Source organism: Allobosea massiliensis (assembly GCF_042655245.1).
In the GTDB taxonomy this organism is placed as follows: Bacteria; Pseudomonadota; Alphaproteobacteria; order Rhizobiales; family Beijerinckiaceae; genus Allobosea; species Allobosea massiliensis.
This window is the reverse complement of sequence record NZ_JBHSLU010000063.1, coordinates 334,540-444,747: the sequence shown is the minus strand read 5'-3', so window position 1 is coordinate 444,747 and position 110,208 is coordinate 334,540. Positions and strand designations below refer to the sequence as shown.

The window sequence follows — 110,208 nt, the reverse complement described above, 5'->3', positions numbered from 1 at the left end:
AGGTCGGGTCGGCCTCGGCATAGCCCAGCCGCTGGGCGTCCTTCAGGCAGGCCTCGAAAGTCAGCCCCTCCATCTCCATGCGCGAGAGGATGTAGTTGCAGGTGCCGTTGAGGATTCCGTAGAGCCGCGTCACAGTGTTGCCGGCGAGTGCCTCGCGCAGCGTCTTGACGATCGGGATGCCACCGGCCGAGGAGGCCTCGAAGGCGAGCGCGACGCCCTTTTCCTCCGCCAGCGCGGCGAGCGCGACGCCGTGATGGGCGAGCAGCGCCTTGTTGGCGGTCACGACCGGCTTGCCGGCTGCGAGAGCCGCCTCGACCGCGGCCTTGGCCGGGCCGTCCGAGCCGCCGACCAGCTCGACCAGGCAATCGATCTCGGGCGAGCGCGCAAGGGCAACGGGATCGTCGAACCAGGTCAGTCCGCCGAGGTCGACGCCGCGATCACGCGTCCTGTCGCGGGCGGAGACGGCCGTGACGCGGATGGCGCGGCCGCAGCGCTCGCTGAGCGCGTTCTCCTGCCGGTGCAGGATGCGCAGCACCGAGGCGCCGACGGTTCCGAGCCCGGCAAGGCCGATGCGAAGCGGGGTGGCGGCGGGCTGTGCAGGGGCGCTGGTCATGGCGGCGGCGTCGCATGAGCGGCGCGTGCGAGTCAACGGCGAAGCCCCGTCTTGCGCTCAGCCGAACCGGCAGACGACCTCGGCGGCAAGGCGGCGCAGCTTGCCCTCTCCAAACGTCATGTGGATGCGCAGGAGATTGGTGCCGAAGGCGGTGATCTTGATGGTGCGCAAAGCTTCCAGCGTGTCGCCGTTCCAGCTCGTGGCGCTCTCGTTCACCGGCGTCCAGAACCAGGGCTTCGGCGGCTCGATCACCGCCTCGGCCAGGATCTTTTCAGCCGCCGCCTGCTCGATGCCCGGCGGGAGATGACGGGCGACCACCTCGGTGGCGTCGCGGCCGCATTCGCGGGCGGTGGTCGCGGCGAGCACATCCGAAATCAGCGGCGAGTTCGTCTGCGGCACGCGCCCGCGCGAGAAGTCATAGGTGCTGACGAGGCAGACCAGCGCGAAGAGAACCACGCCCCCGGCGAGCAGACGGCCTTTGCTGAACATCACGCGTGAAAGCCCCGTTCCGGACGGGTTCGTCCGTGGCGACGGGTTCCCATGTTTCGGGTTCGGGGTCCAGAGGAAGGCTGCCGTCATTCTCGGGCGCAGCGCAGCGGAGACCCGAGAATCTCTGGCAGATTGAGCATCAGCGCCGCGTGTCACGAGGTGCTCGGGTCAAGCCCGAGCATGACGCTCCGCGACGGAGCCCTCCTACCCCGCCTTCGGCATCTGGATGACGTTGTGCAGGGTGTGGTCGGCACCCTTCAGGAAGCGGCCGATGTTTCGCGCGGCCTGGCGGATGCGCTGCTCGTTCTCGACGATGGCGATGCGCACGAAGTCGTCGCCATGCTCGCCGAAGCCGATGCCGGGCGCGACCGCGACCTCGGCCTTCTCGATCAGCAGCTTCGAGAACTCCAGCGAGCCGAGATGGCGGAACTTCTCTGGGATCGGCACCCAGGCGAACATCGAGGCGGCAGGAGCCGGAAACTCCCAGCCGGCCTTGCCGAAGCTTTCGACCAGCGCGTCGCGGCGCTTGCGGTAGATCTCGCGCATCTCGCGGATGCAATCGTCGGGGCCGTTGAGGGCGGCCGCCGCCGCGACCTGGATCGGGGTGTAGGCGCCATAGTCGAGATAGGACTTCACCCGGGCGAGCGCCGCCAGAAGCCGCTCGTTGCCGACCGCAAAGCCCATGCGCCAGCCGGCCATCGAGAAGGTCTTCGACATCGAGGTGAACTCGACGGTAACGTCCATCGCGCCCGGCACCTGCAGCATCGAAGGCGGCGGGTCGTTCTCGTCGAAATAGACCTCGGCATAGGCGAGGTCCGAGAGCAGGATCAGCTCGTGCTTCTTCGCGAAGGCGACGAGGTCCCGGTAGAAATCGAGCGAGGCGGTGTAGGCGGTCGGGTTCGCCGGATAGCAGGTGACGAGCGCGATCGGCTTGGGCACCGAATGGATCATCGCCCGCTCGAGCGCCGGGAAGAAGGCCGGCGTCGGCTCGGCCGGTACGGAGCGGATCACGCCGCCCGCCATCAGGAAGCCGAAGGCGTGGATCGGATAGCTGGGGTTGGGCACCAGCACAACGTCGCCCGGCCCGGTGATGGCCTGCGCCATGTTGGCGAAGCCTTCCTTGGAGCCCAGTGTCGCGACGACCTGGGTATCGGGATTGAGCTTCACGCCGAAGCGGCGCTCGTAGTAGTTCGCCTGCGCGCGGCGCAGCCCGCCGATGCCCTTGGAGGCCGAATAGCGATCGGTGCGCGGCTTGCCGGCGGTCTCGACCAGCTTCTCGATGACATGCTTTGGCGCCGGCAGATCGGGATTGCCCATGCCGAGATCGACGATGTCGACGCCCTTGGCGCGTTCGGCCGCCTTGATCTTGTTGACCTGTTCGAAGACGTAGGGCGGCAGGCGCTTGATGCGGTGAAAATCGGCCATTCGAGTAGTTCCTTCGCCGGCCGGGCCGGCATCATGCCTGCGGGAACGCCCGGGCCGGCCCCGACGGTGCCGCGCCCTCCCCGCGATTCAGATCGTTGCGCGCAGCGCGCCTCTCGCCGCATCTTTGGTCACGGGCGGACCGAAAACGCAAGATTCAATCGCGAGCGTAGCACGGCCTGCGCGGCGGCCGCCGAGCGCCGGTCAGGTCAATTGGTGGGAATCGCGGCCGGCTTGGGGGCGGGCGTGGAGCCCAGCGTCTTCGCCACGTTGCCGGCGGCCTCGTTGGCGCTGCGCTTGGCCTCGAGTTCGGCCTCGATCTTCTTGAACTCGGCTCGCGGCTTGCAATCCTCGTTCGGCTTGCGACCGTCCGGGCGGTAGAGGAAGCGGGCCGCCTGCCCCTGCGGAACGAAAGCCGGCCTCGGCGTGTCTCCCTCGCAGAGCGGGTTCACCTGCACGGTCGTGCCAATCGGGATGTAGGTTGGATCCGACGGTCGGGTTTCGCGCACGAAGGGCTTGGGTTCGGCGGCTGTGGTGGCCATTCCCGCCGCCTCCGCGACGCTCTTGCCCGTTTCGCCGGCGCAGCCCGCCACTGCGACGGCCAGACCCGTCAGCATCAGCAGCGGCAGGAGCGGCGTGGACTGGAGTCGGGCTTGCGGCATGGGTCGATCCGGCCTGTTGCGGAATTCTCTTTGTAGCCGATATCCGCTACGTCCTTAATAGGACCAAAATGGGGAGCAGACAGCAGCCCCAACAGAAGACGTGCGACGGGGAGAGCGCGATGGACCGGCGAACCGGGGAGACGTCCGCGGGTGCGAACGGCGCGGCCGAGGTGCCGGTGCCGGATCTCGACGCTTTCGCCCAGAACATGAGCCGGCTCGTCGAGGAATACGGCAAGGTCACCGCCGCCTATCTGAAACCGATCGAGCGCGGCGAGGCCAAGGGCGGGCAGGCCGACGAAGCCAGTGAAATGGTCAAGACGCTCGGCCGCGTCGCCGAGAAATGGGTCTCCGATCCGCGCAAGATCATCGAGGCGCAGGCCTCGCTTACCGGCGATTTCCTGACATTGTGGAGCACGATGCTCAAGCGGGCCGGCGGCGAGGAGGCCAAGCCCGTGATCGAGCCCGACAAGCGCGATGCGCGCTTCGCCGATCCCGACTGGTCGGCGCATCCGATGTTCGACTTCGTCAAGCAAGCCTATCTGATCGGCACGCGCTGGGCCGAATCGATGGTCGATCGGGCCGAGGATCTCGATCCCCACACCCGCGAGAAGGCGCGCTTCTATGTGAAGCAGATCGCCAGCGCCCTCTCGCCCTCCAATTTCGTCGCGACGAACCCCGAACTGCTGCGCGAGACGCTGCAGCAGAACGGCGAGAATCTCGTCCGCGGCATGAAGATGCTGGCGGAGGACATCGAGGCCGGCCGGGGCGAACTCAAGATTCGGCAATCCGATCCGGGTGCCTTCCAGATCGGCGTCAACATCGCCTCGACGCCGGGCAAGGTCGTCTGGCGCAACGACATCATGGAGCTGATCCAGTACGCCCCGGCGACCGAGACCGTGCTGAAGCGCCCCCTCCTGATCGTGCCGCCCTGGATCAACAAGTTCTACATCCTCGATCTCAATGCGGAGAAAAGCTTCATCCGCTGGTGCGTGGCGCAGGGCCTGACGGTGTTCTGCATCTCCTGGGTCAATCCGGACGAGCGCCACGCCGGCAAGGATTTCGAGAGCTACATGCGCGAGGGCGTCTTCGCCGCGCTGGAGGCGATCGAGCGGGCGACCGGCGAGACGAAGGTCAGCGCCATCGGCTATTGCGTCGGCGGCACGCTGCTCGGCGTGACGCTGGCCTATATGGCGGCGGTCGGGGACAAGCGGATCGAGAGCGCGACCTTCTTCACCACCCAGGTCGATTTCGCACAGGCCGGCGAGCTCTCCGTCTTCGTCGACGAGGAGCAGATCCGGGCCGTCGAGGAGCAGATGACCAAGAGCGGCTATCTGGATGGCGCGCGCATGGCGGGCGCCTTCAACATGCTGCGCCCCAACGACCTGATCTGGTCCTATGCGGTCAACAACTACCTGAAGGGCAAGGCGCCGACGCCGTTCGACCTGCTCTACTGGAACTCCGATTCGACGCGGATGCCGGCGGCAAACCACTCCTTCTACCTGCGCAACTGCTATCTGGAGAACAAGCTTTCCAAGGGCGAGATGGTGGTCGGCGGCCAGCGGCTCGATCTCAAGAAGGTGGCGATCCCGATCTACAATCTCGCGACGCGCGAGGACCACATCGCCCCGGCCCGCTCGGTCTTCACCGGCTCGCAATGCTTCGGCGGGCCGGTCGACTATATCGTCGCGGGCTCGGGCCATATCGCCGGCGTGGTCAACCCGCCCGGCAAGGTCAAGTACCAGTATTGGACCGGCGGGCCGGCGCGCGGAACCTATGAGGACTGGATCGCGGCGGCACAGGAGCATCCCGGCTCCTGGTGGCCGCACTGGTTTTCCTGGGTCGAGGCGCAGGCGCCCAAGCGGGTCAAGGCGCGGGTGCCGGGAGCCGGCAAACTGCCGGCCCTCGCCGATGCGCCGGGGACCTATGTGCTGAAGAAGGCGTAACCCCCCGACAGTTCCACCCGCTGGCATTCTCTCAACAAAAAAGCCGGCCCGTGAGGGCCGGCTTTCTCGTGAGACGCTGTGGTTGCGCTCAGAACTTGCGAACCGCCGGCTGCACCGGGATCGTCTGGGCCGGGTTGTCCCAGCGATAGGTCAGGCCGGCCGAGACGATGTGGATATAGGGCTTGGCCTCGGCGGTGAAGAAGACCGGGCCCTGCTGCGGATGGGTGCCGCTGTAGTTCACCTTCGCCTTGTTCACATTGATATAGGTGTAGCCGAGGTCGAGCTTGAGCTTGTCGGTGACCTGGTAGCTCGCACCGGCCGAGAGCCAGAGGCGGTCGTTGTCCGAGATGAAGACGGTCCGGTTGGTGTCGTTCACCGGCGACAGCTCATAGGCGACACCGGCGCGCAGCGTCAGGGCCTGATTGTACTTGTACTCGACGCCGCCGCTGAAGAACCAGCTGTCGTCATAGACGAAGTTCAGGCTCGAGATCGGCAGGCCGCTGATCTGGCTGACGATCGGGATGCGGCGGAAACGGCTCCAGTTGGTCCACTCGACGCCAAGATGGGCCTGCCACTGGTCGTTGATGACCTGCGACACGCCGAAGACCACAGAGTCCGGCAGGTTCAGATTGGCCTTGATCGGGCCGACGCCGGCCACCGTCGAGATCGTGCCCTCGAGGGTCTGATGGATCGAGGAGCGGTAGGCGATACCGATCGTCGTGCCCTCGCGCGGGGTCAACGTCGCACCGACCCGGAAGCCGACATCGACGGTGTCGCCCTTGAGGATCTGGTTGGGGGCGAAGGGCCCGATCGCCGTGCCGAGCGTCGCGCCGGTGGCGTTCTTCAGGCTGGTCTTGAGGTACTGCACCTGGACGGCGGCACCGACGGAGAGCCAGTCGTTGACCTTGTAGCCGATCGTCGGGGAGACGTTGATCGTCTTCAGATTGGCCGAGCGGCCATAGACCTGGCCGGCATAGACCTGATCCTCGGCCTTGGAGCGCAGGCCGAAGGGCGCGCCCGTGGTCAGGCCGATCCAGAACCGGTCGGTGAGCTGCCAGTTCGAGTAGGAGGCCGGAATGAAGGCGCCGTCGCCGCCGATGTTGCCGGAGCCGTTCTGGATCGGGTTCAGCGGGCCGACCGGCGAGCCCAGCCGCGTCGGCGAGGTCGGATCATAGGAGGCGTTGGCGTTGAGATAGGTGACGTTCCACTGGCTGTTGCGGCCGGGGAACATGGTGATCGTGGCCGGGTTCCAGGCCATTGCGCCCATGCCGATGCCGCCGGAAGCCGCGCCCGCATAAGCCATGCCGAGACCCTCGGCGCTCTGGCCGCTGCGGATCGCGAAGGAGCCCGCCTGGGCCGCGCCGGCGGCGAGGAGGGCCGCGACCGAAACCGTGGCTGCGGCGGCTGTACGAACGATGCCCTTCATCGAATCCATCCCGTCTTTCGTTTCTTCGGGCTGCAACGCCCGTCTCGAATCCGAGCATGCCGCGAGCCGCCCTTCGCCGCAATGCCGCCGCGAAGTCGCCGAATTTGGACCAGCCGTCGGATTTGACGGTGGGGAAGGCACGAAAATGCCCCGAACTTGTCCGTTTTTCCTGTTGCCGGCTTCAACGCCGCGCTAAAGATATCGTTTACATGCGAACTATCGCGGGTTTTCGTGTTTCTGGCGCGTTTCGAGACAGCAGCGCCCAAGAGACGGGCACTCCGCTTTCGCGACCCTCGTTGCATTCCCGCAACAATCGCATGGGCAGCCCCTCGCATCCGGGGCATGCGCGCGAATGGGCTTGTCTTTCGCGGCGGCGTCTTGTCAGGTTCCCCTCCCAATTAGATCGTTTGAAACGGGGGAAACGACGTGAAACTGCTACGCTACGGGGCTGCCGGCCAGGAAAAGCCGGGCCTCCTCGACGCCCAGGGCGTCCTGCGCGACCTTTCCGGCATCATTCCGGACGTCGCCGGCAAGGCCCTGACGTCGGGCTCGCTGGCGAAAATCAAGGCGCTCGATCCGCAGACGCTGCCGAAGGTTGATGGTGCGCCGCGCATCGGCGCCTGCGTCGGCGATGTGCGCAACTTCATCGCGGTGGGCCTCAACTTCGCCGACCATGCGGCCGAGACCGGCGCCGAGATTCCGAAGGAGCCGATCCTCTTTAACAAGGCGCCGAACTGCATCGTCGGCCCCAACGACGACGTGATCATTCCCAAGGGCTCGAAGAAGACGGACTGGGAGGTCGAGCTCGCCATCGTGATCGGCGACGGCGGCTCCTACATCCCGGAGGACAAGGCTTTTGCCGCGATCGCGGGCTTCGCCGTCTGCAACGACGTCTCGGAGCGCGAGTTCCAGATCGAGCGCGGCGGCCAGTGGGCCAAGGGCAAGGGCTGCCCGACCTTCGGCCCGCTCGGCCCCTGGCTGGTGACGACGGACGAGGTCAAGGACGTCCAGAACCTCGCCATGTGGCTCGAGGTCGATGGCGAGCGCGTCCAGAACGGCTCGAGCAAGACGATGATCTTCGGCTGCGCGTATCTCGTCCACTATATCAGCCAATTCATGCGGCTGGATCCGGGCGACGTCATCACCACCGGCACGCCGCCCGGCGTCGGTCTCGGCTTCAAGCCGCCGCGCTTCCTGAAGGGCGGCGAGGTCGTCAAGCTTGGGATCGAGGGCCTCGGCGAGCAGCAGCAGCACTTCAAGGCCTATCAGGGCTGAGATTTCTCCGCTCGGACATGGAAAAGGGCCGCTCGCGCGGCCCTTTTTTGTTACCACCGCCGCAGGGGCCGGCTCACTTCTCCGCCAGCCCCAGCATCAGCCGGATGTTCTGCACGGCAGCGCCCGAAGCGCCCTTGCCGAGATTGTCCAGCCGCGCGACCAGCACCGCCTGGCGCAGATCGTCGTCGCCGAAGACGCGCAGTTCCAGCTTGTTGGTGTCGTTGAGCGCCTGCGGCTCGAGCTTGCCGCCCGTCTGCGCGGCGGGAACGACCGAGACATAGGTCGAGCCGGCATAATGTTCGGCGAGCGCATCGGCGAGATCGGCCGCCTTGGGCTTGCCCGGCAGCGTGTCGAGATGCAGCGGCACCGAAACCAGCATGCCCTGCCGGAAATTCCCGACGGACGGAATGAAGATCGGCCGCCGCGACAGCCGCGCATAGCGCTGCAGCTCCGGCAGGTGCTTGTGCTTGAGGCCGAGGCCGTACAGCTCGAAGGCCGGGGCCGTGCCGGCCTCATAGGCCTCGATCATGCTCTTGCCGCCGCCCGAATAGCCCGACACCGCATTGATGGTGACGGGGTAATCCTGCGGGATGAAACCGGCATCGATCAGCGGCCGCAGCAGCGCGATGCCGCCGGTGGGATAGCAGCCGGGGTTGGAGACGCGGGTCGCCTTGGCGATGGTCGCGGCGTGGCCGTGCTCCAGCTCGGCGAAACCGTAGACCCAGTCCGGCGCGACGCGATAGGCGGTCGAGGCGTCGACGATCTTCGGCGACTTCGCGCCGAGCGCGTCGGCGAGCGCGACCGATTCCTTCGCCGCGTCGTCCGGCAGGCAGAGCACGACGAGATCGACCTGCGCCATCATCTCCTGGCGGGCGACCGGGTCCTTGCGCTTCTCGGGATCGATGCTGCGGACGACGACACCCGGCATCCCCGCCAGCCGGTCGCGGATGCCGAGTCCGGTGGTCCCGGCTTCGCCGTCGATGAAGATGGATTTCGGGTTCTGGCTCATCGGACCCTCGCAAGGCGTCTGGGGGATCGGCTCAAGAAGCTTGGCCGGCTTCGGGCATAAAAAAACCGCGCTCCGGGCGCGGTCGCGGACAGTCGGACTGCAAGCCGAGCGTCATCGCGGTCGCGCGGGGGCGGCCGTGACAGGGCGACGTCGGGACAGGCTCATGGTCATGGGCGGGATATGAGGGAGGGAGGGGGCGCTGTCAATTGCATCGTCACTCTCACGCGGCGCAGAGCGACGACCAGCGTCCTGGACGGCCTTGTGCCGACCATGACGGAAACGCGTTCTTGAACGATCCGAATCGCTTGGCGTGACCGGCGGACAATCCGATTCAACGCGTTTTCTTCACCGCCAGCGCCTGGATGTGGTGCTGCACCAGGGTCGAGCCCGCGATCGCGGTGATGTCGGCATGGTCGTAAGGCGGCGAGACCTCAACGAGGTCCATGCCGCGGATGTCGAGGTCGCGCAGGCCCCAGACCAGGCGCAGCGCCTGCTCTGACGACAACCCGCCCGAGACCGGCGTGCCGGTGCCCGGCGCAAAGGCGGGGTCGAGCGCGTCGATGTCGAAGGTCAGATAGGCCGGCCCCTCCCCGACCCGCTCGCGGATCCGCGCGAGCGTTCTCGCCACACCAAGGTCATGGACGGTGTAGGCGTCGAGAATCGCGACCCCGCCGTCGCGCGGCGCGACGGTGCGGATGCCGATCTGGATCGAGCGCTCGATGTCGATCAACCCCTCGCGCACCGCCTCCAGCACGAAGGAGCCGTGGCCGATGGCGCCGACGCCGTCATCCCAGGTGTCCTGATGCGCGTCGAACTGGATCAGGGCGAGCGGGCCATGGCGGGCGACATGGGCGCGCAGCAACGGCAGTGTGACGAAATGGTCGCCGCCCAGCGTCACAAGATGCGCGCCTGAGGCGAGGATGCCCGCGGCCTCCCTCTCGATGGCGCGGGCGCAACCCGGCAGGTCGCCGCGCGGCAGCAGGCAGTCGCCATAGTCGAGGGCCGTGAGATGCGCGAAGGGATCGAGACCGGAGGGGTATTGCGGATCGCCGTCGAAGATCGCGCTGGCGCGGCGGATCGCCTGCGGGCCGAAGCGAGCGCCGGGCCGGTTGGTCACGGCGAGATCGAAGGGCACGCCCCAGATCACGAGATCGCAGCCGGCGACGTCCTTGCCATAGCGCCGGCGCATGAAGGAGAGCGCGCCTGCATAGGTCGGGTCGCCCGCACCGCCGCGGCGCTCGCCGGTGAAGGCATGGTCGATCGAGCCCGGGCCAGCCTGCTCGGTCATCGCCGCTCTCCCCGGCTCACGGGCGACGCCCCATCAGCCAGACATAGAGGCACCAGGGCAGGATCAGCGCCAGCGCCGAGAGCACCAGCCGCAGAGTCGTCCAGGCGACCGGGTTCTGGAGCGCGCGCCCATCCAGCTCCGGCACGCCATGGATCACACCGAGCGCGACGGCCGGCGCCAGGAAGATCACCAGCGCGCTGGCGATGCGCCGCCCCCGCGGCAGGTCCCGCCGGGCCAGCGCGATCAGGGCCGGCACGGCGATCATGCCGAAAGCGATGAGAGTCAGGAGGACACGCATGGTCGTGGCCTATCGCAGCCGCTCTTCCGAGGAAACCCCGTCCGTCATGGCGAGCGCAGCGACCCATCCAGGGAAACGTCGAGCGCGCGAGGCCGGATGGCCTCTCTGCGCTCGCAATGACCTGCTACCGCCCGCCGCCGACGCGCAGGATCGAGCCCGTCACATAGGACGCTGCATCGGAGAGCAGAAAAAGCACCGTCTCGGCGATTTCCTCGGCGGTCGCCGCGCGCTGCATCGGCACCAGCGGGGCGATACGTCCGACACGGGCGGCGTCGCCGGTCGAGACGCCGTGAATATCGGTCTCGGTGATGCCGGGCGCGACCGCATTGACGCGGATGCCGGGCGCCAGCTCCTTCGACAGTCCCAGCGTGAGGCTGTCGATCGCGCCTTTGGAGGCTGCATACCAGACATATTCGCCGGCACCGCCGATCGTGGCCGCGACCGAAGAAACATTGACGATCGCCCTGCCCCGCGCCGTGCCGTTGGCAATCAGAGCGCGTGCGGCCTCGCGCGCCACGAGGATCGCCCCCGTCACGTTCACGTCGATGCAGGTGCGGATCACGGCCGCATCCGCCTGCGCGAGCGGGCTCGCCCGCCCGGTGATGCCGGCATTGTTGACGACATGGGTCAGCGGCCCAAGCGCCTCTTTCGCCGCCTCGAAGACGCGCGTGATGTCCTCCTCGCGCGCCATGTCGCCCTGAAGCGCGACCGCCTTCGCCCCGGCTGCCTCGCAGGCCGCGACGACCTCGGCCGCGGCCTTTGCCGCGCTCTGGTAGTTCACCGCGACGTCATAGCCGCGCTGCGCGGCCATCACGCAGATGGCGGCGCCGATACCGCGGCTGCCGCCGGTGACGAGGAGGACGGGGCGGGACATGGCGGCTCCTTGGATGTTCGCGTTTCAGACCCGAGCCCTCATCCTGAGGAGCGGGCCCGCTGCCCGCGTCTCGAAGGATGCTCCAGATGCTACCGTAGCGTCCTAAAGCATCCTTCGAGACGACCGCTGCGCGGTCTCCTCAGGATGAGGGCTGGAGGCTCAGTCAATACGAAAAGGGCGGCCCTTGCGAGCCGCCCTTTCCATAGATCGGACAGTCTGGAAACGATCAGCGCTTCGAGAACTGGAAGCTGCGGCGGGCCTTGGCCTTGCCGAACTTCTTGCGCTCGACGACGCGCGAGTCGCGGGTCAGGAAGCCTTCCTTCTTGAGCGGGCCGCGAAGCTCGGGCTCGTAGAAGGTCAGGGCCTTGGAGATGCCGTGGCGCACCGCGCCGGCCTGGCCGGAGAGACCGCCGCCCTTTACCGAGACGACGACGTCGTACTGGGTCAGGCGATCGACGAGCTGCAGCGGCTGCTGGAGGACCATGCGCAGCACGGGGCGCGCGAAATAGACCTCCTGGTCACGGGTGTTGACCGTGATCTTGCCGGTGCCGGGCTTGATCCAGACGCGGGCGATGGCGTTCTTGCGCTTGCCGGTGGCATAGGCGCGGCCCTGGGCGTCGACCTTCTTGACGTGGACCGGAGCGGCCTCGGCCTGGGTCGTCTTGACGCCACCGAGATCGGCGAGAGACTGGAGAACTTCAGCCATGATCAGACCCTCGCATTCTTGCTGTTGAGCGCGGCGACGTCGAGCGTCTCCGGCGACTGGGCCGCATGGGGGTGCTCCGCGCCCTTGTAGACGCGCAGGTTGCCGAGGATCTGGCGGAAGAGCGGGCCGCGGGGCAGCATGCGCTCGACGGCCTTCTCGACGATCCGCTCGGGGAAGCGCCCCTCGAGGATGAACTTGGCCGAACGCTCCTTGATGCCGCCGGCGTAGCCGGTGTGGTGGTAGTACACCTTCTGGTCGCGCTTGCGGCCGGTCAGGACCACCTTGTCGGCGTTGATGACGATGATGTTGTCGCCGCAGTCGACATGGGGGGTGTAGGCCGCCTTGTGCTTGCCGCGCAGACGCATCGCCACCACGGAGGCGAGACGGCCGACGACGAGCCCGGAGGCGTCGATCACAACCCACTTCTTTTCGACATCGGCGGGCTTGAGCGAGATGGTCTTCATCGCGGGCACCCTTCGGAGCGTTGAAAAAAGGACAAGCCGCCGGAGAACCGGCGGCGGTGTGAGCGGGGGATAGTGGCAGGCCGCTCCGGTGTCAACCGTTGCTCAGTGCTTGGGAAACCGAAAAACGCATTGTTTTCAGAGAAATGCCGAAAACGGTATCATAGTACCGCATCTCGTTCGTCTTGCTCGGGCTTGACCCGAGTCTCTCGGGCCGGCGATTCTCGGGTGAGGCCCGAGGATGACGCCGCGTTGACCTCAGCGCTCCACCGGAATCGAATAGGTCCCCGTCGCATGGGCGACCATCTCGCTCTCGCCCTGCGAGTAGAGCGAGACCTCGCCGACCGCGAGCCGCTTGCCGAGCTTGAGCAACCTCGCCTCCCCGATCAGGGCTGCGGGCGCCGGCTTGCGCAGGAAGTTGAAGGACAGGCTCGTGGTGACGGCGAGCGCGACCGGGCCGATCTGGCCGAGGATCGCGGCGTAGAGCGCGAGATCGGCCAGCGCCATCATCGTCGGGCCCGAAATCGTGCCCCCTGGGCGCAGATGCTTCTCGTGATAGTCGCAGCGCATGCGGGCGCTCATCGGCCCGACCTCCTCGACGAAATAGGTCCGCCCGCCGCTGTGGAGCTGCGGGAAGACCTCGTCGAGAAAGGCCTCGAGCTGCGCGGCGTTCATGCGGGGCGTGGGGTCGCGCAGGGTCATCTCGGGCGGTCCGGCACAGGCAGCGATGAGGAGATGCCCCTTGCAGCATGGGGGAGCGCGGCGGACAATACGGCAAAACGCACAGGCAAACGCTCACGGAAACGCCGAGGTCACCGCCATGAACGCCCATGCCCGCCCCGAGGCGGCACCCGCGCTGCGGCGCGAGGACAGCGAGGGCATCGCCGTCCTCACGCTCGACCGGCCGCAATCGCGCAATCCGCTCAGCGAGGCGATGCTGGCCGCGCTGGCCGAAAGCTTCACCGCCATCGCCGCCGACCGGAGCGTCAAGGCGGTCGTGCTGGCAGCCGAAGGCCCGGTGTTCTGCGCCGGGCACGATCTGAAGGAGATGAGCGCGCATCGCGCCGATCCCGATCGCGGCCGTGCCTATTTCACTGACGTCCTCGGGCGCTGCTCGGGCGTGATGCAGCAGATCACCGCCCTGCCCCAGCCGGTGATCGCGGCGGTCGAGGGCACGGCGACGGCGGCCGGCTGCCAGCTCGTCGCCAGCTGCGACCTCGCGGTGGCGGGCGATGCCGCGCGGTTCTGCACGCCGGGCGTCCATATCGGGCTGTTCTGCTCGACGCCGATGGTCGCGCTGACGCGCAACCTCTCGGCCAAGCACGCGATGGAGATGCTGCTGCTGGGCGAGATGGTGCCCGCCGAGGAGGCGGCGCGGATGGGGCTGGTCAACCGCGTCGTGGCGGCCGGCAGCGCGCTCAGGGAGGCGAAGCGGCTGGCGGCCGTGATCGCCTCGAAATCCACCGCGACCATCCGCATCGGCAAGCGCGCCTTCTACGAGCAGCGCGAGATGGACCTGGCTGAAGCTTACGACCACGCCTCGGCGGTGATGGTCGAGAATATGCTGGCGCGCGATGCCGAAGAAGGCATCGGGGCCTTCGTCGAGAAGCGGGCGCCGGTCTGGGAGGGGTAGGCGCGGGGAACCCCTCTCCTGTAAGGAGAGGGGCGGGGGTGAGGTGTCGGCCCCTGGACCAGATTTCTGCCGCAGCCCGCTATCGTTTCACTGGTTTGCCGTCCGGCCCTCACCCCTGCCCCTCTCCCACACGGGAGAGGGGTTCCCCGCGCCTCTCCTTGCCGGATCAGAGCCTTGTCCATGTCCCACGACGCCTATCCCGACGCCCAGATCCGTCAGATTCTCAAGGACACCAAGCGCATCGCGCTGGTCGGCGCCTCAGCGAACGAGGCGCGGCCTTCCTGGATCGTGACGAAATACCTGCTCGACCGGGGCTACGACGTCATCCCCGTCAATCCCGGCCTCGCCGGCCAAACGCTGCTGGGCAAGACCGTTTACGCGTCGCTGAAGGACATCCCCGGTCCCGTCGACATGGTCGAGATCTTCCGCAACTCGGAAGCCGCCGGGCCGCTCACCGACGAGGCGCTGACGCTCGATCCGCTGCCGAAGGTGATCTGGATGCAGCTCTCCGTGCGCAATGACGAGGCGGCGGCGAAGGCCGAGGCCAAGGGCGTCGCCGTGATCATGAACCGCTGCCCCAAGATCGAGTATGGCCGCCTCTCGGGCGAGATCGGCTGGCAGGGCATCAACTCGCGCATCCTGTCGTCGAAGAAGCCGGTGCTCGCCGGCAAGGGCTTCCAGAAACTGACGATCCACCGCCCGGGGACGTGAGGACCCGCGCGGTCGATGAATTGACGCTGCCGGGGTCGTTCGATAAAACGAACGCAATGTCTCGCATTCAGAAGATCGCAGGGAGTAGACGATGACCGACCGCGCACCCGGTTTCCACACGCTCGCCATCCATGCCGGCGCCGCGCCGGATGCGGCCACCGGCGCGCGCGCCACGCCGATCTACCAGACGACCTCCTTCGTCTTCGACGATGTCGACCATGCCGCCTCGCTGTTCGGGCTGCAGGCCTTCGGCAACATCTACACCCGCATCGGCAACCCGACCAATGCGGTGCTGGAGGAGCGCGTCGCGGCGCTGGAAGGCGGCACGGCCGCGCTCGCCGTCGCCTCGGGCCATGCCGCCGAGTTCCTGACCTTCCATGCGCTGCTGCAGCCGGGCGACGAGTTCGTCGCCGCCAAGAAGCTCTATGGCGGCTCGATCAACCAGTTCAACCACTCCTACAAGAACTTCGGCTGGAACGTGATCTGGGCCGATTCGGACGATCTCGAGGCCTTCGCCGCCGCGGTGACGCCGAAGACCAAGGCGATCTTCATCGAATCCATCGCCAATCCGGGCGGCGTGATCGTCGACATCGCCGGCATCTCGAAGATCGCGAAGAAGCACAACATCCCGCTGATCGTCGACAACACCATGGCGACGCCCTACCTGATCCGCCCCTTCGAGCATGGCGCCGACATCGTGGTGCATTCGCTGACCAAGTTCCTCGGCGGCCACGGCAACTCGATCGGCGGCATCATCGTCGATGGCGGCTCGTTCAACTGGGTCGGCGACGACCGCTACCCGATGCTCTCCAAGCCGCGGCCGGAATATAACGGCATGGTGCTGGGCGAGACCTTCGGCAATTTCGCCTTCGCCATCGCGACCCGCGTGCTGGGCCTGCGCGACATGGGCCCGGCGCTCTCGCCCTTCAACGCCTTCATGATCCTGACCGGCATCGAGACGCTGCCGCTGCGCATGCAGCGCCATTGCGAGAGCGCGCTGGCGGTCGCGACGCATCTTTCGAAGCATCCGGCGGTGGAATGGGTCAGCTATCCGGGCCTGCCCGGCGACAAGTATCATGAGCTGGCGAAGCGCTATTCGCCGAAGGGCGCCGGCGCGGTCTTCACCTTCGGGCTGAAGGGCGGCTACGACGCCGGCGTCAAGCTCGTCACCGAGCTCAAGCTGTTCTCGCATCTCGCCAATATCGGCGACACGCGCTCGCTGGTCATACACCCGGCCTCGACCACGCATCGCCAGCTCAGCGACGAGCAGAAGACGGCATCCGGCGCCGGCCCGCAGGTGATCCGCCTGTCGATCGGGCTGGAGGACGTGCAGGATCTGATCGACGATCTGGATCAAGCGCTGGCCTGATCTTCGTCAATAGCCACGCCGTCATTCCGGGGCGCCCGCAGGGCGAGCCCGGAACCCATAACCGCAGGCGGCTGCAGAAAGCACGCGGCCGCCGGTCGCCTTTCCTTGGGTGCTCGGCGGTCATGGGTTCCGGGCTCATTGCTTCGCAATGCCCCGAGCATGACGGCGCGGTTCACCCCCGCGAGGCGCCCTCGTTGCGCGTCACATGCACCACGCCCATCGCCAGCACGAGGAAGCCGAGCGCCTGGTGGGCGAGCCCGGCCCAGAGCGGCACGACCAGCAGCAGCGTGACGATGCCCAGCACGGCCTGGCTCAGCGTCAGGCCGGCGAGAGCGGTCGCGCGCTTGGCCCCGCCCGAGCCCGGCGCCGCCCTGCGCAGCGAGAGCATGTGCCAGAGCGCCAGCGCCAGCAGCAGATAGGCGCCGATGCGGTGGTTGAACTGCACGAGAGCGGCGTTGTCGACGAAATTCTCCCAGAAGGCGGGCCGCACGAACAGCGTCTCGACGCCAGGCACCAGCGCGCCGTCCATCAGCGGCCAGGTGTTGTAGACGAAGCCGGCGCGCGAGCCGGCGACGAGCCCGCCGAGCGCGATCTGCCCGAAGAGCAGCGCCAGCAGCAGCCAGGCCATGCCCCGGCCCTGCGCCGGTTCGGCCCGACGCGGCGGGGTCAGGAATGTCGCGAAGGCGACGACGGAGGCGAAGAAGAGCGCGGCGAAGGTCAGATGCAGCGTCAGCTTGACCGGCGCGACCGCGATCATGCCGGGCTGCAGGCCGGACGCCACCATGATCCAGCCGATCGTGCCCTGCAGGCCGAGCAGCAGCCCCATGCCGAAGAGCACCAGGGTCTGGCGCCAGGACAGCAGCCGCAGGCCTGCGACAACCAGGAAGCCGCCGAGATAGACCAGGCCGATGAAGCGGCCGAGCTGGCGGTGGCCCCATTCCCACCAGTAGATGAACTGGAACTCGCCGAGGCTCATGCCCTGGTTCAGCAGCTGGTATTGCGGGCTGGCGCGGTATTTCGCGAATTCACTCGCCCAGGCCTCGGCCGAGAGCGGCGGCAGGGCGCCGGTGATCGGCTTCCATTCCGTGATCGAGAGGCCGGAGCCCGTCAGCCGCGTCGCGCCGCCGACGACGACCATGACGAAGACCAGCGCCGCCACGGCCCAGAGCCAGCGCCTGACCCCGGCATGCTGGCCGCCCTGCAGGATGATCGAGGGGTGTCTGTCGAGAGCGATCGTCACGGAAGCGGGGCCTTCGGTCGCATCGGATTGGCTTCACAAGCGCGGGAGCAGGTGACAGATAGTCGGCGCGCCGGGAGCCGACAACGCCCGCATTGCCGCAGGCCGGCGCCCGCGCCGAGAACCAGGACGAGACCGCCCGATGAGACAAACCCACCGCAAGCTGATCGGCGCCGTCGTCATCATCGTCTTCGTCTGCGTCTACGCTCTCGTCGCCATGGCGCTGGCGCAGGGGCGCATCACCGAGGCGCCGAAATTAGTCCAGACGATCGCCTATATCGCGCTCGGCCTGGTCTGGGTGCTGCCGCTGCTGCCGCTGATCAAGTGGATGGAGCGGAAGGACCGGGTCTGAAGCGCGCACCCGTCATGCTCGCCCTTGTGGCGAGCATCCACGTCTTGAACTCAGGTCCCGACCAGCAAAGACGTGGATGGTCGGGACAAGCCCGACCATGACGTCCGGCGCTATTCGGCGTTCACCCGCCGCCCCCGGTTCCAGAGCCAGAACGGCAACCCGGACAGCAGCGCCCTTACGGCCGCCTCGCTCTGGTGCAGCCCGTTGAGCGAGACGCGCGGCAAAGCGTGGAGGTGGTCGGCATGCTCCGCGAAGAGATGGCCCGGCCGCGTCGTCACCGCGCTGGCGAAGCCTGCCGCCTTCGCCATGGCGAACTCCCGCGGACCGGCCGAGGTGGGGTCGCCGACCGGATAGGCGAAGTGGCGGATGGGGAGGCCAAGCTCGGCCTCGATCCGGGTTCTGCTCTCGGTGATCTCGGCGTGGGCGAAGGCCTCGTCATGCTTGGCCAGCATCGGATGCGTCAGCGTGTGGGCGCCGATGGTGACGCCCGGCGCGCCGGCCAAAGCGCGCAGCGTCTCCCAGGGCAGGCATTCGCGCTCCACGAGCGCGGCGGAATCCATGCCGGCCTGGGCCATGAGATCGGAAATCGCCGACAGCAGAATCGCTTCCGGCTGTTTGCGCAGACGCCAGTAGAGCGTCTCAAAAGCGCGCTGCTTGCCGGCTTCGCTGGCCGTCCTGGCCGTGAAGGGGCCGTCTGGCAGGGAAAGCGAGAGCGCCGGCAGCGCGCGGATCGCCTCCTCCAGTTCCAGCCACCAGAGCCGCGCGGTGCGGTCGGCGAAGCCCGGCGTGACGAAGAGCGTCCACGGCGCGTGATGCTTCGCCAGCACCGGCCAGGCGTGCTCGACATTGTCGCGATAGCCGTCGTCGAAGGTCAGCGCGACGAAGACGCGGCCCGGGCGCGGTGCCGCCAGCCGAACGAGCGCTTCGTCCAGCGACACCAGATCATAGCCCTCGGCGCGGATCAGGGCGAGCGTGCGGTCGAGGAAGTCGGGCGTGATCTCGAGCAGGCCATTGGGCCGGAAGCCGCCCGCGCCTCGCGGCCGGACATGATGCAGCGTCAGGATGACGCCGCGGCCCTGCGCGAGGCCCCTGCCCCAGCGGTCGGCGCCTGTGGCCGCGATCGCCCTGAAGACGGCGGAGAAGGCAAGGTGGCGCAGGTTCATCTGTCCGTTCCGCGGCAACCGCCCGCTAACGCTGTTGTCCGATGGCGGCGCCATCGCGAGCGATCTCGGGCGATCTTGGCCAGTCCGTTCACAATAGCGGGTTAAGGAGGCGGCATCGCCGTTGCTCCCGAGGCTTTCAGATCCATGTCAGCGCTCGTCGAACAGAGTCCATCCGCCCCCCCTCGCCTCGCCGATCAGCCGGTCGCGCGCGAGGCCGGCGTCACGAGAGGCTGGGCCAGCCTGTCGGTGGTCGCGGACATCGCGGCGCTGGCCGAGGATTGGCAGTGGCTCGAGCAGCGCGCCCTGGTCACGCCCTACCAGGCCCATGGCTGGGTGCGCGCCTTCGCGGAAACGGTCGGCCGGGCCGAGCGCATGGTGTTCCGCCATGCGGTGCTGCGCGGCGCGACCGGCGAACCGCTGGCGATCCTGCCGCTCGTCATCACGCGCCGCAATGGCATCCGCTTCGCCGAATTCATCGGCGGCAAGCATGCCAACTATCATATGGGGCTCTACGACCCGGCCTTCGCCGCCGGGCTGGACGCTGCCGCCGCGCGGCTGATGCTGGCCGAGATCGGGGCGGCCATCGGCGGGCTCGACGCCTTCATCTTCGTCAACCAGCCGACGCAGTGGCAGGGTGTGCCGAACCCGCTGGCCCAGCTCGCCGGCGGCCCGAGCCCGAGCGGAGCCTACAAGCTCGCCCTCACGCCCGGCGATGCCGAGGGTTCGCTGCGGCGCTCGATGAGCAGCCACGCCCACAAGAAGCTCAAGAACAAGCGCAACCGTTTCCAGGCCTATGGTCCCTCCGAAGTGGTGCGGGCCCGGACGCCGGAGGAAATCGCCCGCGTCATCGACGCCTTCTTGCGCCAGAAGGCGGCGCGTTTCGCGATGATGGGCATCGCCGATCCGTTCGCACCGCCCGCGGTGCGCCGCTTCATCGAGCGCGGCGCCCGGGCGGAGGGCGAGACCGCGCCGACGCTGGAGCTCTATTCCCTCGATGTCGGGGGACAGTCGGTCGCGACCTATGTCGGCGCCGTACAGGGCGCGCGCTTCTCTGGCATGGCGACCTCCTTCGACATGGACAGCGAGGCCGCCAAGAGCAGCCCGGGCGAGATCCTGCTGGTCGAGCTGATCAAGCTGAAATGCCGGGAGGGCGTCACGGTCTTCGATCTCGGCGTCGGCGAGGCGCGCTACAAGACGACGATCTGCGACGAACGCGACGATCTCGTCGATACCTTCCTGCCGCTGACGGCCAAGGGACGGGCGTTTGCCCTGTTCAGCCGGGCCAAACGCGAGGTCAAGCGACGCATCAAGGCCTCGCCGACAGCGCTGAAGCTCGCGCACCGCATCTCGGGCTGGCTGCGGCGCGGGCGCAAGCCCGCCGCCGAGGAGTAGCCGCCGTCAGAGCGGCGCGGGGTCGCGCTCGCGCAGCTCGCCCATTCGCGCCGGCTCGGGCGCATCGAGGATCAGCGTCACTGGCGTCTTGGTGAGATCGGCCAGGCGGTAGGCCGCCTCGACGGCATGGCCGTTGCCGAGCTGGCCGGCCATGACGAGCCCGCCCTGGGCGCGCTTCGCCAGCGGCGCGAGCACCGTGGATTCGTCGTTGGAGGCAGCGGCGACGAAGACCCAGTCATAGGTCTCGCAGAGCGCGTCCAGCGCGACCTCGACGAGGTCGGGCGCCGCCAGGACCGCGTCGCGGCCCGCGCGCCCGGGACCGATGCGATGCAGCCGCGAGCCGGTCTGGCGGGTGATGATGTCGGAGAACAACGCCTCGCCGGCGAGCAGCTCGGAGAAACCGGGCTGGCTGCGCCCTTCGTCGGCCGCGAGATCGACGATGATGCAGCGGCAGCGCTGGGAGAGCAGATCGGCGAGATCATGCGGGGTGGTCGCGCCCTCGCCCGCCCCGTCGAGCACGAGCACCATCGGCGCCATGCCGCGCGCCGGCTCCTCGATGCGCTCGGCGAGATCGGCCAGGGTCTGCTCGGGATGGACGAGATCGATCGTGACCTGGCCCAGCCGCCCGCCATGGGTGAGCAGGCCGGCGACGCGCTCGCGCCTCGTGTCGGTCTGCGGCTCCTCGCGGCGCGGCGCCCCCGTGGTCCCGCCGCCGACCCAGCCCGGCGTGCGGCGCGACCCCGAAGCCGGCACATCGCGCTGCCCGTTCAGCAATTCGCGCGAGACGACTGTCGCCAGCGAGACCAGGAAGGTCGCGAGCGTCGCCACCAGCACCGTCGGCAGCTTCTTCGGGAAGGACGGCTCGGTCGGCTCGATGGCGCGGGAGATGACGCGGGCATCGGCGGGCGTGGCGTTCTGGGTGTCGCGGGCCACGGCCTCGCGGTAGCGCAGCATGTACTGCTCGAGCTGTTCGCGCAGCGCGCGCGCCTCGCGCTCCAGCGCGCGCAGCTGCACCTCGCTGTCATTGCCGGTCGAGACGCTCTTCTTCTGGCCGTCGAGGGCGGCGGTGAAGCTCTCGACGCGCTGGCCGGCGATCTTGGCCTCGTTCTCGAGCGTCCGGACGGCCCGTTCGGCCGCGGCGCGGAGCTGGCCCTCGAGATCGGCGAGCTGGGCGTTCAGCTCCTTGATGCGAGGATGCTCGGAGAGAAGGTTGCGGGATTCGAGCGCGATCTGGGCGCGCAGATTGACACGCTGTTCGATCAGCCGGCGCACCAACTCGTTGTTGGCGACGTCGGGGATTTCGAAGGTGCGGCCCTGCTTGATCGCCTCGCGGATCAGGCCGGCCTTCGCCTGCGCCTCGGCCTGCTGGCTGCGGGCGGCGGAGAGCTGAGCCGAGAGATCACCGAGCTGCTGGGCGTTGATCGTGGTGTTGTTGCTGCCGACGAGCAGCCCGTTGCGGGAGCGGAAGGCCTCAACCTTGGCCTCGGCCTCGGTGACGCGCTGGCGCAGCGGCTCGATCGTGGTCGAGAGCCAGGAGGAGGCGCTGCGGGCGGAGTCCTGCTTCGCCGCCTCCTGCAGCTCGAGATAGACATTGGCGATGATGTTGGCGCCCTTGGCCGCCAGCGCCGGATCCTGCGAGGTGAACTCGACCGCGACGATGCGCGAACGGCCCACCGGATAGACCAGCAGCCGGTCGTAGTACTTCTCCAGCACCCGATCCTCCGGCGAGCGGTCGGCCGGATGGCCGCCGAGCCCGACAAGGACGCCGATCTTGCGCAGCGCGTTCAGCGCGCCGGCGCCGGAATCGAATTCGGGATTGCCGACGAGCCCGATGCGCTTGATCGCCTCGCGGGCGAGATCCCGCGACATGATGATCTGGACCTGGCTTTGCACGGCCTCGGAATCGAACTGGGCCGAAGCATCGGCGGACTGGCCGGGCAGCGCGAAGAAGGTGCCGCGGTTCTCGAGCAGGATGCGCGCCTCGCCGGTGTAACGCGGCGAGACCAGGTTCACGGCAACGAAGGACAGGCCGAGCACGGCGAGCGTCGGGCCGATGATCCAGCCGCGGCGGCGCTTGACCGCCTCCCACAGCGCGGAGAGATCGAGCATCTCGCCGCGACCGTCGTCGCGCGCCGCCGGCTCACGCAGATCATCCCTGACGAGGCTCTCGGTGTGAGCGGTCATGACCCATCCATTCACGCAAAACGCACGCGCCCCGGACAGGACGCGGAAGGGATGAAAGCGCAGTAAGGTTATTGCCGGGTTAAGCGCCGGCGCGCGCCTTCGTCCCGAAGCGGCGCGAAAGCGCTCGCCCGGAAGCTTTTCTTAACCATATCGCGCCCATGCTTTGCGCAGCTTCGCATGGGTATCGCTTGTGATGAGTCGTCGTCTCGCCCCTCTCGCACTGGCCATCGCCATGACGGCCGGCGCCTGCGCGCCGCGCGTCGGCCCTTCGGAATACGCCCTGGCCCAGCCTGCCGGCCCCTACCGCCTCGCCAGCGGCGACCGGCTGCGCATCATCGTCTTCGGACAGGACAATCTCTCGAACATCTATGCCGTCGATGGCTCGGGCCGGATCGCGATGCCGCTGATCGACACCGTCGAGGCGCAGGGCCGGACCACGCAGCAGCTCGAACGGGCGATCGAGGGCAAGCTGCGCGCCGGCTTCCTGCGCGAGCCCAAGGTCTCGGTCGAGGTCGACACCTACCGACCTTTCTTCGTCCTCGGCGAAGTCACCAATTCGGGCCAGTTTCCCTACGTCCACGGCATGACCGTGCAGACCGCGGTGGCGATCGCGGGCGGCTTCACCCCTCGCGGCCAGCGCAGCAGCGCGGAGGTGACCCGGCAGATCGACGACCGGCTCGTGACCGCGAGCGTCCCGATCACCTATCCGGTGCAGCCGGGCGACACGATCGTGATCAAGGAACGCTGGTTCTGAGCCTGCGCGGAGAACCCCGATGACGGATGCCGCGCGGCTGCGGATCCTTCACGTCTTCCGGGCGCCGCTCGGCGGACTGTTCCGGCATGTCCTCGACCTCGCCCGCGGCCAGGCGGAGCGAGGCCATGAGGTCGGCATCTTCTGCGATGCCAGCACGGGCGGGACACGCGCCGACGCGGTTTTCGCCGAGTTGTCGGGCCGGCTCTCGCTGGGCATCACACGCGTGCCGATGTCGCGCTATCCGAGCCTCACCGATGCGCGCGCGCAGTTCTCCGCCATCGCACTGCGCCGCGAGCTGGCGCCGGACGTGGTGCACTGCCACGGTTCCAAGGGCGGGGTCTATGGGCGAATGCCTGCGCTCATCAGCCCCGGGCGGCGCTACATCACCGCCTATACGCCTCATGGCGGCAGCTTCAACTACAAGCCCGGGAGTACCGAGCATAAGGTCTACATGGCGGTCGAGCGGCTGCTCGAACGCGCCACAGACATCTTCCTGTTCGAGAGCCGCTTCATCGCCGGGCGCTTCGAGGCCTCTATCGGCCACGAACCCAGGACGGACCACCGCATCGTCCTCAACGGCGTGTCCGACCCCGAATTCGAGCCGATCGACCACAGCGAGGCGGCCTTCGACCTCGTCTATCTCGGGGAGTTGCGCTCGGCCAAGGGCATCGACACGCTGATCGAAGCGCTCGGCCTGCTGAAGACGCGGGACAGGCTGACGCCGCGCATCCTGATCGTCGGCTCGGGGCCCGACGAGGCGGAACTGCGCTCGCTGACCATCGCCCGCGGCGTCGCTGCGCAATGCGTGTTCGAGCCGCCCGGTCCGATCCGGCAGGCGCTGTCTCGCGCGCGCGTCATGGTGGTGCCGTCGCGGGCGGAATCGCTGCCCTATGTCGTGCTGGAGGCGGCGGCGGCGGCGCAGCCGCTCGTCGCCACCGATGTCGGCGGCATCAACGAGATCTACGGACCACGCCATCGCCACCGGCTGATCCCGCCCGACGACGCCCCCATCCTCGCGGCGGCGATCGCCAAGCTGCTGGCAGCGCCGGAAGCCGATCGCGCGGCCGAGGCCGCCGATCTCGCGGCGCATGTGCGCGAGAATTTCCGTCTCGCGCCGATGATCGACGGCGTGCTCGACGCCTATCGCGACGCGCTGGCGAAACGCGCAGGCGGCTGAGCCGTCAGAGCGATTTCAGTGCGACGACGCCGACCACGACCAGAACGATCCCGGCCCAGCCGCTCGGCCTGATGCGCTGGCCGAAGGCTAAGGCGCCGACGAGGGCGGTGATCACCAGCCCCGCTCCGCCCCAGACGGCGTAGGCCACCGAGAGGTCCATGCCGCGGATCGCCTGGGCGAGAGCGGCGAAGGCCCCGATGACCAGCAGGATACCGATCGCTCCCGGGAGACGCCGGCGCAGCCCGTCCGACAGCTTGAGCAGGCAGGACCCGGCAACTTCGAGGACCACCGCCAGAGCGAGCCACGCGATGGCCAGCCATTGCGGCAACAGGGCGGAGGTCATGCGAGCCTCCCCTGGTGCGGCGCAGCGGCATCGGGACTTTCGCCGACGCCGCGCTCGAGCAGCAGGATGCCGGCGAGGATCGCGGCCAGGGCTGCGACGCGCCCCGGCGTGAGATGCTCGCCGAAGAGGAGATGGCCGATCAAGGCGATGCCGACGATGCCCAAGCCCTCCCAGACCGCATAGGCGACGGCGAGCGGGATGACCCGCAGAGCGACGCTGAGCAGCGCGAAGGAGAGACCGATGAGAAGGAGTGGCAGGAACGCGACCAGCCAGGATTCGGACACGACGGATTTCAGCGCGGCCGTCGCGACGATCTCGACGGCGATGGCCGCGAGCAGGAAGAACCAATGGGAAGACATGAAGCACACGGGCCGATCGGGCGGCGGCCATCGCGGGGGCGAGGCCGGAAGATCGGCAAAAGTTCGGGTTTGAAATCAGCGTCCGGAAGAACAGGCCACCGCAGGATAACCGCAAGGCATCACAGCGACGGGCGCGCCATCAGCACTCAGGCTGCAGCGGCAATCGCCTAGAAATATGCTTCTCAGACACTCATCACAGTTGGATATAGCCTCGCGATTGCATTTCGTCAACCTTTCATCACTTTACAGGCACCGAACCCAGTCTGGATCGAAGGCATTTCGTCGGCTCAAAACCTGGATCAATACCTTGTCAGACCAAGACAATTCCGGCTTTCCCAAGCCGGCGAAAAGCGAGGCCCGCGGGATGGCCTCCCGCAGCCCGCCTTCCTGACCACGCTCCGGGAAACAGCGATGCGTCCGATTAAGCCTTCCGTGAGCATTTTCCGGTAGGCCAGCGGCAAGATCGGCGGGCCGGCGAAGATCGCGTCCGGCGGTGCCGACCGCGACGGGGATGTGACGTCATGGGTGCCTTCGATGTCCGCGACCTGATGAAGGCGGATGCCGCCGCCTCGGCGACGCCCGACATGTTCGGGCCGGCCCGAAGCGGGACACGCGTGTTCCATCCTCTGGCCGAGCGCATTGCCGCGATCCCGGTCAAGCCGACGCTGTCGCCGGTGATGATCGAGGGGCTGGTTCGCCTGCTCGACGTGCTGGCCGTGGTGGGGGCCGGCGGCCTGATCTACTGGCTCTACGCCGCGGGCACGACCGAGAGCATCCTGCCCTACCAGATCACGATTCCCGCGCTCGCTGTGGGCGCGCTCGCCACCTTCCAGGCGCTGCATCTCTACCATGTCGGTGCGCTCAGGAACTTCATCGCCATGGCGGTGCGGCTCGCCAGCGGCTGGACCCTGCTGTTCCTAATCACGCTGGCCGCCTTCTTCTTCCTCAAGATCGGCGATCAGGTCTCGCGCGTCTGGCTGCTGGGCTTCTACAGCGTCGGCGCGGCGGCATTGCTGGGCGAGCGTCTGGCGGTGACGCTGGCCGTGCGGCATCTGACGCGCTCGGGGCGGCTCGAGCGACGCACTGCCATCGTCGGCGGCGGCGAAGGCGGCGAAGCCCTGATCAAGGCGCTAGAGGCGCAGCGCGACACGGGCCTGCGCATCTGCGGCGTCTTCGACGACCGCAACGACGACCGCTCGCCCGACCTCGTCGCGGGCTATCCCAAGCTCGGCACGATCGACGACCTCGTCGAGTTCGCGCGGCGCACCAAGCTCGATCTCGTGATCTTCACCCTGCCGATCTCGGCCGAGGCGCGGCTTCTGGCGATGCTGCGCAAGCTCTGGGTGCTGCCGATCGACATCCGGCTCTCGGCGCATATGTCGAAGCTGCGCTTCCGGCCGCGCTCCTATTCCTATTTCGGCGCGGTGCCGGTGCTCGACGTCTTCGACCGGCCGATCGCCGATTGGGACATCGTCGTCAAATGGGCCTTCGATAAGGTCGTCGGCACGCTGGCGCTGATCCTGCTGTCACCGGTGATGCTGGCGACGGCGATCGCGATCAAGCTCGATTCGAAGGGGCCGGTGCTGTTCCGGCAGAAGCGCTACGGCTTCAACAACGAGCAGATCGAGGTCTTCAAGTTCCGCTCGCTCTATCACGAGATGACCGACCACACCGCCGCCAAGCAGGTGACGAAGGACGATCCGCGCGTCACCCGCGTCGGCCGCTTCATCCGCAAGACCTCGCTCGACGAGCTGCCCCAGCTCTTCAACGTCGTGTTCAAGGGCAATCTCTCGCTGGTCGGCCCGCGCCCGCATGCGCTGCATGCCACCGCCTCGAACCGCGCCTATGAGCAGGTGGTCGACGGCTATTTCGCGCGCCACAAGGTCAAGCCCGGCATCACCGGCTGGGCGCAGGTCAATGGCTGGCGCGGCGAGACCGACACCGAGGACAAGATCCAGCGCCGCGTCGAGCACGACCTCTACTACATCGAGAACTGGTCGGTGCTGCTCGACCTCTACATCCTGATCAAGACGCCCTTCTCGCTGATGACCAAGAGCGAGAACGCCTATTGAGCGCGCTCGCCGACAGGAGCGGCCAGGAGCCGGCACGACGCGGCCGGCTGCGCATCTCCTATGCGACGCTGAAGCGCGGCGTGCTCTGGCTGCTGACTGCCTGCAGCGGTCTCGCCCTGATCGAGCCCTCGCCCTATGAGGTCGTGTTCCTGCTCGCGCTGTTCGTCTTCGCGCTGACGGGGATCCGCTTCTCGCAGAAGCTGCTGCCGCTGGCGCTGCTGCTGCTGCTCTACAATATCGGCGGCACCTTCTCGCTGATCCCGTGGATGGACGATGCCGCGGCTGTGCGCTTCACCGCCGTCTCGGTCTATCTGATGATCACCGCCGTCTTCCTCGCCGGGATCATGGCGGAGGACCCTGTGGGGCGCCTGGAGACGCTGCGCCGGGGCTATCTGTTCGCCGCCTGGGGCGCGGGATTCGCGGGCATCCTCGGCTATTTCGACATCGCCGGCCTCGGCTCGATCTTCACGCTCTATGGCCGCGCCTCGGGCACCTTCAAGGACCCGAACGTGCTCGGGCCCTTCCTGGTGCTGCCGATCGTCTATCTGCTCCAGCATGTTCTGATCGGCCGGCTCGGCCTGATGCGGGGACTTCTGCTGATGAGCGTGCCGCTGGTCGCGCTGTTCCTGACGTTCTCGCGCGGCGCCTGGGGTAATCTGGTGGCCGCCACGCTGCTGATGGTGGCGCTGACCTTCCTGACGGCGCCGAGCGCGGCGCGACGGGCGCGCATCATCGGTCTCTCGCTGCTGGCGCTCGGCTTCGTGGTCGTCGCCCTGCTCTTCGCACTGTCCTTCGAGAACATTCGCAGCGTCTTCGAGGTGCGCGCCAACCTCGTGCAGGATTACGACGGCGGCGTCACGGGCCGCTTCGGCAACCAGCTGCGCTCGATTCCGCTGCTGCTGGACGAGCCCAACGGCTTCGGGCCGCTGCGCTTCCGCTGGCTGTTTCCGGAGGACCCGCACAACGTCTACATCAACGCCTTCGCCTCCTATGGCTGGCTCGGCGGCTTCTCCTGGCTGGCGCTGATGGCGGCAACCTGCCTCGTCGGCTGGCGGCTGGTGTTCCAGCGCACGCCGCGCCAGACCCATGCCATCGCGCTGTGGTCGGTGCTGTTCGTCACGATCCTGCAGGGGATGCAGATCGATACCGACCATTGGCGTCATATGTATCTGATGCTGGGTCTCGTCTGGGGGCTCGCCGCCCTCCCCGCCGCGCCGCAGACGGCGCCTCAGCCGCGATCCTTGCGCACGACGACATAAGCGTAGGTCGTCACGAAATCCCAGCCGATCTTCGCCGCCAGCGCGTTGAAGCCGTGGTCGATCTGCTTCAGCCCGGGCATCCGGTCGAAATAGCCGTGTCCCCAGAAGCGCTGAATGTGGATGTCGGTGAAGCCGGCGCGGTTCAGCATCGGCGCGAGCGTCGCCCGGCTGCCGCGGCACCAGTCGTAATGGGCGGGAAACTTGGGATCGCCGCCGCCGTCCCGGCGCAGCGGGAAGAGCGCGTGGACGATGGCGCGCGAGGCCTTCTCCGGCAGCAGATGGTTGAGCGCGAAGACCGGGGCCCAGAGCGTCGGGAAGAAGGCGAGCGCAACGCCGCCCGGCGCCAGCAGAGCGTGGATGTTGGTCCAGGCGCGCTCGACATCCTCGACATGCTCGAAGACCATGCGCGAGACCATCAGATCATAGCCGCCGCGAGCGATGTCCGGTTCGGAAAGATCGCCCGCAATGTCGAAGCGCGCCGTCTTCAGGCCCGCCGGCGTCAATGCGAGTTCGCCCGCGTCGATGTCGTTGACGATGAGGTCGATGCCATGGCCGGCCGCCTGCTCGGCGGTAAAGAGCGGATCGCGGCCTCCGCCGATCTCGCAGACACGGCGCAGGCCGAACTGCCGCGCAAGGTTGAGAATCGTCGGCTCGTAATGGTCCCAGGCCCATTGCGAATGCCAGTCGGGCGCGAGTTCACGGAAAAAGCCCTCGACGGACCGGTTCGGGTTCGCATGAGCGCGCGAAGCAGGCCGGATCGGATCGGCCGTGACAGTCGCCAGTGACATGGTCTTCTCCGCCTGCTCGACCCTTGGGGAACGCTCAAAACAATGCTGATCTGCCCCGATAACCGCAATCACCGAGTGTTTCGACAGTTAATGGGCCCTGACATCGGCCGGTTTCGGCCAGCCTCGGCAAAGGTGCGGAACGAATGACGGGTCGCGCCCCAAAACAACCGACGCAAGCGGATTGCATCCGCGGAACACCGCCACTATAAGCCGACCCGTCGGAGCGTAGCGCAGCCCGGTTAGCGCACTTGTCTGGGGGACAAGGGGTCGGAGGTTCGAATCCTCTCGCTCCGACCATTTTTTGCCGATCCGCTTCCCCCTCCTCGCGGTCGGCCGTGATCCGGTTTGTCCACAGGCTCGCAGCGACCCTGCTCTTGCAGCGTCATGGAAATGACGAAACGTTAGCGCTCTGCTTCGCCGGAGCCCGTCGCCATGCCTGCGTCCCCGCGTTCCGTCTCGTTTGGCGTCTCAGGCCAAAAAGCGGTCCTGCTGCGGATGGTCATGGTGCTGACGATCGCCATGGCGATCGCGTTGCCACTGCTGAACTAAGCCGAGTTTTCAGGGCCTCTGCCGTCAAAACCCTGCGACGTCGCTCGTATCCCGACGCAATCGCAGGTAAGCTCTGCCATCAGCGTGCGAGAGAAGGACGAGAACGATGGTAGGGGACAACCGGGGACCGCGCGCCTGGCACGACGTCAACACCGTGCAGGAGGCACCGCGCGAGAAGCAGAAGTCGAGCGGACGCATCGCCGCCGAGGAGGCTGCCGCTCGCAAGAAGATCGAGGCGCTGCGCGCCCAGCGGCTGGCCAAGCAGGCCGCCGAGCCGCCGCCGGCACCGCCCGCGCCGAAGACGCCGCGGCGCAAGGCGGCGGCGCCGTCGGCCTGAGCGATCAAGGGCGGCGCGCGACGCCGCCCTTTGTCGTCGCGCTCGCCGCTCAGGCGGCAAACCAGCCTGCGAGCAGGTTGATGTCCGCCTGGGACAGGCCATGGCCCGCCGGCAGCGTGCGATGATCGACGCTCGCCCCATTGTCCGACAGCGTCCTGGCTAGCCGCCCGACATCGGCGGCCGGAACGATCGGGTCCATCGCACCGGAGAGGATCAGCACCCGCTTGCCGCTGAGATCCGCCTCGGGCGGCTCCGCGAAAGGCGACATCGCCCGCAGCAGCGCCGCTCCGGCCAGCACCTGCGGCCGCAGCAGCAGAAGGCTGGCTGCGATGTTGGCGCCGTTCGAAAAGCCGAGCGCGACCGGCTGGGCGAGGCCGTAGCGCTCCCGCGCCGTCTCGACGAAATCGGCGAGTTCATGGGTGCGCCGATGCAGGTCGTCCTCGTCGAACACGCCCTCGGACAAACGCCGGAAGAAGCGCGGCATCGGGCCTTCGAGCACCTTGCCGCGCGGCGAGAGTAGGGTCGCGCCTGGCGCCACCGCCCGGCCGAGGCCGAGCAGGTCGCGCTCGTCGCCGCCGGTGCCATGCAGCAGGAGGAGCGGCGACCGGGCGGCATCGGAGCCGGGCTCGTAGATGTGGACGAAGTCGGTGGTGGCGGTGGTGTCCATCGGACATCCTCCTTTCGAGAGCGGTGACACCGCCCTGCCCCGCCCGAAGGCGGAGCAGGGTGGCGATCAGGCGAGAGCGGGCAGCACGGCCTCGATGCGGGCACGCTGCGCCTCGAGACCCGGCGGCAGCTTCAGCGCCTGGCCGAGGCTGTCGGCCGGCTCGTCCACGGCGAAGCCCGGCACGTCGGTCGCGATCTCGAAGAGCACATGGCCGGGCTCGCGGAAGTAGACGGAGCGGAAATAGTTCCGGTCGCGCTGCTCCGTCGTGCGGATGCCGTGGTTCTCCGCGAGCTTGCGGACCATCTCCTCCTGCGCCGCGTCGTCGGCCGCGCGGAAGGCGATGTGGTGAACCGAGCCCGCGCCCTGCCGCGCCGGCAGGAAGCCGCCGGCGACGCGGAGGTCGACGACATCGCCCATCGGCGCGCCGTCAGCGCGGTAGCGCACCAGCGTCTCCTCGCGACCGATCTCGCGGAACCCGAAGACATCGCTGAGGATCGCCCCGGTCGGCGCCGCATCGGCGACGAGCAGGCTGACGCCGTGGAAACCACGGATCGCATGCTCGACCGGGATGCCGCCCTCGGCCCAGGCAGGCTCGGCCTCGATGCCGGGCACACCGACGACCGAAAGCCGCATCCCGTCGGGATCGCGGAAGGCCAGCACGGTTTCGCCGAAGCGCTTCACCGGCACGTCATGGGGCACGCCGTGCTCGACGAGGCGATGGGCCCAGTAGCCGATCGCGCCCTCCGGCACGCGGAAGACCGTCTCCTGCGTCTCGCCGACACCGAGGCGGCCCTGAGCCGCATGCTCCCAGGGGAAGAAGGTCAGGATCGAGCCCGGCGCCGCGGCGGCATCACCGTAATAGAGGTGATAGGTGCCCGGATCGTCGAAATTGACGGTCTTCTTGACGAGGCGCAGGCCGAGCACGCGGCCATAGAACTCGAGATTGCGGCGGGCCGGACCGGCGATCGCCGTGACGTGATGAATGCCGTTGATCTGCATGGCGGTGGTCCTTTCGAACCGGGGCGGCGCCCCGTTGCCGCTGAGATTGGACCGACGGCGCCGAAAAGCCAGCGCAACACCATTGCTCATTCGCAATGTCGACATTGAGATCAAGCCATTTGCATTGCGTCGATGCGAGAGCGATCTCTTGGGGCGAGACCAGCCCGGTCCCGTTCAGGAGACTGCCCCCATGATCGACACACGCCTCGCTCCCTATGCCGCGCTCGGCCTTCGCATCGCGCTCGGCCTGATGTTCATCGCCCATGCCTATCTGAAGATCGCGATCTTCACCCCGGCCGGTTTCGCCGGCTTCCTCGGGCAGGTCGGCCTGCCATCGTTCCTCGCCTGGCCGATCATCCTGGCCGAACTCATCGGCGGCCTCGCGATCCTCGTCGGCTTCTACGGCCGCTATGTCTCGCTGCTGCTGCTGCCGATCCTGCTCGGCGCACTCTTCGTCCACGCTCCGAATGGCTGGGTCTTCAATGCGCCGAATGGCGGCTGGGAATATCCGGCCTTCCTGGCCCTGACCGCCCTCGCCCATGGCCTGCTCGGCGACGGCGCGCTGGCCCTGAAGTCTGCCCGGCTGCCGGCCCTCGGCACCCCCGCCGCCGCCTGACGCCGCCCGCCGCGAACCCCTCGCCGCCTTCAAGGCCTCCCGGCCTTGAAGGCGGCGATGTCCTGTCGGAGAGTGCGGCGATGCCTGCTTTCGCCAAGCCCCCCTCCGCCAAGTCCCCCTCCGCCGCCGGCCCGCGCACCGGCCCGCAGACCCTCGCCTGGGACGATTTCCGCCTGATCAAGGCGATCGCGGAGCGCCGCGCCCTCCCGGCTGCCGCCGCTGCGCTCGGCCTCAACCATTCGACCGTGTTCCGACGTCTCGGCCAGATCGAGCAGGCGCTCGGCGTCAGGCTCTTCGAGCGCCATCGCAGCGGCTATGTCGCGACGCCGGCCGGCGATGAGATGGCGCAGCTCGCCGAGCGCGTCGACAGCGACATCAGCGCCTTCGCCCTCAAGCTCGCCGGCCAGGAGATCAAGCCCGCGGGCGATCTGCGCGTCACCACCAATGACACGCTGCTGGTCGACCTGCTGACGCCCGTCTTCGCCGGTTTCCTCGGCCAGTGTCCCGACATCCGGCTCGACGTGCTGCTCAGCAACCAGGCGCTGAACCTCTCGAAGCGCGATGCCGATGTCGCCATCCGCGCTACCGACAATCCGCCGGAGACGCTGGTCGGCCGGAAGGCGGCCCGGATCGCCTGGGCGCTTTATGGCCGAGCCGTCGATTTCACCGGCGCCGAGCCCGTCCCCATCGAAAGCCTCTGGCAGCGCGCCTGGGTCTCGCTGGGCGACAGCTTCTCCGGGCTGAAGGCCGTACGCTATCTGGCGCAACATGTCGCGCCGGAGCGGATCGTCTACAAGGTCAATACGGTGCTGGGACAGGCGGAAGCCGTCGAGGCCGGCATCGGCATCGGCTTCCTGCCCTGCTTCATCGCCGACCGGAAGCCGGCTCTGACGCGGCTGGCCCCGCCCGATGACGGGCTCGGTGCCGATCTCTGGCTGCTGACCCATCCGGATCTGCGCCATTCGCCCCGCGTGCGCCTCTTTCTCGACTACATGGCCGGCGAGCTCGGGCGGATGAAGCCGCTCATCGAAGGAGAGTTCCCGCTGTCGCCGCGCCATGCAGACGGCGAGCACGGTTCGCAGGCTCCGGCGGCATGAGCGGCGAGCTGAACGGCCTGACCTGGCTTCTGCTGCTGTCGATCCCGCCCGGCCTCGCCTTGGCCGGCTACTGGGCGCGCGGCCGCTTCGGAGACAAGCCACCGAAGGTGCCGCCCGGCGATCCGGGCAATCCGACCTGACGCGGAACGACCCGCGACGGGGTTCCGTCGCGGGTCGTTCCGAGGTCGGCAAGAGCCGGATCAGGCCGCCTTGCGGTTGATCCCGGTCTCGGCGAGCTTGGTCAGCTTCTCGTCGGCAGCATGTTCCTCGTCGAGGTTCTGCTGCAGCAGGGCGGCACAGTCCTCGCGGCCGAGCTGCTTGGCCCAGGCCGTCAGCGTGCCGTAGCGCGTGATCTCGTAATGCTCGACCGCCTGCGCGGCGGCGACGATGGCGGCGTCGAGCACCCGCTTGTCGGCGACCTCGCCCACGACCTCGTCGGCCTCCTTCAGGATGCCGTCGATGGCCGGGCAGTCGACCGCCTTCACCTCGGCGCCATGCTGCTTGAAGACCTGCTCGAGCCGGGCGATATGGCCTTCGGTCTCGGTGCGGTGCGCCGTCAGCCCCTGCTTGAGGGTCGGATCCGTCGCCTTCTCGATCATCTTCGGCAGCGCCTTATGGATCTGCTTCTCGGCGTAGTAGATGTCCTGGAGCTGATGGACGAAGAGGTCGTCCATCGTCTTGATGTCCTTGGAAAACAGTCCCATGGCGGTCTCCTGCGGTTTCGGGATCGTCGGAAAGAGCGTGCGGCGCCGCCGGGCACCGGATGCGCCGCTCCTGTCGAACGAACGTGCGCGCCGGCCATGTGTTCCGCTCGCGGAGGCCCCCAGGCGGTGCGGCCCGGGTTTCGCGGCGCGGCTGCTTCCTCTAGGCTCCCGCCATGGAGATGATCATACCCCTGATGATCGGCCTGACGCTGATCTGGCTGATCGGCCGCGGCACGCCCTGGAACGCCCGGCTGATGACGCTGGCGGTGACGCTCGCGGTCATCGTCCTCATCGTCGCGCTTGAGCGTGGCGGCTACTGGCCGGCGGAGTGGCGCCGGCAGTGATGCCGCGCGCTCAGGCGACGAGCTTGAGACCGACGATGCCCGCCACGATCAGACCGATGCAGGCCAGCCGTAGCGCCGTCGCAGGCTCGCCGAGCAGGACGATGCCGAGGATGGCCGTGCCGACCGTGCCGATGCCGGTCCAGACCGCATAGGCGGTGCCGACCGGGAGGCTCTTGAGCGCCAGCCCGAGCAGGCCGAGGCTGACCGCCATGCTGGCGAGCGTCAGCACGGTTGGAACGAGGCGGGTGAAGCCCTGCGTATATTTCAGGCCGATCGCCCAACCGACCTCGAACAGACCCGCGATGAAAAGATAGAGCCAGGCCATGACGGCGCTCCGCGTCGAAATGGCGAGGTCGTCCACGCCGGACCAGACAGGCGCCGTCGCGCCGGGGTCGTCCCCGCTCCCGATCTAGGACAGGGGCCAGGCGCTTTCAACCGGCGGCGTCAGGCGAGTTCCGCCGGCGGCTGCAAAGCGCGGTCGAGGATGCGCTTGCACTCGCCGAGTTCGGCCAGGACGGCGGTGAGCAGGGTGATGTCGTCGAGCCCGGGCGGTACCGGCGCGCGGCCGGGCTGCGCCGCTTGAGCTCCGACGCCTTCGCGCGCCTTGGCGGCTCCCGCCGGCGGCGGCCCGATCGGCGCACCGCGGCCGATGGCCTGGACATGGCGAGGCCCCTGTTCCTTCAGGATCCGCTGCAGGCCCTTGATCGTGTAGCCCTCGCCGTAGAGCAGGCGGCGGATGCCCTTGAGCAGGGCGACATCGTCCGGGCGATAATAGCGCCGGCCGCCGCCGCGCTTCAGCGGCTTGATCTGGGGAAAGCGCGTCTCCCAGAAGCGCAGGACATGCTGGGGAATATCGAGGTCTTCAGCGACCTCGCTGATGGTGCGGAAGGCATCCGGGCTCTTGGTGTCCATGTCGGCCTCTGTCTCGCCGGTGTGGAACTCCAGGCTCACTGATTTCGGCTCACGCGTCTTCGCTCTCGCTCGTCTGTCCGTTGATCCGCGCCTTCATCACATTCGAAGGCTTGAACACCATCACGCGGCGCGGCTCGATCGGCACTTCCACGCCCGTCTTGGGATTACGCCCGATTCGCTCGCCCTTGTCGCGCACGACGAAGGAACCGAAGGAAGAGAGCTTGACGTTCTCGCCGCGCGCCACCGCGTCGCAGATCTCGTCGAGCACCGCCTCGACGAGCTTGGACGACTCCGTCCGCGAGAGGCCGATCTTCTGATACACCGCCTCGCAGAGGTCCGCCCGCGTAACCGTGTGCCCCGCCATCCACATCCTCCAAGGCGTTATCTCGGCCGGCGGGTCTGCCACCTGCCTTTCGCCATTCCGGACGATGAACGCTAGGCGCAGCCCGCAGCCGGGTCAATGCTCGAACAGGCGCCGAAACGCCGTGACGCTGAAATTCAGCTGAAACCGCGAGAAAATCCGGAAAATATGACAGTTTTCTCGCTGTCGTTGGTCACCACCGGATCAAGGCCGACCCCCAGGTGAAACCGCCGCCCATGGCCTCGATCAGAACGAGCTGCCCGCGGCGGATGCGGCCGTCGCGATGCGCCTCGGACAAAGCCAGCGGGATCGAGGCCGCCGAGGTGTTGCCGTGCCGGTCGACCGTGACGACGACGCGGTCATGGCCGATGCCGAGCTTGTCGGCGGTGGCGTCGATGATGCGCCGATTGGCCTGGTGCGGCACGAACCAGTCGATGTCGGCGCCGCTCAGCCCGGTCTCCGCGAAGGTGTGGCGCACCGTGTCGGCGAGGTTCTGGACCGCGTGGCGGAAGACCTCCTTGCCTTCCATGCGCAGGAAGCCGACCGTCTTGGTCGAGCCCGGCCCGCCATCGACATAGAGCTTGTCCTTGTAGCGGCCGTCGGAGCGGATATGCGTCGCGAGCACGCCGCGATCGGCCAGCGTGCCCTCGCCCGGCTCGGCCCTGAGCACGACCGCCCCCGCCCCGTCGCCGAAGAGCACGCAGGTGGTGCGGTCCTCCCAGTCGAGGATGCGCGAGAAGGTCTCGGCGCCGATCACGAGCGCGGTTTTGGCCGCGCCGGTGCTGAGAAACTTGTCCGCCGTCGCGAGCGCGAAGACGAAGCCGGAGCAAACCGCCTGGAGATCGAAGGCGACCCCGCCGGCAATGCCGAGCGCGGCCTGGATCTGCGTCGCGGTCGCGGGAAAGGTGTGGTCGGGCGTCGCGGTCGCGACGATGATCAGGTCGATCTCGGCCGGCTCCATGCCGGCATCGGCCAGCGCCGCCTGCGCGGCCTTCAGCCCGATGATCGAGGTCGTCTCGTCCTCGGCCGCGACATGGCGCTGACGAATGCCGGTGCGCTGGATGATCCACTCGTCGGTGGTGTCGACGCGCTGGGCGAGTTCGGCATTGGTGACGATGCGCGCGGGCAGATAGGAGCCGCAGCCCGCGATACATGAACGCAAAATCGACAAACCGGTGTCCTCAATGGGCCGCGGCTGACCGTGCCGCGGCCTCCTGCTGGGCGGACGCCTCCTGGCGCGCGGACGCTTCCTGGCGGGCCGATGCCGCGACCATTTCGCGGACCTTGGCCATCAGGTTCTCCCGGGCCATTTCGTAGCCGAGCTCGGTGGCGCTGGCGAAGCCGACGGCGTCGGTGCCGCCATGGCTCTTGATGACGATCCCCTCGAGGCCGAGGAACACGCCGCCATTGACCTTGCGCGGATCCATCTTGTCCTTCAGGGCGGCGAAGGCGCCGCGCGCAAAGAGATAGCCGATCTTGGCCATCAGCGAGCGACCCATCGCAGCCTTCAGATAGGAGCTGATCTGGCGGGCGGTCCCCTCGGCCGTCTTCAGCGCGATGTTTCCGGTGAAGCCTTCGGTGACGACGACATCGACCGTGCCCTTGCCGAGATCGTCGCCCTCGACGAAGCCGTGATAGCTGAGATGCGGCAGGTTCAGCTCGCGCAGGATGCGCCCCGCCTCCTTGACCGCCTCGACGCCCTTGATCTCCTCGACACCGACATTCAGCAGGCCGACCGTCGGGCGGTCGAGATCGAAGATCACGCGGGCCATGGCTGCGCCCATCACGGCGAGATCGACGAGATGGCGGGCATCGGCGCCGATGGTCGCCCCGACATCGAGCACGACGCTCTCGCCGCGCACCGTCGGCCAGAGGCAGGCGATCGCCGGCCGGTCGACCTCGGGCATCGACTTCAGGCAGAATTTCGACATCGCCATCAGCGCGCCGGTGTTGCCGGCCGAGACCGTGACGTCGGCCTCGCCGGTCTTGGTGGCGTCGATGGCGCGCCACATCGAGGATTTGTAGCGGCCGTAGCGCAGCGCCTGGCTCGGCTTGTCGTCCATCTTCACCGAGACCTCGGTGTGGTGGAAGGTGGTGACGGCCTTCAAAGCAGGGTGCTGGTCGAGCAGCGGCAGGACTTCGCCCTCGTCCCCGAAGACGACGAAACGCGCATCGGGCCGACGCTCCAGCGTCAGCGCGGCGCCGGGGATGACGATGGCAGGGCCATGGTCTCCGCCCATCGCATCGAGCGCGATTGTAACCGGTCGTGTCATGGAGTGATGGTTGATCCCAGGAGCGGCCGACCTTCAGTCCGGGGCGGCTCGATGCGGGCGGGACAATAGCGACTTGGGCGCCCGCCGCAAGCTTCCAGAGAGGGGGAACGGGCCGTCAGCTGTCGCGCTTGAGCCGCGCCAGCTTGGCGAACGGCGATTCCGGCGGCTCTTCCGGGGCAGGCTCTGCGAAAACCGCCCCGGGCTTGCGGGGATAGGGATCGAGCGCCAGCGCGAGGAATTCGAGCGTCACGGCGCCGAGATCGATCGCGCCGTCGACGATGGGCTCGGGCGGATCGTCCTCGTTGAGCCGCACCTCGATATCGATCTCGCCCGAGTCGTCGGCGGCGGCGCGCCGGCGCGGCTCGGCCGGTTCCTCGGGCGCGAAATCGAGCTTCAGCGGCACCTCCAGCGTCACCGGAAACGGATCGAGCGTGACCGTGCAGGTCTGGTGGAAGGCGGCCTTGATCGTGCCCTCGAGCTTCACGCGCTCGCCGCTGCGCGACAACATGTAGCGCGCCTCGAGCGATTCGACGGAGGGCAGATCGAGCATGGTCGCGATGCCGGCCTTCTCCTGCGGCTCGGCTTCGAGCGCGAACGGCGTACCGCGCAGCTTGATCGCGTCGACGCGGACGGGCCGGCTCAACGGAAGGGGCGGCAGGGCTTCGGACGTCATCACGCATTCTCCTCCGCCGGCGGCGGAAACGGCTCCGGGTGGTTCAGCACACCGTCGATATCGAGCGTCGCCAGTCGGGCCTGGATGCTGCGGGCATAGGTGGCGAGATAGGCCGCCCCGCCGCGCTCGGCGGTCGCGTTGCGCTGCAGGGCTTCGTCGAGCGCGGATGGCTCGGGCGAAACCAGCGCCGCCTCATAGGCCTGGACGCGGCCATAGAACATCTGGCCGATCTTCTTCATGCGCTTGGGCACGGCGATGTCGCTGACGCCGCCATTGCGGACGCCCAGTTCGAGATAGGCGAAATTGGCATCGACCAAATCCTGCGCCAGGTCATCGGCCGGCGCGGGCAGCTCGCGCAGGCGGCGCAGGACGAGGAAGACATGCAGGGTCAGCGATTCGAAGCGGCCCTCGAAGCTGTCCGGGATGCCGCCCTGGAGATAGAGCGCGGGGCGGCGCGACGCCTCGGCGATGCGGGCGAAGACCGCATCGACCGGCGCCGTCCTGCTCTCGCGCTTGCCGAACCATCCGAACATGACGTTGCGATCCCTGGCCGGCGGCGCGGAAGAGGTCCGTCGCCTTGCCAAAGCCATGCTCGGGCGTTACGCCAACCCTCACCCGTTTGACAAGCGGCCCGGGCCTCGGCCCATTGCCGCAGCGCCACTGGATGCCCTCCGCATGATCGCCGTCTCCCGCCGCACCGCCCTCATCGGCCTCCTCGCGACGACATCCCTGGCGCTGGGCGCCTGCGGCCCCAATGCCGGCGGCTTCAAGCTCGCCACCTCGGCGGGGATGAACGAGGAGTTCAAGCGCGGCTTCGTCGCCGACGACGCGCTGATCGCGCAGATCAAGGTCGGCATGGACGTGCAGCAGGTGCTGTCGATCCTGGGTACGCCGTCGACGACCTCGACGGTCGGGAACCGGACCTTCTACTACATCAGCCAGACCGTACGCCGGCGCTTCCAGTTCCAGGATCTCTCGGTCGTCGACCAGACGGTGCTGGTGGTCTATTTCAACAAGGGCTTCAAGGTCGAGCGCATCGCCAATTACGGCCTGCAGGACGGCGTCATCTTCGACTTCATCAGCCGCACCACCGCGACCGGCGGCGAGGAGCAGAGCTTCCTGCGCAACCTCTTCCGCGGCGTGACCCGCTTCAACCCGCTGGGGGCGTGAGCCTCTTCCACCGGACTTGACGAGACAAAACCCGCGGCCTGCCCCGCAGGTTTTGTTGTTTGGGGCGAACCGGTCGCTGCGTGACAGCCAACCGGTAGACGCAACATGAAAAACCCCGCGGATCGCTCCGCGGGGTCGGTGTCATCACGATGGGCCGCGCGGCTCAGCTATGAGCCAGGATCGCCAGCAACAGCAGCGCGATGATGTTGGTGATCTTGATCGCCGGGTTCACGGCGGGGCCCGCCGTGTCCTTGTAGGGGTCGCCGACGGTATCGCCGGTGACCGAGGCCTTGTGCGCCTCGGAGCCCTTCATGTGGCGCACCCCGTCCTTGTCGACGAAGCCGTCCTCGAAGGACTTCTTGGCGTTGTCCCAGGCGCCGCCGCCCGAGGTCATCGAGATCGCGACGAAGATGCCGGTGACGATGACGCCCATCAGCATGGCGCCGACCGCCGCGAAGGCCTGGTTCTTGCCGGCGATGGCGTTGATCGCGAAGAAGGTCACGATCGGCGCGAGCACCGGGAGCAGCGACGGCACGATCATCTCCTTGATCGCCGCCCGCGTCAGCATGTCGACGGCCCGGCCGTAATCGGGCCGCTCGGTGCCGTCCATGATGCCGGGCTTCTCCTTGAACTGGCGCCGGACCTCCTCGACGACGGAGCCCGCCGCGCGTCCCACCGCCGTCATGCCCATGCCGGCGAAGAGGAAGGGGATCAGGCCGCCGAGCAGCAGGCCGACGACGACGTAAGGGTTGGACAGCGAGAAATCGACGACCACGCCCTTGAAGTACTGGAACGAGGTCGCGCCCGCCTTGTTGGCCTCGGCGACGAAGAAGTTGAGGTCCGAGGTGTAAGCCGCGAAGAGCACCAGCGCGCCGAGGCCGGCCGAGCCGATCGCATAGCCCTTGGTGATCGCCTTGGTGGTATTGCCGACGGCGTCGAGCGCGTCGGTGGAGTGGCGGACCTCCTTGGGCAGGCCGGCCATCTCGGCGATGCCGCCGGCATTGTCGGTGACCGGGCCGAAGGCGTCGAGCGCCACGACGACGCCCGCCAGCGCCAGCATGGCGGTGGTGGCGATGGCGATGCCGAAAAGGCCGGCGAGGCCATAGGCGACGATGATGCCGGCGATGATCACGATCGTCGGCAGCGCGGTCGATTCCAGAGAGACCGCGAGGCCCTGGATGACGTTGGTGCCGTGTCCGGTGACCGAGGCCTGGGCGATCGAGACGACCGGGCGCTTGCCGGTGCCGGTGTAGTATTCGGTGATCACGACGATCAGCAGCGTCACGGCGAGGCCGACCAGCGCGCAGGCGAAGAGCCCGCCCGAGGTGAAGGTGACGCCCTGGACCGTGGTGAAGGAGGCCGAGAAGCCGCCGAACATCCACTGGTTGACGGCCGCAATCGCGCCGATCGATAGCACGCCGGTGGCGATGAAGCCCTTGTAGAGCGCGCCCATGATCGACTGGTTGGCGCCGAGCTTGACGAAGAAGGTGCCGATGATCGAGGTCACGATGCAGGCTGCGCCGATCGCCATCGGGTAGAGCATCATCGCGCCGAGCGAGGCCTGCCCTGCGAAGAAGATCGCCGCCAGAACCATCGTGGCGACCAGCGTCACCGCATAGGTCTCGAACAGGTCGGCCGCCATGCCGGCGCAGTCACCGACATTGTCGCCGACATTGTCGGCGATGGTGGCCGGGTTGCGCGGATCGTCCTCGGGAATGCCGGCCTCGACCTTGCCGACGAGATCGGCGCCGACATCGGCGCCCTTGGTGAAGATGCCGCCGCCGAGACGGGCGAAGATCGAGATCAGCGAGGCGCCAAGCCCGAGCGCCACGAGCGAATCGATGACGACGCGGCTCGAGGGCGAGAAGCCGAGCATCGAGGTCAGGACGCCGTAATAGACGGCGACGCCGAGCAGGGCGAGGCCGGCGACCAGCAGACCGGTGACGGCGCCGGCCTTGAAGGCGACGTCGAGCCCCTCGCCGAGGGACTGCATCGCCGCCTGCGCGGTGCGGACATTCGCGCGCACCGAGACGTTCATGCCGATGAAGCCGGCCGCGCCTGAGAGCACGGCGCCGATCAGGAAGCCGATCGCCACCCACTGGCCGAGCAGATAGGCGAGCGCGACGAAGAGCACGACACCGACCATGCCGATGGTGATGTATTGCCGCTTCAGATAGGCCTGAGCCCCCTCTGCAACCGCCGCCGCGATCTCCTGCATGCGCTGGTTGCCGGCATCGCGCTTCATGACGTCGGCATAGGCCCAGACGCCATAGGCGATCGATAATGCACTTAAGACGATGATGATGAGCAGGGCTGACATTCGGTTTCCTGACCTTGAGCTTCCGACCGAGCGGGAGCGCTGTCGCTCCTCTTTTGCCGCTTTGGACGCCAGGCTCAGGAAAATCGCGCCGAAAGACTTGTCGGCTCGCTTCGCGTCGCCAGTGTCGGGCGAATTTGTGGCAAGTTTCGCAAGGAAGCGCAAACGCGATGACGATGAGACGCGCGATCGATCTGCCGGCCGTGGCGAGCTCGAGCACATTGTGCTAGCTTGTGTACATGTCGCGGAGGGAGCCATCATGACCAGCGTGACCATGACCATCCGCCTGAGCCAGGACACCAAGGACGCGCTCGGTCGTATCGCGGCCGCGACGCGCCGGACGAATTCCTATCTCGCGGCCGAGGCGATCGAGGCCTATGTCGCGCAGCAGATGGCCATCGTCGAGGGAATCCAGGCCGGTCTCGACGATCTGAAGGCTGGACAAACGGCGCCGCATGACACCGCGATGGCCCGCCTGGAAGCGACCATCGTCGCCGCAGAGCGCGCGAAGGGATGAGCCGGCGGGTCGAATGGTCAGTGAGCGCGCTCGACGATCTCGATCAATCGGTCGCCTACATCGCTCGCGACAGTCCAGCCGCCGCGCGGGAGGTTGCCGCCACGATCGGACGCAGCGCTCTCGCCCTCGCTCTTCGGCCGACCGGTCGGCCTGGTCGCGTTCCCGGCACCTATGAGAAAAGCGTCAGTGGGCTGCCTTACGTCATCGCCTATGCGGTCCCCGACGAGGCGCGCCTCGTCGTTCTGCGGGTGATCCACACCGCTCGGGACTGGCCAAGCGGCGCCTGGCCCAAAGCCTGATATTCACGGTGGGCGTTCGCCTCAGAGCGCCACGTCGCGATTGACATTCTTGTAGAGCAGGTAGCAGGCCTGCTCGAAACCGGTCGGATAGAATTGCTGGGGGCAATAGCCGCCCATCCAGATGAAATCCTGTGCCCAGATCTCGTGCCAGTCCTGCCCGAGGAAATAGAGCCCCTGCCCTACCAGCATGTAGAGCCCATGCTCCATCACATGGGTCTCGACATCAGGAAAACAGGTTCCCGGCTTGAACCACATCAGGTTCATCTCGAAATCGAAGCGCAGATCGCCATAGGGCAGCAGGAACTGGAAACCGCGCCCCTCCATGCCGGTGTGGTTCGTGACCGGGATCGCATCCTGATGGGAGAGGATCGGCTCCGGTACGGCCAGCCCCGGCGCGGGCTCGTAGCGCTTGCGCAGCGCGAGCACGCGAACGGGCGCAGCGCTCTCGTTGCGCAGGCTGAACGCCGTGCCCGGCGGCAGATAGGCGAAGCTGCCCTTCCCGAACGCGACGGGTGTGCCGCCCGCCACAGCAAAGGCGGCCTCGCCCGACAGCCCGTAGTAGAAATGCTGAATACCGTCCTCAGCGAAGGGCGCGCGTGTGCCACCCCCCGGCTCGATTTCGAAGACATATTGCGCGAAGACCGCCCCCAGCACGGGCGCGGCGAGAATGCGCACGACCGTTTTTTCAAGATGCGGCAGACGGCTGATGAGGACGCCCTCCGGCGGCATGAAGGCGTAGTTGCGCGCGACCACGCCGCGGTTGTGACCGATCGCCCCGACGGGAGGCCTGCCGGAGACCTGGGGCATCTGGTGGGGGCGCATGGCGGGATCTCCTCTCGGCAGGGCGCCGCAGCGAGGTTCAGGCCGGGACAGCCGGCTTCGACAGAGCCTGCCAGAGCACCATCGCCATCGCCACCGCCACTGGCGGGAAGACCAGCCAATTGACGCTCTCCCAGCCGCCGGCATGCAGCAGCCCGCCCGAGGAGAAGGAGGCGATCGCGACCGAGCCGAAGACCAGGAAGTCGTTGGCGGCCTGGACCTTCACCCGCTCCTCCGGCCGGTAGCAGTCGGTGACGAGCGCGGTGGCGCCGATGAAGCCGAAATTCCAGCCGACCCCGAGCACGATGAGTGCGATCCAGAAATGCGCGACGCTGAGGCCCGTGAGCCCGATCACGGCGGCGAGCGCGGTGAGCAGCAGCCCGGCGATCGTGACCTGGGCCTTGCCGAAGCGCGTAATCAGCCGCCCCGTGAAGAAGCTCGGCCCGAACATCGACAGCACATGCCACTGGATGCCGAGCGCAGCATCGCCGACCGAATGGCCGCAACCGACCATGGCCAGCGGCGCGGCCGTCATGACGAAGCTCATCAACCCATAGGTCACGAGCGCCGCCGTCACCGAGGCGATGAATTTCGGCTGCCGCATGATCTCGCCGAGCGGACGCCCGCCGCTCATCTTCGCCTGCGCCACCGGTGGCGCCCGCAATTGCAGGATGACCAGCATGGCGATCAGCGCGAGGCAGCCCTGGGCCAGGAAGCTGGCGGCGAAGGGCGCGGCCGGCGTGAGGTCGCGCGTCCAGTAGACCGATTGCGGGCCGATCACGCCGGCCGCGATGCCGCCGATCATGACCCAGGAAATCGCGCGCGGCCGGAAGCTCTCGGTCGCGGCGTCGGCGGCGGCGAAGCGGTAGCTCTGGACGAAGGCGCCGTAGAGCCCGCAGGCGAAGGTGCCCAGGCAGAACAGCCAGAACAGCCGCGTGCTGGCACCGGCCGCCGCGGTCGCGGCCGCGCTCGCCCCGATCAGCGCGCCCAGCAGATAGCCGTTGCGGCGCCCATGACGGCGCATCAGCATGGCAGCGGGAATGACGCCGACGGCGATGCCGAGCTGCATCAGGCTCACCGGCACGGTCGCGAAGTGCTGGTCGGCGACGAGCTGCGAGCCGACGATGCCGCCGAGCGAGATCACGATCGAGGGGCTGGCGCCGCCGAGCGCCTGAGCGCAGGCCAGCACGACGGAGTTGCGCTTGGCGAGCGCGTCGGCGTCAGCGACCGGAACATGCTGGTTCATGGTTTTGCCGTCCCTGCGAAGACGGCCCGGGGCCGTCTTCAGAAATGAGCGAAGGAGCCGGCCGCGAAGCTGCGCGCCCTGCCCCTCTCGCGATACTCGATGGACCCGGCCGCCCCGGTCACCACGCCGATCGTCGTCAGCGCGATGCCGGCGGCCGCAGCCGCCTCGGCCATAGCAGGAAATTCCCCCTGTGGGACCGCGCAGAGAATTTCGTAGTCGTCTCCGCCGGTCCAGGCCAGTTCCGCCAGCGCAGGATCGGCCATGATCGCAGCGCGCGCCGCCTCCGACAGCGGGACGGTGTCGAGATCGACCTCGGCGCCGGCGCCGGACGCCTTCAACAGCTTGACGAGGTCGCCGACCAGCCCGTCGGACACATCCATCGCCGCCGAGGCATGGGCCTGCAGCGCGGCGGCGAGCCCCAGGCGCGGCTGCGGATGGAGATAGCGATCGGCGAGGAACCCGCGATCGGAGGATGAGAGCCTCTCCACCCAAGCCGGGGCGCCGGGGCCATGGGCCTTCAGCCCGAGCGCACCGTCGCCGATGGTCCCCGACACGGCGAGCACGTCGCCGCGCTTCGCGCCGGAGCGCAGCACCATGCGTCCGGCCGGGACGCTGCCGAACGCCGTGATCGTGAGTGTCAGCGGGCCAGGCGTGGAGACGGTGTCGCCGCCGATCAGCGGACAGGCGCCCTCGTCGGCGGCCTGCTTCAGCCCGGCGGCGAAAGCGGCGAGCCAGCCTTCGGTCCAGCCCTTCGGCAAGGCGAGCGCCAGCACGAAGCCGTCGGGCTTTGCGCCCTTGGCGGCGAGATCGGAGAGATTCACCGCGAGCGCCTTGCGGGCGATCGAGCCCGGCGGATCATCGGGAAAGAAATGCACGCCGGCGACCAGCGCATCGGCGGTGACGACGATTTCGTAGCCCCGCGCCGGCCGCAGCAGCCCGGCATCGTCGATGAGCCCGAGCCCGCCGGGCCCGGCAATGGGCGCGAAGTGACGCGCGATCAGCTCGAATTCGCCGGGGCGTTCCAGAACGCTACTCCGCCGCTTCCGGAGGAGCGAAATGCAGCCGGCCACCTGCCACGGTCTTTCGCACGTCGAGCAGTTCGATACCGACCACACCGCCCCCCTCTGCGAAATCGATCACGATGCCAGGGGCGACCTCTTCCGTCCGCGCGATCTGCCCCTCGCCGACGCGCAGATAAGCTGCATCGGCCTCAGGATCGTAAGTGCTGGCGATATCGCGCCTCATGGCGTGCGGCGTCCACGGTTGCGATCGGGGTGACCGTGATCACACGGATCACGTCGGTGTCGACAACATAGACGATCCGCAGCATGCGGTCACCAAATTCGGGAACGCGGCCCCAGCACCGGCGCCGGCCATCATCGGCGGGGTCAGGTTCGTCGATCAGGGGATGATCGAGGATCGCCTCGATTCACTTCGTCGGAATGCGGCGTTCGCGAAGCCGTCCGCTTGTATGGATCGTGTAGACGATGCCTTTCCCCGCTCTCACCATCTCACGCCGCAGGCGCGTCGAACTCGTCGGAGCGGAATTCGCGGGCAAGCTTGTCGAGCACGGCGTTGACCATGCCGATCTCCTCGCCCTCGTAGAAGGCGCGGGCGACGGCGACATATTCCGAGATCACGGCGCGGGCCGGCACGTCCTTGCGGAAGGCCAGTTCGTAGGCGCCGGCGCGGAAGATGGCTCGGACCACGGCCTCGATGCGCTTCAGCGGCCAGCCCGAAGCCAGGGCCTCGTCGACCGAGCGGTCGACCAGGCGCTGTTCGCGCACGACGCCGCCGAGCAGGTCGCGGAAGAAGGCGATTTCGGCCTTGGGCAGCTCGATGTCCTCGACTTGCTTGCCGATCCAGAAGGCCTCGAACTCGGCCATGGCCTCGACCACGCCGCGCCCGCCGATCTCCATCTCGTAGAGCGCCTGCACGACCGAGAGCCGGGCGCCGCGGCGCATCTCGGCCCGGTTGGATTCCGGCCGGCCCGTTTCGGACCGGCTCATGTCGACTGCTCCCCGAGCGAGCGCTTGTAGCGCAGGACCGACAGCGCCGCTTCGGCCGCACCACCGCCCTTGTCCATCTCCGAACGGTTGGCTCGGGCCCAGGCCTGCGCCTCGTTCTCGACAGTCAGGATACCGTTGCCGAGCGGCAGCGCGAAAGCGACCGAGAGGTCCATCAGCGCGCGCGAGCTCTCGCCGGCGACGATGTCGTAATGGCCGGTCTCGCCGCGGATCACGGTGCCGAGCGCGACCACCGCCTCATAGGGGTCGACCGCCTCGTCGGCGGCACGCAGGCCGATGACGATGGCGGAGGGGATTTCGAGCGCACCGGGCACGGTGACGACATCGACGCGGCAGCCCGCCTCGTCGAGCACGGCGCGTGCGCCTGCCAGAAGCTCGTCGGCCAGCGTGTCGTAGAAGCGCGCCTCGACCACGAGAACGCGCGCGCCGTCGAGATCGACGGCAGAAGTTGCGGCCGGTGCGGCCGAGGATTGCCGGGGTCCGGCCATGGTTCTTGTCCTATTCGAAAGAATGAGGCCGCTGGTTAGACCTCCGCACGCGCCTCCGCAAGCCGCGCGGCATAGCGCGCCATTAGATCGACCTCGACATGGATGGGATCGCCCGCCTTCCGCTGCCCCCAGGTGGTGACCGCGAAGGAGTGCGGGATCAGCAGCACGGTGAAGACGTCGTCCGCGACCGTGTTGACGGTCAGCGAGGTGCCGTCGAGGCAGATCGAGCCCTTGGCGGCGATGAAGCGCGCCAGCCCCTGCGGCGCGCGGATGTGGAAGCGCGCGGTCGCGCCCCAGGGCTCGTCGGGATCGGGCGCGATCGGTTCGATCGTCAGGATCTGGCCGACACCGTCGACATGGCCGGTGACGAGGTGGCCGCCGAGCTCGTCGCCGACCTTCAGCGAGCGCTCGAGGTTGATCGCGCTGCCGACCTCCCATTCGCCGACCAGCGTCTTGGCGAGGGTCTCGGCCGCGGCCTCGACCTGGAAGACGCAGCCGGGCTCGCCATCCGTCCGCGGCCGCAGGGCGGTCACCGTCAGGCAGACGCCGGCGCAGGCGATCGAGGCGCCGATCTCGATGCCGGCAGCCTCATAGGGGCAGGCGATGGCGAGCCGCTTCAGGCTCGGGCCCTTGCGCTCGCTCTCCACGACGGTGCCGATGGCGGTGACGATGCCGGTGAACATCAGCCTGTCCTCACGAAATGCTCGAAACGGTCGTGGCCGATCAGGCCCGTCTCCGCAAGGCGGTAGAGATCGGGGTCGGCCAGCGCCGCCGCAAGGCCCGGCCGCACGGCGACGACGCCGGGCTGGCCGAGTGCGTTCGGCGACGTGGAGATCACGACCTCGTCGAGCAGCCGGGCGCTCGCGAGCGTCTCCGCCACGGTCGGGCCCCCTTCCGAAAAGACGCGGGTGATGCCGCGCGTGCCCAATAGGGTCAGCGCCTCGGCAAGATCGAGATGCCCCTGCGCATCGGCAGAGACGCGCATGACCTCGACGCCGGCGGCGACCAGCACCCTCTCGCGCTCGATGGGGGCCGTTTCGGACGCCAGGACCCAGAGCGGCACCTCATGGGCCGTCCGCACCAGTTGCGAAGCCACGGGCAGCCGCAACTGCGAATCCAGCACAACCCGCACCGGCGAGCGCGCCGCCATCCCCGGCAGGCGCACGGTCAGGAGTGGATCATCGGCCAGCACAGAGCCGATGCCGAGCATGATGGCGTCGTGATGGGCGCGCTGGAGATGGACCCAGCCATTGGCCTCAGGGCAAGAGACGGCAAGCCGCGCCCCGCCCGGCCCGCCGGCATAGCCATCCGCCGTACGGGCGATCTTGAAGGTCACCATCGGCCGGCCCTGCGTCACGCGCAGGACATGCCCGCGATGGGCCTGCTGTGCCTCAGCCTCCAGCACGCCCGTCGTCACTGCGATGCCCGCCGTCCGCAGCAAAGCGAAGCCCAGGCCCTGGAAGCGCGGGTTGGGATCGGCCATCGCCGCGACGACACGGCGCACGCCGGCGAGGATGGTGCGCTCGACGCAAGGGGTGGCGGCGCGAATGGTGCGGTGCGAGCAGGGCTCGAGCGTGACGTAGAGCGTGCCGCCGGCCGCGGCATTCGGCCCCGCCCGGTCGAAGGCATTGGCCTCGCCATGGGGGCGCCCGCCGGGCTGGGTGTGGCCGCGCGCGACGATCACCGGCCCGTCCGCGGTGTCCTGTGTCACCAGCGCGCCGACGCAGGGGTTCGGCCAGGTCGTGCCCTGGCCGCGCGCGCCGAACGCCAGCGCCTGTCGCATGAAGTCGCGGTCGATGGCGGCGCGGTCCGCGGTGGCCTCAACCATCGGCCCGGGGCGGCTGCGGGGCGGCCTCGCCCGCCTCCTCGTCGCTGCTGAGCTGGCCGAGGATCGCCTCGAAATCACGGGCCTCGCGGAAATTCTTGTAGACCGAGGCGAAGCGGACATAGGCGACGTCGTCGAGCGCCTTCAGCCCCTCCATGACCAGCTCGCCGATGGCGGAGCTGGCGATCTCGCCCTCCCCCGAGCTTTCGAGCTGGCGGACGATGCCGTTGACCATACGCTCGATGCGCTCCGGCGCGACGGCGCGCTTGCGCAGCGCCACCTCGATCGAGGTCTGCAGCTTGTCGCGGTCGAAGACCGTGCGCCGTCCCGAGCGCTTGACCACGGTCAGCTCGCGCAACTGCACCCGCTCGAAGGTGGTGAAGCGGCCGCCGCAATCGGGGCAGACGCGGCGGCGGCGGATGGCGGCGGAATCGTCGGTCGGGCGTGAATCCTTCACCTGCGTGTCGAGGGAGCCGCAATAGGGACAGCGCATCGTGGGCTCAGGGTTGCGCAGCGGAGGCGACGGCCTCCGTGCTCAGGGCTGCGGCGAGATTGGCGCTGGACCAGGACGGCCAGCCCGTTCCCGCAAAGTCGCGGTCATGCGACCAGATGTCGGCGTCGTAAGTCCAGGCCAGCGCGAGAATGTGGGCGTCCTTTGCGCTGCCGTTCCGCGAGGCGGGGGCTTGACGAAGCGCTACGGCCGCTTCCGGTATCAGCGCGTCGTAAAGACGCGGCGACGGCGCTTCCAGCAATGCGATCAGAGCCTGGGCATCGGCTGGGGCGTGAGGAAAACGTTCGCTGTTATGCGCGATCACGGCCATAGCCTCGGCAACCGCCTCGGTCGACAGGAGCAGACGTCGGTGCACGCTCGCCAGAACCCAAGACGGTCGCCGGCGCGAACTCAGAATTGTAGAGACAAGAATGTTCGTATCGACGACCAGAGCCGCAGACGGGCTTCGCCCGTGCATCACCGCTCCCGCTCTTCGAGAAAACGCTCGAGCCACTGCTTCGAGTCCTCAGGCAACGCATTGTAGTGCTCCTCGATACGGTCGAGCACAGCCTTCATGCGTTCGGGATCGGGCCGGTGGAGCGGCATGAGCATACCGACCGTCTCGTCACCGCTGGTGATCGGAACGGCATGCGGGAGAGACTTGATCGCCGCGGCCGACATCTTCTGCAAATCGCGCATCGTCACGGCGGCCTTGCCCATATCGACCTCCATTGCCCGATCCGTATGTAAACCCGTAGGGCGGCCACCTCAAGCCGCCCTGCGGGGCCGCAACCTCAATAGATCGGGAAGCGCCCCGTCAGCTCGTGGACCTTCGCCTTCACCGCCTGTTCGACGGCGGCGTTACCCTCCTCGCCGTTGTGGCTGAGGCCGTCCAGGACTTCCGCGATCAGTTCGCCGACCTTCTTGAACTCGGCGACGCCGAAGCCGCGCGAGGTGGCGGCGGGCGTGCCCAGCCGGATGCCGGAGGTGACCATCGGCTTCTCGGGGTCGAAGGGGATGCCGTTCTTGTTGCAGGTGATGTGGGCGCGGCCGAGCGCGGCCTCGGCCGCCTTGCCGGTCACCTTCTTGGAGCGGAGGTCGACCAGCATCAGGTGGTTGTCGGTGCCGCCGGTGACGAGGTCGAAGCCCTTGGTCTTCAGCGTGTCGGCGAGCGCCTTGGCGTTCTCGACGACGGCGCGGGCGTAGATCTTGAACTCCGGCTGCAGCGCCTCCTGGAAGGCGACCGCCTTGGCGGCGATGACATGCATCAAGGGCCCGCCCTGGATGCCCGGGAAGATGGCGGAGTTGAACTTCTTCGCCAGCGCCTCGTCATTGGTCAGGATCATGCCGCCGCGCGGACCGCGCAGCGTCTTGTGCGTGGTCGTGGTCGCGACATGGGCGTGCGGGAACGGCGAGGGATGGGCGCCGCCCGCGACGAGGCCGGCGAAATGCGCCATGTCGACGAAGAGATAGGCGCCGACCTCGTCGGCGATGGCGCGGAAGCGGGCGAAATCCCAGTGCCGGGCATAGGCCGAGCCGCCGGCGACGATGACCTTGGGCTTGTGCTCGCGGGCCAGCCGTTCGAGCGCGTCATAATCGATGAGCTGATCGACCACGCAGACGCCATAGGAGACGACGTTGAACCATTTGCCGGACTGGTTGACCGGCGCGCCATGGGTCAGGTGCCCGCCGGCGGCGAGGTCGAGGCCCATGAAGGTGTCGCCGGGCTGCATCAGCGCCATGAACACGGCCTGGTTGGCCTGGCTGCCAGAGTTGGGCTGGACATTGGCGAAGCCGCAGCCGAAGAGCCGGCAGGCGCGCTCGATCGCCAGCTTCTCGGCGATGTCGACGAACTGGCAACCGCCATAGTAGCGGCGGCCGGGATAGCCTTCCGCGTACTTGTTCGTCATCACCGAGCCCTGGGCCTCGAGCACGGCGCGGGAGACGATGTTCTCCGAGGCGATCAGCTCGATCTCGTCGCGCTGGCGGCCGAGTTCGAGGTCGATGGCGCGCGCGATCTCAGGGTCGGCATCGGCCAGCGAGGCGCCGAAGAACGAATTCGACAGGTGCTTTTCGGCGGCGGCGTCATGGCTCATGGCGAGGCTCCATCGGCGCAGGATCGTCGCAAGGGCCGGACCGGAGGCCCCTGCGGTTTCAGTCTGGCTTGCGGAATCCGCGCACGATCCCGCCATCGGCGGTCCCGTAGCACCCGCAGAGCCCCTTTCCAAGCGTGAAGCGGGTGACATGAGCGCGCGGGGGAGGACTCGAGCTGCGTCACGCCACGAGACTGGGCCGGTGTGACTCCGCCGCATGGCGTGCAGCCTCTGGCGCAGCCAACTTGACGGCTCCTGACGGCCATCCGAGCTGTAACATGTAACGGTCAAGGAGGCTGCGATGCCCACACCGGTCAATCAGCGCGTTCAGAAGCGTCGCGATGCGCTGCGGGCCGCCGGGCTGCGGCCCGTTCAGATTTGGGTTCCAGACACCCGCCGTCCGGGTTTTGTCGAAGAGTGCCGCCGTCAGTCGCTCATTGTCGCAGCGGCGGACGCAGACGATAACGGCCTGAACGCTTTCTCGAGGCCGCTCTGGCCGATCTCCCCGGCGAGGACGAGGCGTGACGCGTGGCGAGATCGTCACCGTCGCGATGACGGGCGATTTCGGAAAGCCCCGCCCTGCCCTCGTCGTCCAGGCCGATCCTTTCGATCAGACCAGCACCATCACCGTCCTGCTGATCTCGGGCACGCTGGTGGATGCGCCGCTAATCCGGCTCACCGTTCCACCGACGCCGCAGAACGGCCTGATCAAGCCGTCGCAGGTCCAGATCGACAAGGCGATGTCGGTCCAGAAGCACATGGTCGGCGCCGTCATCGGACGACTGGACGACGCGGCCATGCTGGCGGTGACGAGGTCGCTGGCCCTGTTTCTCGGGATTGCGTGAGAGGGGCGCAGCAGTTTGATGGCAACGCATTGCCGGCACTAGCAGAGCGACCCGCTTTGGGGGATCACCTTGCAAGCGAGTGGCTGCAACTGAGCCCCTCAGCCTGAGCCGCGGAGTGCCGCTTGAGACTGGGCATCAATCTTCGCGGAGATCTCGCGAAACTGCCTGATGATGAGCTCGCTTCTCATTTCGAGAAATGCGTCGCCTACAGGGAGTGGTTGGCGCCGCGTGCGGGCGATCTGCCAAACCGCTGGCTCTACAAGTCCGGGCTAGCCATGCCGTTTGGTAGAGGCCCAGTGCATGCTTGCATCTGCTATCGGCTTATGGGTCTTCTCTACGGAGGTTCATGGAAAGGATTGAATGGTCGCACGCTGGGGAACCTTTTTGTCCTCGACTGTGAGATCAAGGATGTCGTGGACGAGATGCAGCGTCGGTCGCATCCGAAGCAACGGTAACGATAAACGCTGATCCGCACCTACTCTACTTCACGCGGGACGTACCCCCTGTCGATGTAGCGTCCCCCCACGAAAAAACCCGCCGTCGCCGGCGGGTTTCCTTGTCTCGGACGGCTCGCAAAAGGTCGCTCAGATGTCCTGTTCGCCCTGAAGCGCGGCGACGGGGGCCGGGCCGAGGCCGTCCTTGTTGTAGATGTCGTCGCGGAACTGGACGCCGCCATCCGGCGTCGCCCAAGCGGTGATGTAGACCCAGTAGCACGGCACCGGATTGCTGATGCGGGCATTGATGCGCTCGCCCGAGGCGATGACCTGGTCGATCTTGGCGCGGTCCCAGCCGGGCGTCTCCTTGAGCAGCCAGGCGATGTAGTCGCGCACGTTCTGGACGCGGATGCAGCCCGAGGAGACGAAGCGGAAATCGTCGCCGAAGATACCCTTGGCCGGCGTGTCGTGCATGTAGACGCCGTGCGGGCTCGGAATGTTGATGCGCACGAATCCGAGCGAGTTGAACTCGCCGCCCGGGTCCTGCCGGAAGGTGTAGCGGGTCGCCTCGTCGGAATTCCAGTTGACGCGCTCGGGCGCGATCTCGCCATTGGGGCCGATGATGCGAATCTTGTTCTCGGTGAGGTAGTTCGGCTCCTTCCTCATCTTCGGGATCAGGTCCTTGCGGATGATCGAGGCCGGCACCGTCCAGGTCGGGTTGAAGTTGACCTCGGGGATCTTGGTCGAGAGCAGCGGCGACTGGCGGTCGATCTTGCCGACGCCGGCGGCATGGCGCGTCGCGACCTGGCCGTTCTCGACCGTCTCGACCATCGCGGCCGGAATGTTGGCGACGACATAGCGGTTGGGCAGGTTGCCGGCCCAGGTGCGCAGCCGGACCACATTGGTCTCGAGCTGGCGGATGCGGCGGTCGATCGGCACGTTCAGCGCGGCGACGGTCGCGCGGTTGATCGCGCCCGTGGTCGAGAGGCCGACGCGGGCCTGGAAGTTGCGCACCCCCGCCTCGACATAGGAATCATAGACGTTGCTGGTGCCGGCATTGGCGTCGAGATCGCCGGTGATGATCAGGCGCTGGCGCAGCGCCACGACGCCGGGCCCGCGCGAGCCGACCGCCATGCGCTCGGTGAGCTGGATCGCCGGCCAGCCGCCGCGGGCGGCGAGATCGCGATAGGCGACGATGGCGGCTTCGGTCGCCTGCAGCGATTCCGGCGACATCATCGGCGTATGCGAGCGGGCAACGGCGTTGCGCGCGCCGGAATCATAGCTCTGGCGCCATTCGGCCTGCTGGGCGAAGGCCGGCACGGCCGAGGTCGCGGCGGCGCCCGAAAGCAGGGCCAGCACTGTCTCGCGGCGGGTCAGGCTCATCGTCGGCATCACGTCCCTCTCGACATCGTTCATGGTGCGGCCGTGGCGGCCTCCGGGCTGCGCGCCCGAGCGGGCAGCCTCATGGCCGGCGAAAGTGCCGTAACACAATTAACGACGCGTGATGAGCGCGGCGAATTTAGGGCATGGCCGCGTCCGGCGACAGGCGGGGCGCGATTGTGGCAAGGACGCAACGCGCCGCCGTTCCCGACCCGGAGGGCGGTAACGGCGGCGGCGTCGACAAGCGCGGCGAAGCGGGCGCCGCGCGCCTTTTTCAGAGCTTGTAGCGGATCTGGTCGGTCCAGAAGCGCTCCAAGCGCAGGAGGGCGTTGTTCATCCGCTCGAAGTCGTCGGCCGCGATGCCGCCGATCTGCTCGACCGTGCGGACGTGCTTGTCGTAGACGCCCTTCACGATGTTGTGCACTTCGGCGCCCTTCTCGGTCAGGCTGATGCGGACCGAGCGGCGGTCGATGCGCGAGCGGGCATGGTGGAGATAGCCGAGCTCGACCAGCTTCTTGACGTTGTAGGAGACGTTCGAGCCGAGATAGTAGCCGCGGGTGCGCAGCTCGCTCGCGGACAGCTCGGCATCGCCGATGTTGTAGAGCAGCAGGGCCTGCACGCTGTTGACGTCGTCGCGGCCGCGCCGCTCGAACTCGTCCTTGATCACGTCGAGCAGGCGGCGATGCAGCCGCTCCACCAGCGTGAGGGACTCGAGGTAGAGAGGCTTCACCTTCAGGTCAGCCTCGTCGGACCTTTCGACGACCGAAGTCTTGACGCTCGCTTTCATGGTATATCCCGCCTGTTGACTGCCGGTCAGGATTGATCTCCCGATCCGCTTCTGAGAAACACCATAGGCGGGCCGGATGAAAACGAGTTTAAATATCAGGATGAATCGGGGATTTACCCCTTTGGGTGAATCCAAGATGAAGCCAGAAACGCTTAAGCTAAAGCGTTAGTTACCAGGACCGCCGGCAATCGACGTGTCCGCCGGTCATTCGGCCTCGTTCTCGGCCGCCCAGGTCGCGAGGAAATAGGCCAGGATCGCGGCGATATAGGCGCCGGTCAGCCAGGGCGTCATCGGCAGCAGGCGCGGGAAGAAGAAGGCCAGCAGCAGCTGGCTGATCGCCGCCAGCAGCCAGAGCACGCCGCCCCAGGTCGAGGTCAGCCACAGACCCACCGCCGCGACGAGATCGATCACCGCGAAATAGACCGTGATCGCCTGGAAGCTGAGCAGGCGATTCTCGAAGGGCGGCTGCGCCTCGCCCCAGACACCGAAGATCACGGCCCAGGCCAGCAGGCCCTTGGCGAGCCAGAGCACGGAGAGGATGCGCAGCATCCAGACCAGCAGCGTGCGCCAGCGGGTCGAGGCCGCGGCGGCTGCGCCGGCCTCGTCGCTGCGCTGGCCGCGCAGGACATCGCCGTCCCCGCCCGGCATCAGGAGGCCAGCTTCAGTTCGTCCGCGCCGAGGGGCGCGAAATAGGCGGCGATGTCCGCCGGGTCGACGGCATCGAGCGCAGCCGGCCGCCAGTGCGGCGCCTGGTCCTTGTCGATCACGACGGCGCGGACGCCCTCATAGAAGTCGTGGCCATGGGCGATGCGGGAGACGATGCGGAATTCGGTCCGCATCGCCTCGGCGAAATCGAGGCCGGCGCCACGGCGCATCTGCTCGAAGGCGATGGCGACGCTGGTCGGGGACTTCACCGCGAGCGTCTGGCGCAGCTTGCCGGCAAAGGCGCTGCCGCCGGCCGCCGCGGCCTCGAGCCGGGCGAGGATCTCGGGCAGGCTCGCGGCCCCGAAGCCATCCGCGATCAGCCCGCGCTCGGAAGCCAGCGCGGGCTGGCCGGGATCGTGGGTGAAACCGGCCAGGATGTCGTCGAGCGCGCCGCGGCGGGTCAGTGCGTCGGTGAGTTCCGCCATCCGCGCGCTCGGCACGGCATGGGTCGCGAGCCCGAGCGCCAGCGCATCGGCCGCGCCGACACGGTCGCCCGTCAGCGCGAGATAGATCCCTGCGGCGCCCGGCAGCCGCGGCAGGGCATAGGTCGCGCCGACATCCGGGAAGAAGCCGATGCCGACTTCGGGCATCGCGAAGAGATAGCGCTCACCCGCGATCCGGTGGGAGCCGTGCAGCGAGATGCCGACACCGCCGCCCATGACGATGCCGTCGATCAGCGCGACATAGGGTTTGGCGTAGTTCTGGATGCGGGCGTTGAGGATGTACTCCTCGCCCCAGAAGGCGAGCATCTCGTCATGCCGGCCGGCCTTGCCGAGATCATGCAGGGTCCGGATGTCGCCGCCGGCGCAGAAGGCCTTCTCGCTGGTGCTGGTGACGACGACCCGCTCGACCGCCGAGTCCTTCTCCCAGGCGTCGAGGGCGCGGGCGAGCTCGCGGACCATCGCCAGATTGAGCGCATTCAGGGCCTTGGGCCGGTCGAGAACGACCACGCCCGCCGCGCCGCGCACCTCGCACTGGATCTCCGGGGTCTGCGACATGCGGCTGCGCTCCCTGCTGCTTCGGCCCGGTTCTGGGCCGGGCCAAGGATGCTTGTCAACGCGTCCGGAAGCCTGACGGTCCGTGCGACCACAGGCCCTTTTTTGGAACGGTTCCGATGTGCTACGGTCTTGCGACCGGCCCTGCCGGCACACTCAGCCGACGGAGGCCTCATTGGACAACCGGAACGTGCGGCCCTTCCCGGCGCCGCAGTCTCGCCCGGATACGGCCCCCGCCCTCGGCCTGACGCGCCGGATGCGGCGCAACCGCAAGGCGGAATGGTCGCGGCGGCTGGTGCGCGAGACGCGGCTGACCACCGACGACCTGATCTGGCCGCTCTTCCTGATGGATTCGAGCGAGGCGCGAACGCCCGTCGCGTGGATGCCGGGCGTCGACCGGCTCAACATCGACGAGGCCGTGCGCCAGGCCGCGCATGCCGCGTCGCTCGGCATTCCGGCGATCGCGCCCTTCCCCTTCGTCGACAAGGCGCTGCGCGACCCGACCGGCTCGGAAGCGCTGAACGCGCGCAACCTGATGTGCCGGGCGGTGCGCGCCATCAAGAGCGAGGTGCCGCAGATCGGCATCATCTGCGACGCCGCGCTCGACCCCTACACCTCCCATGGTCATGACGGCGTGATGGAGGGCGAGCGCATCCTCAACGATGCCAGCGTCCATATCCTCGTTCAGCAGGCGCTGGCGCTGGCCGATGCCGGGGCCGACGTCATCGCCCCGTCCGACATGATGGACGGGCGCGTCGGCGCGATCCGGGCCGCGCTCGACGCGTCCGGCCAGGAAGACGTGCAGATCATGGCCTATGCGGCCAAATATGCGTCGGCCTTCTACGGCCCGTTCCGCGACGCCATCGGCACCAATGCGACGCTGGTCGGCGACAAGCGCACCTATCAGATGGACCCCTGCAATTCGGACGAGGCGATCGCCGAGGTCGGGCTCGATCTCGAGGAGGGCGCCGACATGGTGATGATCAAGCCCGGCCTGCCCTATCTCGACGTCGTGGCGCGGGTGAAGGACCATTTCCGGGTGCCGACCTTCGCCTATCAGGTCTCGGGCGAATACGCGATGATCGTCGCGGCGGCCGGCAACGGCTGGCTCGACGGCGAGCGCGCGATGATGGAGAGCCTGACGGCCTTCAAGCGCGCCGGCGCCGATGGCGTGCTGACCTATTTCGCCCCCAAGGTGGCAGAGAAGCTCAAGGCCGCCGGCTGAGGGCGCGCACCTCCGCTCGTCATTGCGGGCGCAGCGAAGCCATCCAGCGCCATGGCGCTCGACGCCGCTGGATGGCTTCATCGCTGCGCTCCTCGCAATGACGAATGGCGCGCGGCCGGTTCTGCGCTAGGCTGCGCGCCGCATGCGCCCTCTCCTGCCGACGATTCTGCTGGTTCTCGCGCTCGGTGCCTGCAGCGAGCGCTTCGACACCGACCAGCAGCGGCTCTGCCGCCAGGCCATTCCCGCGCTGAACGCACCCGGCACGCCGATCACCATCGAACGCTCGGGAACCGGATCGCACCCGCATATCCTGCGGATGATTTATCTCGCGGGCCCGTCCGAGGGGCCGGTGCGACGGCGCAGCATCGATTGTCTCTTCGCCGGTGAGGGCCAGGGTCCGCGGAGAGGCGCGCTGATCGGCCTCGCCTCGGATGGCCAGCCGATGAGCGACGCCAGCTTCTATCTGCTGCGCCGCTTCTATCTGGAGGACCGGCTGGACCCGCCGGTCGATCCCGGCGCAGCCGCCCCGCTCCGGCTGCCGGAGCTGTCGCCCGCTCTTGCCTATGGGCTGCAGCAGGCACTCAGCGGGCTGCCCTCGGCGGCCATCTACGCCCTGCTCGCCTGCGCCTATGCCCTGATCTATGGGCTGAGCGGGCGCATCATCCTCAGCTTCGGCGAATTCGCGGCCCTGGGCGCGACGGCCGCAGTGGTGGGCGCGGCCCTGTTCGTCTCCGTCGCGGCCTCGACGCCGGTCGCGGGGCTCGCGGCGGCCTTCGTCGTCGCCATTCTCGTCGCGGCGCTGCATGGTTTCGCGATGGGCCGCTTCGTGCTCAGACCCCTCGCCCAGGCCCGGGGTCAGGCGGTGCTGATCGCCACGCTCGGCCTCGCGCTCGCCCTGTCGGAATATCTGCGGCTGGCGCAGGGCACGGGGCTGCGCTGGCTGCCGCCCGTGCTGAACGAGCCGATGGCGCTGGCGCGGGCCGGCAGCTTCGTCGTGACCGCGACGCCGCTCGGGCTCGGCGTCGCGGCGGCCGGCTTCGCGGCGACGCTCGGACTCGTGCTGCTGATCGCCCGCTCGGCCTATGGGCGGCAATGGCGCGCGGTCGCGGACGATGCTCGCACGGCGGCGCTCTTCGGCGTCGATCCACGGGCGGTGCATGACAAGGCGCTGATCCTGGCCTGCGCGGCCAGCGGCATGGCCGGCGTCATCGTCACCGCCGTCTATGGCGGCATGGGCTTCGCCGGCGGCTTCACGCTCGGGCTGAAGGCGCTGATCGGCGCCATCCTCGGCGGCATCGGCACACCGGCGGGCGCCGCGCTGGGCGGGCTTTGCATCGCCCTGTTCGAAGTGCTCTGGTCGGCGGCGATGCCGCTGGAACAGCGCGACATCGCCGTCTATGCCCTGCTCGCCGTGGTCCTGATCCTGCGGCCGGGCGGCTTCTTCGGCGATGGCGCATTGGCGCCGCGGCCGGTCTGAACGCCTGCCCTCGCCTTTCCCCGCCTTCGCCCCTCCCAGCCACCGGACTCTCCCTCATGAGCGAGCCCTTCACGATCACGCCTGCGGATGTCGAGGCGGCGGCCCGGCGCATCGAGGGCCATGTGCTGCGGACCCCGCTGGTGCCGGCGCCGCGCCTCTCCGACCTCACGGGCGCAACCGTGCTGGTCAAGCACGAGAACATGCAGGCGACGGCCTCCTTCAAGGAGCGTGGCGCGGTCAACAAGCTGCTGACGCTGGACGAGGACGAACGCGAGCGCGGCGTCATCGCCATGTCGGCCGGCAACCACGCCCAGGCTGTGGCCTATCACGCGCGGCGCTTCGGCATTCCCGCCACCATCGTGATGCCGGAGACGACGCCGCTGGTGAAGGTCGAGAATACGCGCTCGCACGGCGCCCGCGTCGTGCTGCATGGCGAGACGCTTTACGAATCCGCGCAGAAGGCGCGCGAACTGGCGGCCGCCGAGGAACTGGTCTTCGTGCATCCTTATGACGATCCCGCCGTAATGGCCGGCCAGGGCACGATCGCGCACGAAATGCTCGAGGACGATCCCGATCTCGAGGTGCTGATCGTCCCGCTCGGCGGCGGCGGGCTGATGGCGGGCAATGCCGTCGCCGCCAAGGCGCTGAAGCCGTCGATCGAGCTGATCGGGGTGGAGGCTGCGCTCTACCCCTCCTTCTTCAACGCCATCAACGCCGACGATCTGCCTGTCGGCGGGCCGACGCTGGCCGAGGGCATCGCGGTCAAGACCGTCGGCGTCCAGACCCTGCCGATCGTCTCCAGCCTCGTGTCCGACATCGTGCTGGTCGGCGAGGACATGATCGAGCGGGCGGTCTATGCCTATGCCAGTCTTCAGCACAGCCTGGCGGAAGGCGCCGGCGCGGCCGGGCTGGCCGCGATGCTGAAGGAGCCGGGGCGCTATGCCGGGCGCAAGGTCGGGCTCCTGCTCTGCGGCGGCAATATCGACACCCGCCTGCTGGCGGCGATCATGGTGCGCGAGCTGGAACGCGAGGATCGCATCGTCGCCTTCCGGTTGACGACCGCCGACCGGCCGGGCCTGCTCGGCAAGGTCGCGAGCCTGCTCGGCGAGCAGGGCGCCAACATCCTCGAGGTCAGCCATGGCCGCCTCTTCCTCGACGTGCCGGCCAAGGGCGTGACGCTCGACGTAACGGTCGAAACCCGCGGCAGTGCCCATTCGGCAGCCATCGAAGCGGCGCTGCGCGAGAGCGGCTTTGCGCCGCATCGCGTGCTGCCGCGCGGTCTCGCCGGCCGCGACCTTGCGGAACCGGGGCGCTGATCAAACATTGTGTGGAGGGCCAGATCGGCCCGACCGAACACAGGATGCGATTTCAGATGACCGACACCCGCTACGGCCAGCCCCCGATCGTCGCCTTGGGCGAGCGACCGGTCCAGGATGTCAGCGGCGTCCTGGGCTCGCGCATCTTCGCCTGGATCGGCGACATCATCATCCTCGCCATTCTCGGTTCGCTGGTCTGGTTCGCGCTCGCTGTTCTCGGCATCGTCACCTTCGGCGCGACCTGGCTGCTGATCCCGATCGCGACGGTCGCGACCGCGCTCGGCTACGCCGCGCTGACGATCGGCGGCCCGCGTCAGGCGACCTGGGGCATGCGGATGGCGGGCCTGCGCGTGGAGACCGCCACCGGCGGCCGCCCCGACGGGCTGGCGGCTGCGGTGCATGCCCTGCTGTTCTACGTCGCCGCTGGTACGATCGGCCTGTGGGTGCTCGACGTCCTCTTCGGGATCCTGCGCAGCGACCGGCGACTGGGCCACGATCTGCTCACCGGGCTCGTGGTGGTGCGCGCCTGAGAGCGTTCCCGCCCTTGTTGATACAGGTGCGGCTGCTACACTCCGCCTCGACCCCCACGCCGGAGCGAGCCTGACGTGACGCGCCCGTTGCGGGATGCCCCGCAATTCTACCTGACGTCGCCGACGCCGTGCCCCTATCTGCCCGGGCGCGATGAGCGCAAGGTCTTCACCCATCTCGTCGGGGCCCGCGCCCGCGATCTGAACGACGTGCTCAGTCATGGCGGCTTCCGGCGCTCCCAAAGCATCGCCTATCGCCCGGCCTGCGAGACCTGCCGGGCCTGCATCTCCGTGCGCGTGCTGGTCGACGATTTCCGCCCCTCGCGCGGCTTCCGGAAGGTGATGTCGCGCAACAGCGACCTCGTCGGCGAATGGCTGCCGCCGCGGCCGCGTTCGGAACATTACTCGCTGTTCCGAACCTATCTCGACGAGCGCCATCCGGATGGCGGCATGGCGACGATGTCGGCGCTCGATTTCGCCATGATGATTGAGGACACGCATGTCGAGACCTCGCTGATCGAGTATCGCCGCCGCGGACCGGACAGCGGCTTCACCGGGCGCGGCCAGGGCGATCTCTTCGCCATGGCGCTGACGGACCGGCTGAGCGACGGGCTCTCCATGGTCTATTCGGTGTTCGATCCCGCGCTGGAGGCGCGCTCGCTCGGCACTTTCATGGTGCTCGACCATATCGAGCGGGCGCGGAAGCTGCGCCTGCCTTACGTCTATCTCGGCTACTGGGTCGATGGCTCGCCCAAGATGGCCTATAAGGAGCGTTTCCTGCCGCAGGAACGCCTGCTGCCGCAGGGCTGGGAGCGCTTCGGCTAGCCGTATCCCCCGCCGTTGGCCATAGCGCTGACGCTACGACAACAGGTTTTGTTCATACCGTTTTTCGAGAATGGTTTGCGCAAGAGCCGCACCGCGTCACACTGGACGCGGTCCTGCGGGGCCGGCCCGTCATGGGAAAGGCTTGGGGGCGTCATGCTGCACTCGCTGTTCAAACTGGCCGCGGAGTCATCCTCCGACGCCCGTCGCCGGCTGCTGCAGGCGGTGACCGACCTGTTTTTCTGCGACCCCGAGCCCACGGGCATGTCGAAGCATCACTATGGCGAGATCGCGCTGCGCGCCCTGCCGCATCTCGATCCGCAGGCGCGGCAAGGCTATGCCGACGAGGTCGCGGCCGAGCCAAACCTGCCGCGCAGCGTCGCCAATGCGCTGGCGGGCGACCCCGATGGCGAGGTGGCCCGGCTCGTCCTGCGGCTGTCGCCCGTGCTGACCGACCGAGACCTCGCCGCCATCGCGCTCAACCAGTCCCAGGCCCATCTGACCGCCATCGCCGAGCGCGTGCGTCTGTCGGAGAACATCACCGACATTCTGGTCGAGCGCGGCGACGACGATGTGCTGAAGACCGTCGGCGGCAATGAGGGCGCCGCCTTCACGGAGGAAGGCTTCGAAAAGCTGCTCGACCGCGGCCGCGAGGCGGCGGCGATCCCGCTCGCCGTCGCTGTCCGCACCGATCTGAGCGAGGCGCGCGCCGAGCGGGTGCTGCGTGTGCTCGCCGAACTCGGCGAACAGGGTGAGATCGACCCCGACAGCGAGGCGGCAGCGATTGCCAGGCTGGCGCGGCGGCAGCGTCTGGAGGTCAGCCAGCTGATCACCGACCTCAAGGGCGAGACACGGGTCCTCGACGAGGTCGTCGTCATGCTGGCGGACGAGGACCGTGCCTACCACCTCGCGCAGGTCCTGGCCCGCATCTCCGACATCAGCGTCGAACAGGCGTTGCGCGCCCTGCTCCAGCGGGATGTGAGCGGCATCGCGCTCGCCTGCCGCGCGCTCGACATCGGCATCCCCGGCTTCGCGGCCGTGCTGGCGCTGCGGGCGCGGCGCCTGATGTTCGCCAACAAGGACACGGAGGAAGATCTGCGTCGCTACGCCCAGATCGAGCCCGCCGCCGCCATCCGCGGCATGCGCTTCATCCGCATGAAGGCGCGCGTGGCCTGACCCGACTTCGCGCAGGGCGGCCGCACACCGGCGCCCGAGATAGGGCGCATAACCCAGGGTCATCTTAATGATCGGTCAAACCATCGGCGTTACTTTGCGTGTCTCAACCGATGCCGGACGGCCCGATGCTCAGCGAACTCTCCCGTATGCCTGCCGAAATGTCGTCGGAGAGCCGGCGGCAGCTGCTGAACGCGGTCACCGATCTGTTCCTGCTCGACGAGAGCCCCAACGAGGCGTCGCAGGCGCATTATGGCGACATCGCCCTGAAGTCGCTGCCGCATCTGGAGGCTGAGGCGCGGCGCGACTATGCCGACCGCGTTGCCGAGACGCCGACCCTGCCGCGTGACGTCGCGGTCTCGCTCGCTTCCGACCCGGATGCGGATGTGGCGCGTCTCGTGCTGAAGCTCTCGCCCGTGCTCACGGACACCGATCTCGCCGCCATCGCGGTGACGCAGTCGCAGCGTCACCTTGTGGCCATCGCGGAGCGCGCGCGGCTCTCCGAAAGCGTAACGGACATTCTGGTCGAGCGCGGTGACCGTGACGTGCTCCACACCGTCAGCGCCAACGAAGGCGCAAGCCTCTCCGACAAGGGCTTCGACCGGCTGATCGAGCGCGGCGGCCATGACGGCCAGATCAGCCTGGCCCTCTCCTCCCGATCCGACCTGACGCCAAACCGCGCCGAGCGGGTCATGCGCATCGTCGAGCAGATCGGCGATGACGGCACGCTCTGGAACAAGCCCGGCAGCGAGGCGCTCAGCCTGGCCCGGCAGGCGCGCCAGCAGCGCCTCGAGATCAAGCTGCTGATGGCTGATCTGAGCGCCGGCCGCCGCCCGCTCGACGAGATCGTGACGATGCTGGCGGAGGAGGACCGCGCCTTCCATCTCGCGCTCGTCTTCGCGCAGGTCGCGAGCCTCAGCACCGACCAGGCGCTGCGCGTGCTGATGCAGCGTGATCCCAGCGGCATCGCCGTCACCTGCCGCGCGCTCGGCGTCTCGACGGAGGCTTTCGGCGCGGTGCTGCGGCTGCGGGGACGGCGGATGATGTTCGCCAAGACCGCGACCGAGGACGATCTGAAGGCCTATGCGGCGCTCGACCCCGCCACCGCCGAGCGCACCATGCGCTTCCTCAAGCTCAAGACCAAGCTGTCCTGAGGGTTCGGCGCGGCCACAAATCCGCGACATTCCGGCGGCCTCATGCTAGCCTGCTTCCAGCATCGGCTGCGACGAGGACCCTAGTGATCGTGAGAGTGCCGCTTCTCTCCGCCGCCATCGCCGGCGCCCTGCTCCTGCCGGGCGCGGCCCGCGCACAATCCTGGCTGCCCTTCGACGGCTTCGCGCCGCTGCCCTCCTTCGCCTGGTCGCAGCCGACGCTCGCGCCCGGCGGCGTGCGGTGGGAGGGCTCCTATGCCCGCATCTCGACGGGCTTCAACGTCACCAGCTCGAAGCGCTTCGGCAGCAGCGCCGGCCCCACCTTCGGCCTGGAAGCCGGCGTGATGAAACGCGAGGGCAATTTCGTCTACGGCATCGTCGGGGCACTCGACTACATGCCGAGCTTCGGCGGCGCGAACACGCCGGGCTTCGGACAGGCGAGCTTCACCCGAGACTTCGCCGGTGCCTTCCAGATCAAGACCGGCGTCCTGGTGACGCCGGACGTGCTGCTCTACACCAAAGTCGGCATGGCCGCCGCCAACGAGACCTATCGCTGGGGCGCGACGCCGTGGTCGGCGCCGTTCTCGCGCAGCGACATCGCGCTGCGGCCCGAGGCACGCGCCGGCGTCGAATGGGCCGTGACCAACAATCTCACGCTCGGCCTCGAAGTCGGCGTCGTCGGCCAAAGCCTCCGCTGAGAGATTGATTCAGGCGGTTGTCGCGCTGATTCCGCCGCTGGGCGCAAGTGATTGGCGCATCTCGCTTTCCACTGCGTCATGCTCGCCCTTGTGGCGAGCATCCACGTCTTGAACACCGCACTTTCCCGATGAAGACGTGGATGGTCGGGACAAGCCCGACCATGACGGCGGCGCTGAGCGCCTACTGTCTGCTCAGCCCCCGAACTTGTTGTTCTTCGGGAAGCCCTTGGGCGGCAGGCGGCCGGCTTCGCCGCGATGGCCGAGCCATTCCAGCAGCTCGGCCTGCGCCACGGTCCAGGTCCGGCCCGAGGTGTCGCGCCAGGTCAGGCCGTCCGCCAGCTTGAAGGTCTTGGCGTCGGAGACGCCGCCATCCTTGTAACGCTGCAGCCGCACCCCCTTGCCGCGGCTCATCTCCGCCACTTCCGAGAGCGGGAAGCAGTTGAGCTTGCGGTTCTGGCCGATGATCGCGACATGGTCGCCTTCGGCCGGGGTCGCCAGCAGCGCCTCGACGGGCATCTCGACATTGAGCACCTGACGGCCCTTGCGGGTGTTGGCCACAACGTCGTCGGCGGGGGCGACGAAGCCGCGACCGTCGGTCGTCACCATCAAGAGTTTGAGGCCGGGCCGGTAGGGGAAGGCCTCGACGATCTCGGCATGTTCCTCGAGGTCGATCATCAGGCGGATCGGGTCGCCGAAGCCGCGTCCGCCGGGAAGCTTGGCGGCCTCCAGGGTGAAGACCTTGCCGTTGGTGGCGAGCACCAGGATCTTCGCGGTCGTCTCGGTGAAGAAGGCGGTCTTCAGCCCGTCATCGCCCTTGAAGGTCAGGGTCGACTGGTCCTGGACATGGCCTTTCAGCGCGCGGATCCAGCCCTTCTTCGAGATCACCACGGTCACCGGCTCGCGCTCGACCATCGCCTGGGTCAGGTCGATGTCGGCGGTGTCGGGCATGTCGGCGAAGGAGGTGCGGCGCTTGCCGATCGCGGTCTCCGGCCCGAAGAGCTTCTTCACCTCGCGGATGTCGTGCTGGATCAGCTTCCACTGCACGGGCTCCGAGGCCAGCAATTCGTCGATCTGGCCCTTCTCTTTGGTCAGTTCGTCGAGTTCGGTCTTGAGCTGCATCTCCTCGAGCTTGCGCAGCGCGCGCAGCCTGGTGTCGAGGATGGCGTTGGCCTGGATTTCGGTGAGCTCGAAGACGCGCATCAGCTCGATCTTCGGCTCGTCCTCCTCGCGGATGATCTTGATGACGCGGTCGAGGTCCAGATAGACGATCAGTAGGCCGCGCAGGATTTCGAGCCGCTTCTCGATCTGCCCGAGCCGGAAGCGGGAGCGCCGCAGCAGCACGTCGCGGCGGTGGTCGAGCCAGGCGCGCAGCGCCTCGTTGAGGCCGAGCACGCGCGGCACGAGCCCGCCGGTCAGCACGTTCATGTTCATCGAGATGCGCGATTCCAGCTCGGTCAGCCGGAAGAGCGATTCCATCATCAGCGCCGGATCGACGTTGCGGGCGCGCGGCTCGATGACGACGCGGATGTCCTCCGCCGACTCGTCGCGGATATCGGCGACGAGCGGCAGCTTCTTCTCGTTCAGAAGCTCGGCGATCTTCTCGATCAGCCGGCCCTTCTGGACCATGTAGGGGATCTCGGTGACGACGACCTGCCAGGTGCCGCGGCCGAGATCCTCCGCCGCCCAGCGGGCGCGGGTGCGGAAGGCGCCGCGGCCGGTGCGGTAGGTCTCCGCCATCGAGGCGCGGGACTCGACGATGATGCCGCCGGTCGGGAAATCCGGCCCCTGGACGAAGGTCATCAGCTGCTCGGAGGAGGTCTCCGGGTGCTGGATCAGATAGAGCGCGGCGTCGCAGAGTTCGGCGGCGTTGTGCGGCGGGATCGAGGTCGCCATGCCGACCGCGATGCCCTGCGAGCCGTTCGCCAGCAGGTTCGGGAAGGCGGCGGGGAGCACGATCGGCTCCTCGTCCTCGCCATTATAGGTTTCGCGGAAATCGACCGCGTCCTCGTCGATGCCGTCCAGCAGCAGCCGGGCGACCTCGGTCATCCGCGCTTCGGTGTAGCGATAGGCGGCGGCGTTATCGCCGTCGATATTGCCGAAATTGCCCTGCCCGTCGACGAGCGGGTAGCGCTGGGCGAAATCCTGCGCGAGCCGCACCAGCGCGTCGTAGACCGACTGGTCGCCATGCGGGTGAAACTTGCCGATGACGTCGCCGACGATGCGGGCGCATTTCTTGTGGACCTGACCGGGGTCGAGCCGCAGCAGGCGCATCGCGTGCAGGATGCGCCGGTGGACCGGCTTCAGCCCGTCGCGGGCATCCGGCAGGGCCCGGTGCATGATGGTGGACAGCGCATAGGCGAGGTAGCGCTCCTCGAGCGCCGCCTTCAGGTCGATGCGCTCGGACTCCTCCTCCGGCGGCGGATCGACCGGCTTCCCCATGGCTTGCTCACCCCCGCTTGCGATTCCAGACGCGCCTCTATCGCACGACGCGAATCGCCCCGCTAGAACGTTGGCGGGCGAAGCATGGCGTTGCAATCGATCGGCCCCCATCGGCCGCCAGGGAGACCCGCATGACCCATCCAGACCCCAGTGCCGAGACCGGCCTCTGCGCGCTGACCGGGCGCACGCTGCCGCGCCGCCATCTCATCGGCCTCGACGCGCTGCGGCCGGCGCTGGCCGAGGCGATCCGTCGCGACCATCCCGATCTCCCGGCCCATGCGCTGGTCTCACAGGACGCCGTCGCCGGCTATCGCTCGCGCTACATCAACGCGCTGCTCGCCAGCGAGCGTGGCGAGATGACCGAGCTCGACCGGCAGGTGGCCGAGAGCCTCGCCTCCTCCGAGCTGATCACCAGCAACACGGATGACGAGATCGACCGGGACCGGACCTTCGGGCAGCGGCTGGCCGACCATGTCGCGAGCTTCGGGGGAAGCTGGGCCTTCCTGATCTCGTTCGGCGTCGTCCTCGCCGTCTGGATGACGATCAACGTCGTCGGCGTGGCCAGCTTCGACCCCTACCCCTTCATCCTGCTCAATCTCGCGCTGTCCTGCGTCGCGGCGGTGCAGGCACCGGTCATCATGATGAGCCAGCAGCGGCAGGAGGCGAAGGACCGCGCCCGCGCCCGCAACGACTATCAGGTCAATCTCAAGGCCGAGCTGGAGATCCGGCATCTGCACGAGAAGATGGACCATCTCGTCAACCGGCAATGGCAGCGCCTCGCCGAGATCCAGGAGGTGCAGATCGAGCTGCTGCAGGAGTTGCGCAGCGCTCAGGCCTCGGACGCGAGCGCGGCGCGCGCCGCGAGCTCGACCAGCCGCGCCCGCTCGGGCGGCTCGGCCAAGCCTCGCGGCTCCAAGACATAGCGACGCAGGAAGAAGCCCGTGAGCGCGAAGCCGGCGGCTAGATCAGCGGGGGATGGCGATCTCGCGCCCTGGCCCTCGCTCAGGAAGGGCGGCAGCGGCAGCAACCGGTCGCGATAGGGCTCGGCCGCCTTGCGGCTGACGGCCTTTCCCGATTTCGGCGAGACATGGCTGAGATCGTCGGGCGAGCCGGTGACGGCACAGCGCGAAAGATCGAGCCCGAAGCCGAGTTCGGACAGCATCGCGACCTCGAAGCGCACCACCAGCGCCGGCGCGAACGCCGGCTCGTCGAGATGCGCGACCATCACGGAAAGCGCCTCATGCAGGCCGGGATGCGGGTCGCGCTCCGGCAGCAGCCGCAGCAGCGCCCCGATCGTGCCGAGTCCGTAGAGCGCGACCGGCGCCGCGATCAGCCGCGCGGCATGCGAGGCGAGCAGTTCGACCTTGTATTCGCCGAGATGCTCGTCGAGCCGCGCCCGCCAGGTCAGCGCGACGGCGTTGCCGGGCTGGAGCACCGGCTGCTGCTTCGCGGAGCGCCCGCCGCGGACGAGGCCGAGATGGCGGCCATGGTCGCGGGTCATCACCTCCAGGATCACGGCGCTCTCGCCATGACGCCTGACGCCGATGATCGTGCCCTCGTCGCTCCATTCCATGGGATGGGTTTAGGACAGGACATCGCAGGGCGAAACAGCGCAGGTTCGTCATGGTCGGGCTCGACCCGACCATCTCGGGAACCAGAGCCCGCTGGTCATGAGATTCTCGGGTCGTCGCTTCGCTTCGCCCGAGAATGACGTCTAGCCCACATACTGCGCGATGCCGCCGCCGAAGGACCAGTCCTCGCGCTTGACCTCGAGCAGGTTGACGAAGATGTCGTCCGGCTTCAGCCCGGGCTCCTGCTGAAGGTTGGCCGCGATGGCGGCGAACAGCGCCTTCTTCTGGGTGACGCCGCGGGTGTTGGCGACCGTGATCTGGATGATCACCAGCCCGGCCGAGCGCTGAAAGCCGAAGAAATTGGCGTCGAAGACGAACTCCTCGGCCTCGTGCTGGTGGACGACCGCGAAGAGGTCGTTCTCCGGCACCTCGAAGGTCGCGCGCAGCGCCCGGTAGACGCCGTCGACGATGGCCGCAGGATGCGAGGCGGGGCGCCCGCGGCGCATCGAAATTCGGATCAGGGGCATGAGAGGTCTCCGTTGGCACAGCGGCGGTCCCGCCAGTGAGGAAAACCCTAGCTTGCATCAGCCATCCCGAAACCGTATCCAAGATGATATCAGCGATATTGATCGAGGATCATTGATGCTGACTACGCTCGATCCCGATGCCGTCGCCGCCTTTCTGAGGACGGCCGAGCTCGCCAGCTTCACGCGGGCGGCCGAGGCGCTGGGCACGACGCAGTCGCTGGTCAGCACGCGCATCCGCCGGCTCGAGGAGCGGCTGGGCAAGGTGCTGCTGCAGCGCCATCCCAGGCTGGTCCGGCTGACAGCGGAGGGCGAGCGCTTCCTGCCTGCGGCGCGCGAGGTGATGGCGGCGCAGGCCAAGGCGCTCTCGGTCTTCGCAACCGTGCCCGAGCGCATCGCGATCGGGATCAGCGAGCAGGCGGTCGGCGCGGAGATCCCCTCGGTGCTGGCGCGGCTGGCGACTGCCCATCCCAGTGTCGTGATCGCGCTGCGGATCGAGCCGTCGCGGGCGCTGGAAGCGTCCTTCGAGCGTGGCGAACTCGATGTCGCGATCATCCGCCGCCTCGCGCCCGGCCGCAGCGGCGAGGTGCTGCGGGAGGATGGGTTCGGCTGGTTCGCCGCGCCGCGGCTGATCCGGCGGCCCGAGGAGGCGCTGCCGCTGGTCAGCCTGATGCCGGATTGCTGGCTGCGGCAGCATGGCATGGCGGCGCTCGACCGGGCCGGCCTCGCCTGGCGCGAGGCCTTCATCGGCGGCGGCATGGCGGCCGTCCAGGCGGCGGTCGCGGGCGGGCTCGGCATCTCGCCGCTGGCGGCACGGCTGGCGCCGGCGGGCACGGTCGATGTCGGGCCGAAGTGGGGTCTGCCCGATCTCGGCAGCTCCTGCGTCGTGCTGCGCAGCCAGGTCGCGACGCCGGGCGCGAATGCCTTCGTGCGGGAACTCGCCGCGGCCTTCCGGGCGGGCTGAGGCCTACCCCACCACCCGCTCGACCCGGCTGATCACCCGCTTCTCGCGCAGTTCGCTGATGATGGCGCTGAGATGCTTCAGGTCCCAGACCGTCAGGTCGATGGTGACATTGGTGAAGTCCGGGTTCGGCCGGTGCATCGCCACCGCGTCGATATTGCCGTCATGCTCGGCGATGGTGGTGGTGATCTGGGCGAGCGAGCCGGGCTCGTTGATCGAGTTCAGGGCGATCCGCGCCGGGAAGCGCTGCGTCGCCTTGTCGTCGAGGTCCCAGCGGACATCGAGCCAGCGCTCGGGCTCGTTGTCGAAGGCGGCGAGCGCGGGCGACTGGATCGGGTAGATCGTCACCCCCTCGCCCGGGGTCAGGATGCCGACGATGCGGTCCCCCGGCACGGCGCCCCCGTTCGGCGCGAAGCGCACCGGCAGGTCGCCGCCGAGGCCGCGGATCGGGATCGCGTCGTCGCCGGAGACCTCGTCGCCGCCGCCCTCGCCCGGGAGCTTGAACTTCAGGTTCTCGCCCTGGCGCAGTTCGAACCAGCCTTTGCTCCCGCCGGCCGCAGCGGTCGCAGCCGCTTTGGCATCGGGCGCGTTGCGCTTTTCGGGTTCGAGATCGGGGTAGACCGCCTTGACCACGTCGCCCGAATACATCTCGCCGCGCCCGACCGCCGCCAGCACGTCGTCGACGGCGTTGCGGGCGAGGCGCTTGAGCGCCGCCTTCAGCTTCTCGTCGGTGAAGGGCCGGTCGACACGGCCGAAGGCGCGCTCGAGGATCTGGCGGCCGAGGCCGGAATACTGCCGGCGCACCGCGCTGCGGGTGGCGCGGCGGATGGCGGCGCGGGCCTTGCCGGTGACGACGAGCGATTCCCAGGCGGCCGGCGGCGTCTGCCCTTCCGCGCGGGTGATCTCGACCTCGTCGCCATTGGCGAGTTCGGTCAGGAGCGGGGCGATGCGGCCGTTGATCTTGGCGCCGACGGCGCTGTTGCCGACATTGGTGTGGATCGCATAGGCGAAGTCGATCGGTGTCGCGCCGCGTGGCAGCGCGATCAGCCGGCCCTTCGGCGTGAAGCAGAAGACCTGGTCGTGGAAGAGTTCGAGCTTGGTGTGCTCGAGGAATTCCTCCGGGCTGTCGCCCTCCGCGAGCAGATCGACGGTGCGGCGCAGCCACTGATAAGCGCGGCTTTCGTCGGCATACTGGGCGAGTTCTGTGGTCCGCCCGTCCTTGTAATGGGCGTGGGCGGCGATGCCGTATTCGGCGATGCGGTCCATCGTGTCGGTGCGGATCTGCAGCTCGACGCGGCTATGGGCCGGCCCGACGACGGTGGTGTGGATCGAGCGGTAGTCGTTCTGCTTGGGTGTCGAGATGTAGTCCTTGTAGCGGCCCGGGACCATCGGCCAGGTCATGTGGACGATGCCGAGCACGCGGTAGCAATCCTCCGGCGTCGCGACGATGACGCGGAAGCCGAAGATGTCGGAGAGTTGCTCGAAAGAGATGGATTTGCGCTCCATCTTCTTCCAGATCGAATAGGGCCGCTTGCGCCGGCCGGAGACCTCAGCCTGGATTCCGCTGGCGGCGAGCTTCTCCTTGAGGTCGCGCTCGATCTCGCCGATGACGCGGCCCTCGCGCTCGGTCACCTCCTCCAGCCGCTTGGTGACGGTGGCGTGGGCCTCGGGCTTGATGTGGCGGAAGGCGAGCTCCTCCAGCTCCTCGCGCAGTTCCTGCATGCCCATGCGCCCGGCGAGCGGAGCGTAGATCTCGACCGTCTCCTCGGCGATGCGCAGGCGCTTCTCGGGCGCCATGAAATGCAGGGTCCGCATGTTGTGCAGCCGGTCGGCGAGCTTGACCAGGAGCACGCGGACATCGTCGACGATGGCGAGCAGGAGCTTGCGGAAATTCTCGCCCTGGGCCGCCTTCTTGGAGACGAGGTCAAGCTTCTTGATCTTGGTCAGCCCGTCCACCAGCCGGCGGATGTCGGGGCCGAACATGCTCTCGATCTCTTCGAGCGTCGCCGCCGTGTCCTCGACGGTGTCGTGCAGGACCGCGGCCACGATGGTCGCGTCGTCGAGCTTGAGGTCAGTCAGCAGCGCCGCGACTTCGAGCGGATGGGCGAAAAACGGGTCGCCCGAGGCGCGCTTCTGCGTGCCATGGGCGCGCATGGCATAGACATAGGCCCGGTTGAGGAGGTCCTCGTCGGTGTTCGGATTGTAGCTTCGAACCCGGTCGACGAGTTCGTATTGCCGCATCATGCCCATGCGGGCCCTCTGTCACGCCTGCCTGATCTGGAGTCGCCCAATATCGGGGCAGCAAGGCACGGCAGCAAGGCGTATTCCCCGATCGGGACATGAAAAAGCCCGGCGGCGCCGGGCTTTAGCGGATGGGGTGAAGAAGCCGTTAGGCTTGCATCCCGGCGAGGCTCAATCCTCGTCGTCGGCGCTCTCGGTCGGCGGCACGAGACCGTCGAGGCCACGCAGCAGGTCTTCCTCGCTCATGCGGTCGAACTGGACCTCCGAATCCGGGGTTGAGGCGCTCTGGCCGGGGGCTGCGAGCAGCGGAACCGTCTCGGCCTCCGGCTCGTCGACCTCGACATGCTTCTGCAGCGAGTGGATCAGATCTTCCTTGAGATCCTCGGGCTTGAGCTTCTCGTCGGCGATCTCGCGCAGCGCCACGACCGGGTTCTTGTCGTTGTCGCGCGGCACCAGGATCGCCGAGCCCGACTGGATCATGCGCGCGCGATGGCTGGCGAGGAGAACCAGCTCGAAGCGGTTGTCGACCTTGTCGATGCAATCTTCAACGGTGACGCGAGCCATGGGCGGCTCCTTCTGATCTGTCGCGATGCAGGGAAAGGGGTAGCGCGTGGCCTTACAGGCAAAGCGGCGCGGATGCAAGATTGGCGTCGGCCGCCCAAAGCCTCAGCCGCGCATGCGCCGGACCATGTCGTCGAGCCCGGGTTCGCGGCGCCCATCGGCGCCGGTGACAACGTCCATCGAGGGCAATTCGTGCGGGGCGAGCTCGGCGAAGCGCATTCGCATCGTCGTCGCGACGCCCTCTCCGAAGGCGATCGCCTCGCGGTTGCCGACCGAGGAGAGGAATTTCAGCGTGCTGGCCGAGGCGTCCGAAATGGCGGAGCGGATGATCTGCTGGTCGACCTCGTTGGCGAGGCGCATCGCGAAGATGGTCGAGCATTGCGACAGGATGGTCGGGTCGAGTTCGCCGGGGCGCTGCGTCACCACGCCGAGATAGGCCCCGTATTTGCGACCTTCCTTGGCGATGCGGGCGATAGCCTGGCGCGTCGGCTGGAATCCGAGCGCCGGATCGGCGGGCACATAGCGATGCGCCTCCTCGCAGAGCAGCAGGATCTCGTAGGTGCCCTGGCTCGCCCAGGCGAGATCGAAGGAGAGCCGCGCCAGCACCGAGGCGACGGCGTCGACGACCTCGGAGGGAAGCCCGCCGAGCTGGAAGACGGTGATCGGGCGGCCGTGATGCGGCAGGCGGAAGATCTGCGACAGCACCGGCGCCATCGTCTCCATCATGTTCGCGCGGGCAAACATGAACTGGTAGCGCGGGTCGTTGTGCAGCGTCTCGAGCCTGACCTTCAGCGAACGCAGCGAGGCGTGCGGCCAGCGCTTCTCGTGCAGGCCGATGAACTCGTCGATGATCGCGATGGCGTCGACGATGCGATAGGGCGTCGGCATGTCGCCGGCGGTGGTCGTGCCCTCCTCGCGCCGGCCGAGCCCGACGTCGAGCGGGCGCTTCAACAGCGTCGAGTTGAGGTCGCGCATGGCGTTGCGGGCGGTGCCGGAGCGATAGCGCTCGCGGGCGCCCAGCACCACCTCGCGCAGGATGTCGTTCTCTTCCTCGAAGGCGGCACGGCCGCGGAAGACGACCTCCGCGAACTCCTCGAGCTTGAACATCCAGAACGGCAGGTCGAGCGCCTCGGCGTCGATCGCCAGAGCCCGGTCGGGAAAGGCGGAGGCGTATTCGTTGTGCGGATCGAGGATCAGCACGCGCAGCCGCGGGCGCGCGGCGACGGCCCGGCGCAGCAGCAGCGAGACGGCGCTCGACTTGCCGACGCCGGTGGTGCCGACCAGCGCGAAATGGCGCGCCAGCATGTCGTCGATGCAGATGGTGGCCGGGATGGAGGGATCCTGCGTCAGCGTGCCGATGGCCACGGCCTTGCGCGTGCCGAGATCATGCACCAGCGCGAGGTCGCCGGCGCGGATGCGATGGGCGACAGCCCCGATCGGCGGATAGGTCGAGATGCCGCTCTGGAAGCTGGTACGACCGTCGGCGCTCTCTGTGACCTCGCCGAGCAGTTCGACCTGGACATGGATGGCGTTGTCCGCCCCCTCGTCCCAGACGGCGTTGACCGCCGACATCTCGTAGACGAGCCCGACGATACGGGTGCGGCCGAGATTGATCGAGATCATCCGCCCGACGGTCCAGGATTCGGGGCCGAGGCGGGCGATGCCGGCGACCGTGCTGGCGATGGTCGCGCGGGAGCCGTCGCAGGAGACGACCCGACCGAGCGAACGGTCGGGATCCTGCGCCGTGTCGCGCCGGTCGCGCGTCAGATCGGTCTCGAACGTTCCCGACTTTACGGCCAACTGCACGATGCGCGCCCCATGACACCCAAACCCCCGATCCGTCAGCCTAGGGAGGAGTGCTTACGATTGCCTTATCCGCCGCATCGCGCACGCCCTCGCGGGCGACGCGGTTAGCGAAGCCCGAAGACCGGGGCGCCAATCCTCGCGACCCATCCGTTTTCGTGATGTCGGCCGTGACAACGCGTGTCTTGAGAGGGCGGCACCTTGTCGTCTATGCACGCCGGGTTCCGAGGAGAGTTGACCCATGGCGAACCGGCTGCGACTGGGCGTGAACATCGATCACGTCGCGACGGTGCGCAATGCGCGCGGCGGCGCCCTGCCCGATCCTGTGCGGGCCGCGCATCAGGCCATCGCCGCGGGCGCGGACGGGATCACCGCGCATCTGCGCGAGGACCGGCGCCACATCCGCGACGTCGACATGGCGCGCCTGGCCGCCGAACTGACCAAGCCGCTGAACTTCGAGATGGCGGCGACCGAGGAGATGATCGCGCTGGCAGAAAGGCTGAAGCCGCATGCGGCCTGTCTCGTCCCCGAAAAGCGCGAGGAGCGCACCACCGAAGGCGGGCTCGACGTGGTCGGCCAGGAGCAGGCGCTGCGGCCCGCCATCGCGCGATTGAAGGCGGCCGGCTGCCGTGTCTCGCTCTTCATCGAGGCAGACGAGGCACCGATCGCGATGGCGGCGAAGCTCGGCGCGCCGGTGATCGAGCTGCATACCGGGACCTGGTGCCACGCCGTTGCGGATGGGCACACCGACAAGGCGCAGGCCGAATTCGCCCGTCTGGCGAAGGGTGCGGCCTACGCCGCCTCGCTGGGCCTCGAGGTCCATGCCGGGCACGGGCTCGACTACGACACGGCGCGGCAGCTCGCCGCCGTGCCGGAGTTCGTCGAGTTCAACATCGGCCATTTCCTGATGGGCGAGGCGATCTTTGTCGGTCTCGACGCCGCCCTGCTGCGGATGCGGCAGGCGATGGACGAGGGTCGCGGGGCCGTCTAGACGGAGGCCATGATCCTCGGCATCGGCTCCGATCTCTGCGACATCGACCGCATCCAGAAATCGCTGGACCGGTTCGGCGAACGCTTCACCCACCGCATCTTCACCGAGGGCGAGCGCGCCAAGTCGGACCGGCGCGCGACGCGGGCAGCGTCCTATGCGCGGCGCTTCGCGGCGAAGGAGGCCTGTTCCAAGGCGCTGGGCACAGGCCTGCGCGCCGGTGTGTTCTGGCGCGACATGGAGGTCGTCAACCTGCCCGGCGGGCGGCCGACACTGCGGCTGACCGGCGGCGCAGCGGCGCGGCTCGCCGCGATGACGCCGCCGGGGCACGAGGCCTTCGTGCATGTCTCGATGACCGACGACCCGCCGATGGCGCAGGCCTTCGTGGTGATCGAAGCGCGGCCCCTTCCAGACGCCTGAAAGACTGCCGGTCAGGCCCTGCGAGAGACCCTCATCGCGCGGACCGAGACGGCCGCTTCCGGGTGGCGCCCCCCGCCCTCAGAGCGGGAAGACGATGCGCGTCGCGAGGCCGGGGTTGGACTGGCGCGAGACGCTGCCCTTGAGCTGCTTCGCCAGCGCCTCGACGATGCGGTTGCCCAGCCCGTGGCCCGGGACGGCATCGTCCGGCGTGGCCGGAAGACCGACGCCGTCATCGGCGATCGTCAGCTCCGCCTGCCCATCATCGAGCCGGCGCAGCGAGACCGTGATCTGGCCGCCCCGGCCGTCCGGATAGCCGTGCTTGAGCGAGTTGGTCACCACCTCGGAGACGAGCATGGAGATCGTCGTCAGCCTCCGAATGTCGAAGGTCATCTCCGGCACGTCCACAGCGCAGCGCACGCCCGAGAGGCCGCTGGTCTCGACGACATCGGCGCAGAGATCCTGCAGATAGGAGCGCACCGGCAGATCGACCTGGTTGGGGTCGTGCAGGCGCCGGTGAATGCGGGCCATGGTCTCGATGCGGTTGCGCGCATCGTCGAGAATGGCGGGCGCTGCCGCGGGATCGGCGGCGAGGCGCCGGCGCGACATGTTCAGCAGGCTGGCGACGAAGGCCATGTTGTTGGCGACGCGGTGCTGCAGCTCCTCGAACATGGTCCGCTGCTGCTCGGCCAGGGCGTTCGAGACCCGCTTCTCCGCCTCCAGCCGCCGCATCGCGCGTGTCATCAGATGGATCAGCACGATGTCGACCGCGACGATGAAGACATAGAAGCCGAGCGCGAAGGCGCTCTGCCGGTCGAGCGAAAAGCCGTCGGGCGGGATGAACCAGTACCAGGCCGCCAGACCGCAGAGCAGCGCGCAGAGCGTGCCCGCCGCCGTTCCGCACAGAAAGCTCGTGATGATCGCCGCGGGAAAGAAGGTCAGGAAAGGGTAGCCGGCCGGCAGCACGCCTTCGAGCGCGAAACGGCCGAGAACCGCACAGGCGGCGATCAGGCAGGCGAGCGCGATCCCCAACACCGTCCCCTGGAACGGTTGCGGGCGCGACAGGAAGGGTGGCAGATCAACGGTCTTCACGGAATCCTGAACGGCAGATCGATGGGGCGGCGGGCCTCGCGCGGCAGGAGCGCCCGAAGCAACAAGGTGGCGTCTTCCCTAGAACGGTTGATCAGGACATCCATGTCAAAAGATGGGTCGCATGTTAATTCGCCCTGCCCTGCCGATGTAAGCCCCTGCTGCGCCTGCCATCCCCTCCTTCCTGGCGTTGTCTGCCGCACGACATTCCGCTAGACCGCGCGCTGGACCCCCGTCCCAGGAGCGCCCGCGTGGCCAACGACGTCGATTCGAAGAAAAAGACCGCCAAGGACGAAGGCGGCATCGTCGAGACCATCAAGGTCGTCGTCCAGGCCCTGCTGATCGCGCTGGTGATCCGGACGCTGCTGTTCCAGCCCTTCAACATTCCCTCGGGCTCGCTGATCCCGACGCTGCTGATCGGCGACTATCTCTTCGTCTCGAAATACACCTACGGCTATTCGAAGCACTCGATCCCGTTCAGCCCGCCGCTGTTCTCGGGCCGTGTCTGGGCGGCCGAGCCCAAGCGCGGCGACATCGCCGTCTTCAAGCTGCCGACCGACAATTCGACCGACTACATCAAGCGCGTGATCGGGCTGCCCGGCGAGCGCATCCAGATGATCGACGGCATCCTGCACATCAACAACCAGCCGGTGAAGCGCGAGCGCATCGCCGATTTCGTCACCACCGACAATTGGGGCCGCAGCGCGCCGGCGATCCAGTATCGCGAAACGCTGCCGAACGGCGTCTCGCACAACATCATCGAGCGCGAGGGCGACAAGGGCACCTTCGACAACACGCCGGTCTTCGTCGTGCCGCCCGGGCACTTCTTCATGATGGGCGACAACCGCGACAACTCGCTCGATTCGCGCGACCGCAGCGTCGGCTTCGTGCCTTTCGAGAATTTCGTCGGCCGGGCCGAGATCATCTTCTTCTCGATCGAGGATGGCGAATCCGCCTGGAAGATCTGGGAGTGGCCCTGGACGGTGCGCTGGAACCGCCTGTTCAGTGCGATCAAGTGAGCATGGACCGCCAGTGAACGGGATGCACACGTGAGCAAGCCCGGCGAGAACGGGCGCAAGCCGCCCGAAACGGCGCGCCTGCAGGCCACGCTCGGCCACGCCTTCAAGGACCAGGGGCTGCTCAACACCGCCCTCACCCATATGAGCGCGGAAGGCCCGCGGCTGCAGAGCTATCAGCGGCTGGAGTTCCTCGGCGACCGGGTACTGGGGCTGTGCATCGCCGACATGCTGTTCGAGCGCTACCCGACCGCGGCCGAGGGCGACATGTCGCGCCGGCTGGCCGATCTCGTGCGCAAGGAGACCTGCGCCGAGGTGGCGCAGGGCTGGAATCTCGGCGCCTTCATGCGGCTGGGCGAAGGCGAGATCCTCGGCGGGGCGCGCAAGAACAAGGCGATCCTGGCCGATGCCTGCGAGGCGATCATCGGCGCCGTCTTCATCGACGGCGGCTACGAGGCGGCGCGCGGGCTGGTCGAGCGCGCCTTCGGCGAGCGCCTGCTCAAGCCGGTGCGGCCGTTGCGCGACGCCAAGACGGCGCTGCAGGAATGGGCCCAGGGCCAGGGCTATCCGACGCCGACCTATTCCGAGCGCGGCCGTTCGGGCCCGGACCATGCGCCGGTGTTCCGCGTCGCGGCGCGCATCACCGGATTGGCCGACGCCGAGGCGCAAGGGCCGTCCAAGCGCCTCGCCGAGCAGGCCGCCGCCGAAGCCTTCCTGCGCCGCGAGGGGCTGTGGACCGAAACGATGGAGAGCGACCATGGCTGACGAGACGGGCGGCGCTCCCGCCGGACCGACCCGCGCCGGCTTCGTCGCGCTGATCGGCGCGCCCAATGCCGGTAAGTCGACGCTCTTGAACCAGCTCGTCGGCGCCAAGGTCTCGATCGTCTCGCGCAAGGTGCAGACGACGCGGACGCAGGTCCGGGGCATTGCCATGTCGGGTGCGGCGCAGATCATCTTCGTCGACACGCCCGGCATCTTCCAGCCCAAGCGCCGGCTCGACCGCGCCATGGTGACGAGCGCCTGGGGCGGCGCCACCGACGCCGACCTGATCGGCGTGCTGATCGATGTCGAGCGTTACGACAACGAGGAGAACACGCGCCTGCTGGAGAAGCTCGCCGAGCTGAAGCAGCCGAAGTTCCTGATCCTCAACAAGATCGACACCATCGCCAAGGACAAGCTGCTCGAGATCACCGCGAAGGTGAATGCGCAGGGCTCCTTCGAGACGACCTTCATGATCGCGGCGCTGACCGGCTACGGGGTCAAGGACATCCTGGCCTGGCTGGAGACACGCCTGCCGCTCGGGCCCTGGCTCTATCCGGAAGACCAGATCTCGGATGCGCCGCTGCGCTTCCTCGCCGCCGAGATCACCCGCGAGAAGATTTTCGAGCGGCTGCATGACGAACTGCCCTATCGCTCGACCGTCGAGACCGAGCAGTGGCAGCAGCGCCCGGACGGCTCGGTCAGGATCGAGCAGACGATCTATGTCGAGCGCGAGGGCCAGCGGAAGATCGTGCTCGGCGAAGGCGGCCAGACGATCAAGGCGATCGGCCAGAAGGCGCGTGTCGAGATCGCGGAAGCCGCCGAGACGACGGTGCATCTCTTCCTGTTCGTGAAGGTGCGCGAGAACTGGAGCGACGACCCGGCGCGCTATCGCGAGATGGGGCTGGAGTTTCCGAAGGGCTGAGGGGCGATCGCATCCTCATCCCGGAAGGGCGATCAGCGATGGATTTGCCATCGATACGGGAATCCCGTAGTCTTCCTATCATATGACAGACGAGCGGTTCGACCCTGCGAAGGACGCGGCCAACCGCGACAAGCACGGCGTTTCGCTGGCCTTCGGCGACGGGATCTTTGCCGACGAGAACCATCTGATCCTGCCCTCGATCCGCGAGATCGACGGGGAAGAGCGATTCAAGGTGATCGGCATCGTCGGCAAGAGGCTCTTTACCGGCGTCTTTGTCTGGCGGGGCGATGCGCCCCGCTTCATCTCGGTGAGAAGGAGCAATCAGGGTGAAGAACGCGCCTATCGCAGTGGCAGCTGATCCCACTGATCCCTCTGACTTCGACGTGACGGTCGAGGCGCTCGACCGCGGCCAGCGCGCCCGTCTGATCCGAAGGACGAGGACCGGGCTCGGCCTCTCGCAGGCGGAGTTCGCCAGCCGCTTTCGCGTTCCCGTCGGCACGCTGCGGGACTGGGAACAGGCTCGGGCGACCGCGCCGGACTTCGCCGTCGCCTATGTCCGCGTGATCGCCCAGCATCCGGACATGGTGGCGCAGGCGGTCGCCTGAGGCGTCGTGGCCTTGAGTTTTGTGCAGCGATGCCCTTTATCGCGCACACTGACGGAAGCGACCATTTGATGACGGGGCCTGCCATGACCGACGACGAGGTTCTCGCCGAATTCCGCGAGGCGGGTGCGCTGCTCGAGGGGCATTTCATCCTGTCGTCGGGCCGGCGCAGCGGCGTCTTCCTGCAGAAGATGTTCGTTTTCCAGGATCCGGTGCGCACCGAGCGGCTGTGCAAGGCGCTTGCGGCCAAGATCGAGGCGCGTTTCGGCACAATCGACTACGTCGTGTCTCCCGCGGTCGGCGGCATCGTGCCGGGCTACGAGACGGCCCGGCATCTCGGCGCCAAGGCGGTCTTCGTCGAACGCGAGGGCGGCAGCTTCCGGCTGCGCCGCGGCTTCACCCTGCCGGCGGGAGCGCGCTGCGTCATCATCGAGGACATCATCACCACGGGCCTTTCGCTGCGCGAATGCCGCGATTCGGTGAAGGACGAGCCTGGAACCATCGTCGGCGCCGCCTGCCTGATCGACCGCTCGGCGGGCCGTGCCGACCTCGGCATGGAGCTGGTCAGCCTGATGGAATACGCCGTGCCGGACTATGCGCCCGACGCGCTGCCGCCGGAGCTCGCCGCCATCCCCGCCACCAAGCCCGGCAGCCGCGGCCTGACCGCCTGAACCCTAATTCCGCGCCCTCTACGGCGAGAGGTCACGGAAAAAGATACTTCGCGGGCGCGGCATCGGCTGCGCCCGACACGCTTCCACCGCCTTTCATTTTCATTCTGTTTTTTCAAAACCGATTTTCAGACGGAGCATTTCCATGGCGGCTGACCCGCGCATCGCGCTTTTCATCGACGGCGCCAATCTCTACGCGACCTCGAAGCAGCTCGGCTTCGACATGGATTATCGCCGGCTGCTGCGGGAATTCCAGGGCCGCGGCAACCTGATCCGGGCCTTCTATTTCACCACGCTGATCGAGAGCGAGGAGTATTCCTCGATCCGGCCGCTGGTCGACTGGCTCGATTACAATGGCTACCGCGTCATCACCAAGGCCGCCAAGGAGTTCACCGACGCCACCGGGCGCCGGCGGATCAAGGGCAATATGGACATCGAACTGGCCATCGAGATGCTCGAACTCGCGCCGCATCTCGACCAGATCTACCTGTTCTCGGGCGATGGCGACTTCCGCCCGCTGGTCGAGGCGGTGCAGCGCAAGGGCGTGAAGGTCTCGGTGGTCTCGACGGTCTCGACGAGCCCGCCCATGGTCTCCGACGATCTGCGCCGGCAATGCGACGAGTTCATCGACCTAGCCCAGCTGATGCAGAAGGTCGGGCGGGACCCCTCGGAGCGCAACGCCCGCAGTGGTGCCGCCGGTGCGCCGGTGACGCCGGGCAATCCAGGCCTGGAGCGGCGCTACGGCATTCGCCAGGACGACCCGGCCGAGGGCTGAACCCACCACGCACCGAAAGCCCCGTCCGGCTCACGCCGCGGGGTTTTCGGGCTCTTCGAATGCGGATCCGAGGGGATGCGCGGAACGGTGGTGGCGTCGCAGTCGACGGCTGCGTGCCGATGTCGATGTCGATGTCTGTGTCGAAGCAGCGCCAACAGCCGCCGCCCCGTCCCGCGCGCAGGTGTTTTGTGCCGACCAGATCGCCTTCTGGTTATCCGTGCCACGGGTCGCGCGGCCTGACTCACCCGCGCGATGGCGATCTGCGCCTCCGCCGCCTTCGGCCCGCAACGGCCTCAGGCGACGAAACCCGCAACCCCGCCCGGCCGCACGATGCCTCGCGACAGCCCCCTTGGTCGGGCGGAGCGGGAGGAGAATAGGCATGGGTTCGGGCAGCGGGGATAAGTCAGCCTCCTTCTCCCCTCGGGGGAGAAGGTCCGGCAGGGGATGAGGGCGCGAGCCGCGGCGCTGCCCTCATCCGTCACGGCTTCGCCGTGCCACCTTCTCCCCCAAGGGGAGAAGGGGTTCCCTCGCCCTTTTTGTCACGCGACGCGCCTCACGCCCCCGACTTCATGATCCGGGCCTTGTCGCGGTTCCAGTCGCGGGTCTTCTCGGTTTCGCGCTTGTCGTGCAGCTTCTTGCCCTTGCCGAGGCCGAGTTCGACCTTGGCCCGGCCGCGGTCGTTGAAATAGACCTTCAGCGGGATCAGGGCCATGCCCTCGCGCTGGACGGCGCCCATCAGCTTGTTGATCTCGCGGCGGTGGAGCAGCAGCTTGCGCGGCCTGCGGACCTCGTGATTGAAGCGGTTTGCCTCGAGATACTCCGGAATATAGGCGTTGAAGAGAAAGAGCTCCTCGCCCATCGGGCCGGCGTAGCTCTCGCCGATCGTTGCCTTGCCGCCGCGCAGGGACTTGATCTCGGTGCCCTGCAGCGCGATGCCGGCCTCGAGCGTCTCCTTGATCTCGTAATTGAACCGCGCCTTGCGATTGTCGGCGGCGAGGCGGTAGCGGGCTGGATCGGGCTTCTTCATCATCTCTCGCCCGCGAAGGGGCTCCCAGAGCACGCGCCGATCGGATGGCGCGGGCTCCCTATCTCGGTTGGAGACGGATTCGCCGATCGGGTTTGCAACCCGTCGGATCCGGCTCCTGCGTCGGCCGGGAAATCCGGACGGACGCAGCTTCTCTATCTAGGTATTCAGCAGGCCCGCAAACACCATGGCGTCGCGAATGACCTTGCCGGTAGCGGGCGTCACCGGCAGCAGAGGCAGGCGGACCTCCTCCTCGACGCGGCCGAGCAGAGCGAGCCCGTGCTTGGCGCCGGCGAGGCCGGGCTCCTTGAAGATCGCGTCGTGCAGGGGCACGAGCCGGTCCTGCACCTTCAGCGCGCCGGCATAGTCGCCCTTCAGCGCGGCGGTCATCAGATCGGCGCAGAGGCGCGGCGCGACATTGGCGACGACCGAGATGCAGCCATGGCCGCCGGCGGCCATATAGGCCAGCGCGGTCATGTCCTCGCCCGAGAGCTGGATGAAATCGGGGCCCATGGCGTGGCGCTGCTGCGAGACGCGGGCGAGATTGGCGGTCGCGTCCTTCACGCCGGCGATGTTCTTCAGCTCGTAGAGCCGCGCCATCGTCTCGACCGACATGTCGACGACCGAGCGCGGCGGGATGTTGTAGATGATGATCGGGATGCCGACCGCGTCGTTCACCGCCTTGAAGTGCTGGTACATGCCCTCCTGGGTCGGCCTGTTGTAATAGGGCGTGACGACCAGCAGCGCCTGGGCGCCGGCCTTCTCGGCATGGATGGCGAGGTCGATCGCCTCGGTGGTGTTGTTCGAGCCGGCGCCGGCGATGACCGGCACGCGGCCCTTCGCCTGGGCGATCACGATCTCGACGACGCGGCGATGCTCGTCATGCGACAGCGTCGGGCTCTCGCCGGTGGTGCCGACCGGAACGAGGCCGCTCGACCCGCTCTCGATCTGCCAGTCGACCAGCGCACGCAGCGCCTCCTCGTCGATCCGACCGCCTTTGAACGGCGTCACCAGCGCGGGGAGCGAACCGGTGAAGGCGGGATGCTTGGTCATGGAAGCAGCGTCCTGGAGCGAATGAACGTAACGAGGGCGTCACACATAAACTGTCGCGTCCGGCAGGCAAAGCCGGGCCGCCGTAAAAACAGGCCCTTGCATGGTTAACGCTTCATAAACCGCCGTCCCCGAGCATCGCTGGCGACGCACCCGACCGTGGAGCCCGCCATGGCCTCGCCTGCCATCCGCTCGCGGATGTTCGCCTTGCTCCTGCCGCTGCTGCTGGCCACGCCTTCGCTCGCCGGCGACGATGCCGGCCAACCCTCCCAGCGCGATCCCGTCGATGCCGTCGATGTCGAGACCACGGCGGCGCTGCCGCCCTACCCGGCCGACGCGCTGCGGGCGTCCGAGGTCGATCTCGACCAGCTCGCCAAAGCCGTCAGCGCCTATCGGCGCGGCCAGCTCTCGGAGGGAGACGCGATCGCCGCCTCGATCGACGAGCGCATGGCGCGCACGCTGCTCGAATGGGTCGCCATCCGCAGCGCTGCGAGCGTGCTGCCCTTTTCGCGGATCGACGCCTTCCTGAAGGCGAACCCGAACTACCCCGCGACCAGCCTGTTCCGGCGCCGCGCCGAGGAAATGCTGGTTGCCGAGCGGAAGAGCCCAGCGGTGGTGCGGGCCTTCTTCGAAGGCCAGAAGCCGGCCAGCCCCGCCGGGCGCATCGCGCTCGCGCTCGCGCTGGCAGCGGAGGGCCGCAGCGCGGAGGCGCTCGAACTCGCGCGCCAGAGCTGGCGGCAGGACCATCTCGGCGCGCCGCTCGAGAAGATCGTGCTGGCGGCGTTCGGCCAGGATCTGACCGTCACCGACCACCGCCTGCGGACGGAGCGCTACATCTTCCGCGGCAACGATGCCGCCGCGCTGCGCAATGCGGCGCGGGTCTCGGCCGATTACGTCCCGCTCGCCCGCGCCCGCCTCGCCAGCGGCGATGCGCGCCGGCCGATCGCGCCGTCGCTGATCGCGGCGGTGCCGGCCTCGCTACGCGGCGACGTCTCCTTCGCTTTCCTTCAGGCGCAGCAAGCGCGCCGCGCCGACAAGGCGCAGGAGGCGGCCAGATGGCTGGCCGGGGTACCGCGCGACCCCGCCCTGCTGGGCGATGGCGACGGCTGGTGGATCGAGCGCCGCCTCCTCGCGCGCAAGCTGCTCGACGACGGCGACGCCGCCACCGCCTATGCCGTCGCCGCCGGCCATGGCGCGGAGGACGCCGCGGAGCGGATCGACGCGGAATGGCATGCCGGCTTCGTGGCGCTCCGCTTCCGCGACCAGCCGGGGATCGCGCTCGAGCATTTCAGCGAGGCGGCGCGGCATGCCGAAACGCCGATCTCGGTTTCGCGCGCCGCCTATTGGCAGGGCCGCGCTCTGGAGGCGATGGGCAAGGAGAACGAGGCGCGCACGGCTTATGAGCGGGCGGCCGAACATCCGATCGCCTATTACGGGCAGCTGGCGCGGGCGCGGCTCGGCCTGCCCGATCTGCCGCTGCGACGCTCCGCCGCGGCGGCGCTGCAGCATCTGCCCGGCCATGCCGGGGTGCGACTGCTCTACCGGATCGGCGAGCGCGACCTCGCAGCGCAGATGCTGGTCGATCTCGGCCAGCGACTCCACACTACCCCGGCCCTCGAGGCGCTGGCCGCCATTGCCCAGCGCGAGGGCGACACGCGCGCCCTGCTGGCGCTCGGCAAGAGCGCGCTGCAGCGCGGCTTCCCCCTCGACAGCGCCGCGTTTCCGACCACCGGCGTGCCGGAGTTCTCCGTGCTGGGCGACCCGATGGAGCGCGCGATCGTCCATGCCATCGCCCGCCAGGAGAGCGCTTTCGACCCGACCGCGACCTCCCATGCCGGGGCCCGCGGGCTGATGCAGATGATGCCGGCGACGGCGCGCGAGACGGCGCGGCGCGCCAATCTGCCCTTCGACTGGCCGCGGCTGGGCCGCGACCCGCTCTATTCCGCGCAGATGGGCGCCGCCCATCTCAACGACCTGCTGAAGGAGTGGCGCGGCTCGTACATCCTGACCTTCGCCGCCTATAATGCCGGCTCGGGCAATGTGAAGAAATGGATCGCGGCCTATGGCGATCCGCGCAAGCCCGAGGTCGACGCGGTCGACTGGATCGAGCGCATTCCCTTCTACGAGACGCGCAACTATGTGCAGCGGGTGATGGAGAACCTGCAGGTCTACCGCCAGCGGCTGAACCAGCGCACGGCCTATCTGATCGACCACGACTTGAAGCGCGGCGGCCGGCGGGATTAGGGTCGCCGGGAGGTGGCTGGTTTCGCGCAGCCCTCATCCTGAGGAGCCGCGGTACGCGGCGTCTCGAAGGATGCTCCAGCGCGATCTGGAACCATCCTTCGAGACGCGCCTGCCGGCGCTCCTCAGGATGAGGGCTGAGTATTGACTGCAACGGAAACAATAACCGGCTTCTCCTCGCTCTTCGTCACCGCCCGCGACGGGCTGCGGCTGCATGCGCGCGATTACGGACCGCTGGCGTCGCCCGCCCTGCCGATCGTCTGCCTGCCGGGTTTCGCGCGCACCTCGGCTGATTTCCACGAACTCGCGCTCGCCCTGTCGCAGGACGAGGCCAAGCCGCGACGCGTGCTGGCGCTGGATTATCGCGGCCGCGGCCTCTCGGGCTATGACCGCAACTGGAAGAATTACGACATCCGCGTCGAGCTGGACGATGTGATGCAGGTGCTGGTCGCGGCCGGCATCGAGGCGGCCGTCTTCGTCGGAACCTCGCGAGGCGGGCTTTTGACCATGGCGATGGGAGCGGCGCGGCCGGGCGCGATCCGCGGCGTCGTGCTCAACGATATCGGGCCGGTGATCGATGCCCGCGGACTGCTGCGCATCCGCGGCTATGTCGGCAAGATGCCGCTGCCGCGCAGCTTCGCGGAAGGTGCCGAGATCCTGAAGCGCCTCGCCGACCAGCAGTTCCCGCTCTTCGGCGACGCCGAATGGGAGATGATGGCACGCCGGACCTGGACCGACCGCGACGGGCCGCTTAAGCCGGATTACGACAGCAATCTGATGAAGGTGCTGGAGGAGCTCGACCTCGAGGCGCCGCTGCCGATCCTCTGGCCCTATTTCGACGGGCTCAACGCCGTGCCGATGCTGGCGATCCGCGGCGCCAATTCCGATCTGCTCGCGGAGAAGACGCTGGTCGAGATGGGCGAGCGCCATCCCGATTGCGAGACCTTCGTCGCGCCGGGCCAGGGCCATGCGCCGATGCTCGGGAGCAAGGACATGGTGCGGCGCATCGGCCGCCTCGTCGCCCGGGCGGAACGCCGGGCGGCCTGACGGCGCTCAGGCCCTGGCCGGTTCGTCTTCGTCGCGGGAGGTCTCGACCAGCCCGGCCCGTGCCCGCTTTGCAAAATCGGTCTCGCCGCCGGCTGCCAGCGTCTTCGCTTGGCCGACCCAGTCCTCGCGCTCGATTCGGCCCGGGAAGGCCAGATAGCTGCCGATCCACTCGACATTCTCCGGCGTCCAGGCGGCGATCTGCTCGAAATGCCAGATGCCGAGTGCCTGCAGCCGGTCCTCGTTCTGGCGCCCGATGCCCTTGATCAGCTTGAGATCATCCGGCCCGGCCTGCTTCGCCGCGACGAGCCCGGCCGGGCGCCGACCGGGAATCTCCGCCTCGCCCGGCACCGGCGGCAACGTCGCTGCGGCGCCTGTATCATGGGCCGTGCTGGCGGACGGAGCCGGCGCGAGCAGCGCGCCCAGGATGCAGCCCGCGACATAGACGGCGGTGAACAGCAGCGCGCTTTCGACCCAGACCGCGGCCGTGCCGTTCAGGAACTGGAGCCAGGTGAGGCCGGCGCCTGCGGCCCACAGGGCCGCGAACCAGCCGACGGCCGCTCCGCCGAGGCGCAGACGGGAGCCGTCCCGCCCGATCCAGCCCATGACGAAACCGAGCGCGAAGGCCGCAGCGAGGAACCAGACGAACTGGCTGGCGAGATACAGCATGTCCGCCCCCTTACTTCGCGACCGTGAACTGGACGCGCCGGTTCATCGCCCGCGCCTCGGCCTGGCCGTGCGGCACCAGCGGTCGCTTCGTCCCGAAGCCCTGCGTCTCGAGCCGCGCCGGATCGATGCCGCGGCGAACCAGTTCGTCGCGCACGCGCAGGGCGCGGCGAGCCGACAGATCGAGATTATCGAAGCCGCCCCGCTCGCCGTCGTTGTTGGCATGGCCCTCGATGGTGATGCGGGCCGCCGGGCACTGGTTCAGGATCGCCACCGCCTCGCCGATGACGCGCTCGGTCGGCGCATCGAGCGCGACCACCGAGGTGCCCTGGGCGAAGAGAACCGTGTTGCGCTTGGTGAGCGTGTCGAGATCGTTCTGGCAGGTCGCAGGCGGATCGACGACGCAGCCGGTCTGGCGCAGCCCGATGGCCGCATCGACCCTGAAGCCGGCTGGCAGGCCGGAGGCCGCACTGGTCTCGACCTCGCGCTGGATGAGGTCGCGGCAGGTCAGGCCCCGCAGGGTGACGCGATCGTCCTGGATCTCGGCCGAGCCCAGATCCAGCCGCAGCAGATTGCCGACGGCCATCGCCGCGGCGGCAGCAAAACCCTGAGGCGCGCCGGGGACGAGCTGCGTCTCGTCGCGCCATAGACCCTTGAGCGGCGAAGCCTCGACGAGCGCCCGCAGCGCCTCCCGGGTCTGGGCATCGGGAAGGTAGCCGGCGAGAGACAGGCCGCTGCGATCGACCGAGAGCGAGAGGCGATAGGGCCGCGGCACCACGGTCGCGGCGCCCTCCCCGGTCAGGGAGAGACCCGCCGGCAGCGGCCGGCGGCGCAGCAGCGCATCGAGTTCCGCCCAGGCGGCGCCATCCGCGACCTCGCCGACAATCCCGAGGGCCTTGTCAGCCAGCGTGACCGTGCCGGCTTTCAGCCGGCCGAGCAGCTCGAGCGCGAAGCCGGTCGCCTCCGCATAGTCGCCCGCCTCGCGCAGATTGGCTTCGATCGCGAGGCGATCGGTTACCGCCCCGGCCAATCCGAGGGCCCGCGCCTTCGCCAGAAGGGCGTCGCGGGCTGCGGCATCCGGAGCCTGCCCTTGCAGGGTCAGGCCGTCCGGGCCACGCGTTGCAGACCAGGCCAGCGCGACAGGCGCTGGCGGCGGCGGTGGCGGCGACGGCGTCACGGCGGGCGCCGGAGTGGCCTCGATGCGGGGCGCAGGCGTTTCCGGAACGGGCGCGGGCGCGGGCGGCGGCAGGTCCGATGGCAGGAAGACGGGATCGGGAACGGCGGGCAGCGCCGGGATGAGGCTTTCCACAGGGGGCGGCGGCGGAGGCGGCTCGGGCGGGCAGGCGATCGTCGCCCGTGCCACGGAATCGGGCCCGTCGCCCTGCGCGATCTGGAGGCGCAGCGCCTGGCAGGCCTCGAAGGTGTCCGGCCCTTCGCCCGACAGGCGATAGGCATCGGCCTCCAGCTCGGCGCGCCCCTGCCGCAGCCGGGCGAGATCACCCAAGGCGCGCGTGACGCGCGTCAGAAAGGCCGGCGGCTCGCCCGAAGCGGGCTTGGTGAGGTCCTCGATTGTCATCGGAGCCGGAAAGGCCCGTCGCAAGGCCTCCTGAACCGCTTCGCTCAGGGCCGGCGGGACGAACCCCTCGATCCGCAGCGCCTCCTGCGAGAGTTTCTCGGCGCTGAAGCGATAAGGCGACACGGACGGCGCCTCGAGCGTGCAGGCGACCGGCTGGAAGCCCTCGCGCGGCAGGTTGGCCAGCGCGCTTCGCAGCGCGAGATAGGCGTCCGGCGTCGCGGCCATGCCCTCGATGCAGAAGCGCATATCGTCGAGGGCCACCTTTCCGGAAGCCAGCCTGGGCAGTTCGGCGAGGACGGCCGCCGCCATCGACGCAAAGCCCGCCGGTGCGCCGAAGGCGAAGCTCTGGCGATCCTCCACGCGCAGGCCCGGCAGACCTTGCTCCGCCGCCGCCACGAGGCTGCGGGCCGTCGTCTCGTCCGGGACGAAGCCGGTCAGCGTGACGACATCGCCACGGCGGGTGGCCGACCAGCTATAGGGCTTCTGGGCGACGACCTGGGACAGTCCACCCAGCGCGCGCCGGACGCCGAATTCGGCCCTCAGCCGGGCAATCGCGCGGGCCGCGCCATCCGCCGACAGGGCCTCGCCGCTGATGGTGACGTCGCGGCCGTCGATCCGGGCGGTGACCGGGCGGGCGCCCGGCGCCTCGCCCGCCGCGGCCGCCGCCACGGCGACGGCCCGGCGCCCGACATCGCGCTCGATCGCTTCCCCGAGAAACAGGTTTCCGGCGCCCCAGAGCAGCGCCAGCGGCACCAGCCCCCAAAGCCAACGTCCCGGCTGCGACATGCCTTACCCCCAAGCCCCTCTTCGTCCGGGCCGACGCATCGCGACGTCGGTGCCCTGGACGACGCGCCCCGCAGGGGAGCGAGCGGACCGGGCCCCTGCTGCGGGTGAAGGTCGCGCTGTCCGGCCAGGCGGAGCGGCGATCTCAGGAAGCGGCTTCACCCGCTGTCTGTCAACCATCCGAGGGAGTTGAGTCCGGAGCGAGCTGCCCAAACGAAAGAAGCCCCGGGTTTCCCCGGGGCTTCCATTCAGATCGTTGCGAGACGATCAGAAGTCGCGCTGGATGCGCAGACGGCCGGCGATCGTGTCCTCGCTCTTGATCAGGCGAGCAGCGTTCGAACGGACGCCGAAGTTGTCGACGGCGACGACCGGCTGACGGAGCTGCAGGTTCGAGTAGAGAACCTCAACACCGATATCCAGGCCGGAGACCGGCGACCAGATCAGGTTGGCGGCGGCGATGAACTCCTTGGGGTCCATCGAGCGCTGCAGGCCGACCGTGCCCGGCGTGACGTAGCCGAGCTTCAGCTCGGAGTACGAGGCCGAGATCTCCGAACGCAGCGTGGGGGTCCAGAAGTGGCGGAAGGCCGCGACGAGCGAGTAGCCGGTCGAGTTCTTCATGGAGCCCGTGACGGTGTTCAGAGCGGTGTCGAACAGAGCCAGGTTGCCGATGCGGCCGAGACCGAAGGCGCCGACGCCCGAACCGGTGTAGCCGAGATAGCCCAGCGCGCCGTCGGCGTAAGCCGCCTGCAGGAACAGGGTGTCGCCAGCGGCGAGCATCGGCAGGTTGATCTTCACGCCGCCCTGGATGGCCCAGACGAACTCGTCACCCTCGACAGCGCCGAGACCGACGGCAGCAGCGCCCTTGCGGTTGCCGACGGCACCCGACAGCTGAGCGGAGCCCCAGCCCTGATCGACGCGCAGCGAGCCGACGAGGTCCGGATAATCCTGACCCTGACGGACGAGCGTCGCACCGGCGAGCGAGCCGACGCCGAGATCGCGACCACCGCCGGTGCCGGCGCCGGAGACGCGGTCTTCGAGCGAGATCGTGGCCGAGAAGCCCGAACCGAAGGTGGCGGTGTAGGCCAACAGGTTCAGACGGGTATCAGCCGTGCGGATCGAGTTGAAGTTGAAGTCCGAGGCGTAGAAGTCGAAGAACGACTGCGCGCGACCGGCGGTGATCGGACCGAACTGGATGAAGGCCAGATCGACCAGCGACGTCGTCGCCGAAGCGGCGATCGTGTTGAAGCCGGCGACGGTGCCACCGACGTTGAAGCCGGCCGAACCGTTGTTGTACATGCCCGAGTTGTTCGTCAGCTCGTAGCGGATGAACGTGCGGAGCGTGCCGTAAGCGGTCGCGGTGCGGGCGTCGATGTTCAGACGGCCACGGGCGCGGGTGCCGTAAGCGTCGGACTCGCCGAAGCGCTCACCGACAACATACTCGGCGCGGACACGGCCGCCGACGCGGAGGCAGGTCTCGGTGCCGGGGATGTAGAAGAAGCCCGCGCCGTAGGCGGAGCAGACGCGAACGTATTCGACCGGAGCGGCCTTCCGCTAGGGAAGGTCGGCGGCCTGAGCCCCGGCGACCGCGGCGAAGCCGGCGGCGGAACCGAGGAGGAGGCTCTTAACGAGCTTCATTGGTAACCTCCAAAAGAGTTTCGAGACCCTCGGGCTTCCGCCAGTTCTGTTGGTGACCAGCCCCAGGAGACCCAATCACCGAACCAGCTTGTTCCCGGTCTTTCGCCCGCGTCCCTGACCATTCAGAGGCGAAGACGAAAAACAGCGACCGGGAACGTCCCGACGCAGGACAACCATACGAATGCCCGGATGCCGATCAACCGCGATCACGCCGCCGAGAGCCGCAGGGGGGTGCTTTGGAATGCGGTGTTGCAGGCAGGCCACGCTTTGACGGGCGAAATTTACCAACCGTTAACCGCGCCCGACCGGCAAGCCCCGTTTCGAGGCGTTCCAGGGTGGAATCGGCGTGAGCCCTGCCGCCCGTCGCCGCGCGGCCCGATTCCCCCGTTCCCCCTCAGACGATCGGGCCGCTCCGCCAGTCCATGTCGCTGAGATCGGCGGCTGGCGGGCAGGCGGGCCCGCTCAACGGGGGTCGCCGCGCCGCAAGCGCGGACGAATCAGTACTCCCACTCGGCGCCGACGCCGACCGCCGCCCCGCCCTCGGCATTGGTCTCGGCCTGAAGCTTGAGTCGGCGCGTCAGATCGATGTTGACCGAGACACCACTGTCCTCCGGCCGCGCGCCCGCCTTCACACCCACGGAGACGTTGTCGCTGATGTAGCGCGAGACGCCGACGGTCGGGCCGCCGGCGCCGACCTGAATGTCAAGATTGTCGACGCCGAGGGATTTGCGCAGCCGCTCGAAGGAATCATCGCCGCCGCCCCCGGCGAACTGTGCCGCCGTCTGCGCCAGCTGCAATGCCTGGAAGGGCGAGAGCGAACCCGACGCCCGCGCGAAGAGCAGGCGCGACAGCACCTCGTCCTGCGGGAGATCCGGATTGGAGGTGAAGGCGAAGGACGGCGCATCGGCCGGGCCGGTGACGATGACGCGGGCGGTGACGTCCCCGGCACGGGTCTCGGCTACGAAGTCGAGTTCCGGCAGCGTTCCACCCGCGAAGGTCAGCCTGCCGCGGCTGAAATCGAGACGCTGGCTCAGCACGGTGAGGCGCCCGCGGCGCAATTCGAAGCCGCCGTCGAGCTGCGGGGCCGCCAAGCTGCCGCCGACCCTGAGCTGCCCGCCAAGTTCAGCATCGATGCCACGGCCCCGGACAAAAACACGGCTCGGCGCCGAAACCGTGAGCGCGAGCGCGGCGTCGAAGGCCGGCGCCGGACGGGCACCCCGCCTGGCTGGGCGGGCGTTGCGCTTATCCGCGGCGAGGCGGGCGGCCGCCGTGCCGGTCGGGCGGATATGCTTGATGCCGTCGACGGGACGCAGGGTCGCCGGCAGCCGGTCGGGCACCTTAACATCGAGCGAGAGCACGTCGACGCGCCCGCCGATCCGCGGCCGCTGGGCGAGCGGGCCCGCGATGTCGAGGCCGAGGTTGGCGACGGCGGTGACGATATCGCTGGAGACGAGCTGGGCGCGATTGCCCTGGATCCGGATGGACCCCGGAAAGCCCGCAGCGGGATCAAGCTCGACCCGCCCCGTGGCCGAGAGCGTGCCGCCATTGGGCGTGCTGGCGCTGGCGCGTTCGATCGTCAGGTTTTCACCATTGGCGGCGACCCGCGCCTCGATCGCGGTCAACCGGACGCCCTGCAGCACATCCGTGAAGCTGCCGCCGCTCAGCGTGGCCGACCCGCTCAGCCGCGGAGCGGCGAGCGAGCCCGCCGCGCGAAGATCAAGCGCCACACTGCCCGTGACGCGCTGACCCTGCGCGCCGATCAGTGGGTTGGCGAGCGCGGCATCGACGCGGCCCTGCGCCACGAGGTCGAGCACGCCGGCTGCGTTCAGCGGCGCTGTCCCGCGCAGCGTCAGGGTTGCGCCACGGCCGGCATTGACCGTCGCATCGACGCTCGCGACCTCGCCCTTCAGCGCGCCGGATGCCGCGATCTCGACCGGCGGCAGGCCGGCTCGGCGCGTCTCGGGCGTGACCAGACGTGAAATCCTGACGCTCCACGGCCCTGTCGGCGCAGCGGCTGTGCCGCCGATCTTCGCCTGCGCCTCCAGCGTCCCCGCGAGGTCGAGGCCCGGCGCGATGATGCGGGCGGCCGAAAGCGGGACGTTGCGGGCGGCGATGTCGAGATCGAGCGTCTCCCCTGCGCGGCCGGCGAGCGTCAGGCGCCCGTTCTCGATCGCCAGCGCGAAGCCCCCGATCTCGACGCCCCCGGCCGGGAAACGGAAGCTGGCAGGGTTGGCGAGCGCGATGCGCCGGCCGTCGCGGCGCGCCTCGAAGCTCGCCAGTTCGAGGCTGAGCGGTTCGCCGGGAACGAGACGGCCGGCGCCGTTGAGGGCAAAGCCGCGCGCGGCGGCGCTCAGGGTGAAGGCGCTGGCCTCGGGCGCGCCCTTCGACTCAAAGCGGATGGCGCTGATCGCCTCGCCGGCCAGAACGGCGCGGTCGATGGCGAGCGCGGCATCAAGCTGCGGACGGCCATAGACGTCGCGCGCGGCCGCCGTGGCGTCGAGACGGTCGATCGCCAGCGAGGGACCGGCGAGCTTCGTGCCCTTGGCGGTGAGATCAAGATTCTGGCGCCCCTCGACCACGGCGAGGCGGAGATCGGCGTCGAGCTGGCCGCCGAGCTTGGTCAAGGCGAGCGCCGAAAGATCGTCGAGATTTCGGGCGGCGAGCGTGATGCGCCCTTCGGCGCGGCTGGCGGGATCGAGCGTCAGGCCACCGTTCAGCTGGACGGAGCCGATGGCGATGTCGAGCGCCGAGAGATTCCAGCCGTCTCCCGGCAGGCGCGCGAGCGCGACGGTGCCCGTGGCGGGCCGGGAATCGATCTCGCCGTTCAGGGTCAGGCGGCTGTCGAGCGCGCCCTGCAGATCGCGGATCACGGCATCCAGGGTCAGGCGCGGGATCGGGCGGGCGAGTGCCGTCGCGTCGGCGATGCCGAGCCGGGCCGTGGCGTCGAGCCTGTCGCGCGGGCCGCTGATCTGCGCCGTGAGGTCGCCGCGGCCCGAAAGCCGGGGATCGGCGCGCTTCAGATCGGGCAGCGCCAGGGCGAGGCGCAGATCGGAGGCCTGGCGTCCGATGCCACCATCAGCCGTGATCGTGGCATGTTCGCCGGCAAGCCGAAGGCCGCTGACCGTGATGTCCTCCGCCAAGGACCTGACCCGGCCGTCGAGCGTCAGGCGGCCCGCCAGCAGGCGGTCGAGGCGGGCGTCGCCGGTGGCGAGGCGCTCCCCTCGCCCGCTCAGGGTCGCGGCATAGTCGTTGCGGCGCGGCGTGGCGTCGATCTCGGCCGCGATCTCGGCCCGGCCGCCGAGCGGGCGCCCGGCCAGGCCGCTCAGGCGCGCGAGATCCGGCAGCACGGCCTGGAGGCGCCCCTGCGTGCGCACATTGCCGGCCTTGCCCTTGTAGTCGAGTTCGACACCCGACAGGGCGAGCCGCAGCGTCTCGAAATCGGCGGTGCCGTCATCCTGCGCCGTGCCGCGCAGGGTGAAGGTGACGCGCTCCCCCACCGCCCGCGCAAGCGCCCGGTCGGTCAGACTGATTCCCGCCGCCTCGCCATCCGCCGTCAGCGCGATGCGCGTGCCGGGCTGGCCGATCTGGCCGGTGGGGGTGGCGTTGAAGGTCAGGCCGAGGCGCTCGAATCCGCCGGCCGGCAGGCGCGCCTCGCGCGCGTCGAGAGTCGCCACGATGGTCGGGCCCGCGGCCGGGCCGCGAATGGTCGCGTCGAAGGCGAGACGGCCGATCTCGGTGCCGGAGGCGACCGTCTTGCCGCCGGCGTTGGGCAGCGCCGCCGCAGTGACGCGCAGATCGAGCGTGCCATCGGCCGCCGTGCGCCCGCCCACATCGAGTCGCGCCAGCGCCGAGACCAGAGCGAGACTGCGGATGTCGACGCCGCCGCCATCCGGGAAGCCGACAGCGCCGTCGAGCCGTGTCGAGCCGGCGAAGACCGGCGCGACGGGGGCCGGCATCAGCCCCTCGATGCGCGAATCGAGCGCCAGGGTGAGCAGTCGCTCGGTACCGCGCCGGTCGAGCCGGGCATCACCGCGTGCGCCGATGGTCGGGCCGGCATTGAAGATCAGGGTCGAGCCGAAGGAATCGAGCGGCCCGTCGCCGCCGAGATCGAGCGTCACCGGCGGCTCGCCGGGGAGGCCGGCGATCTTCGAGATCAGCCCGCCGGCCGGCTCGTCGAGCTTGACGTTGAGCTGGAGCCGCGTCGTGTCCGGCACGAAGGAGAGGTTGACGTCGAAACGGCCCTGCGCGTCGAGACGGCGCGCCGCGAGCCGCAGGTCCAGCCCCTCGCTCGGCGGCCCAAGACTCGCCGAACCGGTGGCACCGAGCCGCGCGGCGACGCCAACCACCGGCTCGCCCAGGGCGAGCTCGTTCAACTGGAAGGCGCGGACGATCACCTTCAGGGGCAGTTCGGGCAGGATCGGGCCATCTGGCGGCGGGGCGGCGCCCGGGGGTGGCGGCGCCTGCTTGCGCAGAAGCTCGAGCCTGCCGATCTCGAGCCGGTCGATGTCCAGACGGCGCAGCAGCAAGGCGCTGCGTGTCCAGATCAGGCGGGCGCGGTCCAGCCGCAGCCAGGGGCCGTCGCGATCCGACAGGACGATGTCGCGGATCTCGACATCGGAGGAGAGCGCGCCGTTGACCGCGCCGATCGAGACCTGGCTGGTGTCGCTGGAGAGCGCCTTCGAGATCAGGTCGGCGACCACGCCGCGATCGGTCTGGGCGTTCTGGGCGATGCCGCCGAAGGGCACGAAGGCAACGAGAGCTGCCAACAACAGCAGCGCTGGCAGGGCGAGACGCAGCGCGAGGGGCCGCAGCGATGTGAGATTTGTCCGCATCAGAAGGCCTGCCCGATGCTGACATAGAGCGCGACGGGTTTATCGCCCTTGCGCGGGTTGAGCGGCGCGGCGACGTCGACGCGGATCGGCCCGATGGCCGTGTAGTAGCGCAGGCCGAGACCGGCGGCCATCTGCAGGCGCTGCTTGAAGTCCGGCACGCTGCCCTCGAAGGCGGTGCCCGCATCGAAGAAGGGCACGACGCCGATGGTGTCGGTCACCTTGATGCGCGCCTCGAGCGAGGCCTCGAACAGGCTGCGCCCACCCGTCAGGCGGTTGAGCGGGCCGAGTGGCGAGAGCGTACGATAGGCATAGCCGCGCACCGAACCGCCGCCGCCGGCATAGAAGCGCCGGGTCGCAGGCACCTCGTCGAGATCGGCGCCAGCGATCGAGCCCAGCCCGACGCGGCCAGCGAGCACATAGCGCGCATCCTCGTCCAGCGCGTAGAAGGCCGCGAGCGACGCCTTGCTCTGGACGATCCCGACGGTCGAGCCGAGGAAGGTCGGATAGGGCGCGACGGAGGCTGTGGCGCGGATGCCGCGGGTGGCGTCGAGCAGGCTGTCGGTCGAATCGTATTTCACCGAGAGCGGGATGCCGACGAGGGTATAGTCGACCTGGCCGAGCACGTCCGAGGTCTGGCCTCGTTCGACCTCGAGCCCCGCCGAGATCGAGAAGGTGTCGCTGAAGCGACGCTGGATCGCGGTCGTGACATTGCCGTAGCGGGCGGTGTAGCCGCCGAAGCGGTTGGTGCCGACGCGCTGGCGCGTCGCGACGCCGTCAAGCAGCCAGTCATAGCGGCTGCCCCACAGCGCGGGTTTCAGGAAGCTGAAGGCAAAGCGGCCGCCGAGATCGGAGCGCTCGAAATCGTCGAACTTGGTGATCTTGGTGCCGTCGATGCGGGGGGCGAAGAAGACATCACCCTCGAGCCGCAGGCGCTCGGCCCCGCCGAAGAGGTTGCGGTGCTCCCAATAGGTCTTCACCGCCGGGCCATCGATGGTCGAATAGCGCGCCGAGAAGCCAAGCAGGCGCTTGGGCCGCTCCGTGACCTCGACGAAGATCGGGAGGTTGCCGGCGCCGTCCAGCCGCTCGTCTTCCCGAATCCGCACCGAGCCGACGGCGGGGATGGTGCCGATGGATTTGCGTGTGTCGGTGAGGGCCTTGGGCGAATATCGATCGCCCGGCTCCAGATAGATGAAGGAGCGGATGACCTCGGGCGGGATGTCGCCGGTCTCCTCGACCGAGACCGTGCCGAAACCGGCGACCGGCCCCGGCTCCACGACATAGGTGACATCCATCGTGCGGGCGGCATGGTCCACCACCGGCTGCAGATCGACGACCTTGGCGAGCGGACGCGACTGGGCGCGCAGATGATCGACCAATGCCGCCCTCGCCGCCCGCAGCGAAGCCGAGGTGGCGGGGTCGCCCGGCTTCAGCCGGCTGACCTTGAGCGGGTCGTCGATGGCGGGTGCGCCCGCTGCGCCCCGTTCGGCGACGTCGACCTTGCGCAGCGCGAAGACCGGCCCCGGGCGGATGGTGGCGGTGATCGGCACAGCCTCTCGGTTGCGGTGCGATTCGAGGGCGCGGATCAGCCTTGCATCGGGTTCCGCCCCGACCCGCAGCGCCACGCCATCGACGACCAGCGCGACTTCGGCATCGAAATAGCCCTGCGACCAGAGCGCATCGACCAGAGGGTTGAGATCGGCCGCCATCCGCCGTGCCAGGGTCTCGCCGTCGGGCGGCGCGTCCTGGCGCAGACGGTAAAGCAGCGAGGCGTCCTGCAGCGTCCGCGTCAGCGCCTTGGCGTCATCGGCGCCGCCGAGATCGAATTCCAGCCGGTAGGGAAGCGTCGCCTGGCTGACCGCCGGCGGCTCCTCCTTCTTCGTGAACAGCCCGAACAGGTCCAGCGACGACAGGTCGAAAGCCTGCACCGGAACCGGCCGCAGCGCGACCATCAGGGCGAGCGCACAGCTTCCGCTCAGCGCAAGCGCGCTGCCCGCTCTCCGCCAGGACCGCATCCAACCTCCAAGCAACTCCCCCCACGACGCAACGGGACCACTCTAGCGAGGTTCCTGCCGCAACCATACAGAAACAAAACCGGCGCGGGCAAATGCGCCGGATTCGAGCGGTGTGGCTAACGAAGCGTTAGCGATACGCCGCCGAGCGGGGCGAGCTTGGTGACGATCTCGCCCTTGCCGGGCGAAAGCACGCCACCGCAGAGGCTGCCGGTGGTGACGATCTGACCGGCGCGCAGCCCGCCCATCAGCTCATCCTTCCGGTTGGCCCAGGCGAGGAAGGGCGCCACCGGATCGCCATTGGCGTGGACCGCCGGCTGATCGTAGATCGTGACGCCGTTCAGCGAGATGAAGCAGGTCAGCCCCGCGACCTCGTCCAGAACCTTCATGTCCAGTTCCTGGCCGAGATAGTAGCCGCCATGGCCGAGCGCGTCGGCCAGCCAGAGGGCGAAGGGCACGCCCTGCCAGTTGGCGAGACGGCTCTCGACGATCTCGATGCCGAGATAGGCCTTGTCGCAATGCGCCAGCAGCTCGGCCCGCGAATAGGGCTGATTCGGCCGCATCGGCACGTCCTTCGCCAGCCGCAGCGCGATCTCGATCTCGACGCGCAGCTCGGCGCCGATCGCGCCGTCATAGACGTCGCCGGGGGCGAGCCAGGGGCCCGGCATCAGGCCGGCGACGGGCGTGCCGTCCTCGGCGATGGCGACTTTCCAGCCCGCTTCGGCATGGCCCAGTGTCTTCGCGATGTCGGCCTGGATCGCCAGTCCGTCGAGGAATGAGGCCGGGACCGGCTGCGCGGCCATCTCGATCAGGCTCCTGTCGCGGCGGCTCGCGACGAGCACGGCGCGCAGGGTCTCGTGGGTGGTCGGCATGGCGTCTCGTCCCTGTCCTTATCGAACCGGCCTGGCCGGTGTCCGGGGCGCACCCTGCACGAGCCGCGCGCGCGAGGCCACCCCCGCGGTGGTGGGGAACCGTCGTGGCGCAGCCGGGTTGACCCCGTATCCACAGACCTTCCGGAAAGGCAGTTCGCCGCGATGAAACGGCTTCTCCCGATCATGACCGCGACCCTGATCTGGTCGCTCGGTGCCGGCGCGCAGACGGCCATGCCGCCGCAGGATTTCGTCCACAAGGCCGCGGTCTCGACCATGTTTGCCGTCGAATCGGCGACGCTCGCCTTGCACAAGACCACCTCGCCCGAGATCAAGAGCTTCGCCCACCGGCTTGCCAACGACCGCGGCACCACGGGCAGCAGCCTGCGGCAGATCATCGCCAAGCGCTCCGACATCGCGCTGCCGGAGCGCCCGGACGGGCGCCAGCTCGATCTTCTGCGCGATCTCGCGGCGCTGCAGGGCCTGGAGTTCGACCGCGCCTATGTCGCCGCGCAACGGCAGGCACAGGAGGAGAGCCTCGCCGTGATCGCGGCCTATGCCGAGAGCGGTTCGGACCCCGAACTCAAGGCCTTCGCCGAGAAGACGCTGCCGACCCTGCAAAAGCTCGACGCCGAGGCCAAGGCGCTGCCGAAGCCATAACAACCGCCTTCCCTGCCCGGCTCGCTTGACAGCGGGGCGCCGCTCCCCTCCGCTCGGCGTCAAAAGAGGTTGAGGGGACGAAAACGGCCATGCTCACCTTGCGGCAGATCGAGGTGATCCGCGCCATCATGATCACGGGCACGATCAGCGGCGCGGCCAAGCTGCTCGCGGTCTCGGCGCCGGGCATCAGCCGGCTGATGAAGCACACCGAGAAGACGCTGCGGCTGAAGCTGTTCGAGCGGCGGCACGGCCGCTATGTGCCGACGCCGGAAGCCAAGGACATCTTCGAGCAGATCAACGGGGTCTACAAGAAAGTCGACGACCTCCACTACACGCTGGCGCGGATCGAGCGCGGCGGCGGGGTCGAGTTGCGGATCGGCTCGGTGCCGAGCATCTGCCATGTGATGGTGCCGCGCGCGATCGAGAAGCTGAAGCGCAAGCACCCGGACCTTCGGCTCGACATCAACATCCTCAAGATCGAGGAGGCGCTCGACTATCTGCTGCTCGGGCGCGGCGAGATCGCGGCGATGAGCTACAAGCTCGACCATCCGGGCATCGACTTCCTGCCGCTGAGCCGGGGCGAGCTGCTCTGCATCGTGCCCGACGGTCACGAACTCGCCGGGCGGCCGGTGATCTCGGCGACCGAGATCGTGCGCCATCCGCTGATCGGGATCGACCCGAACGACCCTTACGGGCGGATCATGGCCGAGATCTTCTCCCGCCAGGGTCTCGCCTACGACATCGTCATCAAGGCGCGCTTCGGCACCACGGTCTGCTCGCTGGTGCGCGCCGGGCTCGGCATCGCCGTGATCGACCAGTTCACCGTCGCGCATGGCTCGATGCAGGGCATCACGACCATCCCGATCGCCGAGCCGACGCAGTTCCAGACCTATGTCGCCATCAAGAACGACAAGGCGCCGTCCGTCTATGCCGAGACTTTCGTGACGCTGCTGCGGCAGGAGATGGACGCTGTGGTCCGGCCGCGTGCCCCAGAGGCAAGAAGCCGGCTGGCAGGATAACATCAAGTTAGGTAATGCGATCAAATTGGTCATCGCGTTAGCGCGAGCGATCAGCTTATCTGATGGCGGCAACGCCTGCGATCATGATGGGGGAGCCACAGGGACGAGACGATGCCGGACATTGCCATCGCCAACCGGACGAAGCGCGTGCTGCTAGGCCTGATCGGCACGCCGATCGCCCATTCCGCCGCGCCGGCGATGCATGAGGCCGCCGCGCGCGCCGCCGGCTTCGAGCTGCATTACCATCTGATCGAGGTCGCCGACGCAGATCGCGCCGATCTGGTCTCGATCCTCGACGGCGTCCGTCGCATGGGCTTCTCGGGCATCAACGTGACCTACCCTTACAAGGAAGCGGTGGTGCCGCTGCTCGACGCGCTGTCTCCGGAAGCGCGGGCGATGGGCGCGGTCAATACGGTCGTGGCGCGGGACGGCGTGCTGACCGGCCACAACACCGACGCGACCGGCTTCGCCACCGCCTATCGCGCGCTTGGGCGCAGCGATGGCGACGCCCCCGTCGCGATCATCGGCACGGGCGGGGTGGGCAAGGCGATCGGCTTCGCGCTGGCCGGCTGCGGCGTCAGCCATCTGAGGCTCTATGACAGCGACCGCGCCAAGGCGCAGGCGCTGGCCGACCAGATCGGCACGCGCGCGCAGGTCGAGATCTGCAGCAGCGTCGAGGCGGCGGTGTCGGGCGCGGCGGGGCTCGTCAACGGCACGCCGGTCGGCATGCTGCCCAACCGCGACAGCCCCGTCCCCGCCGACCTCATCCGAAAGTCGCAGTGGGTGGCGGACGCCGTCTATCATCCCCTCTGGACACCGCTGCTCAAAGCCGCGCAGAAGGCGGGCGCCATGGTGATGACGGGCCGCGAGCTCAGCATCAACCAGGCCGTCGACGCCTTTGCGCTGTTCACCGGGGTCCAGGCCCCGGAGGGTGCGATCGCCGACGCCTTCGACCGATCCCTCGCCGCGCAGGAGGCCAGGCACCGCGCAGCCTGAGATCACGCCACGTCAAACACGGCCCAAGGGCCACCCAAGAAGACCAAGAAGACCAAAACCAGAGCTGGAGGAGACAAGAATGAAGACCCCATGGATCATCGCTGCGGCCGTCACAGTCGGGCTGGCTGCGCCGGCGCTGGCGCAGGAGAAGGTGAAGCTCGTCAACGTCGTCGAGCTGTCGGGCGCGGGCGCGACCGCCGGCACGAACTGGAAGAACGGCATCGACCTCGCCGTCGCGGACATCAACGCCAAGGGCGGGATCCTCGGCCGACAGATCGAGATCGTGCATTACGACACGCAGACCAACCCGGGTAACACCCGCGCCGCCGTGCAGCGCGCCATCGACGAAGGCACCTATGCGGTGCTCGGCCCGGTCTTCTCCGGCCCGATCGGCGCCTCCATGCAGATCGCGCAGCGCGCCGAAATCGCGCAGATCGTCGGCGGCGAGGCGGCCGGCCTGACCAAGCAGGGCAACCAGTATCTCTTCCGCACCTCGCTCAGCCAGGCTGCGGCGATGCCGAAGATCGCCAAATATCTCAAGGACACGGTCAAGGCCGGCTCGGTCGCCGTGGTCTGGGTCAACAACGACTTCGGCAAGGGCGGGCGCGACGCGATCATCCCCGAGCTTGAAAAGGTCGGCATCAAGGTCGCGGCCGACGTCTCGACCGAGCAGGGCCAGGCCGATTTCGCCGCCGACGCGATCAAGATCAAGAATGCCAATGCCGACGCCGTCTTCGTCTATCTGAACGAGGAGGAGAGCGCCCGCTTCCTGCGCGCCGCCAAGCAGCAGGGCATCACCAAGCCGATGGTCGGCGAGACGACGCTGCTCGGCGCCAAGGTGATCGAGCTCGCCGGCGACGCCGCCAACGGCGTGCGCGGCCATGTCGGCCTGTCGATCGACGCGCCGATCCCGGCCTTCCAGGAATTCGGCAAGAAGTTCCAGGCGAAGTACAACTACGCCTCCGACCATAACGGCCTGAAGGGCTACATGGCCGTCCACATGATCAAGTGGGCGACCGAGAAGCAGAAGAAGTTCGACAAGAAGGGCGTCGCCGACAGCTTGCGCGGCGCGACGATCAAGCCCTCCGAGGAGCCGGGCATCCTGATCGAGACCACGATCGAGACCAATGGCGACCTCGACCGCGAGAGCTTCCTCGCCGAGGTCCAGAACGGCAAGCAGGTGATCACGGCGACGCTGCCGAAGATCAAGCCGTAAGTCGATGCACAACCGGGTTCCCCTCCCCCTTGTGGGGAGGGGTTAGGGGTGGGGGTCGTAAAGTCAAAGCTCGCTGCGGATCGCCGGGGCGTAGCCGCTGATACTGGCGCGCCCAACGACAACCCCGCCCACCCGGTCGTCCTACCCCCACCCCAACCCCTCCCCACAAGGGGGAGGGGCTCGCGTCGAGCCACTCTCGCGAACTGAACAAGGCACCCCCATGGCCGAATTCATCGCCTATCTCATCGCCGGTATCGCCACGGGCGCGATCTATGCGCTGGCTGCGATCGGCTTCACGCTGGTCTGGCAGACCTCGCAGACGATCAACTTCGCCCAGGGCGAGTTCGTCATGCTGCCGGCCGTGCTGGTGCTGCTCGCGATCAAGCTGTTCGGCGCGCCGGTCTGGCTCGGCGCGCTGATCGGCATCGCCGCCTTCATCCTGATCTTCGGCGTCGGCTTCAAGCTCACCGTGGTCGACCCGATGATCAAGCACGGCGTGCTGCCGCTCGCGATCGCCACCATGGCGCTGTCGATCATCATGAAGGAAGGCGCCAAGGACGGCTTCTCGGCCGAGGCGCAGAACTTCCCCTCCTTCGTGCCGACGCAGACGATCGAGGTCTTCGGCGCGGCGATCTCGCTGCAGCATCTGGCGATCATCGCCTGCGCCTTCGCGGTCATCGGCCTGCTGCAATGGTTCGTCGGCGGCACGCGGCTCGGCCGGCAGATGCAGGCGACCGCGCAGAACCCGACGGTCGCGCGCATCCTCGGCATCCCGGTCGAGCGGATGGTGCTGTTGACCTTCGTGATCAACGCCGCGCTCGCCGTCGTCGCCTCGGTGCTGATCTCGCCGATCTACCTCGCGAAGTTCTCCAATGGCGAGGTCATCGGCCTGTTCGCCTTCATCGCGGCGATCGTCGGCGGCTTCAACCAGGTCCGCGGCGCGCTGGTCGGAGGGCTGATCGTCGGCGTCGTCGACTCGATGGCCGCGGCCTATGTCTCCAGCTCCTACCGGCTGGCGGTGCCGCTCGTCCTGCTCGTCGTGATCATCCTGCTCAAGCCGGAAGGCCTGATGGGCCGCAAAGAGGAGCGCCGCGTATGAGCGTGCAAGCGACCCGCGACGCCGCCTCCCCTCGCCTCGGGCGGCTGCCGCTCGGCGGCACCTTAGACGGCGCCTTCCTGACCCTGCTCGCCGGCGCCGTGATCCTCTGGTTCGCGCCGGTCGGCATGGGCCGCTACGGCACCTATGTGCTCTCGCTCTGGCTGGTGATGAGCATCGCCGTGATGGGGCTGAACCTGACGCTGGGCTATGCCGGGCTGAAATCGCTGGCGCAGGCCGCCTTCATGGGGATGGGCGCTTATCTGACCGCGATCCTGACGACGAAATACGGTGTCTCCTGGTATGCCGCCTTCGGGCTGTCGGGCCTGCTGACCTTCGCGGTCGGCATCGTGCTCGGCTTCCCGGCCCTTCGGGTGAAGGCGCATTACCTCGCCTTCGTGACGCTCGCCTTCTCGACGCTGGTCTGGCTGATCCTGCGCAACGAGCAGTGGCTGACCGGCGGCGTCTTCGGCATTTCCAACATCAACCGGCCGGACTTCTTCGGGATCAAGCTCTTCGGCGCGCTGGAATTCCACCGTTTCGTCGTCGTGGTCACCTTCATTCTGGCGGTGGCGCTGTGGTGGCTGATCCGCTCGCCCTGGGGCCGCGCCTTCACGGCGCTGCGCGAGAACCCGATCCGCGCCGCGAGCCTCGGCATCGACACGCGCGCCTATACGCTGCTCGCCTTCGCCATCGGCTCCGCCTATGCCGGCTTCGCGGGCGCTCTCTATGCGCCGCTGGTCGAGTTCATCGACCCCTCGCCGTTCTCACTGTCGCAGAGCTTCTTCCTGCTGCTGATGGTGGTGGCGGGCGGCTCCGGCTATCTGCTCGGGCCCTTCGTCGGCGCGCTGCTCGGCGTCGTGCTGCCGGAATGGCTGCGCTTCGCCGGCTCGCTCTACCTGATCATTTTTGCAGCCATCGTGATGCTGCTGCTGATCGCCTGCCCCCAGGGGGTCAGCGGGCTGATGGAACGGGCCTGGGCGAAGCTCACCGGCCAGCGGGGAGACGGCCGATGAACACGGTTCTGGAAGTCGACAACCTCCACAAGGCCTTCGGCGGCATCAAGGCGGTCAACGGGGTGTCCTTCTCGGTGAAGGAGGGCGAGATCCTCGGCATCATCGGCCCCAATGGCTGCGGCAAGTCGACCCTGTTCAACTGCATCCTCGGGCAGCTCGAGCCGACGGAGGGCCGCGTGAAGCTGGACGGCCGCGAGGTCACCAACATGCGCCCCTCGGATCTGAACCGGCTCGGCGTCAGCCGCACCTTCCAGCTGCTGCAGGTCTTCCCCGAGCTGACCGTGCGCGAGAACCTGATCCTCGCGGGCCAGGAGCATGAGGGCTCGATGCTGTCGCGCCTGTTCGGGGCGCGCGATGCCGGGCTCACCGAGAAGGCCGAGCAGATGATCGGCTTCTTCAAGCTCGGCCATCTCGCGGACGCCAAGGCGGGCGGGCTCTCCTATGGCCAGCAGAAGCTGCTCGACGCGGCGATGGCCTTCATGGCCGGCCCGCGCCTCGTGCTGCTCGACGAACCGGCGGGTGGCGTGAACCTCACCATGCTGGGCGACCTCAAGGAGCGGCTGCGCGCGATCAACGCCGAGCAGGGCGCGACCTTCGTCGTGATCGAGCACAACATGGATTTCGTGATGAGCCTTTGTTCGCGCGTGATCGTGCTGGCGGAGGGACGGGTGCTGGCGGAAGGCACGCCGGCCGAGGTCCGCGCCAACCCGGCCGTGATCGACGCCTATCTGGGGCACTAACATCCGTCATGCTCGGGCTCGACCCGAGCATCTCCTGCAAGAGATTCTCGGGTCTGCGCTGCGCTCCGCCCGAGAATGACGCGGAAGGGAATGGAGACCGGAATGACCACCCCCATCCTCGAACTCGACGGCGTGGTCGGCGGCTATGGCGCCATGACCATCCTGAACGGCACGACGTTCAAGGTGCGCCGCGCCGCCATCACCACCGTGATCGGCCCCAACGGCGCCGGCAAATCGACCGTGTTCAAGGCGATTTTCGGCCTGCTGAAGCTGCGCGAGGGCGCGATCCGGCTGGACGGCACCGACATCACCAACTGGACCCAGCGCAAGCTGCTGGAGGCCGGCATCTGCTATGTGCCGCAGGGGCGCAACATCTTCCCCGAGCTGTCGGTGCGCCACAATCTCGAACTCGGTTCGGTCGCGGCGGGCGCCCACATCACCGACATGCCCCGGCGGATCGAGGCGGCGCTCGACCGTTTCCCGGCGCTGCGCGCCAAGGCCGATGTCCAGGCCTCGACGCTCTCGGGCGGCCAGCAGAAGCAGCTCGAGATCGTGCGCGGGCTGCTGCTCGACCCCAAGCTCGTGCTGATCGACGAGCCCTCGATCGGGCTCTCGCCGATGCTGGTGCAGGAGACCTTCGCGATCCTGATGGAGCTGCGCGCCAAGGGCGTCACCATCCTGATGATCGAGCAGAATGCCCGCTCGGCGCTGGAAATCTCGGATGAGGGTCTCGTGCTCGAACTCGGCCAGACCCGGATGCAGGGGCCGGCCGCGGAGATCCTCGCCGATCCGCGGGTGGCGCAGCTCTTCCTGGGCGGCGCCCTGACGGACGCGGCGTGATGGCAAACCTGAAGATCGCCATCGTCGGCGCCGGTCTGATCGGGCGCGCGCATCTGGAGCGGCTCGACGCCTCGGCGGATTGCGACTGCGCCGCGATCTGCGATCCGACAGAGGCGGCGAAGGCGCTGGCGGCCGAGCGCGGCACGCCCTGGTTCGCCTCGATCACCGACATGCTGGCGGCGATGAAACCGGACGGGGCGATCATCGCGACGCCCAATGCGCTGCATGTTCCCGGCGCGATCGAATGCCTCGAGGCCGGTGTCCCGGTGCTGATCGAGAAGCCGCTGGCGGAGAGCGTCGCGGCGGCGCAGCGGCTGGTCGCGGTGCAGAAGCGCACAGGCGTGCCGGTTCTCGGCGGCCATCACCGCCGCCACAACCCGATCGTCAAGGCGGCGCGCAAGCTGGTGCGCGAGGGCGGGATCGGCCGGCTGGTCGCCGTGACCTCGCTGTTCCTGATCCGCAAGCCGGACGACTATTTCGACGTCGCCTGGCGGCGCGAGCCCGGCGGCGGGCCGGTGCTGATCAATTTGATCCACGACATCGACAATCTCCGCTTCATCTGCGGCGAGATCGAGAGCGTGCAGGCGATGACCTCGAACGCGACGCGGGGCTTTGCGGTGGAGGATACCGCCGCCCTCGTCTTCCGCTTCGAGAACGGCGCGCTGGGCACGGCCACCGTCTCGGACGTGACGCCGACGCCGTGGAGCTGGGAGCTCTCGTCGGGCGAGAACAAGGTCTATCCGCAGCGCGACGGGCTCTGCTACCTGATCGCCGGCAGCGAGGGCTCGCTCTCCGTGCCGGCGCTCGATCGCTGGCACTACGAGGGCCGCCAGGGCTGGTGGGAGCCGCTGCTGCGCGAGACGCTTCCGCTGACGCCGCTGGAGCCGCTCGCCGAGCAGATCCGGCATTTCTGCGCGGTGATCCGGGGCGAGGAGACGCCGATCACCGATGCGGCGGATGCGGCCCGGACACTCGCCGTGATCGAGGCGGTTGCCGAGGCGGCGCGGCGGGGCGCACCCGTCACCATCGACCGGGCAGAGGGCTGACAGCCATGACCAACCCCGCGACGAACCCGACCTCGATTGCAACCGTCTCGCTGAGCGGCGACCTGGCGGAAAAGCTGCAGGCAATCGCGGCGGCGGGGTTCGACGCGGTCGAGGTGTTCGAGAACGATTTCCTGACCTTCGATGGCGGGCCGCGCGAGGTCGGCCGCATGGTCGCCGATCTCGGCATGAGGATCTCCGCCTTCCAGCCCTTCCGCGATTTCGAGGGCATGCCGGAGCCGCTGCGCGCGCGCGGCTTTGCTCGGGCGGAGCGCAAATTCGCGATCATGAACGAGCTCGGCACCGACCTGATGCTGATCTGCTCGAACGTTTCGCCGCAGGCGCTGGGCGGGATCGACCGCGCGGCGGCGGATTTCCACGAACTCGGCGAGCTCGCCGGGCGCTTCGGCGTGCGCGTCGGCTACGAGGCGCTGGCCTGGGGTCGGCACGTCAACGATTATCGCGACGCCTGGGAGATCGTGCGCCGGGCGGACCATGAGCGGATCGGGCTGATCCTCGATTCCTTCCACACGCTGGCGCGCCAGTCGCCGCTGTCCCCCATCGCCTCGATCCCGGGCGACCGCATCTTCCTGGTCCAGCTGGCGGATGCGCCCAAGCTCGATATGGACGTCCTGAGCTGGAGCCGGCATTTCCGCTGTTTTCCGGGCCAGGGCGATCTGGCGGTGGCCGAATTCATGCGGGCGGTCGCGCAGACCGGCTATGCCGGGCCGCTCTCGCACGAGATCTTCAACGACCAGTTCCGCGCCGGCTCGGCGCGCCGCCTCGCCACCGACGGCATCCGCTCGCTGATCGCGCTCGCCGACCAGGCGGAGCCGCATCTGCCGGCGCGCGCCACAGTGCTCGATGTCGAGTTCATCGAGTTCGCGCTCGACGAGG

General features: G+C 68.3%; 111 protein-coding genes, 1 tRNA gene and 1 pseudogene (2 of these 113 cut by a window edge). 53 read left to right on the top strand and 60 right to left on the bottom strand.

The window, feature by feature from the left end; genetic code table 11:
• From ACFPN9_RS19955 to ACFPN9_RS19940, 4 genes are all read right to left on the bottom strand, one after another.
• Positions 1-613, bottom strand: the 5' portion of a protein-coding gene (locus ACFPN9_RS19955) for a homoserine dehydrogenase (RefSeq protein ID WP_066734716.1). The gene continues 734 nt to the left of window position 1, outside the view; only the first 613 of its 1,347 coding nucleotides appear in the window; its start codon is at positions 611-613; its stop codon lies beyond the left edge, outside the window.
• A 57-nt stretch (positions 614-670) separates the two neighbouring features.
• A complete protein-coding gene (locus ACFPN9_RS19950; protein WP_156450086.1) occupies positions 671-1,105 on the bottom strand; it encodes a hypothetical protein in 435 nt (144 codons plus the stop codon).
• A gap of 201 nt (positions 1,106-1,306) precedes the next feature.
• On the bottom strand, positions 1,307-2,527 hold the full coding sequence (locus ACFPN9_RS19945; protein WP_066734712.1) for an LL-diaminopimelate aminotransferase: 1,221 nt from the start codon (positions 2,525-2,527) through the stop codon (positions 1,307-1,309).
• A gap of 206 nt (positions 2,528-2,733) precedes the next feature.
• Entirely contained in the window at positions 2,734-3,186 is a 453-nt protein-coding gene (locus tag ACFPN9_RS19940) for a hypothetical protein (RefSeq protein WP_066734707.1), read from the bottom strand.
• A 119-nt stretch (positions 3,187-3,305) separates the two neighbouring features.
• On the opposite strand from ACFPN9_RS19940, the gene phaC reads away from it, so the two are divergent.
• Positions 3,306-5,129: a class I poly(R)-hydroxyalkanoic acid synthase gene (gene phaC / locus ACFPN9_RS19935; RefSeq protein ID WP_066734704.1), complete on the top strand. Its 1,824-nt coding sequence runs from the start codon at positions 3,306-3,308 to the stop codon at positions 5,127-5,129.
• Positions 5,130-5,217: 88 nt separating this feature from the next.
• On the opposite strand, the gene ACFPN9_RS19930 is transcribed toward phaC, so the two are convergent.
• Positions 5,218-6,555, bottom strand: coding sequence for an OmpP1/FadL family transporter (locus ACFPN9_RS19930; RefSeq protein ID WP_082737641.1), 1,338 nt, complete (start codon positions 6,553-6,555; stop codon positions 5,218-5,220).
• Positions 6,556-6,981: 426 nt separating this feature from the next.
• Here ACFPN9_RS19930 and ACFPN9_RS19925 point away from each other — a divergent pair, with 426 nt between their 5' ends.
• On the top strand, positions 6,982-7,830 hold the full coding sequence (locus ACFPN9_RS19925) for a fumarylacetoacetate hydrolase family protein (RefSeq protein WP_066734699.1): 849 nt from the start codon (positions 6,982-6,984) through the stop codon (positions 7,828-7,830).
• Positions 7,831-7,903: 73 nt separating this feature from the next.
• Here ACFPN9_RS19925 and argC read toward each other — a convergent pair whose 3' ends face one another.
• From argC to ACFPN9_RS19890, 7 genes are all read right to left on the bottom strand, one after another.
• Positions 7,904-8,839, bottom strand: coding sequence for an N-acetyl-gamma-glutamyl-phosphate reductase (gene argC / locus ACFPN9_RS19920; protein WP_066734698.1), 936 nt, complete (start codon positions 8,837-8,839; stop codon positions 7,904-7,906).
• A gap of 331 nt (positions 8,840-9,170) precedes the next feature.
• Positions 9,171-10,127 (bottom strand): agmatinase, encoded by a 957-nt coding sequence (gene speB / locus ACFPN9_RS19915; RefSeq protein WP_066734697.1) that lies wholly within the window; start codon positions 10,125-10,127, stop codon positions 9,171-9,173.
• Positions 10,128-10,143: 16 nt separating this feature from the next.
• The gene (locus ACFPN9_RS19910; protein ID WP_066734694.1) at positions 10,144-10,425 is read right to left on the bottom strand and encodes a hypothetical protein; all 282 of its coding nucleotides are present in this window, start codon (positions 10,423-10,425) and stop codon (positions 10,144-10,146) included.
• 124 nt (positions 10,426-10,549) lie between these two features.
• Entirely contained in the window at positions 10,550-11,299 is a 750-nt protein-coding gene (locus ACFPN9_RS19905; RefSeq protein WP_066734690.1) for an SDR family oxidoreductase, read from the bottom strand.
• Between the two features lie 226 nt (positions 11,300-11,525).
• Positions 11,526-12,005, bottom strand: a complete 480-nt coding sequence (rpsI, locus tag ACFPN9_RS19900) for a 30S ribosomal protein S9 (RefSeq protein WP_066734688.1) — start codon at positions 12,003-12,005, stop codon at positions 11,526-11,528.
• Positions 12,006-12,007: 2 nt separating this feature from the next.
• Complete coding sequence (rplM, locus tag ACFPN9_RS19895) at positions 12,008-12,469, bottom strand: 50S ribosomal protein L13 (protein ID WP_066734687.1); 462 nt, start codon at positions 12,467-12,469, stop codon at positions 12,008-12,010.
• Positions 12,470-12,724: 255 nt separating this feature from the next.
• On the bottom strand, positions 12,725-13,168 hold the full coding sequence (locus tag ACFPN9_RS19890) for a PaaI family thioesterase (RefSeq protein WP_245282439.1): 444 nt from the start codon (positions 13,166-13,168) through the stop codon (positions 12,725-12,727).
• A 118-nt stretch (positions 13,169-13,286) separates the two neighbouring features.
• Between ACFPN9_RS19890 and ACFPN9_RS19885 the strand changes: the two genes are divergently transcribed.
• From ACFPN9_RS19885 to ACFPN9_RS19875, 3 genes are all read left to right on the top strand, one after another.
• Positions 13,287-14,099: an enoyl-CoA hydratase gene (locus ACFPN9_RS19885; protein ID WP_066734685.1), complete on the top strand. Its 813-nt coding sequence runs from the start codon at positions 13,287-13,289 to the stop codon at positions 14,097-14,099.
• 180 nt (positions 14,100-14,279) lie between these two features.
• On the top strand, positions 14,280-14,810 hold the full coding sequence (locus ACFPN9_RS19880; RefSeq protein ID WP_066721222.1) for a CoA-binding protein: 531 nt from the start codon (positions 14,280-14,282) through the stop codon (positions 14,808-14,810).
• Between the two features lie 91 nt (positions 14,811-14,901).
• Entirely contained in the window at positions 14,902-16,179 is a 1,278-nt protein-coding gene (locus tag ACFPN9_RS19875; protein WP_066721224.1) for an O-acetylhomoserine aminocarboxypropyltransferase, read from the top strand.
• A gap of 172 nt (positions 16,180-16,351) precedes the next feature.
• Here ACFPN9_RS19875 and ACFPN9_RS19870 read toward each other — a convergent pair whose 3' ends face one another.
• On the bottom strand, positions 16,352-17,419 hold the full coding sequence (locus ACFPN9_RS19870) for a COX15/CtaA family protein (RefSeq protein WP_280939907.1): 1,068 nt from the start codon (positions 17,417-17,419) through the stop codon (positions 16,352-16,354).
• 139 nt (positions 17,420-17,558) lie between these two features.
• On the opposite strand from ACFPN9_RS19870, the gene ACFPN9_RS19865 reads away from it, so the two are divergent.
• The gene (locus tag ACFPN9_RS19865) at positions 17,559-17,768 is read left to right on the top strand and encodes a DUF2842 domain-containing protein (protein WP_066721226.1); all 210 of its coding nucleotides are present in this window, start codon (positions 17,559-17,561) and stop codon (positions 17,766-17,768) included.
• Between the two features lie 110 nt (positions 17,769-17,878).
• Here ACFPN9_RS19865 and ACFPN9_RS19860 read toward each other — a convergent pair whose 3' ends face one another.
• On the bottom strand, positions 17,879-18,931 hold the full coding sequence (locus tag ACFPN9_RS19860) for a polysaccharide deacetylase family protein (protein ID WP_066721228.1): 1,053 nt from the start codon (positions 18,929-18,931) through the stop codon (positions 17,879-17,881).
• A 144-nt stretch (positions 18,932-19,075) separates the two neighbouring features.
• Here ACFPN9_RS19860 and ACFPN9_RS19855 point away from each other — a divergent pair, with 144 nt between their 5' ends.
• On the top strand, positions 19,076-20,323 hold the full coding sequence (locus ACFPN9_RS19855; RefSeq protein ID WP_066721230.1) for a GNAT family N-acetyltransferase: 1,248 nt from the start codon (positions 19,076-19,078) through the stop codon (positions 20,321-20,323).
• Between the two features lie 6 nt (positions 20,324-20,329).
• Here ACFPN9_RS19855 and ACFPN9_RS19850 read toward each other — a convergent pair whose 3' ends face one another.
• A complete protein-coding gene (locus ACFPN9_RS19850) occupies positions 20,330-22,507 on the bottom strand; it encodes a GumC family protein (protein ID WP_067254594.1) in 2,178 nt (725 codons plus the stop codon).
• A gap of 193 nt (positions 22,508-22,700) precedes the next feature.
• On the opposite strand from ACFPN9_RS19850, the gene ACFPN9_RS19845 reads away from it, so the two are divergent.
• On the top strand, positions 22,701-23,261 hold the full coding sequence (locus ACFPN9_RS19845; protein WP_067254597.1) for a polysaccharide biosynthesis/export family protein: 561 nt from the start codon (positions 22,701-22,703) through the stop codon (positions 23,259-23,261).
• Positions 23,262-23,280: 19 nt separating this feature from the next.
• Positions 23,281-24,438 carry a glycosyltransferase gene (locus ACFPN9_RS19840; RefSeq protein ID WP_066735028.1) on the top strand — a complete coding sequence of 386 codons (1,158 nt, stop codon included), beginning with the start codon at positions 23,281-23,283 and terminating at the stop codon, positions 24,436-24,438.
• Between the two features lie 4 nt (positions 24,439-24,442).
• Here the strand turns inward: ACFPN9_RS19840 and mdtI are convergent, their stop codons facing one another.
• Together mdtI and ACFPN9_RS19830 are read right to left on the bottom strand one after the other, a co-directional pair.
• Positions 24,443-24,781, bottom strand: coding sequence for a multidrug/spermidine efflux SMR transporter subunit MdtI (mdtI, locus tag ACFPN9_RS19835; protein WP_156449782.1), 339 nt, complete (start codon positions 24,779-24,781; stop codon positions 24,443-24,445).
• A complete protein-coding gene (locus ACFPN9_RS19830; protein ID WP_066735030.1) occupies positions 24,778-25,140 on the bottom strand; it encodes a DMT family transporter in 363 nt (120 codons plus the stop codon). The genes mdtI and ACFPN9_RS19830 overlap by 4 nt, the downstream gene beginning before the upstream one ends.
• A gap of 521 nt (positions 25,141-25,661) precedes the next feature.
• Here ACFPN9_RS19830 and ACFPN9_RS19825 point away from each other — a divergent pair.
• Both ACFPN9_RS19825 and ACFPN9_RS19820 read left to right on the top strand, forming a co-directional pair.
• On the top strand, positions 25,662-27,212 hold the full coding sequence (locus ACFPN9_RS19825) for an undecaprenyl-phosphate glucose phosphotransferase (RefSeq protein WP_066735032.1): 1,551 nt from the start codon (positions 25,662-25,664) through the stop codon (positions 27,210-27,212).
• A complete protein-coding gene (locus ACFPN9_RS19820; RefSeq protein WP_067254601.1) occupies positions 27,209-28,471 on the top strand; it encodes an O-antigen ligase family protein in 1,263 nt (420 codons plus the stop codon). The genes ACFPN9_RS19825 and ACFPN9_RS19820 overlap by 4 nt, the downstream gene beginning before the upstream one ends.
• On the opposite strand, the gene ACFPN9_RS19815 is transcribed toward ACFPN9_RS19820, so the two are convergent.
• Positions 28,441-29,259 (bottom strand): class I SAM-dependent methyltransferase, encoded by an 819-nt coding sequence (locus ACFPN9_RS19815; RefSeq protein WP_066735037.1) that lies wholly within the window; start codon positions 29,257-29,259, stop codon positions 28,441-28,443. The genes ACFPN9_RS19820 and ACFPN9_RS19815 overlap by 31 nt on opposite strands.
• A gap of 219 nt (positions 29,260-29,478) precedes the next feature.
• Between ACFPN9_RS19815 and ACFPN9_RS19810 the strand changes: the two genes are divergently transcribed.
• Positions 29,479-29,556 (top strand) — tRNA-Pro (locus tag ACFPN9_RS19810).
• A gap of 358 nt (positions 29,557-29,914) precedes the next feature.
• Positions 29,915-30,145 (top strand): hypothetical protein, encoded by a 231-nt coding sequence (locus ACFPN9_RS19805; protein ID WP_066735039.1) that lies wholly within the window; start codon positions 29,915-29,917, stop codon positions 30,143-30,145.
• A gap of 49 nt (positions 30,146-30,194) precedes the next feature.
• Here ACFPN9_RS19805 and ACFPN9_RS19800 read toward each other — a convergent pair whose 3' ends face one another.
• Positions 30,195-30,812 carry an alpha/beta hydrolase gene (locus ACFPN9_RS19800; RefSeq protein ID WP_377817459.1) on the bottom strand — a complete coding sequence of 206 codons (618 nt, stop codon included), beginning with the start codon at positions 30,810-30,812 and terminating at the stop codon, positions 30,195-30,197.
• Positions 30,813-30,878: 66 nt separating this feature from the next.
• Positions 30,879-31,811 carry a ring-cleaving dioxygenase gene (locus ACFPN9_RS19795; protein ID WP_377817458.1) on the bottom strand — a complete coding sequence of 311 codons (933 nt, stop codon included), beginning with the start codon at positions 31,809-31,811 and terminating at the stop codon, positions 30,879-30,881.
• A 190-nt stretch (positions 31,812-32,001) separates the two neighbouring features.
• On the opposite strand from ACFPN9_RS19795, the gene ACFPN9_RS19790 reads away from it, so the two are divergent.
• The 3 genes from ACFPN9_RS19790 (at position 32,002) to ACFPN9_RS19780 (ending at position 33,664) form a co-directional block, all read left to right on the top strand.
• Entirely contained in the window at positions 32,002-32,427 is a 426-nt protein-coding gene (locus ACFPN9_RS19790; RefSeq protein ID WP_066734836.1) for a DoxX family protein, read from the top strand.
• Between the two features lie 80 nt (positions 32,428-32,507).
• Positions 32,508-33,524, top strand: coding sequence for a LysR family transcriptional regulator (locus tag ACFPN9_RS19785; RefSeq protein WP_082735192.1), 1,017 nt, complete (start codon positions 32,508-32,510; stop codon positions 33,522-33,524).
• On the top strand, positions 33,521-33,664 hold the full coding sequence (locus ACFPN9_RS19780; RefSeq protein WP_156449922.1) for a hypothetical protein: 144 nt from the start codon (positions 33,521-33,523) through the stop codon (positions 33,662-33,664). Before ACFPN9_RS19785 ends, ACFPN9_RS19780 begins: the two co-directional genes overlap by 4 nt.
• A gap of 60 nt (positions 33,665-33,724) precedes the next feature.
• Here ACFPN9_RS19780 and ACFPN9_RS19775 read toward each other — a convergent pair whose 3' ends face one another.
• A complete protein-coding gene (locus tag ACFPN9_RS19775) occupies positions 33,725-34,228 on the bottom strand; it encodes a YciE/YciF ferroxidase family protein (protein ID WP_377817457.1) in 504 nt (167 codons plus the stop codon).
• 173 nt (positions 34,229-34,401) lie between these two features.
• Between ACFPN9_RS19775 and ACFPN9_RS19770 the strand changes: the two genes are divergently transcribed.
• Positions 34,402-34,572 carry a hypothetical protein gene (locus ACFPN9_RS19770; RefSeq protein WP_156449921.1) on the top strand — a complete coding sequence of 57 codons (171 nt, stop codon included), beginning with the start codon at positions 34,402-34,404 and terminating at the stop codon, positions 34,570-34,572.
• Positions 34,573-34,582: 10 nt separating this feature from the next.
• Here the strand turns inward: ACFPN9_RS19770 and sugE are convergent, their stop codons facing one another.
• The 7 genes from sugE to ACFPN9_RS19735 all read right to left on the bottom strand — a co-directional run bounded on the left by sugE (position 34,583) and on the right by ACFPN9_RS19735 (position 39,324).
• Positions 34,583-34,897, bottom strand: coding sequence for a quaternary ammonium compound efflux SMR transporter SugE (gene sugE / locus ACFPN9_RS19765; RefSeq protein WP_066735621.1), 315 nt, complete (start codon positions 34,895-34,897; stop codon positions 34,583-34,585).
• A gap of 119 nt (positions 34,898-35,016) precedes the next feature.
• Positions 35,017-35,484 carry a MerR family transcriptional regulator gene (locus ACFPN9_RS19760; protein ID WP_066735632.1) on the bottom strand — a complete coding sequence of 156 codons (468 nt, stop codon included), beginning with the start codon at positions 35,482-35,484 and terminating at the stop codon, positions 35,017-35,019.
• Between the two features lie 49 nt (positions 35,485-35,533).
• Positions 35,534-35,848 carry an integration host factor subunit alpha gene (locus tag ACFPN9_RS19755; protein ID WP_066735618.1) on the bottom strand — a complete coding sequence of 105 codons (315 nt, stop codon included), beginning with the start codon at positions 35,846-35,848 and terminating at the stop codon, positions 35,534-35,536.
• Positions 35,849-36,038: 190 nt separating this feature from the next.
• Complete coding sequence (locus ACFPN9_RS19750; protein ID WP_066735616.1) at positions 36,039-37,016, bottom strand: beta-ketoacyl-ACP synthase III; 978 nt, start codon at positions 37,014-37,016, stop codon at positions 36,039-36,041.
• A 10-nt stretch (positions 37,017-37,026) separates the two neighbouring features.
• On the bottom strand, positions 37,027-38,118 hold the full coding sequence (plsX, locus tag ACFPN9_RS19745) for a phosphate acyltransferase PlsX (protein WP_082733218.1): 1,092 nt from the start codon (positions 38,116-38,118) through the stop codon (positions 37,027-37,029).
• Positions 38,119-38,233: 115 nt separating this feature from the next.
• Positions 38,234-38,791 carry a YceD family protein gene (locus tag ACFPN9_RS19740; RefSeq protein ID WP_066735610.1) on the bottom strand — a complete coding sequence of 186 codons (558 nt, stop codon included), beginning with the start codon at positions 38,789-38,791 and terminating at the stop codon, positions 38,234-38,236.
• Positions 38,791-39,324: a ubiquinol-cytochrome C chaperone family protein gene (locus ACFPN9_RS19735; RefSeq protein ID WP_066735609.1), complete on the bottom strand. Its 534-nt coding sequence runs from the start codon at positions 39,322-39,324 to the stop codon at positions 38,791-38,793. Before ACFPN9_RS19735 ends, ACFPN9_RS19740 begins: the two co-directional genes overlap by 1 nt.
• Positions 39,325-39,466: 142 nt before the next feature.
• Between ACFPN9_RS19735 and ACFPN9_RS19730 the strand changes: the two genes are divergently transcribed.
• Complete coding sequence (locus ACFPN9_RS19730) at positions 39,467-39,961, top strand: outer membrane protein assembly factor BamE (RefSeq protein ID WP_245282482.1); 495 nt, start codon at positions 39,467-39,469, stop codon at positions 39,959-39,961.
• A gap of 163 nt (positions 39,962-40,124) precedes the next feature.
• Here ACFPN9_RS19730 and ACFPN9_RS19725 read toward each other — a convergent pair whose 3' ends face one another.
• Positions 40,125-42,281, bottom strand: coding sequence for a sodium-translocating pyrophosphatase (locus ACFPN9_RS19725; RefSeq protein ID WP_377817456.1), 2,157 nt, complete (start codon positions 42,279-42,281; stop codon positions 40,125-40,127).
• Here ACFPN9_RS19725 and ACFPN9_RS19720 point away from each other — a divergent pair.
• On the top strand, positions 42,265-42,795 hold the full coding sequence (locus tag ACFPN9_RS19720) for a CopG family ribbon-helix-helix protein (RefSeq protein ID WP_377817455.1): 531 nt from the start codon (positions 42,265-42,267) through the stop codon (positions 42,793-42,795). The two genes, ACFPN9_RS19725 and ACFPN9_RS19720, sit on opposite strands and share 17 nt — an antisense overlap.
• Complete coding sequence (locus ACFPN9_RS19715) at positions 42,792-43,094, top strand: type II toxin-antitoxin system RelE/ParE family toxin (protein ID WP_066721437.1); 303 nt, start codon at positions 42,792-42,794, stop codon at positions 43,092-43,094. The genes ACFPN9_RS19720 and ACFPN9_RS19715 overlap by 4 nt, the downstream gene beginning before the upstream one ends.
• 21 nt (positions 43,095-43,115) lie before the next feature.
• On the opposite strand, the gene allE is transcribed toward ACFPN9_RS19715, so the two are convergent.
• The 12 genes from allE to glyA form a co-directional block, all read right to left on the bottom strand.
• A complete protein-coding gene (allE, locus tag ACFPN9_RS19710) occupies positions 43,116-43,916 on the bottom strand; it encodes a (S)-ureidoglycine aminohydrolase (RefSeq protein ID WP_066721439.1) in 801 nt (266 codons plus the stop codon).
• 37 nt (positions 43,917-43,953) lie between these two features.
• Positions 43,954-45,159: an MFS transporter gene (locus tag ACFPN9_RS19705; protein WP_066721440.1), complete on the bottom strand. Its 1,206-nt coding sequence runs from the start codon at positions 45,157-45,159 to the stop codon at positions 43,954-43,956.
• Positions 45,160-45,197: 38 nt separating this feature from the next.
• Positions 45,198-46,229 (bottom strand): thiamine-phosphate kinase, encoded by a 1,032-nt coding sequence (gene thiL / locus ACFPN9_RS19700; protein ID WP_245289504.1) that lies wholly within the window; start codon positions 46,227-46,229, stop codon positions 45,198-45,200.
• Entirely contained in the window at positions 46,189-46,404 is a 216-nt protein-coding gene (locus ACFPN9_RS19695) for a DUF2283 domain-containing protein (RefSeq protein ID WP_066721442.1), read from the bottom strand. The genes thiL and ACFPN9_RS19695 overlap by 41 nt, the downstream gene beginning before the upstream one ends.
• 266 nt (positions 46,405-46,670) lie before the next feature.
• Positions 46,671-47,168 (bottom strand): transcription antitermination factor NusB, encoded by a 498-nt coding sequence (gene nusB, locus ACFPN9_RS19690; RefSeq protein WP_197426633.1) that lies wholly within the window; start codon positions 47,166-47,168, stop codon positions 46,671-46,673.
• Positions 47,165-47,674, bottom strand: coding sequence for a 6,7-dimethyl-8-ribityllumazine synthase (gene ribH, locus ACFPN9_RS19685; protein ID WP_066721444.1), 510 nt, complete (start codon positions 47,672-47,674; stop codon positions 47,165-47,167). The genes nusB and ribH overlap by 4 nt, the downstream gene beginning before the upstream one ends.
• A gap of 35 nt (positions 47,675-47,709) precedes the next feature.
• Positions 47,710-48,357 (bottom strand): riboflavin synthase, encoded by a 648-nt coding sequence (locus tag ACFPN9_RS19680; protein WP_066721445.1) that lies wholly within the window; start codon positions 48,355-48,357, stop codon positions 47,710-47,712.
• Positions 48,357-49,502, bottom strand: a complete 1,146-nt coding sequence (gene ribD, locus ACFPN9_RS19675) for a bifunctional diaminohydroxyphosphoribosylaminopyrimidine deaminase/5-amino-6-(5-phosphoribosylamino)uracil reductase RibD (RefSeq protein WP_066721447.1) — start codon at positions 49,500-49,502, stop codon at positions 48,357-48,359. The genes ACFPN9_RS19680 and ribD overlap by 1 nt, the downstream gene beginning before the upstream one ends.
• On the bottom strand, positions 49,495-49,992 hold the full coding sequence (gene nrdR / locus ACFPN9_RS19670; RefSeq protein WP_066721449.1) for a transcriptional regulator NrdR: 498 nt from the start codon (positions 49,990-49,992) through the stop codon (positions 49,495-49,497). Before nrdR ends, ribD begins: the two co-directional genes overlap by 8 nt.
• 7 nt (positions 49,993-49,999) lie before the next feature.
• Entirely contained in the window at positions 50,000-50,467 is a 468-nt protein-coding gene (locus ACFPN9_RS19665) for a PIN domain-containing protein (protein ID WP_068077810.1), read from the bottom strand.
• Positions 50,467-50,721, bottom strand: coding sequence for a hypothetical protein (locus ACFPN9_RS19660; protein ID WP_066721453.1), 255 nt, complete (start codon positions 50,719-50,721; stop codon positions 50,467-50,469). The genes ACFPN9_RS19665 and ACFPN9_RS19660 overlap by 1 nt, the downstream gene beginning before the upstream one ends.
• A gap of 62 nt (positions 50,722-50,783) precedes the next feature.
• Entirely contained in the window at positions 50,784-52,085 is a 1,302-nt protein-coding gene (gene glyA, locus ACFPN9_RS19655) for a serine hydroxymethyltransferase (protein ID WP_066721455.1), read from the bottom strand.
• A gap of 298 nt (positions 52,086-52,383) precedes the next feature.
• Between glyA and ACFPN9_RS19650 the strand changes: the two are divergent.
• Both ACFPN9_RS19650 and ACFPN9_RS19645 read left to right on the top strand, forming a co-directional pair.
• Positions 52,384-52,607 (top strand): annotated as a pseudogene (locus ACFPN9_RS19650) (antitoxin MazE family protein).
• Positions 52,604-52,927, top strand: a complete 324-nt coding sequence (locus ACFPN9_RS19645; protein WP_066721457.1) for a type II toxin-antitoxin system PemK/MazF family toxin — start codon at positions 52,604-52,606, stop codon at positions 52,925-52,927. Before ACFPN9_RS19650 ends, ACFPN9_RS19645 begins: the two are co-directional and overlap by 4 nt.
• Positions 52,928-53,511: 584 nt before the next feature.
• On the opposite strand, the gene ACFPN9_RS19640 is transcribed toward ACFPN9_RS19645, so the two are convergent.
• From ACFPN9_RS19640 to ACFPN9_RS19625, 4 genes are all read right to left on the bottom strand, one after another.
• Positions 53,512-54,744, bottom strand: a complete 1,233-nt coding sequence (locus ACFPN9_RS19640; RefSeq protein WP_066721510.1) for a L,D-transpeptidase family protein — start codon at positions 54,742-54,744, stop codon at positions 53,512-53,514.
• Between the two features lie 271 nt (positions 54,745-55,015).
• A complete protein-coding gene (gene ldtR / locus ACFPN9_RS19635) occupies positions 55,016-55,528 on the bottom strand; it encodes a transcriptional regulator LdtR (protein WP_066721459.1) in 513 nt (170 codons plus the stop codon).
• 204 nt (positions 55,529-55,732) lie between these two features.
• Positions 55,733-56,176 (bottom strand): DUF6163 family protein, encoded by a 444-nt coding sequence (locus tag ACFPN9_RS19630; RefSeq protein WP_066721461.1) that lies wholly within the window; start codon positions 56,174-56,176, stop codon positions 55,733-55,735.
• Positions 56,176-57,231: an enoyl-CoA hydratase/isomerase family protein gene (locus ACFPN9_RS19625; protein ID WP_066721463.1), complete on the bottom strand. Its 1,056-nt coding sequence runs from the start codon at positions 57,229-57,231 to the stop codon at positions 56,176-56,178. The genes ACFPN9_RS19630 and ACFPN9_RS19625 overlap by 1 nt, the downstream gene beginning before the upstream one ends.
• 172 nt (positions 57,232-57,403) lie before the next feature.
• Here ACFPN9_RS19625 and hemB point away from each other — a divergent pair, with 172 nt between their 5' ends.
• From hemB to ACFPN9_RS19585, 8 genes are all read left to right on the top strand, one after another.
• Positions 57,404-58,453 carry a porphobilinogen synthase gene (gene hemB, locus ACFPN9_RS19620; protein WP_066721465.1) on the top strand — a complete coding sequence of 350 codons (1,050 nt, stop codon included), beginning with the start codon at positions 57,404-57,406 and terminating at the stop codon, positions 58,451-58,453.
• A 142-nt stretch (positions 58,454-58,595) separates the two neighbouring features.
• On the top strand, positions 58,596-59,930 hold the full coding sequence (locus ACFPN9_RS19615; RefSeq protein ID WP_066721467.1) for a branched-chain amino acid ABC transporter permease: 1,335 nt from the start codon (positions 58,596-58,598) through the stop codon (positions 59,928-59,930).
• 56 nt (positions 59,931-59,986) lie between these two features.
• Positions 59,987-61,246, top strand: a complete 1,260-nt coding sequence (locus ACFPN9_RS19610) for a threonine ammonia-lyase (protein ID WP_066721473.1) — start codon at positions 59,987-59,989, stop codon at positions 61,244-61,246.
• A gap of 56 nt (positions 61,247-61,302) precedes the next feature.
• Positions 61,303-61,776 (top strand): RDD family protein, encoded by a 474-nt coding sequence (locus ACFPN9_RS19605; RefSeq protein WP_066721475.1) that lies wholly within the window; start codon positions 61,303-61,305, stop codon positions 61,774-61,776.
• A 75-nt stretch (positions 61,777-61,851) separates the two neighbouring features.
• A complete protein-coding gene (locus ACFPN9_RS19600) occupies positions 61,852-62,598 on the top strand; it encodes an arginyltransferase (RefSeq protein WP_066721477.1) in 747 nt (248 codons plus the stop codon).
• 153 nt (positions 62,599-62,751) lie between these two features.
• A complete protein-coding gene (locus ACFPN9_RS19595) occupies positions 62,752-63,771 on the top strand; it encodes a DUF2336 domain-containing protein (RefSeq protein WP_066721479.1) in 1,020 nt (339 codons plus the stop codon).
• Between the two features lie 125 nt (positions 63,772-63,896).
• Positions 63,897-64,922 (top strand): DUF2336 domain-containing protein, encoded by a 1,026-nt coding sequence (locus ACFPN9_RS19590; RefSeq protein ID WP_068072757.1) that lies wholly within the window; start codon positions 63,897-63,899, stop codon positions 64,920-64,922.
• Positions 64,923-65,011: 89 nt separating this feature from the next.
• Positions 65,012-65,617, top strand: coding sequence for an outer membrane protein (locus ACFPN9_RS19585; protein ID WP_245289505.1), 606 nt, complete (start codon positions 65,012-65,014; stop codon positions 65,615-65,617).
• A gap of 192 nt (positions 65,618-65,809) precedes the next feature.
• Here the strand turns inward: ACFPN9_RS19585 and parC are convergent, their stop codons facing one another.
• The gene (gene parC / locus ACFPN9_RS19580; RefSeq protein WP_066721485.1) at positions 65,810-68,056 is read right to left on the bottom strand and encodes a DNA topoisomerase IV subunit A; all 2,247 of its coding nucleotides are present in this window, start codon (positions 68,054-68,056) and stop codon (positions 65,810-65,812) included.
• Between the two features lie 131 nt (positions 68,057-68,187).
• Between parC and ACFPN9_RS19575 the strand changes: the two genes are divergently transcribed.
• Positions 68,188-68,979, top strand: a complete 792-nt coding sequence (locus ACFPN9_RS19575; RefSeq protein WP_082737705.1) for a DUF1003 domain-containing protein — start codon at positions 68,188-68,190, stop codon at positions 68,977-68,979.
• Here the strand turns inward: ACFPN9_RS19575 and recO are convergent.
• Complete coding sequence (gene recO / locus ACFPN9_RS19570; protein WP_082737706.1) at positions 68,886-69,629, bottom strand: DNA repair protein RecO; 744 nt, start codon at positions 69,627-69,629, stop codon at positions 68,886-68,888. The two genes, ACFPN9_RS19575 and recO, sit on opposite strands and share 94 nt — an antisense overlap.
• 141 nt (positions 69,630-69,770) lie before the next feature.
• Positions 69,771-70,154: a tautomerase family protein gene (locus ACFPN9_RS19565; protein WP_066721489.1), complete on the bottom strand. Its 384-nt coding sequence runs from the start codon at positions 70,152-70,154 to the stop codon at positions 69,771-69,773.
• 115 nt (positions 70,155-70,269) lie between these two features.
• Here ACFPN9_RS19565 and ACFPN9_RS19560 point away from each other — a divergent pair, with 115 nt between their 5' ends.
• The gene (locus tag ACFPN9_RS19560; protein WP_066721490.1) at positions 70,270-71,115 is read left to right on the top strand and encodes a LysR family transcriptional regulator; all 846 of its coding nucleotides are present in this window, start codon (positions 70,270-70,272) and stop codon (positions 71,113-71,115) included.
• A gap of 3 nt (positions 71,116-71,118) precedes the next feature.
• On the opposite strand, the gene ACFPN9_RS19555 is transcribed toward ACFPN9_RS19560, so the two are convergent.
• From ACFPN9_RS19555 to ACFPN9_RS19545, 3 genes are all read right to left on the bottom strand, one after another.
• On the bottom strand, positions 71,119-73,356 hold the full coding sequence (locus ACFPN9_RS19555; RefSeq protein WP_066721511.1) for a RelA/SpoT family protein: 2,238 nt from the start codon (positions 73,354-73,356) through the stop codon (positions 71,119-71,121).
• A gap of 168 nt (positions 73,357-73,524) precedes the next feature.
• Entirely contained in the window at positions 73,525-73,917 is a 393-nt protein-coding gene (gene rpoZ / locus ACFPN9_RS19550; protein ID WP_066721492.1) for a DNA-directed RNA polymerase subunit omega, read from the bottom strand.
• A 102-nt stretch (positions 73,918-74,019) separates the two neighbouring features.
• On the bottom strand, positions 74,020-75,720 hold the full coding sequence (locus ACFPN9_RS19545; RefSeq protein ID WP_068072758.1) for an ATP-binding protein: 1,701 nt from the start codon (positions 75,718-75,720) through the stop codon (positions 74,020-74,022).
• 238 nt (positions 75,721-75,958) lie between these two features.
• Between ACFPN9_RS19545 and ACFPN9_RS19540 the strand changes: the two genes are divergently transcribed.
• Both ACFPN9_RS19540 and acpS read left to right on the top strand, forming a co-directional pair.
• Positions 75,959-76,708 carry a pyridoxine 5'-phosphate synthase gene (locus ACFPN9_RS19540; RefSeq protein WP_066721495.1) on the top strand — a complete coding sequence of 250 codons (750 nt, stop codon included), beginning with the start codon at positions 75,959-75,961 and terminating at the stop codon, positions 76,706-76,708.
• 9 nt (positions 76,709-76,717) lie between these two features.
• Positions 76,718-77,125, top strand: coding sequence for a holo-ACP synthase (acpS, locus tag ACFPN9_RS19535; RefSeq protein WP_066721496.1), 408 nt, complete (start codon positions 76,718-76,720; stop codon positions 77,123-77,125).
• A gap of 78 nt (positions 77,126-77,203) precedes the next feature.
• Here acpS and ACFPN9_RS19530 read toward each other — a convergent pair whose 3' ends face one another.
• On the bottom strand, positions 77,204-78,214 hold the full coding sequence (locus tag ACFPN9_RS19530) for a sensor histidine kinase (protein ID WP_082737707.1): 1,011 nt from the start codon (positions 78,212-78,214) through the stop codon (positions 77,204-77,206).
• Positions 78,215-78,462: 248 nt separating this feature from the next.
• On the opposite strand from ACFPN9_RS19530, the gene lepB reads away from it, so the two are divergent.
• The 7 genes from lepB (at position 78,463) to ACFPN9_RS19495 (ending at position 82,956) form a co-directional block, all read left to right on the top strand.
• A complete protein-coding gene (gene lepB, locus ACFPN9_RS19525) occupies positions 78,463-79,230 on the top strand; it encodes a signal peptidase I (protein WP_066721498.1) in 768 nt (255 codons plus the stop codon).
• Between the two features lie 30 nt (positions 79,231-79,260).
• Positions 79,261-79,992 (top strand): ribonuclease III, encoded by a 732-nt coding sequence (gene rnc, locus ACFPN9_RS19520; RefSeq protein ID WP_066721500.1) that lies wholly within the window; start codon positions 79,261-79,263, stop codon positions 79,990-79,992.
• Entirely contained in the window at positions 79,985-80,911 is a 927-nt protein-coding gene (gene era, locus ACFPN9_RS19515; RefSeq protein ID WP_066721502.1) for a GTPase Era, read from the top strand. Before rnc ends, era begins: the two co-directional genes overlap by 8 nt.
• Before the next feature lie 82 nt (positions 80,912-80,993).
• A complete protein-coding gene (locus ACFPN9_RS19510; RefSeq protein ID WP_066721504.1) occupies positions 80,994-81,269 on the top strand; it encodes a BrnT family toxin in 276 nt (91 codons plus the stop codon).
• Positions 81,238-81,516: a helix-turn-helix domain-containing protein gene (locus ACFPN9_RS19505; protein ID WP_066721505.1), complete on the top strand. Its 279-nt coding sequence runs from the start codon at positions 81,238-81,240 to the stop codon at positions 81,514-81,516. The genes ACFPN9_RS19510 and ACFPN9_RS19505 overlap by 32 nt, the downstream gene beginning before the upstream one ends.
• A gap of 83 nt (positions 81,517-81,599) precedes the next feature.
• Positions 81,600-82,184, top strand: a complete 585-nt coding sequence (gene pyrE / locus ACFPN9_RS19500) for an orotate phosphoribosyltransferase (RefSeq protein ID WP_066721506.1) — start codon at positions 81,600-81,602, stop codon at positions 82,182-82,184.
• 142 nt (positions 82,185-82,326) lie between these two features.
• A complete protein-coding gene (locus ACFPN9_RS19495) occupies positions 82,327-82,956 on the top strand; it encodes a LabA-like NYN domain-containing protein (RefSeq protein WP_066721507.1) in 630 nt (209 codons plus the stop codon).
• A gap of 553 nt (positions 82,957-83,509) precedes the next feature.
• Here ACFPN9_RS19495 and smpB read toward each other — a convergent pair.
• Together smpB and dapA are read right to left on the bottom strand one after the other, a co-directional pair.
• Complete coding sequence (gene smpB, locus ACFPN9_RS19490) at positions 83,510-83,986, bottom strand: SsrA-binding protein SmpB (protein WP_068075117.1); 477 nt, start codon at positions 83,984-83,986, stop codon at positions 83,510-83,512.
• A gap of 153 nt (positions 83,987-84,139) precedes the next feature.
• Positions 84,140-85,033 (bottom strand): 4-hydroxy-tetrahydrodipicolinate synthase, encoded by an 894-nt coding sequence (gene dapA, locus ACFPN9_RS19485; protein ID WP_068075120.1) that lies wholly within the window; start codon positions 85,031-85,033, stop codon positions 84,140-84,142.
• 168 nt (positions 85,034-85,201) lie between these two features.
• On the opposite strand from dapA, the gene ACFPN9_RS19480 reads away from it, so the two are divergent.
• Positions 85,202-87,274, top strand: coding sequence for a transglycosylase SLT domain-containing protein (locus tag ACFPN9_RS19480; protein ID WP_068075123.1), 2,073 nt, complete (start codon positions 85,202-85,204; stop codon positions 87,272-87,274).
• A 141-nt stretch (positions 87,275-87,415) separates the two neighbouring features.
• A complete protein-coding gene (locus tag ACFPN9_RS19475; RefSeq protein WP_068075126.1) occupies positions 87,416-88,318 on the top strand; it encodes an alpha/beta fold hydrolase in 903 nt (300 codons plus the stop codon).
• Positions 88,319-88,324: 6 nt separating this feature from the next.
• On the opposite strand, the gene ACFPN9_RS19470 is transcribed toward ACFPN9_RS19475, so the two are convergent.
• The 6 genes from ACFPN9_RS19470 to ACFPN9_RS19445 form a co-directional block, all read right to left on the bottom strand.
• On the bottom strand, positions 88,325-88,984 hold the full coding sequence (locus ACFPN9_RS19470; protein WP_068075129.1) for a hypothetical protein: 660 nt from the start codon (positions 88,982-88,984) through the stop codon (positions 88,325-88,327).
• A 10-nt stretch (positions 88,985-88,994) separates the two neighbouring features.
• Positions 88,995-91,343 carry an OmpA family protein gene (locus tag ACFPN9_RS19465; RefSeq protein ID WP_377817454.1) on the bottom strand — a complete coding sequence of 783 codons (2,349 nt, stop codon included), beginning with the start codon at positions 91,341-91,343 and terminating at the stop codon, positions 88,995-88,997.
• A 264-nt stretch (positions 91,344-91,607) separates the two neighbouring features.
• Positions 91,608-92,828 carry a porin gene (locus ACFPN9_RS19460; protein WP_377817525.1) on the bottom strand — a complete coding sequence of 407 codons (1,221 nt, stop codon included), beginning with the start codon at positions 92,826-92,828 and terminating at the stop codon, positions 91,608-91,610.
• Between the two features lie 644 nt (positions 92,829-93,472).
• Entirely contained in the window at positions 93,473-97,807 is a 4,335-nt protein-coding gene (locus tag ACFPN9_RS19455) for a translocation/assembly module TamB domain-containing protein (RefSeq protein WP_066720580.1), read from the bottom strand.
• Positions 97,807-99,819, bottom strand: coding sequence for an autotransporter assembly complex protein TamA (locus ACFPN9_RS19450; protein ID WP_066720578.1), 2,013 nt, complete (start codon positions 99,817-99,819; stop codon positions 97,807-97,809). Before ACFPN9_RS19450 ends, ACFPN9_RS19455 begins: the two co-directional genes overlap by 1 nt.
• Before the next feature lie 116 nt (positions 99,820-99,935).
• The gene (locus ACFPN9_RS19445) at positions 99,936-100,688 is read right to left on the bottom strand and encodes a hypothetical protein (RefSeq protein WP_066720576.1); all 753 of its coding nucleotides are present in this window, start codon (positions 100,686-100,688) and stop codon (positions 99,936-99,938) included.
• A gap of 162 nt (positions 100,689-100,850) precedes the next feature.
• Here ACFPN9_RS19445 and ACFPN9_RS19440 point away from each other — a divergent pair, with 162 nt between their 5' ends.
• The 10 genes from ACFPN9_RS19440 to ACFPN9_RS19395 form a co-directional block, all read left to right on the top strand.
• Positions 100,851-101,345, top strand: coding sequence for a DUF4142 domain-containing protein (locus ACFPN9_RS19440; RefSeq protein WP_066720573.1), 495 nt, complete (start codon positions 100,851-100,853; stop codon positions 101,343-101,345).
• A gap of 89 nt (positions 101,346-101,434) precedes the next feature.
• Positions 101,435-102,364, top strand: a complete 930-nt coding sequence (locus ACFPN9_RS19435) for a LysR family transcriptional regulator (RefSeq protein ID WP_066720570.1) — start codon at positions 101,435-101,437, stop codon at positions 102,362-102,364.
• A gap of 111 nt (positions 102,365-102,475) precedes the next feature.
• Positions 102,476-103,360, top strand: coding sequence for a shikimate dehydrogenase (locus ACFPN9_RS19430; protein ID WP_066720567.1), 885 nt, complete (start codon positions 102,476-102,478; stop codon positions 103,358-103,360).
• Between the two features lie 79 nt (positions 103,361-103,439).
• The gene (locus ACFPN9_RS19425) at positions 103,440-104,576 is read left to right on the top strand and encodes an ABC transporter substrate-binding protein (protein WP_066720564.1); all 1,137 of its coding nucleotides are present in this window, start codon (positions 103,440-103,442) and stop codon (positions 104,574-104,576) included.
• A 220-nt stretch (positions 104,577-104,796) separates the two neighbouring features.
• Positions 104,797-105,675, top strand: coding sequence for a branched-chain amino acid ABC transporter permease (locus ACFPN9_RS19420; RefSeq protein ID WP_066720552.1), 879 nt, complete (start codon positions 104,797-104,799; stop codon positions 105,673-105,675).
• Positions 105,672-106,688, top strand: a complete 1,017-nt coding sequence (locus ACFPN9_RS19415) for a branched-chain amino acid ABC transporter permease (RefSeq protein ID WP_082735329.1) — start codon at positions 105,672-105,674, stop codon at positions 106,686-106,688. The genes ACFPN9_RS19420 and ACFPN9_RS19415 overlap by 4 nt, the downstream gene beginning before the upstream one ends.
• The gene (locus ACFPN9_RS19410; protein ID WP_066720550.1) at positions 106,685-107,428 is read left to right on the top strand and encodes an ABC transporter ATP-binding protein; all 744 of its coding nucleotides are present in this window, start codon (positions 106,685-106,687) and stop codon (positions 107,426-107,428) included. The genes ACFPN9_RS19415 and ACFPN9_RS19410 overlap by 4 nt, the downstream gene beginning before the upstream one ends.
• Before the next feature lie 102 nt (positions 107,429-107,530).
• Positions 107,531-108,268: an ABC transporter ATP-binding protein gene (locus tag ACFPN9_RS19405; protein ID WP_377817453.1), complete on the top strand. Its 738-nt coding sequence runs from the start codon at positions 107,531-107,533 to the stop codon at positions 108,266-108,268.
• On the top strand, positions 108,268-109,314 hold the full coding sequence (locus ACFPN9_RS19400; RefSeq protein ID WP_082735328.1) for a Gfo/Idh/MocA family protein: 1,047 nt from the start codon (positions 108,268-108,270) through the stop codon (positions 109,312-109,314). Before ACFPN9_RS19405 ends, ACFPN9_RS19400 begins: the two co-directional genes overlap by 1 nt.
• Before the next feature lie 5 nt (positions 109,315-109,319).
• Positions 109,320-110,208 carry the 5' portion of a bifunctional sugar phosphate isomerase/epimerase/4-hydroxyphenylpyruvate dioxygenase family protein gene (locus ACFPN9_RS19395; RefSeq protein ID WP_066720543.1) on the top strand. 1,007 nt of this gene lie beyond the right edge of the window, so 889 of the gene's 1,896 nt are visible here — the first part of the coding sequence; its start codon is at positions 109,320-109,322; its stop codon lies beyond the right edge, outside the window.

What these genes read in the sequence shown, in the direction of transcription:
- ribH (WP_066721444.1), bottom strand. Translation starts at nt 47,674, where the DNA reads ATGGCCGGACCCCGGCAATCCTCGGCCGCACCGGCCGCAACTTCTGCC.
- ACFPN9_RS19465 (WP_377817454.1), bottom strand. Translation starts at nt 91,343, where the DNA reads ATGTCGCAGCCGGGACGTTGGCTTTGGGGGCTGGTGCCGCTGGCGCTG.
- ACFPN9_RS19510 (WP_066721504.1), top strand. Translation starts at nt 80,994, where the DNA reads ATGACAGACGAGCGGTTCGACCCTGCGAAGGACGCGGCCAACCGCGAC.
- ACFPN9_RS19435 (WP_066720570.1), top strand. Translation starts at nt 101,435, where the DNA reads ATGCTCACCTTGCGGCAGATCGAGGTGATCCGCGCCATCATGATCACG.
- ACFPN9_RS19730 (WP_245282482.1), top strand. Translation starts at nt 39,467, where the DNA reads ATGATCGCCGTCTCCCGCCGCACCGCCCTCATCGGCCTCCTCGCGACG.
- ACFPN9_RS19480 (WP_068075123.1), top strand. Translation starts at nt 85,202, where the DNA reads ATGGCCTCGCCTGCCATCCGCTCGCGGATGTTCGCCTTGCTCCTGCCG.
- ACFPN9_RS19610 (WP_066721473.1), top strand. Translation starts at nt 59,987, where the DNA reads ATGAGCGAGCCCTTCACGATCACGCCTGCGGATGTCGAGGCGGCGGCC.
- ACFPN9_RS19565 (WP_066721489.1), bottom strand. Translation starts at nt 70,154, where the DNA reads ATGCCCCTGATCCGAATTTCGATGCGCCGCGGGCGCCCCGCCTCGCAT.
- ACFPN9_RS19875 (WP_066721224.1), top strand. Translation starts at nt 14,902, where the DNA reads ATGACCGACCGCGCACCCGGTTTCCACACGCTCGCCATCCATGCCGGC.
- ACFPN9_RS19755 (WP_066735618.1), bottom strand. Translation starts at nt 35,848, where the DNA reads ATGGCGGGGCACACGGTTACGCGGGCGGACCTCTGCGAGGCGGTGTAT.
- ACFPN9_RS19595 (WP_066721479.1), top strand. Translation starts at nt 62,752, where the DNA reads ATGCTGCACTCGCTGTTCAAACTGGCCGCGGAGTCATCCTCCGACGCC.
- ACFPN9_RS19790 (WP_066734836.1), top strand. Translation starts at nt 32,002, where the DNA reads ATGATCGACACACGCCTCGCTCCCTATGCCGCGCTCGGCCTTCGCATC.
- glyA (WP_066721455.1), bottom strand. Translation starts at nt 52,085, where the DNA reads ATGAGCCATGACGCCGCCGCCGAAAAGCACCTGTCGAATTCGTTCTTC.
- nrdR (WP_066721449.1), bottom strand. Translation starts at nt 49,992, where the DNA reads ATGCGCTGTCCCTATTGCGGCTCCCTCGACACGCAGGTGAAGGATTCA.
- ACFPN9_RS19830 (WP_066735030.1), bottom strand. Translation starts at nt 25,140, where the DNA reads ATGTCTTCCCATTGGTTCTTCCTGCTCGCGGCCATCGCCGTCGAGATC.
- ACFPN9_RS19725 (WP_377817456.1), bottom strand. Translation starts at nt 42,281, where the DNA reads ATGTCAGCCCTGCTCATCATCATCGTCTTAAGTGCATTATCGATCGCC.
- ACFPN9_RS19410 (WP_066720550.1), top strand. Translation starts at nt 106,685, where the DNA reads ATGAACACGGTTCTGGAAGTCGACAACCTCCACAAGGCCTTCGGCGGC.
- ACFPN9_RS19845 (WP_067254597.1), top strand. Translation starts at nt 22,701, where the DNA reads ATGAGTCGTCGTCTCGCCCCTCTCGCACTGGCCATCGCCATGACGGCC.
- ACFPN9_RS19825 (WP_066735032.1), top strand. Translation starts at nt 25,662, where the DNA reads ATGGGTGCCTTCGATGTCCGCGACCTGATGAAGGCGGATGCCGCCGCC.
- rpsI (WP_066734688.1), bottom strand. Translation starts at nt 12,005, where the DNA reads ATGGCTGAAGTTCTCCAGTCTCTCGCCGATCTCGGTGGCGTCAAGACG.
- ACFPN9_RS19760 (WP_066735632.1), bottom strand. Translation starts at nt 35,484, where the DNA reads ATGGACACCAAGAGCCCGGATGCCTTCCGCACCATCAGCGAGGTCGCT.
- dapA (WP_068075120.1), bottom strand. Translation starts at nt 85,033, where the DNA reads ATGACCAAGCATCCCGCCTTCACCGGTTCGCTCCCCGCGCTGGTGACG.
- ACFPN9_RS19930 (WP_082737641.1), bottom strand. Translation starts at nt 6,555, where the DNA reads ATGAAGGGCATCGTTCGTACAGCCGCCGCAGCCACGGTTTCGGTCGCG.
- ribD (WP_066721447.1), bottom strand. Translation starts at nt 49,502, where the DNA reads ATGGTTGAGGCCACCGCGGACCGCGCCGCCATCGACCGCGACTTCATG.
- ACFPN9_RS19815 (WP_066735037.1), bottom strand. Translation starts at nt 29,259, where the DNA reads ATGTCACTGGCGACTGTCACGGCCGATCCGATCCGGCCTGCTTCGCGC.
- ACFPN9_RS19850 (WP_067254594.1), bottom strand. Translation starts at nt 22,507, where the DNA reads ATGACCGCTCACACCGAGAGCCTCGTCAGGGATGATCTGCGTGAGCCG.
- ACFPN9_RS19840 (WP_066735028.1), top strand. Translation starts at nt 23,281, where the DNA reads ATGACGGATGCCGCGCGGCTGCGGATCCTTCACGTCTTCCGGGCGCCG.
- ACFPN9_RS19440 (WP_066720573.1), top strand. Translation starts at nt 100,851, where the DNA reads ATGAAACGGCTTCTCCCGATCATGACCGCGACCCTGATCTGGTCGCTC.
- era (WP_066721502.1), top strand. Translation starts at nt 79,985, where the DNA reads ATGGCTGACGAGACGGGCGGCGCTCCCGCCGGACCGACCCGCGCCGGC.
- ACFPN9_RS19740 (WP_066735610.1), bottom strand. Translation starts at nt 38,791, where the DNA reads ATGACGTCCGAAGCCCTGCCGCCCCTTCCGTTGAGCCGGCCCGTCCGC.
- nusB (WP_197426633.1), bottom strand. Translation starts at nt 47,168, where the DNA reads ATGAGCCGGTCCGAAACGGGCCGGCCGGAATCCAACCGGGCCGAGATG.
- ACFPN9_RS19575 (WP_082737705.1), top strand. Translation starts at nt 68,188, where the DNA reads ATGACCCATCCAGACCCCAGTGCCGAGACCGGCCTCTGCGCGCTGACC.
- ACFPN9_RS19430 (WP_066720567.1), top strand. Translation starts at nt 102,476, where the DNA reads ATGCCGGACATTGCCATCGCCAACCGGACGAAGCGCGTGCTGCTAGGC.
- acpS (WP_066721496.1), top strand. Translation starts at nt 76,718, where the DNA reads ATGATCCTCGGCATCGGCTCCGATCTCTGCGACATCGACCGCATCCAG.
- phaC (WP_066734704.1), top strand. Translation starts at nt 3,306, where the DNA reads ATGGACCGGCGAACCGGGGAGACGTCCGCGGGTGCGAACGGCGCGGCC.
- ACFPN9_RS19540 (WP_066721495.1), top strand. Translation starts at nt 75,959, where the DNA reads ATGGCGAACCGGCTGCGACTGGGCGTGAACATCGATCACGTCGCGACG.
- ACFPN9_RS19695 (WP_066721442.1), bottom strand. Translation starts at nt 46,404, where the DNA reads ATGAGGCGCGATATCGCCAGCACTTACGATCCTGAGGCCGATGCAGCT.
- ldtR (WP_066721459.1), bottom strand. Translation starts at nt 55,528, where the DNA reads ATGAAAGCGAGCGTCAAGACTTCGGTCGTCGAAAGGTCCGACGAGGCT.
- ACFPN9_RS19945 (WP_066734712.1), bottom strand. Translation starts at nt 2,527, where the DNA reads ATGGCCGATTTTCACCGCATCAAGCGCCTGCCGCCCTACGTCTTCGAA.
- rpoZ (WP_066721492.1), bottom strand. Translation starts at nt 73,917, where the DNA reads ATGGCTCGCGTCACCGTTGAAGATTGCATCGACAAGGTCGACAACCGC.
- parC (WP_066721485.1), bottom strand. Translation starts at nt 68,056, where the DNA reads ATGGGGAAGCCGGTCGATCCGCCGCCGGAGGAGGAGTCCGAGCGCATC.
- ACFPN9_RS19715 (WP_066721437.1), top strand. Translation starts at nt 42,792, where the DNA reads ATGAGCCGGCGGGTCGAATGGTCAGTGAGCGCGCTCGACGATCTCGAT.
- ACFPN9_RS19605 (WP_066721475.1), top strand. Translation starts at nt 61,303, where the DNA reads ATGACCGACACCCGCTACGGCCAGCCCCCGATCGTCGCCTTGGGCGAG.
- allE (WP_066721439.1), bottom strand. Translation starts at nt 43,916, where the DNA reads ATGCGCCCCCACCAGATGCCCCAGGTCTCCGGCAGGCCTCCCGTCGGG.
- plsX (WP_082733218.1), bottom strand. Translation starts at nt 38,118, where the DNA reads ATGACACGACCGGTTACAATCGCGCTCGATGCGATGGGCGGAGACCAT.
- ACFPN9_RS19735 (WP_066735609.1), bottom strand. Translation starts at nt 39,324, where the DNA reads ATGTTCGGATGGTTCGGCAAGCGCGAGAGCAGGACGGCGCCGGTCGAT.
- ACFPN9_RS19940 (WP_066734707.1), bottom strand. Translation starts at nt 3,186, where the DNA reads ATGCCGCAAGCCCGACTCCAGTCCACGCCGCTCCTGCCGCTGCTGATG.
- ACFPN9_RS19775 (WP_377817457.1), bottom strand. Translation starts at nt 34,228, where the DNA reads ATGGGACTGTTTTCCAAGGACATCAAGACGATGGACGACCTCTTCGTC.
- ACFPN9_RS19885 (WP_066734685.1), top strand. Translation starts at nt 13,287, where the DNA reads ATGAACGCCCATGCCCGCCCCGAGGCGGCACCCGCGCTGCGGCGCGAG.
- ACFPN9_RS19400 (WP_082735328.1), top strand. Translation starts at nt 108,268, where the DNA reads ATGGCAAACCTGAAGATCGCCATCGTCGGCGCCGGTCTGATCGGGCGC.
- ACFPN9_RS19450 (WP_066720578.1), bottom strand. Translation starts at nt 99,819, where the DNA reads ATGCGGTCCTGGCGGAGAGCGGGCAGCGCGCTTGCGCTGAGCGGAAGC.
- ACFPN9_RS19495 (WP_066721507.1), top strand. Translation starts at nt 82,327, where the DNA reads ATGGCGGCTGACCCGCGCATCGCGCTTTTCATCGACGGCGCCAATCTC.
- ACFPN9_RS19415 (WP_082735329.1), top strand. Translation starts at nt 105,672, where the DNA reads ATGAGCGTGCAAGCGACCCGCGACGCCGCCTCCCCTCGCCTCGGGCGG.
- ACFPN9_RS19470 (WP_068075129.1), bottom strand. Translation starts at nt 88,984, where the DNA reads ATGCTGTATCTCGCCAGCCAGTTCGTCTGGTTCCTCGCTGCGGCCTTC.
- recO (WP_082737706.1), bottom strand. Translation starts at nt 69,629, where the DNA reads ATGGAATGGAGCGACGAGGGCACGATCATCGGCGTCAGGCGTCATGGC.
- ACFPN9_RS19770 (WP_156449921.1), top strand. Translation starts at nt 34,402, where the DNA reads ATGGAGATGATCATACCCCTGATGATCGGCCTGACGCTGATCTGGCTG.
- sugE (WP_066735621.1), bottom strand. Translation starts at nt 34,897, where the DNA reads ATGGCCTGGCTCTATCTTTTCATCGCGGGTCTGTTCGAGGTCGGTTGG.
- ACFPN9_RS19615 (WP_066721467.1), top strand. Translation starts at nt 58,596, where the DNA reads ATGCGCCCTCTCCTGCCGACGATTCTGCTGGTTCTCGCGCTCGGTGCC.
- pyrE (WP_066721506.1), top strand. Translation starts at nt 81,600, where the DNA reads ATGACCGACGACGAGGTTCTCGCCGAATTCCGCGAGGCGGGTGCGCTG.
- ACFPN9_RS19455 (WP_066720580.1), bottom strand. Translation starts at nt 97,807, where the DNA reads ATGCGGACAAATCTCACATCGCTGCGGCCCCTCGCGCTGCGTCTCGCC.
- ACFPN9_RS19780 (WP_156449922.1), top strand. Translation starts at nt 33,521, where the DNA reads ATGAGCGGCGAGCTGAACGGCCTGACCTGGCTTCTGCTGCTGTCGATC.
- ACFPN9_RS19425 (WP_066720564.1), top strand. Translation starts at nt 103,440, where the DNA reads ATGAAGACCCCATGGATCATCGCTGCGGCCGTCACAGTCGGGCTGGCT.
- rplM (WP_066734687.1), bottom strand. Translation starts at nt 12,469, where the DNA reads ATGAAGACCATCTCGCTCAAGCCCGCCGATGTCGAAAAGAAGTGGGTT.
- ACFPN9_RS19855 (WP_066721230.1), top strand. Translation starts at nt 19,076, where the DNA reads ATGTCAGCGCTCGTCGAACAGAGTCCATCCGCCCCCCCTCGCCTCGCC.
- ACFPN9_RS19785 (WP_082735192.1), top strand. Translation starts at nt 32,508, where the DNA reads ATGCCTGCTTTCGCCAAGCCCCCCTCCGCCAAGTCCCCCTCCGCCGCC.
- ACFPN9_RS19805 (WP_066735039.1), top strand. Translation starts at nt 29,915, where the DNA reads ATGGTAGGGGACAACCGGGGACCGCGCGCCTGGCACGACGTCAACACC.
- ACFPN9_RS19860 (WP_066721228.1), bottom strand. Translation starts at nt 18,931, where the DNA reads ATGAACCTGCGCCACCTTGCCTTCTCCGCCGTCTTCAGGGCGATCGCG.
- ACFPN9_RS19445 (WP_066720576.1), bottom strand. Translation starts at nt 100,688, where the DNA reads ATGCCGACCACCCACGAGACCCTGCGCGCCGTGCTCGTCGCGAGCCGC.
- ACFPN9_RS19680 (WP_066721445.1), bottom strand. Translation starts at nt 48,357, where the DNA reads ATGTTCACCGGCATCGTCACCGCCATCGGCACCGTCGTGGAGAGCGAG.
- smpB (WP_068075117.1), bottom strand. Translation starts at nt 83,986, where the DNA reads ATGATGAAGAAGCCCGATCCAGCCCGCTACCGCCTCGCCGCCGACAAT.
- ACFPN9_RS19555 (WP_066721511.1), bottom strand. Translation starts at nt 73,356, where the DNA reads ATGATGCGGCAATACGAACTCGTCGACCGGGTTCGAAGCTACAATCCG.
- ACFPN9_RS19865 (WP_066721226.1), top strand. Translation starts at nt 17,559, where the DNA reads ATGAGACAAACCCACCGCAAGCTGATCGGCGCCGTCGTCATCATCGTC.
- ACFPN9_RS19720 (WP_377817455.1), top strand. Translation starts at nt 42,265, where the DNA reads ATGAGCAGGGCTGACATTCGGTTTCCTGACCTTGAGCTTCCGACCGAG.
- ACFPN9_RS19590 (WP_068072757.1), top strand. Translation starts at nt 63,897, where the DNA reads ATGCTCAGCGAACTCTCCCGTATGCCTGCCGAAATGTCGTCGGAGAGC.
- ACFPN9_RS19560 (WP_066721490.1), top strand. Translation starts at nt 70,270, where the DNA reads ATGCTGACTACGCTCGATCCCGATGCCGTCGCCGCCTTTCTGAGGACG.
- speB (WP_066734697.1), bottom strand. Translation starts at nt 10,127, where the DNA reads ATGACCGAGCAGGCTGGCCCGGGCTCGATCGACCATGCCTTCACCGGC.
- ACFPN9_RS19705 (WP_066721440.1), bottom strand. Translation starts at nt 45,159, where the DNA reads ATGAACCAGCATGTTCCGGTCGCTGACGCCGACGCGCTCGCCAAGCGC.
- ACFPN9_RS19905 (WP_066734690.1), bottom strand. Translation starts at nt 11,299, where the DNA reads ATGTCCCGCCCCGTCCTCCTCGTCACCGGCGGCAGCCGCGGTATCGGC.
- ACFPN9_RS19665 (WP_068077810.1), bottom strand. Translation starts at nt 50,467, where the DNA reads ATGCACGGGCGAAGCCCGTCTGCGGCTCTGGTCGTCGATACGAACATT.
- ACFPN9_RS19405 (WP_377817453.1), top strand. Translation starts at nt 107,531, where the DNA reads ATGACCACCCCCATCCTCGAACTCGACGGCGTGGTCGGCGGCTATGGC.
- ACFPN9_RS19890 (WP_245282439.1), bottom strand. Translation starts at nt 13,168, where the DNA reads ATGACCCTGCGCGACCCCACGCCCCGCATGAACGCCGCGCAGCTCGAG.
- ACFPN9_RS19910 (WP_066734694.1), bottom strand. Translation starts at nt 10,425, where the DNA reads ATGCGTGTCCTCCTGACTCTCATCGCTTTCGGCATGATCGCCGTGCCG.
- ACFPN9_RS19630 (WP_066721461.1), bottom strand. Translation starts at nt 56,176, where the DNA reads ATGCCGGGCGGGGACGGCGATGTCCTGCGCGGCCAGCGCAGCGACGAG.
- mdtI (WP_156449782.1), bottom strand. Translation starts at nt 24,781, where the DNA reads ATGACCTCCGCCCTGTTGCCGCAATGGCTGGCCATCGCGTGGCTCGCT.
- ACFPN9_RS19880 (WP_066721222.1), top strand. Translation starts at nt 14,280, where the DNA reads ATGTCCCACGACGCCTATCCCGACGCCCAGATCCGTCAGATTCTCAAG.
- ACFPN9_RS19640 (WP_066721510.1), bottom strand. Translation starts at nt 54,744, where the DNA reads ATGAGCCTGACCCGCCGCGAGACAGTGCTGGCCCTGCTTTCGGGCGCC.
- ACFPN9_RS19420 (WP_066720552.1), top strand. Translation starts at nt 104,797, where the DNA reads ATGGCCGAATTCATCGCCTATCTCATCGCCGGTATCGCCACGGGCGCG.
- ACFPN9_RS19625 (WP_066721463.1), bottom strand. Translation starts at nt 57,231, where the DNA reads ATGTCGCAGACCCCGGAGATCCAGTGCGAGGTGCGCGGCGCGGCGGGC.
- argC (WP_066734698.1), bottom strand. Translation starts at nt 8,839, where the DNA reads ATGAGCCAGAACCCGAAATCCATCTTCATCGACGGCGAAGCCGGGACC.
- ACFPN9_RS19795 (WP_377817458.1), bottom strand. Translation starts at nt 31,811, where the DNA reads ATGCAGATCAACGGCATTCATCACGTCACGGCGATCGCCGGTCCGGCC.
- ACFPN9_RS19660 (WP_066721453.1), bottom strand. Translation starts at nt 50,721, where the DNA reads ATGGAGGTCGATATGGGCAAGGCCGCCGTGACGATGCGCGATTTGCAG.
- ACFPN9_RS19800 (WP_377817459.1), bottom strand. Translation starts at nt 30,812, where the DNA reads ATGGACACCACCGCCACCACCGACTTCGTCCACATCTACGAGCCCGGC.